This window comes from Virgibacillus salexigens (assembly GCF_014905415.1).
Classification (GTDB): domain Bacteria; phylum Bacillota; class Bacilli; order Bacillales; family Amphibacillaceae; genus Virgibacillus; species Virgibacillus salexigens.
Map to the genome: position 1 here is coordinate 1 of NZ_BNEO01000005.1, position 115343 is coordinate 115343.

A 115343-nucleotide genomic window follows, 5' to 3' on the forward strand; every position below is an offset into this window, starting at 1 on the left:
TACTTTTACCTTTACTTACATCGAGCGCAACTACAGGTTTCATTTCGTCTCCTCCAATTAATTACTCATAGAAGTCTTCACATAACCTTATCGATTCCACTTTCTTATACACGATCTCTATGGACCCAACATACTAACTTGATTCAAATAAGGGTGGAAGTGAGCCTGTTTGGGGTGCGGATTCAATATTGATCCCAAAGTTAGATCGGCTTTTCTTCACTCCTACTATAAAAAAATAGTAGCACAAAACCACGGCCTTGGTTTCGTACTACTAATCTTAGTATGTTTGGGGTGTTTATTATTGAAAACGATAGGAGAAACAAAATGATGGGATTCTAACCTCTCTGGGAGCGCAATTGTGGATTGAGAAATGGAAGCAATTTACAGAATTGTGTGAGGGAATATTATATTTAGAAATAGGATTGTTCCTCGAAGCAGCAAATTTTATCACGTACTGATTTTTGATTGGAAATAAAGATTTACATTTTTTGTCTTCAAATTTTAGTCACATACCTGTCTAAATTATGAAAAAATTACACGTAATATATTGCATGTTACGCAAAAAGATAGTATGATTAACAACATCGATATATTGCATATAAATTAAACAATATAAACTAAAATTTTACATCTGGGAGAGGGCATATTTATGAAGGAAAAACTTACATTTTCATCGTACGCAACTATAGGTGTGATGTTGTTTGCGTTATTCTTTGGAGCTGGTAATTTAATTTTTCCTGCTCAACTTGGACAACTTGCTGGAGAGAATGTATGGCAGGCGGTATTTGGCTTTTTAATTACGGGAGTAGGGTTACCGCTTTTAGGTATTCTGGCTATGAGTTTTTCTGGTAGTAAAAATCTCCAGGATTTGGCAGGTAGAATTCATCCAATATATGGCGTCTTATTTACTTCGTTACTTTATTTAACCATTGGCCCTTTTTTTGCTGCTCCCCGAACAGGGACAGTAGCATATGATGTTGGTATTTCACCATTTGTTAGTGAAGGATTCCAGCAAGGAGGCTTACTGATTTTTACACTTGGTTTCTTCTTCGTAACGTTACTTTTTTCGCTGTATCCTGCGAAAATTGTCGATTATGTTGGAAAGATACTAGCGCCTGGCATTGTTGTATTACTTGTAGTGTTGCTAGCTATGGTTGTCTTTCAGCCAATGGGCGCCTTGCAATACCCTCAAGAAGCATATACAAATGGTGCATTTGTGAAAGGGTTTTTGGAAGGATACAATACAATGGATGCTTTAGCTTCGCTTGTATTTGGTATTATCGTTATTAAAGCAATTCGTTCACTTGGTATTACCTCCAAAAGGGAGATACTAGGAGCGACTGCAAAGGCAGGATCTGTTGCCATCGTTTTATTAGGTGCAATATATGTTGGAATTGCTTATTTAGGTGCTACGAGTACGGAAGTTTACGGAATATTTGATACTGGTGGACCAGTGTTAAGCAGTGCAGCAACGCATTATTTTGGAACATTCGGTTTAATTTTATTAGCCATCGTTATTACCTTAGCCTGCTTAACGACGAGCATTGGTTTAACAACAGCTTGTGCAGAATATTTTCATTCGCTATTTCCGAAAGTAAGTTATAAGAAATTTGTTGTATTTTTCGCATTTATAACGTTTGTTATAGCTAATTTTGGGCTTGCGAATATTATTACCTACTCTATACCTGTATTAATGTTTTTATATCCTTTAGCGATTGTGTTAATGTTATTAGCATTCTTATCTCCATTGTTTTATCATAGACGAGCTGTTTATATTTCAGTTATATCTGTAACTTTTTTAATCAGTAGTATTGATGGTTTAAAATCATTGTGTGAGTCAGTAGGAATACCATATTTTGATTGGATGCTCCCAATAATTTCATTCTACGAAACAGTATTACCACTTTATCCAGAAGGGCTTGGTTGGTTACTTCCTGCATGTATCGTAATGATAGTTACTGGTGTTGTTATCCGAATTCAAAAAGCATCGACCGTTCATGCTTAACTAAAAAAACCGACTTTCTACTAGAGAAAGTCGGTTTCATCGTTTATAAACCTACCTATAAATGCTATTTTAATGCTTGAAATTCTTGAATGGTACGTAACCAGTTTTCCTTCATAATCGGAGCTAATGCCTCATTATTACCTTCTTTCATAAGTTTAATAATTTGGCTATGTTCTTCTATGGATTTTTCGGTTAGAATGATGGAGTTATGGAAGAATAATCGTCTTACATGGGCCTGTAAGTTAGCAATAATATTGTGGATATAAGGATTATTAGCAGCATCTACAATGATTTGATGAAATTCTTCATCAATTTTTAATGCAGCATAGTAGTTCTCAGAGCGAATGGCCTTGGCAAACCTCTCGTTAACCTCTTCCAATACCGCAATGATATCTTCTGTTAAGTTTTCAATAGCCAATTCTGCTGATAAAGCTTGTAAAACGGCTAAAGGCGGTAACAAATCATTCATCGATTCCTTTTCAACATCGGTTACTTGTGTAGCTTTCCCAGGAAACATCTTTACGAACCCTTGCACTTCTAAAAGTTGTAAGGACTCTCTGACTGGCGTTCTACTTACGCCTAATGCTTGAGCAAGTTCAGAATCATTAAGCTTCTCACCAGGTTGTAAGGTACCATCTATAATCCATTGTTGAATTTGATTAAATGCACTTTCTTTCGCGGATTGTCGAACTGGCTTGGAATGATCTGAAGGTATTGGCATATCTACTCCCCCTTCCTGAATAATTTTTAGTATACTAAACAGTATACAATAAAAATGGGAATATGAAAAATGCAATATATTAGTTGAAAATTGTAAGTGAGGAGGTCATTTTTTGGTTGCTTATGAGGACATCGTTTCCCAAGAGTTAGCACAATGGCGTAAAAAGATGTATGCGAAACCTAGCTTATTTAATCAGCTTTCTAAAAAAGCACAAACAAAAATAAACAATTGGATTCCTGAGAAGATACACGGTATCATAACCGATAGTATTAAAAATATGGTGAAGGCAACTTTGGTTGGTTCTCATATGACTACGCGAAAACCAGAAGTACAGGAATTGAATTTGTATCAGCAAGATCAACTTGTAAAAGAAAAGTTATCTACTTATAGAAAAACTGCATCTGCGGAAGGTGCAGGGACCGGTGCAGGTGGAATATTACTGGGATTTGCTGATTTCCCATTGTTACTTTCAATTAAATTAAAGTTTCTATTTGAAGCTGCTACGATATATGGCTTTAATACGAAGGAATATGAAGAACGATTATTCATTTTACATATCTTTCAATTAGCCTTCTCTAATGAAAAAACACGGAAACAGACCATGCGCATTATCGAAAATTGGGAACAAGAAAAGCAGCATTTATTAGATATGGATTGGCGGGCTTTTCAGCAAGAGTATCGTGATTATATTGATTTAGTTAAATTATTACAATTAGTCCCAGGTTTTGGAGCAATTGTTGGTGCCTACGCTAATTACAATTTACTGGACCAGTTAGGGGAAACAGCGATGAATGCTTACCGCCTCAGGATTTTGAATATACCAAAAAACTAAAGCTCCCGAATTGGGAGCTTTACCTTTTTAATATGGGTCGGCGTCGTGTCCTTTTTCAATAGCCTGTTCTGGTGCGTTTTCACTATCTTTATTGCCTAACGGATTTTTACTTGTCTCATCCATCATCATTTTCTTCGCTTCTTCTATCCCTTCACGCAAGCGACGGCCATATTCTTCATCTGCTTCTTCAGCAAGAGCAATCATTTTGTCTTGAATTCGTTGGTCGCATACGGAAATATCATTAACTAGATTTGTAATTAAATCGTCTTTTTCCCAGTCCTTGAAACGACGGAATGTTTCGCCTGCTTGTTTTGTGTTATTGTTTCTTTCAATGGATTCACGCACAAGCTCGCCTTTTACTTCAGGGGTGTATTCTTTTCCTGTTTGTTCTGCTTCTTTTAGTCCCCCTAATACCGAAGGCTCATAGTTAACATGAGGGTTTTGACCAGGTGCTTTATCGTTTTGTTGGCGTAATTGACCGCCTTCCTGATTGGTAGCAACTCGCTTCTTAGCAGCATTTATTGGAACCTGTAAATAGTTTGCGCCTACTCGATAGCGTTGTGTATCTGAATAGGAAAAGGTTCTCCCTTGCAGCATTTTGTCATCTGAGAAGTCGAGTCCATCAACAAGAACTCCGGTTCCAAATGCTGCTTGTTCTACTTCCGTAAAATAGTTTTCCGGGTTTTTATTTAATACCATTTTTCCAACTGGTAACCACGGAAACTTATCCTCTGGCCATAATTTTGTATCATCCAGTGGGTCAAAATCTAACTCGGGATGATCATCGTCGCTCATAATTTGGACAAATAACTCCCACTCTGGATAGTCACCTCTCTCAATCGCATCATATAAGTCTTGGGTAGCATGATTGAAATTGGTTGCTTGAATTTCATTTGCTTCTTGTTGAGTTAAGTTCTTAATTCCCTGTTTCGGTTCCCAATGATACTTAACTAGTACGGCTTCCCCTTCTTCATTTACCCATTTGTACGTATTTACTCCCGAACCTTGCATCATTCGATAGTTTGCAGGTATACCCCAGGGAGAATAAACAAATGTCACCATATGAAAGCTCTCTGGTGAATTAGCGCAAAAGTCAAAGAAACGCTCACTGTCTTGGATATTCGTAACCGGATCTGGTCGGAAAGCATGAATCATGTCTGGAAATTTCATGGCATCTCGAATGAAAAAGATTTTGAGATTATTTCCTACCAAATCCCAGTTTCCATCTTCCGTATAAAATTTAACAGCAAACCCACGTGGATCTCGTACCGTTTCTGGAGAGTGGTTACCATGAACTACTGTGGAGAATCGAATAAAAACAGGTGTCTGTTTTCCCTTATCCTGAAAGACTTTTGCTCTTGTATACTTAGATACTGGCTCATCGCCAGCCGTTCCATATGTTTCAAAATAACCATGTGCTCCTGCTCCACGAGCATGAACAATCCGTTCAGGGACTTTTTCACGGTCAAAATGACTAATCTTTTCAATAAAATCATAGTTCTCCAACGTTGCTGGTCCACGATTTCCTACTGTGCGGATATTTTGATTATTGGTAACGGGGTGCCCTTGCCTTGTCGTTAAGGTATCTTCATTTTCAATGTTATTAGGCTTATTTGGATCTTTTCTTTCCATTAGAATCACCATCCTATTTTCAATCAAGTTTCGCTGTTTTTAGTGTTGCCCATTTCATTGCAAATCATTCTTATTTTGTAACAGATACAGACGGAATAAGCTGATACATGATAAGATAATGATAGAGTATTTTGTATAGAGAGGGTTTTTCATGTGAAATTATCAGAAGCGAGACAAACAATGTCCCCATCCTATGATCCTTGGGAAGCATATTTAGATGTGGAACAGTATGGGGAAATGACATTGTCTAACATTGAATTTACAACAACAACGCTTTGTAATATGCGCTGTGCCCATTGTGCTGTTGGTTATACACTGCAAGGAAAGGATCCCGATGCTTTGCCAATGGAATTAATGGAACAGCGATTAGATGAAATTCCTCATCTGCGGACCTTAAGTATTACTGGCGGAGAGCCAATGATGTCAAAAAAATCGGTTCGTAATTATGTACTGCCATTGCTACAATATGCACATCAACGTGGCGTTAAGACACAAATAAATTCCAATTTAACATTGCCTTATAGCCGATATGAAGAGATCATCCCATATTTAGATGTATTACATATTTCACATAATTGGGGTACAGCAGAAGAATTTGCAGCGACTGGTTTTGCGAGGATGGAGAGAAAACCGACGGAGGAAAATCGAAAGAAATATTTTGAACGAATGGTGGCTAATTCCCAAAAATTATCAAGGGCAGGCGTCATGGTTTCTGCTGAAACCATGCTAAACGGCCGAACCTACCCTTATTTAGAAAAAATTCATGACCATGTTTTAGAAATGGGATGTACACGCCATGAAATCCACCCAATGTATCCAGTAGACTTTGCCAGTAATTTAGAAACCTTATCGTTAGAAGAAATGCGGATTGGCATTGAAAGATTATTAGATCATCGTGATCCAGATACATGGATGCTATTTGGGACGTTACCTTTTTATCCTTGTAGCTCATCCACAGAAGATATAGCGTTACAAAAGCGTCTTTTTCAAGAAAAAAATGTCTCAGTCAGGAATGATCCAGACGGACGATCCAGATTAAATGTTAATATCTTCTCAGGGGATATCATTGTTACGGATTTTGGAGATGAGCCAAAACTCGGAAATATTCAGACAACGTCTTTACCAGAAGCTTATGCGCGTTGGATGCAAACAGATACGGCTAAATCATTGAATTGTCATTGTCCAGCTGTCAAATGCCTCGGACCAAATATTCTTGTCAAAAACACGTATTACAAAGAAGTGGATTTTCAAAAACGACAAACCAATATTATGTTATAGCAATAACACGCCATCATTTTTTTGACGAACGATTCAGTTCCAAAGACACTACGAATGAACGCCAGTAGTGTCTTTTTGTTGTGCCACTGGTATTCAACATAACAGACTGCATGTCTATTCTTCCTCTGGTGAATATATACATATAGTAATAAACATCTTTTGGGGGTAAATTTGCGTTATGTCTTTAGAATTTCTTCAATTTTTACAAACCTATGAAAAGCTGATTTATTGTAGTTTAGCTGTTGTTGTTTTTTTCATGTTTTATTTGCTTAAAAAAGTAATTACTAGGAATTTATTTCTACTGCTATTAAAAATAAGTAAGCATCGACTTAACGGCTTCTTTTTGCAATTACGCTTGTCATTTGAACAACCTATACAGGGATTGATCTTAATACTTGGGGTTTATGTTTCTGTTCGAATATTTCCGTACCTCGATCAAGACCATGTGTTTTTTATGCATGTCATGCGATCATCCATCATTTTTATGATCGGTTGGGGGTTATTTAATTTATCTTCATCTTCATCGTTGATGTTTACCAAATTAAATAAGCGATTTCATTTAAAGATTTATTCCATTCTTATTCCCTTCTTTTCAAAAGCTATCAGGCTCATTATCGTTGCAATTAGTCTTAGTGTTATTGCTCAAGAGTTTGGCTATGATGTCAATGGTTTTGTTGCTGGATTAGGGATTGGCGGACTTGCGTTCGTTTGGCAGCTAAGGATGCATTGGCTAATTTATTTGGGGGCATTATTATCATTACAGAAAAGCCATTTACAATTGGCGATTGGATTCTTACACCAAGTGTAGAAGGTACCGTTGAAGATATCTCTTTTCGAAGTACGAAAATCAGAACCTTCGCTCAAGCATTAGTTACCGTTCCCAAAGCAACATTAGCAAATGAATCCATAACGAACTGGAGTAAAATGGGGAAAAGACAAATAACTTTTAGTTTACGTCTTACGTACGACACATCAAGAGAAAAAGTGGAGAGTGTTGTATCTCAAATTGAATTGTCATTAAGAGAGAATAAGAACATTCATCAAGATACAATCTTTGTTTTGATACCTATAAAGAAAATGGACTCGATGTTTTTCTGTATTTCTTTACGAAAACAACCGATTGGGGAGATTATTTAAAGATTAGAGAATCTGTTAATCTGGAGATTCTTGATATTCTGGAAAGAGAAGCGGTTTCTATCGCTTTACCAACCAGAAAATTACTGATTGATAGAGATGTTGCTGCAAATGATCCTTTCGTTCAACAGCAGACATAATAAAAATCGGGCTGGGAAATAAAAGATAATTCCTAACCTAAAAAGAGACGATAATTGGCGGGACAGCCCCAGCTAAACCGAGGGGAAGGAAAATCGCTTAGCCCGGTCTTCCGCCTCGTACTGTACCCTTGGCTCTGTTTGCCCTATCCCTATGGCAACATAGTTAAGATACAATGGAAAACGATATTTGTTTAAAAGAAGATTGCTTGTATGCACGGATAAGACCATTCGTAGTTATTTCGCGTTTAGTCACCCATTTATATGAATAACTAAAGGATGTATCCTTTTGAAATGGAAATTCATTAACACGTAATGTATGGTTATCTTTCCAAGTTATTTCTAGTGATTTTCCATGAAAACAATCTAATGTATCTGGTATCGGGATTCCATTTTTAAAGAAGGGATGTTCGTTTTTACCAGGTTCATTGATGCATAGAAATAATGAAAGGTTATCACATAACTGTAAAAGACCATAATGCTTCATGAATATATCAAAACGAAATTCTGGAAGCTGGCGAATAATTCGTTGCTGCCGTAATTTTTCTTGGCTAACAAACTGGCGACTTTCTAATTGATTATCGTCTAAAAGAAACCGAGTATAATGAAAACTGCATAATAATGCTGCGTATGAATCATGAGCTTCAACATTTTCAATTCCATTTGTGTAAAGCAATGTTTTAACTGGATTGGGGAAATCGGTGAAGCTATAGGGGACTTGATGATAGTCGTTCCAAAACGGATCCTGATCATAAGCTTTCCAGCCACCATCATGCTGATCAATGGCTAAAAACAACGAGGATTGAAATGGAGAATTTGGCAAATGGAACGTATTCCATTGTCTAATCATATCACCAGAGACTCGTGCATGATGATCTTGTTCAATCATAATAAATCCATCTGGTTGTTCTCTAACAATCATGAAAATTGGCCTCCCTTTCTAAATTCAATGTAAGAATATCTGTTTTTTTCTATCCTTAACTTGATCTTGCACCTAATTTGCCTTATAGGACAAATTTTACTGATTGGATTTAGATAATTCAATTATTTAAAATTTTAATAGATAAAGGGGCTGGGACACAACTAAAAATAGGTAACCAAAAAGCCGAATGATAAAACAAGGTGAAATAAACGCTGATACGGAGTTTTTTGACGGAGGGATGATAGAACCTGTTTTATGTAAAAAAATAATTCGAACGGTTTCCGGTGAATCCGTTCGAATTATAAGATACTTATACCTCAGTCTCTTTTAAGTAGTCTGTTAATGATGATGGTCATGAGACCTTTCTTGTTCAGGTATATCTTTCTGTAAATATTCAAGATCGTTATCTGATAATTCTCCAACAATAAATTGTTGTTTGGGTATTATTTCAGAATCTTGATGCTTAATATGGGCCTTTATAAAATAGAGACCTTCACTTGAGAAGGAAGTTGTTAATTGGTATTTTCCATTGCCACGATTATCAGGTATTTTGTGAATGGTAGGTATTGATCCGTCTTGCTTCCAAATTTCAACATGAATGTTATCTACCTGGTCAACGGGATTTCCATCTTTTGTGAGAAGAATTTCTATAGTTTGTTCTTCTTTGGTTGATATGGAATCGTCTAAAGTTATTTCTGCATCTAGATTTGGTTCTTGTTTATACAGTTGGGCGACATTTGAATTAAGGGTACATCCGCTTAATAGTATGAATAACGTGAATAGTATCGAAGTAGATAGTAATCGATTCATATTCGTTCCTCCTTTAAGCATGAAAGAAATTTCGAAGTTTTGATATCTTGCGTATAACGAATCGATCTATTAAATAAACAAAGATAATAGATAAACCAACTAATGGAAAAGTAAGGCCTAATCCAATTATTAAAATGAAGAAGAGCTTCATGCTATAAATCGGAGGTGCCTTTGGTGCTCCTAAGCCATCATCTGGCTTTCGTTTCCACCATAGATAAAGTCCACTAAGTGCAACAAAAACAATACCAATGCATATGAATAAGCTGATGAGTTGGTTTATAAACCCAAATTGTGTTCCTTTATGAAGAGTGATACCCCATGCAACGACTTTTCCAATTGATCCATAATTATCATAGCGGTAATCTGCTAAAACTTTTCCCGAGTACTGATCAATATGCATAGTGATTTCGTCTTGCGCTTTAGGAGGAAAAGCTGAAAGCGTGTAAACTCCTGTATTTTCTTGAGGAAGATACAATGTATAACTCGAATGCACACCTTCTCGATCAGCAATTGCTACAATGTCGTCGATAGAAACAGGAACCCTACCTTGAATGTCCGATTTGGGTACATCTAAAGTTTCTGCAGCCCAAGGGACTTCTGCAATATCTTTTGTTTCTATTTGGGAGGTTGGGGCGTTACCAACCCAAACAGAAGGAGGGTAACCATTACCCAAATTAGTCGTTACTGTTTGAAAATTCGTTCCCCAAAACCCTGACCAAGGTAGTCCAGTCAGGATTAAGAATAACATCCCTGCTGTTATCCAAAAGGCGGGCACTACATGTAAATCCCTTCGAAGTATTCGTTTTTTGCTAGTTAATCTCGGTACTAAGACACCAGATATTCGAAGCTTGTTTCTGGGAAACCACATGTAAAGGCCAGTTACAATTAATATAATTGCCCAGCAAGCAGCTAATTCCACAATACGGTCACCTAAAGTTCCAGCCATTAGTTCCCCATGAAATTCCTCGATTTTGTCCATTATTCTATCTTCGTTATTTAATTTTCCTAAGGATTTGCCTGAGTATGGATCAATAAAAATAGTTGATGATTGATCATCCATTGTAATATGGAATTCGCTTGAGCGTGTGGCATCCTCCCCAGGTCGATACGCTGTTATTACTGCATTAGGATATTCGTTTTTAACTTTTTCCATCAGTTGAGATGGTGGAATTCGATCACCCTCAGGAGTTACTTCATAATAATCTTGATAGATGATTTGCTCTATTTGAGGCTTAAATAAATAAATGGATCCAGTGATAGCTAGGATAAGAAGAAATGGTGAAATGATAAGTCCTGCATAAAAATGCCATCGCCAGAAAAGTTTATAATTCGAAGCTTGCTTTTGTTTTTGTTGTCTGTTTTTGCTAGATAACATTGGTTTCTCCTTCCGACCTAACGTCTTGTTAAAAATTGTTATATTTATTTATCGTATTGTGATCCAATAATGGAATGACAAGAGTATAATGTAAGCTTGCTTTTAAAGTTTTTGTAATTGGTAGATAATAAATTGATAATGTGATTGTATGTGTTAACTTTTGTTTTATTTTAACATCATTTATATTGAGATGGAGTAGCTACTATGAAAAAGAAAATGAAAATAATGTGAAGACCAATTAATATATTTACAAAAAGTTCACATGTTTTTTGTTACTATTTGGTACATTAATACGTAATACTATGGATGGAATATATTTAAGGAAAATGTCTTTAAAACTATCGAAAAGGAAGATTGTTGATATGGCTTACATATGGTTAATTATTGGATTTGTTTTATTAATTAAAGGGGCAGATTTATTTGTAGATGGTTCATCCAATATAGCAAAATTATTACGTGTTCCTACTATTTTAATTGGATTAACCATTGTAGCTTTTGGAACTAGTTCACCAGAGGCGACGGTGAGTATCATTGCTGCATTAGAAGGAACAGCTGATGTATCAATGGGGAATGTTATCGGAAGTAATATCTTTAATTTAACCTTAGTTGTCGGGATTGCGACCATTATTTTCCCGATCAAAGTAGAAAATGAAACCATTCGTAAAGAAATTCCATTTACGCTGTTGGCTAGTGTGGCGCTATTAGTTTTGATTAGTGATACAGTGCTTCAGGGGTTTGACGTGAATTACATCTCTCGTAGCGATGGATTAATCTTTTTATTATTCTTGTCTGTCTTCATGTATTATGTCATTGAGGTAGCGTTGAAAAGTAGAGAGAATGTAACCCAAGAAAAATCTTCGCACGATATTAAGTGGGGTAAAAATATTCTGTTAACGTTACTAGGGCTAGCTGGGATAATTATTGGCGGACAAATGGTTGTTGATAATGGTAAAGATATTGCCTATTCCTGGGGAATGAGTGAAGCTTTGGTTGGGTTAACTATTATTGCAATCGGTACATCTCTACCCGAATTAGTGACCTCCATAACAGCAGCTATTAAGAAAGAAAGTGAAATCGCTATTGGTAATATTGTAGGAAGTAATATTTTTAATATATTATTTGTTCTTGGATCTTCCGCTGTTATTACGCCGCTAGATGTAAACGGAAAAGTAGTGATCGATATCATTATAATGATTGCTCTGACTGTATTATTATTAGTTTTTTCTAGAACAAATTATAAAATTAGGAAAACAGAAGGGGTTATTCTTGTCATAGGTTATGTCCTTTATTTAACATATATTATCATCCGAAATTAAAAAAGTGCTGGAATTGATCTTCCAGCACTTTGACTTATTGATTGTCGTACCATGCAACCGCAGCTTCTACTTCATCTAGTGTTAATTGGTGACCGTGATTCTCCCAATGAAGCCTCACATGGGCATTTGCTTGTTGTAACACATCTTTAAGTTCTTCTGACTCTTCAGCAGGACATATAGGATCATTCGTTCCAGCAGCAATAAATACATTGATTCCAGACAGGTCAGGTAAAGACAATCCTCTTCGTGGAACCATTGGATGATGTAGAATTGCACCATATAACGCATGTGGATGATGGAATAATAAGCTAGCTGCAATATTAGCTCCATTTGAATACCCAACAGCAAAGATATGATTTCGATCAAACTCATATTGTTTTGCGGCTTCATCAAGGAAGTCGTTTAACTCTTGGGTACGGAAGATCAGATCTTCTTCATCAAAAACACCTTCAGCCAACCGTTTGAAAAAACGAGGCATGCCGTTTTCTAAGATGTTACCACGTACGCTAAGCACATTCGCTGCAGGATCGATCTTACTTGCTAAAGGTATAAGGTCTTGTTCGGTTCCGCCAGTACCGTGCAGAAGTAAGAGTGTTGGTCTTGATTGATCTGTTCCTTTTTGAAAAATATGCTTCATCAATTCTTTCCCCTTTCTTATTACGCACGTTGACCTACTTGTTTTAATACATCAACCAGCGTTTGTTTTTGTTGTTCATCAATGCCAACAAATAGTTCTTCAATCACTTGCTGATGTTGTGGGAAAATCTCATCCATTAATGCTTTACCGGCATCTGTTATATGAATATAAACGACACGGCGGTCTTCACTGCAATGTTGTCTTTCCAATAATCCTTTTGTTTCTAGTTTGTCAATTACATAAGTAATCGATCCAGTATTAATGAGTACACCTTCTGATATTTGGCGTATCGTTTGCTTTCCTTTATGATAGAGTGTCTCTAGAATTGTAAATTCAGAAGTCCGCATACCGTAATTGCTTATATCCTTTTTGATACGTTCTTGAACAGCTTTTGAAGCCTTCATCAACACAACAAATGATTTTAGAGAAAGATTCTCACTCATTGCTAGACCACCTTGTTTAATGTATTTAATTAATTTATTCTTAATTAAATATAAATCAAAAAATAGAAAGTGTCAATTCGATCGTTTAGATTCCAATTCTTTCTTACGCGCTAGAAGTGATTCAAATTCCTGATCCAACGCTTCAGTAGGTTCCATACTCAATTTGCTTAATGTTTCTGTAATCTTTGTCTCCAGCACAATTAGCTCTTGCTCGAATGGGTCTTCTTTTTGTTTTTTCGTATCGTTTTTATAGGCAGCGTATGTGCCTTCAAATAGGTTAATTTGATGATTTTCAAAAACGATGATACGGTTAGCTATTTCTTGAATAAACCTTCGATCGTGGGAAACAAATAGTACGGTTCCTTCATAATCCGTTAATAGTTGTTCTAATGCCTCTACTGCATCAATATCCAGAAAATTAGTAGGCTCATCAAGAATGATGGTATTAACATTACTAACAAATAATTTAGCAAAGGCAACTTTAACTCGTTCCCCCCCACTCAATACCTTAATTTCCTTATAAACATCTTCGCGATAAAAATGTAGTCTGGCTAACACGGTCCTAATTAGTGCTTCATCTTGGCTGGATGTGTCACTTGCATTTTCTAAGATGGTTTTATTTATATCCAGCACATCTAAATTCTGACTGAAATAACCGATTTTCATAGCAGGAGAAGATTGTATCTGATCCTCTTGATTGATTATTTTTTTAATTAATGTTGTTTTCCCGCTACCGTTTGGACCGATAATTGCTAATTTATCGCCACCCCTGATTTGAAAACTTACGTTATTCCAAAGCAAGCGGTCACCAACTTTCCCAGCTACTTCTTCTACGCGCAGTATAATTCGACCTTTTGTCCCTTCCTCATTCGGAAGTTTCATTTTAATTGGCGGTATTTCTTTTACTTTTTCAACTTTATCCAGTTTTTCAAGACGAGTTTCAATGGCCTTTGCCGATTTACGTAATTTCTTTTGCTTATTCGCATAATAAGGCTTAGCACCGGTGATTTTTGCTTCCGAGTTGCTTGTTTGCTTTGGTTTCTTGGTTGCTCTCTGTGCTTTTTGTTCTTTGAGTTCCAGCGCTTCCTCTAGCTGTGATTTCTTCTTGATATACGATTCATAAGCTTGTTCTTGTTGCCTTATTTCCTGTTGTTTTTGTTTATAGTAATCGGAATAGTTTCCTTTATATTCGCTTACCTTGCCGTCTTGTAATTCCCAGATTTTCGTGCAGATGTTATCTAAGAAAGCACGGTCATGAGAAACTATGACCAAGATACCCTTCCATTTTTTTAGTTGTTTTTCTAATTTTTCAATTCGAGTTGTATCTAAATTTGTAGTTGGTTCATCCAGGAAAAAAATATCCGCTTTTTTCGCAAGTGCTTTGTCAATATATTCTTGAGTAATCTCCCCACCGCTTTTAGTTGTATTGGTTCGTTTTAATTGAGGAAGCAGGTGTCTTGTACCATCTGTTACGATATGCCCTGTCTCCGGGACAATCTCCCCAGCTAATATTTTCATTAATGTTGTTTTGCCGCTGCCGTTCCTACCAACCAAACCAATTCGGTTTCCTTCGTGAAGGCGAAGGTTGGTTACATCAATTAATTTCCGATCTTTCATATACATAGATAAATTCTTTGCTTCTAAAAAACCCAATTCTACCACTCCAATCTTTCTTGTGTTGGAGAGACAAAAAAAGCCTCCCATTCATTTCAGAATAGGAGGGCAAACGGTGTGGTAAAAGGGGATATAATATACCCCGAAAAGTATACCACAATAAAGCACAATCCTATTCTGAAACGTTCGTAAAATGACATACAAAAAGGAACAGACTACCATCTGTTATTGTAAATGCCTTTTGTCGAATGTTTTCAGTGAATAGGATTAGTACTTCATTTAATTGGATCACCCTTTGCTTTTTAGTTAGTACCATTATATACAGTGTAAATGAATTTGTCTACCTGGTCATTCGCCCTTTACGTTTTGAATTTATTGTTTAAAGTATACATACCTAATAATTCTAGTTAGGTGAACGTATGTTTAACAGAGCATTAGTCAAAGGCAGTATATCGTTGCTGGTCCTTCAATTATTAAATGAACGGGATATGTATGGATATGAACTTGTAAAGGAAATGGATCAACGTAGTGATCATCATTTTCAAATGAAGGAAGGGACCCTGTATCCAGCCATACATAAGCTAGAGAAGCAAGCATATATATCGTTTTATTGGCAAGAACAAGAAAAAAGTCGAGCCCGAAAATATATTTGTATAACAGAACTTAAAAAGAATATGCTCGAGGAAAAAACAAGTGAGTGGCATTGCTATGTTCAAGTTATGAATAGCCTAACTAGGAGAGATCAATCGTGACGAAAGCAAGGGATCGATTTCTTTACGAGCTGGATCAGGCTTCCCCAATCTATTACTTATGTATGTGACAATTTTTAAGCTTATCCCGTATGAATGTTTTCAATCATTATTAAGGTTTCCGTTTATTATTGCTTGTATTGGTTTCACGTGGGGAAGAAGAACATCTGTCTAGCGCAGGCATAGCTTTATAATCGAGATAATTTGTCGCTACATACATAGAATTTCTATGTGTATAGCAACACTTAATAAGAAGGATATGTTTATGGATGGTCAAGTTCTTATGCACTTTCATGTCGTATCTATTAAAACGCCAATTTAATAGAGTTGGTTTGATTTTCCGTTTATTTATTTCTAATGGAAAAAGTTCAGGAAGTTATCGAGTATCGTTTTCAGCTTTGTAAATATTATTTTACAAAGCTAGTTAAACCCTATGAAGGCGAGAAGGGAGATAGATATTTTCATTCCAGCTTGATTGGATTAAGTATCGGTGCACCACTGCTTGCTGTTATTATTGGGGTTGTTAATGTCTGCAGATAACGTATTCCAGAAGATGATTTAGCGAAATGGGGCGCTTCGAATTATTAATATAACAATTACTTCTTAATGGGTCTTTGTAATTCGTTTTATCAAATATACGAATATCGACAATCAATAAATTACCGTCTCTATGTTTTTTATTAAGCGACCTATGGATACATTAGATCTTACTTTGGTGCATAGCTTCATGTCTTTCCTTATGGTAATATTTGGTTATACTCGGATTCGGGTATGGATAAAACGATAATTTTTTCCTTCACTTCTATTTATTGCAGGGTTATTATTCTACTACGGGCGTAAATGCAATAAATATAGAGAAGGTTGTGTTAGATAAAAATCTAAAGCATTATGAACATACACAGAAGATAAATGTATCGTATTTAGATCTGCTTTCTTATAGCGGATGGAATGGCATGATTTATTTATATGAAAAGGCTCAAGAACTTTCTGAAATAAAGGAACGGCTTAAAAAGCGGATTAGTGAAATGAGAATAATGGAAAACCAAGAATCGTGGCAATCCTTTAATTTCACCAAAAGGAAAGTAACAAATAAATGAAAATCAGCGCCGACTTTCGAATAAAGGATATGGGGGTTCCGACGATGGATTATTATACTCCAAAGCATGTTGCGATCATGATGGATGGAAATGGTAGGTGGGGAAAGCAGCGAGGATTAACTCGTAGTGAAGGGCACTACGCAGGAGCCCAAGCAATGGAGCATATCATTGATGCAAGTATTGAATTAAATATTCAAGTGTTAACTCTTTATGCATTTTCATCTGAAAATTGGTCGCGTCCAAAAGATGAGGTCAATTATTTAATGCAATTGCCGGTTAAATTTTTTAAACAAAAGCTACCAGAGTTTCAAAAACGGAATGTGATAATTCGGCTATCAGGTAATATAGAAAATTTGCCAAAGAAAACAAAAAAATCACTACTCCAGGCAGTTGAACAAACCAAGCACAATACAGGTATTATTGTTAATTTTGCTTTCAATTATGGTGGCAGAGCTGATATTCTACAGGCAACTAGACAAATAATTTGCGAGGCAGCGGATAAACAAATAGATATTAATCAGGTGAATGAAGAACTCTTTCAGCGTTATTTGTATACAAGTGAATTGCCTGATCCAGAGTTAGTAATTCGAACAGGAGGTGAGAAGCGGGTTAGTAACTTTCTATTATGGCAATCTTCCATGGCAGAATTGTATTTCTCTGATAAATATTTCCCTGACTTCGGCAAACTGGAATTAGAAGCAGCGATAAGTGAGTATCGGCGTAAGCAGGGTACAAAACAAAATGAAATGTTAAGTTAAAACAGCTTGTTGTTCAGGCTGTTTTTTTAAGAGGTATCATAATCATACGACAAACTTAAAGGTGATAGACCCTTTTTTCATTAAAAAAGGATTATGTCTTCTCGTCCTTCCCCAAAATCCTGATCGACTTGGCTTTTTAGTCTCTCCTTTTGATAGGCTTTTAATTTTCCTTTGTACACAAGCTCAAATACTTCATTCGAAAGCAAGTCATGAGGCGTAATTAGAGCCGGCGGCTTGTGATATTCAATAACATTACTCTTTTTAAGTACAGTGGCAACAAATTGAGAACAAAAGAATGCGTTTCTGCGTTTGATAGGGATTTGGAGGAGAATCCCAAATAGACCTAACAGATTATAACGATAATTATCTTGTTCTTGCTGTATCTCTTGTACATAGGCATTCATTTTATTCCATTGTTCGTTTGTGATGGTAAAGGAATAAATCGCTCCACTAGCTTGCTTAAAAAGGCCTGTTTGAATATCTTCTTTAATAAAGCCACCAATAAACGGGTTTCTTCGTTTTTTTCTCCCAAAACTATAGACCTTTTCCAGTTCTTCATCAAAAGCTATGGAAGCGTGGTTGTATGGCTTTCTGGTGTAACACTTAATTAGCTTAGTAAACCAAGTCCCCGTATCCGTAAGTAGTATATATATCTGTTTATCATTCATCATCGTATTTCCCCTTATTTATCGTTTTGGATCTCCCTGATATTGAACTACTTTGAATAACACTTATTACATATTCCTGAAACTATCATAGGTTGTAAAAGAAGGCTTGATAAGCAGCTTGCGAAATAATAGAGGGTAGGTCTAAGGATGTATTTTTGGTATGTTGACAAACACCAACATGTGTAATATATTTATTACACATGATACTTAAATATTAAGTTTGAGAGGAAGTGGGGATATCCTTCATGACTGAAAAAATGAGAGACCGCGTGTTAGTGAAGTATGAGTAAACAAGATGGAGATACACTACTTGTCCTTTTTGAAGCGTTAGCCAACCCACATCGATTAAAGATCATTTCCATTCTTTTTGTCGAAAGGCAGTATGTTAGTCAACTAGCTAGAGAAGCAGAAATGAGTAGACCGTTACTATATATGCATTTACAAAAACTAGAGAAAGCAGGGCTTGTAAAGAGTGAAATGGAACTATCTACGGACGGTAAAGCCATGAAATATTATGAGCTTGTTGCTTTTGATTTTACGATCACCCCAGCTTTAATCAAAGATGCGGCGGAAACCATAACAATAAAAAAGAAAGAAGGGAAATAGAATGGATTCTGAAACAATGTTTGGATTAGCGGGAATGCTTTTCGTTGTGCTAATTATTGGGCTCGCAGTTGTATTGCTTGTATCGCTTACAAAAGTATGGCAGACAAAAATTCAAACTTCTAAGGAAGAGGTGTATCAAAACCTTGCTGCTGAAGTAATTGAAGTTCAGAAAGCTTCTAATGCGCATCAGGAAAAAATATCTACTGATATGGAGGAAGTAAAAGCAAAGGTTGTATCAATGGAAAAAATGTTAAAAGAAGTGGAATAGGTGGTAGGGTCTTCATAGATCCTATCTTTTTTAAATTTTCTAACAAATAACACCGTATTATGATATCCTATTTATAAAAGGAGGCGGTCATTATGAATATAAAAACGTTACGCATTTTCTGTAAAGGTATTGATCTATACTAATGGTTTAAGGAGTGATTGTTCTGAATCAAGCATTGTTAATTATTGATGCTCAACAGGAGTTAATTGATGGGAATGAGACAGAAAATGGTGTTTACGATAAAGTAATGCTAATTAATCGAATTAACCTTGCGATTGAGAAGGCGCAGGAGGCAAATGCCCCCATTATTTGTGTAAGAGATGTGGACGTAAGCGAAGGCGAGGGTGCTGGTTTTCAAATACATGAGGAAATACAAATCCCATCAGGAGTAATGACCTTTGATAAACAAGCAACGAATTCATTTCACGGTACGGATCTAAAAAACTACCTATTCAAAAATGAAATAGACCACCTCGTTATCATGGGATGTCAAACGGAGCATTGTATCGACACGGCAGTACGAACAGCAACGATAAGTGGATTTGATGTTACATTAGTAGAAAATGGTCATTCGACAGTTGATAGCGAAGACTTTTCAGCAGAGCAAATTATCAAACATCATAACCGGGTTTTGCACGGACATTACAATGTCGAACATTTTTCAATTGTAAGGAAAGTGGAGGAAAATTTATTCCATCCCACACATGATACTTATCGATAAGTAATTGGCACCCTTGTAATTTATAATCTATATGCTATTCTAATGGTAATTATAAAGAATGGAGGTTTCCTAATGATTTTAATCAGACTACGTTTCCATTTGAACTACTAACTGAATACGTTCAGGGTAGCACTGCATGTACTGTAGTGTTAATGGGGATAGTCTGCCTTTTAGGAAATGATAGTCGTTGATGATTAAGAGGGAGGGGTTGCCTCCTTCTTTTTTTATGCATAGAATGCTTCAGGTAACCAAGATTAGGTAATAAAACTTGATCCATGTACATACAGTACACAGGCAGTGGTCTGTGTTTTTTCTTTGTGATTAAACGGAAGGAATATTATTTAAAAGGAGTGTACATGATGACATTATCGAATAAACAAGTTATTGAATTGGCAAATCAACATAACATGCAATTAGTGGAATCGTCACTAAAAGGAAACGAATCTGGGTTAGATTTTCAAGTTGTCTTTACAGAAGAGCCTTCTGGTGATCAATGGGTTCTCCGAATTCCAAGAAGGGAAGATGTTATTCCAAGGGCAAACAAGGAAAAGCGAATTTTGGATGTTGTTGGTAGACACCTATCAGTGCAGACACCCAATTGGTCTGTTTTCACGGATGAATTAATTGCATATAAACGACTAACAGGTATTCCTACAGGCACGATCGATCCCCAAGCAAAACGTTATGATTGGGAAATCGACGACAAAAACGTGCCTGATCAATTTCATGAAACACTGGGAAAGGCAATGATGGAATTGCATCAAATTAATCATCATGAAGCTGAGGAAGCTGGAATGACAATGAATACTCCTGTAGAACTGCAGCCATCAATGAAAAAACGTATGGATAAGGTAAAGCAAGAATTTAAGATTGGTGAGCCTTTATGGGGACGTTGGCAAAGATGGTTAGCAAATGATTCATTTTGGCCAAAACACACAGCGGTAATTCATGGCGATTTACACCCAGGTCATATATTAATTAATAAACAAGCTGAAGTGACAGGGTTAATCGACTGGACAGAAGGTAGAGTGGATGACCCTGCTAATGACTTTGTGGCCCATCTTGCAGCATTTGGTGAGGAAGCATTGAAACAATTAATAGCTGCATATCAAGAAGCGGGTGGATATGTATGGCCAAATATGTTTGCACATATCGTAGAGCTTTCTGCTGCTTATCCTGTAGCAATAGCAGAATTTGCTATGATATCTGGCATGGGTGAATATAAGGAAATGGCACAAGAAGCGTTATTAGCTAACTAATTATATGAAGGAAAACTAAGATAAGCCTTGATCCTTTGCGATTGGACAATATATAAAAGAGCACTGCAAGGGATCTCAAGCTATGCATCAATTAAATAGTTAACCCAAAAGCAGAACAATAAAATAGGAATAAAAAAACGCTGATACGAAGCGCAGTCAACATACGTCTGTATACAAAAATCCGAACGAATTCGAGAGGAATCGTTCGGATTACTATGAGAATAAGATACTTTTTGTCCACTTTCCTGCTATTTTTGCTTTGCGGCTTGTGTCATTTGGTTCCAGATAGACCCTTTTGCCTCTTCACCATCTTCAATCCTTGCTAAGGCCATTTTCACTTGCATTCTGACTTCAAATTCAGGGTCTTCCATCGCATCTTTAAGAGCAGGAACCGCTGATTCATCACCTAATTCATATAAAAACATTGCCGCGCGCCAACGAACAAGTCTACTCTTATCCGATAGCGAATGGATGACTTCAGGCATCGCCTCTTTAAATCCGAGGTCAGATAAACAGTCGCCTGCCGTCCGTCTCACATTTACCCCTTTATCCTTTAGTGCTTTGTACAGATAAGGCAGTACCTTTTTGTCTTCAATCATCCCAAGATAGGCAGTGGCTAATCTGCGAATAGAGGACTTATCATCTTCAAGTGCTTTATTTAATACAGGTAAATCTTCTATTGTTGGATCCAATCGATCCAACGCCGCATAGCGTTCTTTCCAATTTGGATGATCAAGCATTTCAACTGTTACTTTTTGATGGAGGGATGATACAAATGAAGCATCATTCGTTAAAGCGTAGTTAACGAGATCGGTTAGTCTTTGTTCATTATAACTAGCTGCTATTTCTTCAACTACTTCACAGCCGATCTCTTCTATATCACCATAACGAGGCTTCTGTTCAATCCATTTACGTTCTTCGAGCATATTATCCGATGATTTAGTTGCTTCCATGGCAGCATTCATAAATCGCTCTGGTAAGCCAAAACGTTTTTCTGTATCACCCTCTAATAGTTTCACTTGCATAGGGATATAGCGAAAGGTTTGAATATATACATTTACTTCCCCATATGCTTCTTCCATACTTGCGTTATTTGCAGGGATATCTTTATTGTCTTCTTCTGCGGAGCCCAGAACTTGTCGCACTTCTGGAAGAATTTCTTCCCAGGAAACTCTTGGATTTCTTTCAAGCGCTATAAAATCGATTACACGGTAGATTCCTTTTACTCCTCTAATCTGAAACAAATCTTGTATATATGGCGGAGCATCCTGTTTATCATCATCTAACTTGAAATTTTGTGTTTGCCCATCTGCTAGTTGTTCATCCACGTTAATTTTCATCGAATATGGGCTAGGGGTTGGTTCAATGGAAACGATCTTCACGATTCATTCCTCCTTTGTAATCAGGGTCGTTATATGAAAACTACTGTTAATAACTATTAAAAGTTTAACAAAAGTGAAAGCGATAATCTATGCCAGTTCCCCATCATCTATTGGTGAATGATCGATATAAACCATCTAAAAAGCGCTGTGTCATTATAATATCATTTGGAATACCATTTCTAAGAGAGTAACGTCATTAGGAAAAAGAAGGTAAAAATGGCCCCGGTTTTTCTTGACTATGGTTAGATGGCATTAGATAATTTATCAATTGCTTCTTGCTCTGATGAAACAAAAAATACATTGTTTCCTTTGTTACACTCATAAATAAAATCTTTGAGTGATTTACTGGTATGAGACGAAAAATCCCCAATAATTGCAAACTTTATATGATAGGTAGCAACCTTTTGGAGGATCGCCCCTGCAAGTCTTGTACGAAGCTTAAAAAAATCTTCAGAAATCGCTTCTTTGTTTAATGCTATTCGACTACCACCTGTCTCACTGCTAATCGTCATAATTACATCTAATGCACGTTGCTCATCTGTTAACAGGATTGAATCTGCATTAGCTATTACGATGATATGTCCGTTAGCCTCTGTCTTTTTAATATTCATCTTCCACCCTCTATTCGAATTGCAGGATAAATTTTCGCTTACCTTTAGAAAAAGGCTGCTTCAGCAGCCCTTCACTGGTTTAATGCTAATCACATTTAGTCTCGGTGGTACACACTTTCATTCTGCAACTTTAATTTGATCAACCGTTCCTTTGTTCTAGTAAACTGGAAAATCGTTGTTCAAACAGCTTGCGATCTTCTTCAGAAAAAGGCTTCGGGCCTTTGGTTCGTTTGCCGCTTTTTCTTGCCATCGCGCTTAAATACCGGGTCTGTAATAGTCGGTCAATATTTTCATTTGTATAAATGAAGCCTTTGTGGTGAACAACATCACAATTTTTCGCAAGGCCCAATGATGCAAGTCCATAATCTTGTGTCACAATAATGTCTCCTGATTTAGCTAATTTCATAATTCGATAGTCAGCTGCCTCAGCACCTGCGTCGACATAGATGGTATTTACTCCATCTGGATCTTCCTTATTAGAAAAATGGGAAAAACTTTGAACAAAAGTTACGGGGGTATTCCAACTCTTTGCCAATTCAATGATGGATGGTTTCACAGGACAAGCATCTGCATCGACATATATATGCATGAAAAAACCTCACATTCGTACATTAACGTTGGAGTGAGCATAATCCGAATCGGTCAAAAAGTCAAGTTATAAAATATTTTGTGTAATTTAATATTGTACACTTTACAATAGTGTGCGACATACACTATACTGTGTTTAGGAGTTGATTAAATGAGTGAAGCCAAAGAACATTTAGATAAACTAACGCAGGAACTACGTAGAGGTACGATCACCATTGGCGTTTTAAGTCAATTATCCAAACCTCAATATGGATATTCTTTAGTAACTAAATTAAACGAGGAGGGAATTCATGTTGAGCCTGGAACGTTATATCCATTGCTTCGCAGACTTGAAAAGCAAGGTTTATTAGAAAGTACCTGGGATACCAATGAAGCAAGACCTAGGAAATACTACATGTTAAGCAAGATGGGAGCGGAAGTGTTCGAACTGTTATGGAAGGAGTGGCAAAAGATGGTGGATAGCTTAAACCATTTAATTGATTTAGATAAAGGAGGAGATAAGAATGGAGATGATTGATCGGTATATATATGCCGTGACACAACGCTTATCGCAATCACAACGAGAAGACATTTCACAGGAGCTTAGAGGGTTAATTACGGATATGTTGGAAGAACGGATGGAGGGATTGCAAGCGTCAGAAAACGATGTAGAGCAAGTATTAAGCGAATTGGGGGATCCTAAGAAACTTGCACAGCAATACCAAGGAACAAAAAAGTATATTATCGGACCTGAACTTTATGATCCATTTATAATGGTTATGAAAGTAGTACTGATATCGATTGTGGCTGCAATGAGTATCATTTTTGCTATTCAAATCATAATTAATCCTGTTAATATCTTAGACTATTTTATTGATTATATTGTATCTTTTGTAACTACGATCCCGATGGCCATTGGCTGGGTAACATTTGGATTTGTGTTTTTGGAGTATTTTCAAAATGTAGATGGAAAAGACCTGAATTTAGAAAAGGATTGGTCCCCTTCAGATTTGCCGCAACTTCCTGATCCGAAAAGACAGATTAAACGACATGAGCCGCTAACATCGATTGTATTCTTTATTATTTTAATGGCAATGGCGGTCTTTTCTAGTAACTACTTTGGTATTTGGGCTTTTAACAATGGTGAATTGTCAACGGTCGTCCCATTTTTAAACGAAGCTACGTACAATGGCTATATGTTGTTAATTCTCCTTATTCTCAGTCTAGGTGTTATAAAAGAAATTGCTAAACTAGTTAACGGGAAATGGACGAACCGACTGTTTCTCTTTACGATGTTCATTGATGTAATAACTGTCATAGTAGTAATGGTAATGGTATCTGGACCAGATTTCTGGAATCCACTATTTATGCAAGAACTTGTGCAAGCTGACATGCTTACCGAAGGAAGCGATAACTATCAAACGATCGAGAATATTTGGGAAAGTACCACACTTTTGACATTGCTCTTACTAATTGGAGGGCTAGTTTGGAATATCATTGCTAGTTGGGTAAAAGTTAGAAAAGGAAAAGAATCTTAACAAATTATAGAACCGCCGAAATAATCGGCGGTTTGTTTTTATTCATTCGTCTAAACCATCGATTCTTATAGCTTCCAAGGTATGATTGTGCGGTTTTAGGAACTAATAGACCGGGATTTCCCTAAATAGATATATTCCATTGTAACCTCCCTTTTTGTTTTGTGTCATACTATTGTGAATATCAGTCAAACGGTAGTAAAGATTCATGATCTAAGAAGTTATTTTCTTTTTTATAAATTTTGATTATAATTATCATCAATTATCTTTTTGTATAGGGGAGGGGAAATACGATTAGTTGAACCCGGTGTTGAATGGGAAAATGAGCATCGAGCTTATGAAAAAGAGTGGGGCACTACTCGGATGATTCCTTCAAGCTTTGATTTATCAGGATATAATAACTATGACGTTATGTAAAGGAATTGGATCTAAAGCAAGAGGGAGCGGAGACAGGATGCTCAGTTCCAATTATTTATGAATTAATGACATGGATGAAACTGTAGCTATGGTGGATATTCGCCACCAATTAAATGAATTCCTTTTAAATTTTGGTGGCTATATTGGCTATAGCGTCAGGCCGTCTGAATGAAGAAAAGGGTATGCTACCATCCTTCTTCATGAAGCATTACACAAGTGCAAAGATGAAAGATATACCGTGTATTCGTGACTTGTGACATGGATAACATTGGTTCTGCAAAAACGATTATAAAAAATGGCGGATTAGAAGGTACTAACGAACGAGGAGGTTCTGGATAAACAATGTCTAACAGCATAGAACAAATCATAATGAAACCGATGGTATATCGAGATTGGCCAGAGGTTAGGGATATATATATGGAAGGAATTGCTACTGGCAATGCTACGTTTGATACACAAGCTCCAACATGGGAAGAGTGGAATGAGAAATATTTAAATGTCTGCAGATTAGTTGCATCGGAACAGGGGAAAGTCATTGGATGGGCTGCATTACTGCCGATTTCGAGTAAAAAAGCGTATGCAGGTGCTGCGGAGTTAAGTATATATTTAAGCGCTGCAAGTCGAGGCAAGGGAATAGGCAGAAAGCTCATGGAATATGTTATTTCAGAGAGTGAAGCAAATGGATTCTGGACACTACAATCTGGAATTTTCCCTGAAAATGAAGGGAGTATTCGACTACATGAAAAACTAGGATTTTATCAAGTAGGTGTTCGTAAGCGAATCGGAAAATTAAATGGCGTATGGAGAGATGTTGTTTTATTGGAAAGGCGTAGTGACTCGGTTGGAGTTGATTAAGGAAAAAGCTTGAATTAGGATCCAAGCTTCAGGCTGTCGAGCTCGGGAACAATAAATTTCGATCAGTACATGAAGTTGAAGGTAGAGTAGAAGATGTTGATGATTTCTATAAAAAAGGGAAAGAACGATGGAATTATCAAAAGGGAAGTATTGCATTTCAGGGACCGGATTCAGTCTGTGTTTCCAATAATTGATAACGTAAACTAGAACAACCTGTATTCGTAGGAAGAATCAGGTTGTTCTTTGGTTCCGTGCGACTATCCTAAAAATTCACTTTGTAGAATACCCTTATGTAATAAATCATGCCAATTTCCATTTCTAAATAAGTATTGTCTTGTTGTTCCTTCATGTTTAAAGCCTAGTTTTTCATATAAGTGAACAGCCCTATGATTGAATGAAAATACTCGAAGGGATATGCGATGGAGGTTCATTTCAAGAAAAGCATATGTCAATCATATTCTCATTGCTTCGTAACCATAACCTTTACCCCAGTATTCCTTTTCACCGATGTCGATAATAATCTCCGTGATTCTATTTTTATGATCGATTTGAGTTAGTGACACAATGCCTATCGGCAAATCTGTTTCTTTCGGCGTAAATATCTAATCGGGCATTGGTTGCCTCCATTACTTCCAAATTATTACGCCAATTGTGGTATTGTTCAACATCTGAAAGGGTTATTTTTCTAAATCTACGTTTTGCTGATTCAAATAGCATGGAATAGATCACTCCTTTGTGTTTACTGGACATAGCATGTGTTTTAAAGAAAACAGTAACCCGTCTATTTGTTCCTCCGTATTTGTCACTGCACTACCGTGTTGAAAAGTGTTTAACATTAAACCATCGATACAGGAAATAATAAACTGTGCAATCGCATCTTTGGATACTATTGGGTTAAATTCACCGTTTGCTTCACCCAATTGTATGGTTTCTTTAATTACTTCAATCATCAGTTCATATCGTTTCTTTAGATAAGAAGCATTTTCTTTATCCATCTTGTATTTCGTCGAAAGAAAAAATTCGGAGCGAGCTAGAATAAGAGAGTCACGATTAAATTGAATGCTTTTTTTCTGATCTTTTATCCAAGTTGTAAGCTGATTCCATACCGATTTATTATAATCAAGTGTAGGAAGGATTTGCTGATCCTCTTGATAGAGCACGTCCATGAAAATATGGTCTAAATGATTAAAATAACTATAAAGTCCCCCTCTTGAAATCTTGGCCTCTGTTAGAATATCCTCCATCGTTGCATGGGTATATCCCTTATTAATAAATACCTTTTTTGCCGCTGCTAAAATTGCTTGTCTCTTCTCTAACTTGTAAGAGTGACTAACTTTAGGCATGAATATGTTCACCTCAATAAAAACGACAATATTGTCGTTTTTATTGAATTTTACGTAACATAAGCATTAAAGTCAATAAGATATATTACAATTTATTTAAATATTAAATACATTTTGTTATTTTTGATTCATAATACCTAAGTATTTTATCTCTTATGAAAAGGATTTACTATAAATATAGGCTGAAGTCCTCTTAAAACAGGGGAATATATGCTATATAATAGTATTGTTGTATGGTAATCACATTTTTGTGTAATGTTGTAGTAGTCTGAGGTGAAAAAATGGAGTCCTTACATTCGATAAATGGACAAATTAGTCGTATGCAAAATTCTCTCTATGACCTGAATTTACAACTGGAAAATAGACGAAGAGAACTGGAGAGATTGGCACTTGCCTTGTCTAATTTATATGATTATAAAGATGATTTTAAACAAAATAGAAAATTATGTGTTACTCCTGAGCTTTCTCCGAATACATGGCATGGTCAGTATGCATCTCGGTTTCAACAATTTAAAGATAATGAGGTTTTAGCGAACTACATATCTTTATATGATTATCAATTAGTTCAAACGATTGATCAACTAAATGAAAAGATTCGGGAAATCAAGCAATCAATTATTGATATCAGAATGGATCTGTCTAATCAGCGTAACGAACTAGATCATTTATATGATAAGCAAAGAAGGGAGTTAATGAGTTAACGTGAGTAAAGAAATAAAGCTACAACAGGAACCTGTCATCCAAGCATTAACGAATTTGAAAACAGCGACAGAATCTATGGATGCAACTGGGCTGGGAAAAGAAATAGAAGGCAATAACACGTTAGATATGGTTACGAAAATAAATGAAATTAATCATCAATTAGAAGATATATTAACCACATACCAAACAATACTCTTAAATCATGAACAGGAAACTGCTAAAGCTGTAGATAACTTTATGCAAACAGAACAAACGATCGCATCTTCTATGGAGCTTTCAAAATAATTGATTGAACTACCACGACTAAACACTTCTTTTACATTCCTCATCAGGAGGTATTTCCATGAAAATAATTGATATTCAAACACTGAACTCTAATATAAGTGAAATGCAACATACCATTCACCAAATCCAAAAACAGTTACATCCTGTTAGCCAAGCAGTTCAACAAATTGCTTCTCTGGATGATGCCTTGAAAGGCAAAGGGGCGAGCGCTATTCGATCCTTTTACGAGGATGTTCATCAACCCTTTTTAGCGTTTATGGACAATTTTTTAACGTCATACGATCAAATGTTAAATCAAATAAAAGATACGGTTCATTCGTTTGAACCAGCGACAGATGGTTTTGTTCGCCAATCTTTCTTAGAGCAGGATTTAGAAGAAGGGCTGAAACAGTTGGAAAATGTCACACAAGGATTAACGGATAACGTCAACCGGGAACTGACAAAGATACAAGATATTATATCGTTACCGCACTTAGATGATATGGATTTATTGACTAGTATTCACCAGGCGAAAAACAAGAAAAATGAAATGATAGAGCAGCTTTATGCTTTAGACAGTTCACAATTAAGGGCATTAGAGCCTATGATGCATGAACTGTCAATGATGACGAATTATTTATCGGAAATGCAGGAAACATTCCATGCAGATAAAGGAGCCGTTACTACGTACGACCCGACGACATTAGATAAGTTAACTTATTATCAGGAAGTAGTAGAAGCGAATTCAACGAAAACCGAATGATTAGGCTTTTGATTTTAATAACACCGTTTTAATGCGGTGTTATTTTTTGCTGTCAACAGCTTGGTTGTTCTTCTTACCTCTCTGAATCAAAAGTAAATATTCCCAAAAATTTTGGTTGGTTTTCTGATTAAATGTTGAAAACATAACCTAAAACAAAAATAAATAAAAATAAATATATTTTGTTTGTATTTGCAAACGTTGACTTGTGATTGTTATCTGATTATAATTACAGTTAAATAATCTTTCATCTTCAATGAAACCGTTAACAAAAAAGGTGAAAGATAAAGGTTTATAAATCTGTTAGAAAGGGTGGATATAATTTGATTAGAAAAGCATTTAAAATGAAAGTTTATCCAGATAAACATGAAGAATACCAAAAAAGGCATCGAGAAATTTGGCCAGAGATGATAGAGGCACTACATAAACACAAAGCAAGGAATTATTCAATCTTTTTAGATGAGGGAACGAGTACGCTTTTTGGTTATGTTGAGATTGAAGACGAAGTGACATGGAATATGCTAGCTGCATCGGATATTAATCAACGCTGGTGGGCATATATGGAATCAGTTATGGAAACGAATTCAGATAAAAGTCCGGTGACAGAAGATCTTAAAGAAGTTTTTCATATGGCTTAATTAGAAGGAGAGAGTGGGAATGGCTAAGAGAAAGTTTGGGGCAAAAAAGGTTACTGGTTGGAAAGCAACGATTGCTGTAGCGATGGCAAATTATATTGAAGCTGGTTCGATTATTGCTGCTGCTAGTAGTCTTACATTGTGGCAAGCCTATTTAAATATTGATAGTTTTGGCGTTGGCTTACTAAGTGCATTAAGTGCAAATGCTTTTGGTGCTGCTGTCGGTGCTTTAATTGGTGGTCCTTTAACGGACAAATTTGGCAGGGCTTTCATATTTAAATATGATTTGCTTTTATATATGCTAGGTGTACTACTCATTGCGTTATCGGTTAATTTTCCGATGTTACTTATTGGAACGATCATAACAGGGGTGGCAGTTGGTGCTGGTGTACCTGTTTCTTGGACATACATTGCAGAAGAGTCACCTGAAGATAAGCGGGCTGCTCATGTTGGAACAGCCCAGCTAGCTTGGTCAACTGGTCCAATGGTGACGTTCTTCTTAGCTGTATTAGTAGCACCGTTAGGTTTGTTGGGATCACGCCTTATTTTCTTCCATTTATTAGTGATCGCATTTATCACTTGGTATATTAGACAAGGATTGGATGAATCAAAGATTTGGCAAGAACAAAAAGATAAAGAAGAAAAGGAATCTGTACTTGGTAAGGAAAAGCGGAGCTCTATCAGGGAGTTATTCTCATTAAGTGTTAATCGAAAAGCGCTGTTCTTATTAATCGGGATTTATTTATTTTGGAATTTAACTTCTGGAGCAATGGGGTATTTTATGCCTTATATTTATGAGAATGTTGGTGGACTAAGTGGAGCACAGGCGAACTTATTACAGGCATTTTTGTGGATGTTTACAGTATTAACGACGTTCTTTGGGTTTATGAAATTAGGAGATAAATATAGTCGTAGATTGATATTTGGGCTTGGCGCTGTGATGGGTGTTGTAGCCTGGATTATCTTAACCTTTATGCCGATGACATGGCCTACACTAATCGCATTTGTTATTTTATGGGGTTCCGCTGCTGGAATTGGCGCACAAGCTTTCTATGCATTATGGACAAGTGAACTATTCCCGACTAGATATCGTGCTGGAGCCCAAGGGTTAATGTACTTTATTGTTCGAACAGGGATTGCAATATGGTCCTTTATCTTACCAACGTTAATGGTTACGCTTGGATTTAAAGTTGCAGGAATGGTCATGATCACATTCCTTATTATTCATGCGATTATTGGAATTGCTTTATCTCCGAAAACACAAGGAAAAACACTTAAACAAATTGAACAGGAACGATATGGTGAGGTAGATTCACTTAGGACAGAAGCAAAAGGTAGTAGTTGATAGATATAGAGTAGGATTGACTGTTGATATGGGGGTATAGACATGACTAAATGTTGCTTAGCGGTTGATATCGGAGCCTCTAGTGGAAGGGTGATGGCCGGTTATTTGAATGATGGTACTGTGCAACTAGATGAAGTGCACCGATTTGATAATAGGATCACCAAGAAAGACGGGTATTTCATTTGGGATATTGCTGGTTTATTTCAAGAGATTAAAACAGGCATTTATCAAAGTAAACTGCTTGGGTATACGCCGCAGAGTATTGGGATTGATACATGGGCAGTGGATTTCGTTCTTTTGGATGAAAATGATGAATTGTTAACAGATGCAGTAACTTACCGTGACCCAAGGACAGATGGGCTAATGAAAGAAGTATTTGAAAATATCATAAGTAAGGAGCGGTTATATCTTGAAACAGGCATTCAATTTCAGAAATTTAATACGATTTTTCAATTATATTCCTTGAAGAAGGCGAATCCAGATATTTTAAAGAAGGCAAAAACGTTTCTAATGATTCCAGATTATTTTAATTATTTATTAACTGGGAAGAAGGCGAACGAGTATACCAATGCAACGACCACACAATTACTAAACGCCTTTACGAAGAAATGGGATAAAGATTTGCTTCGGCAGTTAGGAATCGATGATGGCATCTTTCAAGAAGTTTTACCTCCCTCTACGAATTTAGGGGGATTGAAGCAAGAGTTGATCGATGAGTTGGGAGTGGATATGGATGTTTTATTACCTGCCACCCATGATACTGGCTCAGCTGTTCTGTCTGTTCCGGAATTAACGAATACGATTTATGTGAGTTCAGGAACATGGTCCCTTATAGGTGTAGAAAATAACTTTCCAATTTGTGTGACAAAAGCCTTTGACTACAATTTTACAAATGAAGGTGGATTTGACTATCGCTTTCGGTTTCTAAAAAATGTTATGGGGCTGTGGATGATTCAAGAAGTGAAGCGAAACTATGAACATACCTATTCATTTGCTGATTTTGTACAATTAGCAAAACACGAGAAGAACTTCTGCTCCGTTGTAAATGTAGATGATAATCGATTTATGAAGCCTGAAAACATGATTGAAGAGATTCAAAAGTACTGTGCAGAAACCGAACAGCAAATACCGCAGACTGCTGGTCAAGTTGCTAAATGTGTTTATGATAGTTTAGCTCTTCGTTATAAACAAGCGATTGCACAAATTGAGGAAATATTTGAAAAAGAATTCAAAACAATTAATGTTATTGGCGGCGGTTCCCAGAATGATATGCTAAATCAATTAATTGCAGATACGACGAATAAAGAAGTAAAAGCTGGCCCCATAGAAGCTACCGCAATAGGAAATATTGTATCACAGCTTATTACTTTAGGTGAGGTTAATGGAATTGTTGATGCAAGAAGGATGATTCAGCAGTCTTTTGAAATGAAAACATATAGGAAACAAGATCAGGAGGGAATTATATGAGTATAGAAGCGCGTTATAATGAAGCTAAAAAGCAATATAAAAAATGGAATATTGATGTTGATCAGGTTTTGAAAGAGCTAAAAAAGGTACCAATTTCAATTCACTGTTGGCAAGGTGATGATATTGGAGGATTTGAAGTAAACCAACAGGAGTTATCAGGTGGTATTGATGTAACCGGGAATTATCCTGGCAAAGCTACAACTCCTGAAGAATTAAGAAATGACATTGAAAAAGCTCTTTCACTTATTCCAGGGAAGCACCGGATTAATTTACATGCAATTTATGCAGAAACCGATGGAGAAGTGGTTGATCGTGATCAATTAGAGCCCAAGCATTTTGAAAAATGGGTGAATTGGGCAAAACAGCATGAGTTGGGACTTGATTTTAACCCTACTTTATTTTCTCACTCCAAAGCAGATGACGGATTAACACTTGCTCATCCTGACAAACAAATTAGAGATTTTTGGATTGAACACTGCAAAGCGAGTAGAAACATAGCAGCCTACTTTGGAAAAGAGCTGGGAACTCCTGCATTAACTAATATTTGGATACCAGATGGTTACAAAGACATCCCGAGTGATCGGTTAACGCCTAGAAAACGCTTAAAAGAATCGCTTGATGAAATATTCGCAGATACCATTGATGAAAAATATAATTTAGATGCTGTAGAAAGCAAATTATTCGGTATCGGTTCGGAAGCTTATGTAGTTGGCTCTCATGAATTCTATATGGGTTATGCACTAAAAAACAATAAACTGTGTTTGCTTGATACAGGACATTATCATCCAACAGAAGTTGTTTCTAATAAAATTTCATCGATGCTGTTATACAGTAACAAGCTGGCACTACATGTATCAAGACCAGTACGTTGGGATAGTGATCATGTGGTCATATTGGATGATGAATTACGTGAAATCGGTTTAGAGATCGTTCGAAACGGTGCGCTAGACAAAGTTTCAATTGGGTTAGATTTCTTTGATGCAAGTATCAATCGGGTTGCTGCATGGACAATAGGCACGCGTAATATGATTAAAGCTTTGTTACTCGCAATGCTCACACCTAATGAGTATCTAAAACAGCTTCAAGAAGAAGGTAACTTTACAGATAGATTGGCACTGATGGAAGAGTTTAAAACCTACCCATTTGGGGCTATTTGGGATTATTACTGCGAAATATCTGATGTACCAGTAGGAGAAACTTGGCTGGATGAGGTAAAACATTACGAACAAACGGTGTTGAAACATAGATAATAGGAGTTAAAAAGATTTTCTTATTACTAAACAAAAACAAAAAATAAATTCAAAAATAAACGGAAGTGTGCTATCATAAAAACAACAAGAAATTGGAGGTATGCAACGTGGTGAAAAACCTTTGGGACAACCAACATGGCAATACGGATAACGGTTTAAATGAATTGGTGTATCGATCAAACTTATTAGGTCAAGATCGCTCGGTAGCAAATTGGGGAGGTGGGAATACTTCCGTAAAAACAAAGGAAACGGACTTTTTCGGTAGAGAGATTGATGTAATGTGGGTCAAGGGCAGTGGCTCTGATCTTGCCACGATGAATAAAGCGAACTTTACTGGTTTGAATTTAGCAGATATTCAACCATTACTTGAAAAAGATGATATGTCGGATGAAGAGATGGTAGAATATTTATCTCATTGTATGATAGATTCCAAACATCCTCGTTCATCAATTGAAACACTTCTACATGCTTTCTTACCTTTTAAACATGTTGACCATACACATCCAGATGCAATTATTAGTATAGCCTGTGCAGATAACGGACAAGAAATTGCTAAAGCGATATACGGAGACCGCTTTGTTTGGGTTCCCTATATTCGACCAGGATTTAAGTTGTCTAAAATGATTGCAGAAGGAGTTAAAAACCATCCCAATCCGGAATTAGTGATTATGGAAAAACATGGACTTGTAACATGGGGGGATACTTCGAAGGAGAGTTATGATAGAACAATTTCGATTATCCAAGAGGCAGAAGATTATATTGAAAAACAAGCTAGTGAAACGGTACTTTTTGGCGGGAAGAACTATGAATCTATAGAAAAGAAGGAAAGGGAAAGGATTTTAGCACAAATCCTCCCTATGATAAGAGGACAAGTTAGTTCAGATAAAAAAATGATTGTAACTTTCGATGATTCGAAAGACGTGTTGGCGTTTGTTAATAGTAACGATGCACAAGCCCTATCGCAAATAGGGGCTGCATGTCCAGATCATCTCGTTCATACAAAACGTGTCCCGCTGTTTATTGATTGGGATCCATCTTCTAAAGATGTCGATCAATTAATAGATACTATAAAGCAAGGAATAGCTTCGTATAAAGCAGCGTATACAGATTACTTCAACCGTAATAAATCGGAAGCAGACCAAATGGTTGAAGCTGCTCCACGTGTTATGCTTATTCCTGGAGTTGGTATGATTAATACAGGTAAAAGCTGGACTGCATCTAAAGTGAGTGAGTCATTATATCATCGCGCCATCGCAGTCATGCGCGGTTCTACTATTTTAGGCAACTTTGTTTCACTAAATGAAGCAGAATCTTATGCCATTGAATATTGGCCATTAGAACTTTATAAATTAAGTCTAGCTCCACCGGAAGCGGAATTCTCCCGTCAAGTAGCTTTTGTTACTGGAGGGGCAGGCGGGATTGGGAGTGCAACTTGTGATCGCCTATTGAAAGATGGAGCACATGTAGTACTAGCCGATATTAATTTAGCAGGAGCTCAAGAGTTAGCTGCTGCGTTTAATAACCAGTACGGTGAGGGTCGTGCGGTAGCCGTCGCAATGGATGTGACGAAAGAGGATCAAGTCATATCTGCTATCCATTCAGCTGTATTAACATACGGAGGCTTAGACATCGTTGTAAATAATGCTGGTCTCGCTAGTTCAAGCCCCTTTGAAGAAACCACGCTTGATAAATGGAATGTAAATATGAATGTATTGGTAACTGGATATTTTCTCGTAGCCAGAGAAGCATTTACGTTAATGAAAGATCAAGCAATTGGCGGAAATATGGTGTTTGTCGGTTCTAAAAACTCTATCTATGCTGGCAAGAATGCTGCGGCATACAGTACAGCGAAAGCAGCTGAAGTTCATCTAGCCCGAACAGTGGCAGCAGATGGAGGTCAATATGGTATTCGTGTGAATTCTGTATTACCTGATGCTGTTATCCGAGGTTCAAAAATTTGGGATTCCAACTGGAAAAAAGAAAGAGCATCTTCTTATGGAATAGATACTGATGATATTGAAGAACATTATCGAAAGCGAACCATTTTAAATGTAAATATCTTACCACAAGATATTGCGGAGTCAGTTGCATTCTTATCTTCCTCCCAATCTGCCAAAACAACTGGATGTATGATTACCGTTGATGGTGGTGTCGCAGCTGCCTTTACAAGGTAACCTTTTCATAGATTCTCTGTTATTTACAGGGAATCTATTATACAATAAAAAGGGAAAAGTTGATTCAGAAAGAAAGTAGGGAATGACATGCTTGTTGCTGAGAGACAACAAAAAATTGTTGAACTTGTTAATGAGAAGAAAAGTATTCGAGTAACGGAGCTAAGCCAGCACTTTTCCGTGACAGAGGAGACAATTCGCAGAGATTTAGAGAAATTAGAAAAAGAAAAACTTCTCTCACGAAGTCATGGAGGAGCAATAAGTATTAAGCCAGTTGACTCGATGGAAATTCCTTATTCTGAAAGAGAAGTCATAAATGTGAAAGAAAAGAGCAAAATTGCTCTCGAAGCAGTCAAGCAGGTACATGAAGGGGATAAAATTATTCTAGATGCGAGTACAACCGCTTGGTACATGGCTAAAGCTTTACCGGATATACCAATAACTGTGTTAACAAATTCGATCAAAGTATCCATGGAGCTGAGTACGAAGAAGCAAATTACCGTAATTTCAACCGGCGGTACACTGCTTGCAAAATCTTTATCCTTCGTAGGGAATTTAGCTGAAACATCTCTTGACCATTACCATGTAAATAAAGCCTTTATCTCATGTAAGGGGCTGCATCTGGAACGAGGTATTAGCGAATCAGACGAACGTCAGGCAAATATTAAGAAAAAAATGATGGAGAGTGCAGACACGGTCTATATTATGATTGATTATAGTAAATTTGGTGTTCAAGCGTTCTCGCGTTTAGCTGGTTTGGGAGTAATTGATCAGCTAATAACAGATAGTAATGTAGATAAACAGGTGATTGAACAATTAGAAGATAGATCGATGCATGTCATACGTGTTTAAAAGCTGAATTGCTCCGGAGAGCAATTCAGCTTATTTATTTTGTTGTGTTCGTTTATTTCTAAGTAGTTATGTTAAACTAATATCAAATATATCTTAAGATTTCATTTTTTCAAATTATTATCCTCATCAATGAATCGTTATCACTTAATCCCGCATAAATTTGGCAGTGGCAGCAGTGCCACCGTTTTTAAATCTACGAGGTTCACCTTAATGATGGAATACAACAACAGAAAAATGTTATTCAGCTTAGAATCCTTTACGTCTTACCTTGTAGCATGATCAATCGAGGGATGAATAAAACGGCGCAGTGAAGTTTTACTTTTTTAGATCGGGGGATACGTAGTGGATGCTGAAATAGGTGTAATTGGATTAGGAACAATGGGAAGTATGACAATGTGGCAGTTAGCTAAGGCAAGGGTAAATGCAATAGGCTTTGAGCAGTTTGGTATTGGGCATGATCGTTCGGCTGCTGGTGGAGAAACAAGGATGTTTCGAACAGCGTATAAGGAAGGTAAACAATATGTTCCATTACTAAAAGATGCTTATATGCTTTGGCGAGAGCTGGAGAGTGAAACAGGAAATGAATTATTGCAATTAACGAAAGGGCTAATTATTGGTGATCCTAATTCAGGAACGTTCAAAAATGTAAGACGAAGCATTCAAGCGTATAATTTAGAACATAAATTATTAACAAATAAAGAAGCAGAACATCGTTTTTATCAACATAAACTATTCGAAAACGATCAAATTATGATTGATGGTGCTGCTGGTTATTTACGATCACAATATGCCATTGTTTCTGCTGTTAGTCGGGCCATTGAACTTGGAGCAACCATTTATAGTCATACGGAAGTAGATACCATTACTTCTGATGAGGATGGTGTAACTATTTATGCTGAGGGGGAACGTTATCGTGTACAAAAGGTCATTATAACTGCTGGACCCTGGGCAACTAATTTTATTGGTGAATTTACGAGTTTCCTAGAAGTTCGTCGCTTAGTGAACGCTTGGTTTTTGCCAAAAGACATGGAGTCCTTTCGAGAAGGTGACTTTCCAGTCTTTATAAGGGAAAATGTAAATAATAGCTATTATGGTTTTCCTTTGATAGATGGAAACATGGTTAAGTTAGGTTTACGTGCAACAGCTGCGCATCGATTAACAGATGCTGCTTCATATATACGTGATGTCACAAGCGAAGAAATTCATCATTTCAAGCACCTCGTAAATCGGGATCTCCCTGGATTACATAGTGATCCATCTAGGATGGAAGCCTTTATGGAGTTGTATACCAAAGATCACCACCCTATTATTGGAAAACTTCCACATGATCATCGGGTCATTGTCTTAACAGGTTTTTCTGGGCATGGATTTAAGATGGCTACTGTGATGGGAAGAATTGCTGCTGAGTTAGCGCTCCATGGAGAAACGCACTATGACATTTCCCTATTTGCACCAAAGCGGTTTGTTAATCTTGGGGTCATGTGAGAAATAAAACGAACGTTGGGTAATCATTTTGCTTTTCCTATAAGTGACATGCGATAATATAGAAAAAAGCAGTAAGGATGAAAACATGACGAAAGAAATGAAGGTACGAGTGAATGATAAATACAGGAAGCAATTGCAAACTGGGTATCCGCTTATTACGAATGATGTGGTTACAGGAATACCAGCGTCTATAAAAGAGGGTACCATCATTCAGCTCGTTGATAATAAAAACCACTTCTTAGCAAAAGGTTACTATGGGATTCAAAACAAAGGGATTGGTTGGGTTCTTACAAATAGACAGGAAGAAGCGATTAATCTGGATTTCTTTAAAAAGAAACTCCTTTCGGCAATTAATAAACGACAGGGATTTTATCAATCGGAGGAGACCAATGCGTTTCGTTTGTTTAATGGGGAAGGGGATGGGATTGGTGGTCTAACGATCGATTATTTTAATGAATATTATGTAATTAATTGGTATAGTAAAGGAATATATGCATTTAAGGATTATATCATTCAAGTATTGGACGAGTTAGGCCGTTATCAAGCGATCTATGAGAAGAAGCGCTTTGATACGAAAGGCAGTTATATAGACGATGATGATTTTGTAAAGGGGAAACGAGGAGAATTTCCAATAACTGTGATGGAAAATGGGGTCCGCTATGCTGTTTATTTGAATGAGGGTGCAATGGTTGGTGTATTTTTAGATCAACGTGATGTCAGGGAAGCAATTCGCGATCGCTATGCAAAGGGAAAACATGTACTAAATACTTTTTCGTATACAGGAGCTTTTTCGGTTGCTGCGGCTTTGGGTGGAGCTGAAAAAACCACAAGTGTTGATCTAGCGAAACGAAGTAAAGCTAAGACCATCGAACAATTTAGTATAAATGGGATTGATTTTGAGCAGCAGGACATCATTGTAATGGATGTCTTTGATTATTTTAAATATGCACGTAAAAAAAATCTAATTTTTGATATGGTTGTTTTGGATCCACCTAGCTTTGCGCGATCGAAGAAACGAACGTTTCGTACAGCAAAAGATTATCCAGATTTACTGAAGGATGCTGTTTCCGTCACTAAGAATAATGGGATTATTGTTGCTTCCACCAATAATGCGAGTTTTGGAATGAAGAAGTTTAAAGGATTTATTGAAATAGCATGTCGTGAGATGCATATATCTTATCAAATACTAGAAACATTCCATCTTCCGCGTGATTTTCAAACGACCAAACAGTTTTCAGAAGGAAATTATTTAAAAGTAGTTATCTTTCAAATAAGCTAAAATTATCAACGCTCCGCCTATCCGGGGTGTTGATTTTTATTTGGAGCCATTAATATAAGAAGTATAAAAAATTTTTTCAACTATTGTATAAATATTCTTTTTATTGCATAATAATTCATATACTATTTGGAAGGTGGAGATTTTTCTTGGGAGTAGAATTGAAACGGGCCAGATTAAATCCTCAGTATTTACATGGAAAAGATTTTTTAACTTTAGCAGATTATACACAGGAAGAAATTACGTACTTACTACAATTAGCGGACCAGCTTAAAACTCAGCGTAAAAATGGGATAGCTGAACAACCACTAAAGGGAAAGACGCTTGGTATGATCTTTGAAAAATCATCAACACGAACAAGAGTCTCTTTTGAAGCAGGAATATATCAATTGGGAGGCAATGGTATTTTTCTAAGTTCTAAGGATATTCAAATTGGAAGAGGAGAGTCAATTTCTGATACTGCACAAGTGTTGTCAGGTTATTTGGATGCCATTATGATACGTACCTTTTCGCAAACTGCAGTAGAAGAATTAGCTGAAAAAGCAAGTATACCTGTAATTAATGGACTAACCGATTTATATCATCCTTGCCAAGTATTAGCCGATTTACAAACAATCAAGGAACAAAAAGGTACACTGGATGGAGTGAAGGTGAGTTATATTGGAGATGGAAACAATATGGCACACTCGTTAATGCTAGGAGCAGCGATTATGGGAATGCATTTATCCGTAGCAGCCCCTAAAGGATATCAACCTGATCAAAAAATTGTAGCCAAAGCTAAAAAGCTAGCGGCATTATCAGAAGCGGACATTCAAATTACGGATAATCCTGAATTATCTGTAAAGGAATCAGATGTTATTTATACTGATGTTTGGGCGAGTATGGGACAGGAAGAAGAACAAGTGAAAAGGGAAATTGCTTTTAAAGATTTTCAGGTTCATTCAAACTTACTTCAACTTGCCAAGTCAGATGCAATATTTATGCATTGTCTTCCAGCCCATCGCGGAGAAGAAGTGACAGCAGATGTTATTGATGGCAATCATTCTGTTATCTTCCAACAAGCAGAAAATAGATTACATGTACAAAAAGCGTTGCTGGTTGCATTAATGGAATCCTAAAAAGAAGTGGCAGAATGATCATTCTGCCACTTCTTTATTTGTCGATACTTGTACACCATCATTATCAACTTCTAATTTTTGAATGAGATAGGAAGGGAAAAGCTCTTGCATCTTACCGACGATTTGTTCACCACTGCCACTTGGGACAAATGCGATCATCGTCGGTCCCGCACCGCTGATAACCGTTCCGTAGGCACCAAATTGTTTTGCTTTTTGTTTGATAGCAAGATAGTTCGGAATGATAGATGAACGATATGGTTCATGAAATAAGTCTTTCTCCATCATTTCACCAGCTAAATCGTACTGTTTGTTTATCAAAGCCGCTATAAAAAGATTGCTAATACTACTTGCAATTGCTGCTTGTTTTCTCGAATATTGTTCAGGCAAAACATTTCGTGAGGCTGTTGTTTTTAGCTCAACATTAGGAATAAAAGTGACCATATCCATATCTAACGAATCTAGCTTGCAATAATGAATTGTTTCGTTTTCTGTGTATGCTGTTACAACAAAACCGCCAATGATAGAAGCTGCAACATTATCGGGATGCCCCTCTTTAGCTGTTGCAAGCTGGAGCTTTTCACTTATAGAAAGATCTAAGTGAGAAAGCTGGTTAGCTAGTTCAATTCCTGCAATAACTGCTGAAGCACTGCTGCCTAATCCGCGAGCTAAAGGAATCGAACTTTCAATCGTTAATTTACAAGCAGGTAGTTGTTTGTTGAAATGGTTTGCAGTTTCTTCAGCAATCATGTAAATAAAATGGTTTTCATAACTGTCAAACGCGGGCAGTAGGTTCGATAGCTGTTTTACTTCCCAAGTATCCTGTTCTTCTACCGTTAATCGCAGGTATAACCCTAGCGATAGACCGAATGAATCAAAGCCTGGACCAATATTTGCTGAACTCGCGGGTATGGTAATCGTAAACTTACTCATGCGTTAACCTTATTTTCCATATACTCCATGATGATTTTTTCATCATTTGGCAAGGAGGCAGGATCTATCGTTAACTGATCTATCGCTGTTTGTGGGTCCTTTAATCCATTTCCCGTTAACACAGCTACTACTTTGCTCCCTTGTTTAATGGTACCGTTCTCGGTTTCTCTGATTAATCCTGCAATCGATGCACATGAACCGGGCTCAGCAAAGATACCTTCTTTCTGAGCTAATTTTTTAAAGGCATTCGTAATTTCCCCATCTGTAACCGATTGAATTGCTCCACCTGATTCATCTCTCGCCGATTCGGCAAGCTTCCAACTAGCAGGATTTCCGATACGAATAGCAGTTGCAATCGTTTCTGGATTAGAAATAACCCTATTATAAACGATGGCTGCTGCTCCTTCTGCTTCAAACCCAAACATCTGAGGAAGACCGGTTTGTTTTTGATTATGATATTCTTTGAAACCTTTCCAGTAGGCACTTATGTTACCAGCATTACCTACCGGAATTGCAAGAACATCTGGGGAAGTACCTAATTGGTCACATACTTCAAAGGCAGCTGTTTTCTGTCCCTCTAGGCGATATGGGTTAACAGAGTTTACAAGCGTTACTGGCTGTTCTTCACTTAATTGTCGTACCATTTTTAGAGCGTCGTCAAAGTTACCATCTATTTCTACAATTTCTGCCCCATACATAATTGCTTGAGCTAGCTTTCCAAGCGCGATTTTCCCTTTAGGGATAACGATCATCGCTTTCAGGCCAGCCTTTGCTGCATAAGCAGCAGCGGAAGCAGAGGTATTGCCGGTAGAAGCGCAGATAATTGAGTTACTTCCTTCTTCTACAGCTTTTGCTACAGCCATTACCATACCTCGATCTTTAAAAGAACCGGTTGGATTAACACCTTCGACTTTCCCATATAGTTCGATACCAAGTTCCTTAGATAAATTGGAAAAATGAATCAATGGTGTATTTCCTTCTTGTAACGTTAATGCTGGTGTCTTGTCAGTAATTGGTAAGTATTTATGATAATGTTTTAGTAGTCCCGGCCAATTCATATGCCGCATCTCCTTCCACTTTATAGTAGCTTTTTAATTGAAGTACTACCTCGAGTTTTTTCAATTGATCTAATGCATGTTGAAAATTATCTAGAGATGTTTGGTGGGTAACCAATATAATTTCTGCTGATTCTCGTTTTTTTATCGGTGTTTGAAGAATTCGTTTAAAGCTTATTTCTAAATCATTAAACAGAGTGGATATTTCAGAAAAAGCTCCGACTCGATCTTTTACATGGATTCGTAAATAATATTGTCCCGAACGCTGATCAGCACTACGTAATTCTTTCTTGAACCGAGCTTCAAGAGAGTGCGTGCCACTTACACCAAGCCTCATGTTTTTAATTACAGTAACCAGATCAGAAACCACGGCAGTCGCTGTTGGTAAACTTCCAGCTCCTGGGCCATAAAACATGGTCTCTCCTACCGCTTCTCCATAAACATATACCGCGTTATATTCATTTTTAACGTCTGCCAACGGATGCTCTTTTGATAATAGAGTGGGTTGAACACTTACTTCGATTTGGTGGTCTTTACTTTGTGCATAGCCAATTAATTTCATGGCATATCCAAATTTATCTCCATATTGAAGGTCTTCTAGCTCTAAACTTTTAATTCCAGTTACTTCAACATCTTCTAAAGCTACATCTGTAGAGAAAGCAAGTCTGCCAAGTATAGCCATTTTTCTCGCAGCATCTAACCCTTCCACATCTGCCGTTGGATCTGCTTCAGCAAATCCCAGTTCCTGCGCTTCTTTAAGAGCATCGAGATAGGAAAAACCTTCATTACTCATCTTTGTTAAAATATAATTTGTTGTACCATTTACAATTCCCATCACCTTTTGGATACGATCGGAGGATAAACCATCAGCAATTCCTCTTAAAATTGGAATTCCGCCGGCTACGCTGGCTTCATAGTAGAAGTCACATTTATTCTTTCTCGCAGCCGCCTCTAAATTAGTACCATACAGTGCAACTAAATCTTTGTTTGCGGTTACTACATGCTTTTTATTCGCAAATGCATTTAAAATATATTGATAGGTTTCTTCTATGCCGCCCATAACTTCTACGATTACATCAATCTCAGGGTCATTTATGATATCATCGGGATTCGTAGTGAGAAACGTTCGATCTACCTCAACGTTACGTGTCTTATCTAGGCTGCGAACTAATACACTCTTTACACTAACCTCGCATCCCAGCTGATGAACAAGCTTTTCTTGATGATTTTCAATTAGTTTAATAACTCCCGAACCAACTACTCCTAATCCTAATAGACCGATAGAAACCTTGTCTCTCACATCATCACCTCATCGTTTTTGTTTAATAGCTATTTAAACACGAATACAAAAGTATAGCAATAGTGAATTTTTCACACGAATTGAATTTGTGTGTAAATTCAAAGAACAATATGGATGGGGTATTTAGTCAGTATTTGAAATGAACGAAACGTAACAGACATCTTTTTAGTGGAATTACTTTTAACCTTTCCTAAAGTAGAAGAATAAACTAACGAGAGGAAGGAAAGCAATGGAGGTGTAGGGAATGAGCGACGCAACTGCTGGACTGACGTTTGTTACCTGTTTATTGCTAGGTACGGGAGTAGGAATGTTATTTGGTCAATTAGAGGCTGGAGGAGCAATTGGGCTCGGGCTAGGGATTATTACCATTGGCGTGTTTCGAAAAAGATAGGTAACATCTTCATTTCATTCTTATTGACGTGCTTCTTTTGTCTTTCTATACTTAGGAAGGCATAAAAGGAAGAAACAGGTGATAAAATGGATTTTACAATAAATTATTTATCTTTCTATCTCATTCAAGTAGATGGAGAAGATAAACGTGCACAACATTTTCAAACGTTGGATAAACCTAACTATGAAGCTAGTCCACTAAAAGAATTCCTTGATGGCGAGTTAACGAGAATTGCAAAGCGGAAGGTAGAACGTCATGCTAAGTCAGAAAATGCGCCTACAAAAATCGGTAGATTCATGGTGGAGCCTGGGCATGAATTAACATCTAACCCTAATTATAATGTATTTCAAAAAGTGAGGAATGCAGAAACAACAGAGGATTTTCAGTCTAGTACGGATCAACTTGCACAAATGTATGTAGATACGAGTGCGGTAAGAGGCGGTGTTTTTCTTGTAGCCGCTGCCCGTCTAACGAAATACTTCGATGATCCCTTCTTGTTTGTAATGAAATGTGATTTTGAACCCAAGGTAGCTCGAATTACGAATCAAGAAACACTTGTCCAAAATGTGGAAATGGCAATAACGACAAAAAACATGAAGTCAATTCAGTATCCATATATGCCTGAAGAAGGAATAATGGATGAAGCAGAAATTAAAATTCATCAATCTTCCCATGCGCGTTATTTTGAAGACTTCTTACCATTTGTATCCTACGAAAAATCAATGCCAGAAATAATGAAAACACAAGTAATGGATATGGTTCAAGACCATATTAATGAAACTTTCCCAGAGGAAAGTGAGGAAAAAGAACAGTTTGAGGAAGCTATGGAAGAATGGGCGGTTACACCAGAAAGAGAAATTCAAGAACGTTTAACAACAGAGCAGGTAGTCGAAGCTTCTGCGCAGATTGTTGAGCATACCCCGGATGCAGAGCTGAAAATGAAACTTGATCACATCGCTATAAAAGCCCATTTATCGGATTTTGGAGAGTGTCTTCACTTAGCTAAGGTAAATGGGAAATATATTCTAATGGTTGAAGCAGAGCAAATTAGTTTTGATAAAGGATTCTCACCCATTGAATTTCATAAACCAGATGATTTAGAATCCGTAGTAAAGCGAATCTTAGATAGAGGATAAGTGATGGGCTGACTATCAGTGATTTCAGTAACTCGAATATGCGATACTCCTACAGGCGAAGCACAATGTGCAGGCCTACAGTGCGCGTTATTTCTTACGAGCAGGCTCCATTCTTCGCCGTAGAAAGATCGTATATTTCAGTTGCATGATTCGTGGGCTGACTTTTTTCTTTGTGAATTTCATCAAGCAGGCAGCGTGAAACTGTCCAGCCGCGTTCCTATCTTATTCTACGCATAGCTTTTTCTTCTTAATCTAGTCATGGAGATAAGAATTGTTCCCAATGATAGAAGAACGAATATACCACCAATCGATGCATTTTGTTGGACAGTCGCCTGTTCAATCACAAATCCCCCGATTAATGATCCAAAGGCAATTCCGAAATGCAATGCAGAGTTGTTTAAGCTTTGCTGTATATCGGAAGTTTCTGGTGACGTTTCAATTAAATAGCTTTGCAGGGCTGGCGTTATAGCCCAGCTCATCATTCCCCAGATAATCATAACAACAAGAAAAACAATCATTGTTGTTGTATAAGGGATGAGGAGTAACGCGAATGCAAATATAAGGATTGCTGATATGATTGTCTTTTTAGAACCAAAGCGATCAGAGAAAGCTCCTCCAATGCCACCACCGCTTACTGCAGCAATTCCAAAAATGAGATAAATGATACTAACCCAGTTTCCATCCATATTCATTGTTGTTTTTACAAATGGAGTTAGGTAAGCATATAAAATAGTATGACCTGCCATATATAAAAATGTGGTAGCGTGACCTAGAAAGATTTTGCTTTCTCTCAATGTGTTCATTTGTTGTTTTAGTGGCACTTGTGGTTTGGGTGCAACTTTATCCATAAAGAAATGAACCCCTATCATAGATAGTATGGAAAGAATAACAATGAAAACAAAAGGTGCTCTCCAACCGAAACTATTACCTAGTACAAGCCCAATAGGTACTCCCAAAACAAGTGAACCACTGACACCCATCGATACAATACCAATCGCACGACCACGATATTTATCATCACCTAGGTTTGCCGCGATAGTTAAACATAAGATAATAAGTAACGAACCGCTAGCAGCTGAAATAATTCTGCCAATGAAGAGAATGCTATATACTGGACTAAATACAGCTACTAAGTTCCCAATTAGAAAAACTAGCAATGCAAGTAAGGTTAATCGCTTCCGTTCCATTTTTGCAGTAACAATTAATAAAATCGGTGCTGAAATTGCAAATATTAATGAAAAAATGGTAATTAATAAGCCGGCTTGTCCTAAACTGACTTGTAAATCATTGGCAACTAAATCTAAAATACCACCAATAATTAATTCAACCATTCCTACTACAAACGAAACAATAGTTAATAGATAAATACGTTTGTCCATACAATGACGCCTTTCTAATAAGTTGTTTAAATTTCACCTATATAATAGTAATCCCATTTTCACTAATTGACAAGCGGGTTAACCGAAATAAGGGGTATCGTTTGTGAAAAGGAGATTGAATGAAGTTTCACATTATTTTTGGTATACTTATAATACCTCAGGTGAAAATAAGGAGGAAACATTGTTGCGTACAGATGCTAAATTACAAAAAGATGCGATGCGGGTTTTAAAACAGACAAGCAGAACCTTTTATATCCCCATTACTTTATTAAAACCAACCTTAAAAAAAACGGTAGGATCTGCTTATTTATGCATGCGCGCTGTTGATGAAATAGAAGATCATGAACAGCTAGAAAGTGAGACAAAACAATATTTATTACGATCGATCAGCAAATTGCTGAAAGAGGATCCATTTGATGAATCCGCCTATTCTGAACTACTAGCCCCTCATCAATCATTTCTCCCAGAAGTTACTACTAGGCTAGCAGATTGGCTTGACGTCTGTCCGGATGAGATTGTATTAAAGGTAAAAGAATCTACCAGTATTATGGCAGCTGGGATGGCAGATTGGACAGAGAAAAATTGGATAATAAAAACAAAAGAAGACTTAGATGATTATACATATTATGTAGCCGGCTTAGTTGGGGTCATGCTGTCTGATATTTGGGAATGGTATGATAATACAAAGACAGATTACGATTTGGCGATTGGCTATGGTAGAGGTTTACAAGCTGTCAATATGTTGAGAAACCAAGAGGAAGATGCAGAACGTGGTGTTCAGTTTATTCCAGACGGATGGACAAGAGCAGATATGTTTGCATATGCGAAATCAAACTTACGTCAGGCAGAAGCATATATAAAAGATGTCCGTACACGTCATATTCTTTTATTCTGTAAAATACCATTAGCATTAGCTAATAAGACATTAAAAGCTTTAGAAGATGGTCAAGAAAAGATAACGCGATCGGAAGTAGAATCGACTGTAGATGAAATCATTAACAAGTAAGTGATTCGTGTTCTTTCTTTTGGAATAAATTTGTTTATGAACAATAAACTAATGGCAGAGGAAAGAATTTATACGTATAAAATTTTGAGCAAGCTGGTGGGTTTTTTGTCATGATTATTTATAAGTAGCATGTAATAATCACTATCCATCCAACGGTCTTTAATGACAAGGGGTATCAACGATATTACAGGCACTTGCTCCTATAAAAAATAGGAGGAACAGCGTGAATTCAAAGAAAAACACGAAAATAGACATGCCCGTATTTATTATTAGTGGAGGACTACTAATTATCTTTATTCTACTTTCTATCTGGAATAAGGATGCGGTAGGAAGTGCAGTAAATACATTATTTGCTTATTCTTCCGATTTATTTGGCGCTTATTGGCAGTTATTATTACTAGGGAACTTTTTTATCGGTTTAGGATTGGCTTTTTCAAAATATGGGAAAGTGAAGTTAGGTAATCAAAATGAACCAAAATATAGTTATTTTAAATGGGTAGCTATGATACTGGTAACGTTATTGGCAAGTGGTGGCGTGTTTTGGGCAGCTTCCGAACCAATGTATCATTATATGACAACACCTCCGTTGTTTGGCGGTGGGGAATTTAATCATTTACATGCAGCATTTGCTCAATCATTTATGCATTGGGGATTTTTAGCGTGGGCAATTCTTGGGACCCTTAGTGTTATCGTTATGATGTATGTGCATTATAGTAAAGGGTTACCATTAAAGCCTCGTGGTCTGCTTTACCCTATATTCGGTGAAAAAATTTATCAAAAGAGTATTTTAGGCTCTGCTGCAGATATTTTCTCCATCATTGCTACAGTAGCAGGAACATTAGGTCCATTAGGATTTTTAGGTTTACAAATTTCATATGGATTGAATCATTTATTTAATATACCTAATACGCTATCTGTGAGTATTATTGTAATTTTAATATTAGTTGTGATCGCTGCGATATCGGCAGCTACTGGGGTAGATAGAGGAATTCTTACACTTAGTCGTTATAATGTTGGTTTTACTATCTTTTTAGCAGCAGTGGTATTGATTGTTGGCCCAACTACTTTTATTATTGATGCGCTTGTAGGGGGAACTGGCGTCCATTTGCAGAATTTCTTTACGATGTCCATGTTCCGTGGTGATGAAGCGTGGCTGTCATTTTGGACGATCTTCTTCTGGGGTTGGTTTATTGGTTATGCTCCGATGTTAATCGTGTTTATTAGTCGAATCTCGCGAGGCCGTACCATTCGGGAATTAATTATTGGTGTCTCCATTGTTGCACCAATTGTTAGTAATTTTTGGTTTTCAATTGTAGGAGGGACTGGTGTCCATTTTGAAATGGAAAACGCAGGTTCTATCTCAAATGCTTTGAACGATGGAGGTATGCCAGCTGCAGTAATGGCGATCACAGATCAACTTCCTTTGGGAATCGTGTTTGGTGTTAGCTTTTTAGTTGTATCGATTATATTTGTGGCAACTACTGCAGATACCATGTCGTATACAGTTGCTGCTACGTTATCTGGTAATGATCATCCGAAGCGTTGGCTTCGTGTGTTTTGGGCTTTGATTTTTGGGGCGACATCGATGGTTATCTTAACAATTGGAGAGGATAGTGTGACTTCAATTCAAAATTCAATTGTTATTACAGCTGTACCTGTCTCGTTTTTATTGTTGCCTCCGTTATGGACGGCACCTAAAATTGCTCGAACAATGGCCTTAGAACAAGGGTTGATTTGGCAAAGAGAGATGACTAAAAAAGTTGATAAATAAATGAAGATAGCCTCTACTCCTTCTTCTTAATGAGTAGAGGCTTTTTGAATATAGATAAGCTTATCACTAACGGCACAAAACCTTTCAGCTTTTTATCCGGGAAACGTATTTTTCTGATATAGTAACTTGAATTCGAGTAAAAAACGAAGTAAACTATAAATAAGGTCATCAGATGACCTTATTTATAGTACATCTATGAAATCGCTTTATTTGTGGGAGAGAGGGGTTTAATGTATTTACTTGTGGCACTGAGTGCTATTTTAGCACCATTTATTTTTCTTGTAATATTGCGCTTCCCGGCAACAAAGGGGATGACGTGGAGTGCTTTAATTGTGATTATGTTTGCGCTTACGGTATGGGGAATGGAAGGAGAAGTCATACTTTCTTCTATCTTTCAAGGGACACATAAAACACTGACTATTTTATGGATACTTTTTGGGGCGCTTGTATTACTAAATACACTTCGAAATACCGGAGCAGTTGATCGAATTAATCAAGGGTTTCAAAGTATCTCGGGGGACATGAGAGTTCAAGTTATCATCGTAGCTTTCCTGTTTGGTTCATTAATTGAAGGGGCAGCAGGTTTTGGGACACCAGCAATGGTAACAGGGCCATTAATGATAGCACTTGGATTTAAACCGTTAGCAGCTGCAACATTAGCCTTAATTGCAGATAGTTCAGCTGTGGCTTTCGGTGCTGTAGGAACCCCTGTTGCAGTAGGTCTAAGTAATGTTCCAACTGCTAATGCTTCTTTTTTTCAAGAAATTGGGATTACTATTACAACGTTGGATTTATTTGCAGGGACATTCATCCCTTTTGTCTTGGTCCTGATTATGACTATTTTCTTTGGCAAAGGAAAGGGGATTAAAGACGCACTTCCCATGCTTCCGTGGACTTTACTGATAGGAATTGTGTATACGAGCTCAGCACTATTCTATGCCATCTTATTTGGTCAAGAATTCATTGCTATTTTAGCATCACTTACTGCTTTAGTAGTTGCTACATTAACAGCACGAAAGGGATGGTTAATCCCTAAGGCAGAATGGAAAGAGGCATTGCAGGAAGGTTTTAAACAAAAGGAAGTAAAGTCCGAAATGGGCATTGTTGCTGCATGGTCGCCATACATCATTGTTGTTGTATTGTTATTATTGACACGCGTTGTTCCTTGGTTAGCTAATTTTACAAAGGAAGCTATTAATCTTTCATGGACCAATATTCTTGGTATTGAAGGAATAGCCTCTGACTGGGAGTTTTTATATTCTCCAGGAACAATACTTACGATTGCAGCAATAGTATCGGTGTTTTTACACAAACGAACAGTAAAGACCTTTATAAGTGCATCGAAGCAATCCCTATCTACGATGAAAACAACAGCAATCTCTTTAATTACAACACTAGCGATGGTGCATGTCTTTACAAATTCAGGAATGAATATGAATGAATTGGCGAGTATGCCTCAATATATAGCAGAATCTTTTGCTAGTTCACTAGGTTCTGTTTGGTGGCTAGTTGCACCATTCTTAGGAGAACTAGGTTCATTTATAACAGGAAGCGCTACTGTATCAACATTAACCTTTTCGCCGATTCAATTTAATGTTGCTCAACAAGTTGGTTTAGATGTAAACGCTGTACTTGCTGCTCAGGTGATTGGAGCTGGAGCAGGGAATATGATTTGTGTTCATAATGTAGTTGCAGCTAGTGCCGTAGTTGGGCTATCTGGTAAAGAAGGCGATATTATTAGGAAAACGTTACCACCAGCAATCTTATATGGACTATTAATTGGAGCAGCTAGCTTTATCACCCTGCAGCTTTTTTAGCATCATGTTCTGTCATATGATCAACTTTTCAAACGTTTGACAATCCAGTAAAATGGGTTCAAATGATGAGGAGTTGAAAATCATGGAATATAAACGCATAAAATCAAAGAAAATCTACGAACAAGTAGCTGATTCACTCATAGATATGATTAAGAATGGACAACTGCAACCTGGTGATAAGTTAGCATCGGTTGAACAATTGGCTCGCAATTTTGATGTAGGGCGTTCAGCAATCCGTGAGGCTCTTAGTGGCTTACGATCCATGGGGCTTGTTGAAATGCATCAAGGGGAAGGGACCTATATAAAAACCTTCGACCCAAAACGATTTACGTTACCGGTTAGTACAGCTTTCTTAATGAAACACGCGGATGTGAAAGAATTATACCAAGTTCGTAAAATATTGGAAGTAGGTACAGCTGGTTACGCAGCTAGTTATCATGATGAAAACGATCTAGTTCAGATGCAAAAAGCACTGGATGTCATGAAAGAAGCAAAAGGAAATGATGTAATGGCGGAAAGCGCTGATACTGAATTCCACTTAGCTATTGCACAAGCAACACATATGGAACTACTTATTAATTTAATGGGCAGTGTATCTGATTTAATGTCAGAAACGATTCGAGAGACGCGTCGGCTGTTATTGTATTCGGAAGACCGAGCAAATGTATTATTCGAAGAGCATCAACTAATTTTTCAAGCAATTAAGAACAGGCAATCGGATAAAGCAAGGAATTATATGTATGATCACTTAGAAAAGGTAGAAAAACTTCTATTTAAGAATCTGGAGATTGATTAATATAACCTCGGTCCATTTAAAAAAGGCATTTCGTATCAATTGTCGGTTTGAATTCAAAAGCGACAATCGAAAGGAAAACAGCTTTCAAGAATAAGTTTAGAGGTGAAGGTGAATGAAAGTATCATTATTCATTACCTGTGTCAGTGATATTATCTTTGCTGATGTTGGTAAAAACACGGTAGAAATTCTAGAAAGAGTAGGTTGTGAGGTAGATTTTCCTGCTGCGCAAACATGTTGTGGTCAACCAGCTTATAATAGCGGATACTTACAAGAGGCGAAAAAATCGATGAAACAGATGATGCGTGCGTTTAAGGATTCGAAGTATGTTGTAGGCCCTTCTGGTTCTTGTGTTGGAATGCTAAAAGAATATCCTGCCGTTTTTAAAGGGGATCCTGAATGGGAAGAAGCTGCTAATGACCTTGCGAATAAAAGCTTTGAGATTACTCAATTTTTAGTAGATGTTCTAGGAGTTACGGATCTTGGGTCAACCTTTAAAGGAAAGGTGACTTACCACCCATCTTGCCATATGACACGAGTCTTAGGTGTAAAGGATGCGCCACAAACACTGCTCAACAACGTTAAAGGCGTAGATTTTGTTGAACTTCCAGTAAAAGAAGATTGCTGTGGATTTGGTGGAACATTTGCCGTGAAAAATCCAGCAATCTCAGGGGAAATGGTAAAAGAAAAATCGCAGCATGTTTCGGAGACCAATGCAGAATATTTAGTCGGAGGAGATATGGGTTGCCTCATGAATATAGGTGGCAGGATGCGAAGAGAAGGTAAGAATGTGAAGGTTGTTCACATTACTGAGATTTTAAATACACAAGAAAAAGGCGGAGGGATAGCATGAGCGTGAAAATTGGAGATGTTTCTTATAAAGATCGTATTGATAAGGGGATCGAAAATGAGTTTATGCGTCAAGCTGTCTCTTCTGCCCAAGGTCGTTTTCGAACAGGACGTCTATCGCAAGCGGAGGAGCTTGGGAATTGGGAAGATTGGCGACAGCTTGGTTCGGAAATTCGTACACATACGCTAGAAAATATTGATTATTATTTACAACAGCTAAGTGATCAAGTGGCTAGACGAGGCGGAAACGTGTTCTTTGCTGAAACAGCAGAAGAAGCCAATGATTACATTGAAAATGTTGTGAAAAAGAAACAAGCAAAGAAAGTCGTGAAATCCAAATCAATGGTTACAGAAGAGATTGGATTAAATCATTGCCTAGAAAATATTGGGGCAGAAGTAGTTGAATCAGACTTGGGAGAATGGATCCTACAACTAGATGAAGATCCACCATCTCATATTGTTACACCCGCCTTGCATAAAAATAAAGAACAAATTCGAGAAACATTTGCACAAAAACGAGGGTATGATAAATCAGATGATCCGGAAGAGTTGGCGGCATTCGCACGTGAACAATTACGGAAGGATTTCCTCTCTGCTGATATAGGAATTACTGGATGTAATTTTGCAATAGCAGAATCCGGTGCTATTACATTGGTAACCAATGAGGGGAATGCTCGAATGGCTACGGCTCTACCTGATACACAAATTACAGTAATGGGAATGGAAAGGATTGTCCCAACATGGGAAGATATGGAAGTACTAGTGAGCCTGCTTACCAGAGCTGCTGTGGGACAAAAATTAACCAGTTATGTGACTTCCTATACCGGAGCAAGATTAGAGGATGAGATTGATGGGCCAGACGACTATCATCTAGTCATTGTTGATAATGGACGCTCCAAAATATTAGGAACGGAGTTTCAATCCGCACTTCACTGTATTCGCTGTGCGGCATGTATCAACGTTTGTCCAGTATATCGTCATGTAGGGGGTCATGCTTATAATTCCATTTATCCTGGTCCAATTGGTGCCGTACTAACTCCGTTATTGGATGGATACGAAGATCATAAAGAATTACCGTATGCTTCTTCACTTTGTGCAGCCTGTACAGAAGCTTGTCCAGTAAAGATACCACTACATGAACAATTAATTCGACATCGTGAAATTATTGTGGAACAGGAAAAGAAATCACCAGTAGCAGAAAAAGTGATGATGAAGGGATTTGCTAAATGGGCGTCTAATCCAGCTGCATATAAATTAAGTACGAAAATGGCTCGTACGGCATTGAAACCTTGGACAAGGGATGGAAATATTGAAAATGGACCTGGTCCATTAAAAGGTTGGACCGATGTAAGAGATTTTCCGGCACCACCTAAACAATCATTCCGGACATGGTGGAGTAACCGTCAAAAGGAAGGGAAGGCATAATGGCTATTCATAATAGAGATACGTTCTTAAGTAATTTAGCAGCAAATTTAGGCCGACCACGACGAATGGATGGCGTAGAAAGACCGACATACAGTGTGCAACCCCAATATGACGTGTTAAACGGGTATTCTACGGATGATTTAATTTCTGTCTTACAGGAACAATGCAACGTTATTCATACCGATTTTATTCATACAAATCGTGATGGCTTATCTAACGTGTTAATGGATACGATTGCCAGGTATGAAGGGAAATCAATAATTGCTTCAAATGATAAGCGTAATCAAGTATATGGTTTGGATGATATCTATTCCCGACTTGACCAGGAATTAGACGTTCACATATGGGATCATTCTTTAGGAGAAGCGAACCAAAGGATTGCGGAACAAGCGGATGTTGGAATCTCATTTAGTGATATAACCTTAGCAGAATCTGCGACAGTGACTCTATTAAACAATAAAGATAATGGTAGATCTATTAGTCTCTTACCAAAAACATATATCGCTATCATCCCTAAAGATACACTTGTACCAAGAATGACCCAGGCTGCCAAGCAGCTCCACGAAGCCGATGCGCAAGGCGTAGACGTACCTTCTTGTGTAAGCTTTGTGTCTGGACCTAGTAATAGTGCTGATATTGAAATGAACTTAATTGTAGGTGTACATGGACCAATCAAGGCAACCTATATTGTTGTAGATTAATTGGAATTCTAATGCTTCTTTATTTTTCAGATAAATGTTGCTAGCGAAATATTTTTGATTGATCATGACTTTTAGGTGACGAGATTCTAATAATCTATCTGTCATACGTAGACTTATACTTTGTTCACGCAAGAAGTAAAGCACTATGGTCATAGAATCCTAACCATCAAAAGGGATGAGGACAAATAGTAGGTACTGAACTAAAAACAAAACCGTATGCAATCCGTTTTTTAACTTGATTGCATACGGTTTATTCATTTCACATCGTTTCGTCGGATTCTCCATAAGCTATTTTTGAAATAAGGCTTTAAACCCTATATAAAGCGTAGCAACTGCAAATACAATCATAGCTATTCCTCCGATGATGTCGAGGAAGTTGGTGATATCTTCTGTGATTACTGCAGAAACCGGTACATTCGTTAGACCAAAAGCAGCAAATACACAAGCTAAATAAAGAAGAGCCAAATTATACATATCGCATCCTCCCTTCACTTTAGCCTATGAGAGAGAGGGAGGCTTGGTATAGTCGACTATCCTTATTTAACTAAAAGCATTGGTATGATTCAATTCGGTCCAGATCAATTCCGAAATAAACCCATCCAAAACCGGTCCAGCGGAAGCCAGCAATTGAATTTCTGCCTACAAAAATTGGATAGAACCAGAAGGAATCCCTTCTTAGCCAAATATAGGTGTTGCGAAATAAACAGAATCGGATTCCGCCTGGATCAACAGCAAACGTTTGTACTTGTGGTTTTTGCGGAACAAATGATGGTGGCGGAGCAGTTGGCGCCTGCCCTTGACCTGGCCCCCCAGGTCCTGGAGGTGGCCCGGGAGGCCCACCCCCGGGTGCACCAGGGAATCCTGGAGGGCCAGGAGGCCCCCCTCCGGGGCTGCCAGGAAATCCTGGAAAACCTCCGCCTCCTTGGCCGCCACCCGGTCCAAAAATGCCACTTATATTAGGTAAATTAAAGATCCGCTGTTCGTCATTATTAGGTGGTTCATAATTGTAAGGATACATACAAAATCTCCTCCTATTGAATCTTTCTCTTTACTATATGGGGCACGCGTCTATTTTGTTATTATTTTTTCTGAGTATTTTTCTAGATGCATGTTAAAATATTTACCTTTAAAATAATTTAATAATTGAATACTTGCTTCTGTCTATGGTGCATGTTAGTATTAGTTTACTTAAATGGAACGGAGGTTTTTGAAGTGGTAAATGATCAATCCAAAATTACTGTTATAACTAAATAACAAGCTAATTTTGTAGCTACTGGGATTGGTCTGCCTATTTCAACAAATCAAGAACGTGAAGGGGGAGAGAATAGTCTCTCCCTTTTTATTGTGTTTTTTATCAAAAATGTGTTGACGCTACCTGTCCTATCGTGACGATGCTACAAGGTTAATAATTAGAAAGGAGATCTATACAATGAACGATAAGAATGAACCAACATATGAATACTTAGCGGATAATCCGAACTTTAAGGTTATGCCAATTATGTTGTCATTAATTATTGGTGCTTTTTTTGCAATATTGAACGAAACATTATTAAATATTGCACTCACTACATTAATGGGAGAATTTAATGTATCCTTACCAACGGTTCAATGGATGGCAACGGGTTTTATGCTTATCATGGGGATAGTTATCCCCGCGTCTGCTGTGTTATTGCAATGGTTTACGACAAGGCAGTTATTTTTAGGAACAATGACCATTTTTACCCTTGGGACAACAATTTGTGCGTTAGCACCAACTTTTCCTATTTTATTAATAGGAAGACTGATTCAGGCAGCGGGAACAGGTTTATTAATGCCAGTAATATTTAATGTGTTTTTACTTGTATTCCCACCACATCGGCGTGGGAAGGTGATGGGACTTGTGGGATTGGTTATTATGTTTGCTCCGGCAATAGGACCTACACTTTCAGGAGTGATTGTTGAATATTTAGGATGGCGTTTTTTATTTATTTGTGTAATCCCATTTGCTCTGTTTTCTGTCGGATTTGCTTATAAGTATTTATTAAATGTTTCAGAAGTTACAAAACCAAAGGTTGATGTGTTATCACTTGTTTATTCAACCATTGGCTTTGGATCACTTGTCTACGGATTTAGTGCAGCGGGGGAAGGGGAAAACGGCTTCCTAAGTCCGAATGTGTACACATTTATATTTATTGGGGTTGTAGGTATTACGTTATTTGCGATCAGACAGTTCAAGTTAGAAGATCCAGTGATGGATTTACGAGTGTTCAAGTATCCTATGTTCACCCATGGGATATTGATGTTCTTAATCATTATGATGACGATGTTTTCATCGGAAATTATCCTACCTGTGTTTATGCAGGGTCCCTTAGGGCTGATGCCTGCAGCAGCAGGGCTTTTGCTATTACCAGGAAGTATCTTAAATGGTATTATGTCACCCGTCATGGGACATCTCTTTGACAAGTTCGGTCCAAGGTTATTAATGATACCTGCGTCTATTGTATTAAGTGGTACCATGTTCATGATGAGCAGGCTGAACGAAAATACAGAACCCTGGATGATTATTATTGGGTATATTATATTAATGCTCACTGTATCAGCCATAATGATGCCTGCGGAAACGAATGGTTTAAATCAATTACCCAAAAGATTGTATCCCCATGGAACTTCTGTAATGACAACATTGCAGCCAGTAGCAGGTGCAATTGGGGTATCCGTGTTTATTAGTATATTGAATGCTCGCCAAGCACATTATTTAAGTCAGTCCGAAAATCCGCAAGATCCAAACGCGATTAGTGATGCAATGGTGGCAGGAGTTGAACTTGTTTACTTTATCGCATTTGCTATCTCCATTGCTGCGGTTATTTTAGCATTTCTAGTGTACCGAGCTGTTCCAAAAGATCAAGAAAAAAAAGAACAGCCAAATAACATTTAAGAGTGAAACAGACAATTTTCATGTGCCCTAAGGCTGTCGAGAAAACGTTCTCGACAGCCTTATTTTTTAGCAATAGTTTCCACTGCTATGCTTAAGGTAGAATTCTCAAAGGCACTGATGACAGCGAACTATCAAATATTAAAGGTTGTCTCGATTTAGCAGAGGGACGATGAAACGCTTGCAAAAGAACGGGGTGAGACAACGAAGTCACTAGAAGTTCATCCGCGGAAAGCGAGTTGTTCGCACCGTACTTCTAGTGAACAAAACGCAGTATAATGCGTCTGTATTTTCACATGTATCATCAATGACTGATTCATGTAGCGAGCTTTTTTAAAAATTACTTTGACAGACAGAGTAATTTATCGTATGATTACTCTGTGAGATAGAGTAGTCAAAATGAGGAAGTGTGATAATGATAAGAAGTGATATCATCCGTGGTCATTTGGAATCGATCATTTTACGTTTAGTATGTGAAGAAGATCGATATGGTTATGAAATTTCAAAAGAGATAAGTGCACGCACAGACAACCGATTCCAAATAAAGGAAGCTACTTTATATGCGGTGTTTCAACGGCTGGAAAAGAAGGATTTAATTGACTCCTATTTTGGAAATGTTTCTCAAGGCGGAAAGCGAAAGTATTATCGTATAACTACCCTTGGAAAGGCTTATTTGAAAGAAACGGTTGAAGAGTGGAAAGAAACGAAGGCAATTATCGATTTATTCATGGAGGGATTAGATTGAAGAAGATTAATGGATACGTGGAGGAATTATTTAAAAATATACCTGAGAGCGAGCAAAAAAACGCAGTTATGCAAGAGGTGACCCAAAACCTTGAAGAAAAGGTCTGGGACTTAATGGGAGAAGGAAAAACGGAGGAGGATGCAATTAATAAAGCCATCGTTGATTTTGGAGATATTGAAGATTTAAAGCAAGAATTAGGTGTAAGCCAACCTAAAAAGAGGAATACGTCTAAGCTGAATTTATGGTATTCCATATGGGGAAGTCTTCTCATTATTTCCTTATTTGTATTTATTAATTTCTATTACTCCCCAGAAATCATATGGTTTGTATACCCAACATTTGCGGTACTTTGGTGGCCACTTACAATGTATTTTTCATGGAAACGAACAAAGTAGGGGGAAACAAGATGAAAAAAATAGATGTTGCTTTTTTACTAACAGGTTCGATCATGACGATTATTTTTCTAGTCATTGTCAATCTATTAACAAGTAAAGAACATGTATGGTTTATTTACCCAACTGCATTCATGCTCATTTTTCCGTTTGGATTATATTGTTTCAAAATGAAGAAACAGACGTTTTTCTCTGTCATTAGTAGTGCTATTATCTTTTTTTTACTTGTGATTGAGAATATAAGAAGTACCCCTGAACATCCATGGGCATTATACACGATCATCCCTCTCGTTTATTGGCCGATGCTGATGATTCTGAGGAGGAAAGTAAAACCGTTGCGAATTGCAATTATTGGTAGTGGAATCTTTATTCTTTATTATTGTTTATTAAACCTACTTGTTTCACCATATACGCCTTGGGTTATATTCCCTGTTTTTGCTATATTATGGTGGCCGCTTTCTGTCTACCATGCAAGAAGAAAATCGTATTTCTCTTTCTCCCTTCAGGGGGCTACCCTTCTTTGCGCATTTTTTATTATGGTGAACGTTTTTTACTCTCCAAGCACGATTTGGGCAATCTACCCAATATTCACGATACTTTGGTGGCCTTTAAGCATGTATTACTTTGTATATAAAAGGAATATAAAATCATGAATCAAGATAGTAACAGTAAAAGACAAGTTTATTTAATTTTTACAGACACCGGAACATTATTTACAAAATTAATTAAGTTTTATACGAGGAAGCCTTTAAACCATGCTTCCTTATCATTTAGCTTAGAACTAGAGAACATGTATAGTTTTGGTCGTAAAAATCCAGCAAATCCTTTTATTGGTGGCTTTGTTAAAGAAAACATTTCAGAAGGGTTGTTTAGAAACGCAGTATGTGAAGTGTATAGCTGCAATGTAACAGAGTTTGAATATAAGAAAATGGTTGATAAAGTAAATCAAATGGAACAGCAAAAAGATAGGTATCGGTATAACTTGATTGGCATGGTTGCCCTCTTATTTCAGTTTAATATCCATCGATCAAATGCATTTTTCTGTTCACAGTTTGTGGCAACGATTCTTAATGAATTAGATAATAAATTAAATAAATCGGCTAATCTTTGTACGCCTCAAGATCTTCGAGATATGAATAATCTTACTTGTATTTTTAAAGGAGAGCTTAAAAATTATCCATATCGTTTTGAAGAGAAAGAAAATGAAATAGAACTTCCGTCAAGGAAGGCGATTTAATCAATGTTGGCACTGTCCATTAGATGGATGGTGTTTTTTTATACTCATCGGCAGGTTTGTACGTATAGGAAATGGATCATTTACAATGATGGTTTCAATCTGATGAAAATTATTTTGAAACTTGCTATTGACCCTCACGCTACGTGATACTCTATAGTATAGATTGTAGGGAGGTTAACAGCCATGAAAGTTAAGGAAGTAGCTGATTTGGTTGGAATTAGTGTGCGCACACTTCATCATTATGATGACATTGGGCTTTTGACTCCTGAACAGACAACCGAATCAGGGTATCGTATTTATTCTGAGATGGATCTAGAACGCTTGCAACAAATTCTATTTTTTAAAGAACTTGATTTTCCGCTGAAGAAGATTAAAGAGATCATTGACAGCCCTTCTTTCAATCAAGCGGAGGCACTAGAAATGCAACGAAATATGCTGCTTGATAAACGGGATCGAGTCGATACAATGATTCGAACAATTGATAAAACGATAAAATATAAACAAGGAGAGATCGTTATGAGTAATAAAGAAAAGTTCGATGGATTTGACTTCAGTCATAATCCTTATGAACAAGAAGCACGTGAGCGTTGGGGTGATAAGGCAGTGGATGAGTCCAATGCGAAAATGAACCGAATGACGAATGAGGAGAAAAAGGAATTCGAGGAAACATTCCATGCTATTTATCGTGAATTAGCAGTGGTTCGTCATGAAGATCCTGCTTCTGAAATAGCCCAAAAACGGATTGGTGAATGGTTTGAATTCTTGAACCAGATGGGAACCTATTCCCTTGATGCTTTTAAAGGGCTTGGTCAAATGTATGTGGACGATGAACGATTCACCAAAAATATTGACCAATTTGGTAACGGACTCGCTATATTTATGCGTGATGCAATGGCTGTTTACGCAGATAAACGAAAGTAGAGTTGAGAGCGAGGCAATGAATGGTTTTTACAGGGTAACCAGTTCCAAAACATTGGATAATGGGTAACTTTATTCATCCAACATAGCAATAGAAATAGGCATGATTCGAACGGGATCCATCCATCAGCTCAATTCGGATAAGCGGTTTTTGCTTTTCCAATTTAACCTGGTCATCCCCGTAGAAAGCATGCCCTATTTCGAATTGCGGTTATCGAATATTCGAATTTAGAGGTCCTTATTCTCATAATGTTCTAGCTTCTTTATTGTTCATAAAAGCTGTTACTTTTCTTCTATAGAGGGCTCTATAATTGCGATACGGCTTGGTCTATATATTTCGCATTTGTAATAGCTGAGATGATTGAAACCCCATCTGCTCCAGCCTCCATCACAGATGCAGCATTATCAACAGAGATTCCTCCGATTCCGACGATGGGGATATGGGGATAGGCATGTTTAACTTCTTTTACCCATTGGGTACCAACAGCAACTTTAGCATCCTCTTTTGTAGTTGTAGAGAATATTGGTCCAACCCCCAAGTAATCAATGGAATCGATTGGACTATTGTTAAGCTCTGCCTGATTAGATATCGAAAGCCCAATCCACTTGTTTGGAAAACGGCGTCGCAGCTCTGCTGCCGGTTTATCATCTTGACCTACATGTATACCGTCGGCATCTAATATTTCTGCTAATTCTTCATCATCATTAACGAAGAAAGGAATTTGGTATTGTTTGCATATATCCCGTAATTGTTTGCCTAATAAATATCTTTGAAATCCCTGTAATGCACCGTTTCCTTTTTCCCGATATTGAAATGCGGTTATTCCAGCATTCGCTGCTTGTTTAAGGATTTCCTTAGGGTCGCCATTACAGTTTTGGCTTCCCATAATAAAATATTTTCTTAATGCTTGTCTTACTTCCAATTCCTGATTAGCTCCTTTCCAATTGCTCTGATTTCAAAGATAGTGCATCAATAAATGCTGGCAGGAAGCTTCCTGGACCGTAGACATATGATTGTGCTGCAGCATGTTCCGCTGCTAGTCCATAGAATTGTACAGCAGTAAGTGCTTGTTCTTCAATGGAGTAATTTGTTGTTAAACAAGCTGTTAGAATGGAGCCTAATAAGCAGCCTGCACCAGTAATTTTTTCTAACCAGGCATGACCTGTTGTATTATGAATCATCTTTTCATTACTACAAATGACGTCTGTTTTTCCTGTAATAATAGCAGTTGTTTGGTACAATTTGGCTACTTTAGCTGCAATTTCTTCAACATTTCCATCACCAACAGATTCCACACCTTTTGTTTCCCATGGGATATCAACAAGTTGTGCCATTTCTCCAGCATTTCCCTTAATTGCTGTAAATGAAACAGCCTGTAATAATTGACGAACTCCGTCTTGCCTAAATGAAGTAGCCCCAACTCCGACTGGGTCTAGCACAACAGGTATCCCTTTCTTATTGGCCGCTTTACCAGCGAGCTTCATTGCTTCCAGCTCCGTTAATGACGTTGTTCCAATATTGATCAATACTCCATCAGCCGCCGCTGCCATCTCTTCAACTTCTTCCTTTGCTTTTGCCATAACTGGGGCTCCCCCAAAAGCCAGCAACCCGTTAGCTGAAAAGTTCATGACAACTTCATTTGTGAGGTTATGGATTAGTGGAGTAGTTGCTTTAACCTCTTGAATGATCGAATCCTTCATTATTTCACCCTTTCTTCTCTTATAGCCCAGTGATTGGTAGGACCGTTACCTGTTCCTAATGGAAAGGAATGCTTTATTGCTTCGGTCACATAGTGCTTTGCCATTTGAACAGCTTCGATTAAATGAAGCCCATTGCTTAAGTTTGCAGTAATTGCTGCTGAATAAGTACAACCAGTTCCATGGGTGTTCTTCGTATCAAATCGGTCCGCAGCAAATGTATGAAGTTGTGATCCATCATACAAAAAGTCAATTGCTTTCCCCTGTAAATGGCCCCCTTTGATAAGAGCTGCTTTTGGTCCATACGTATGGACAATTGATATGGCTGCTTCTTTCATATCCGCTAGGCTATTGATGGAATTTCCTATAATAAACTCCGCTTCGGGAATATTTGGGGTAACCAACGTTGCTATTGGTAATAATTGTTCTTTAAGAACCCCCCTTGCCTCTTCATCAATCAGAGGATCACCGCTTGTTGCTACCATAACAGGATCAATTACGTAAGGTGCATTTGTTTTTGGTATTGCATCAGCAATTACTTCCATCATATCTCGGTTAGCAATCATTCCTGTTTTTATCGCATGAACTGGCATATCGGTTAATACAGATTGTAATTGATCATGTAACATCCCTGTTGGTAAGTGATGGATGTTTTGGACTCCAGTTGTGTTTTGAGCAACCACAGAAGTAATGACAGACATCCCATAAACCTTCAATTCTTGAAATGTCTTAAGGTCTGCCTGTATTCCTGCACCTCCACTAGGATCCGTTCCCGCGATAGTTAGTACACTTGGAGGTATACTCATTGATTGGTCACCTTCTTTTCTCCCGGCCATTCTTCACAGGTGTAAGCCATCTCCCAGAATTTAAGTTCCAACTGGCAGCTTTTTCGAAAAGCTTCGCTAATTAGATCTTGTTCTGATTTTGATGCATTGGCTGCTAATATATCGAGCCGGCTTCTCATTTCAGTTGTTGTTTTCTCTACCTCATCACTTGCATAAAAGCTAATCCAGTCATAAAATGGATGATCTCTTGTTGGGTGGAATTGCTTCATCAATTCTTTCCCTATTTCTAAATACGTCCATGGGCATGGAAGTAGTGCTCCGAGTATTTCACCGGATGTCCCCATTTGGGCATGGTACATCATATGTTTTATATAATGGTCTGCTGTTGGTGGAAGAGGGTGTCCTTGTAAATCTTCATACTTAACCCCAATATGATCACAAAAATTTCGGTGGGGGTGGATTTCATCATTTAATACAAAGTTTATTTGGTCAAAGAAATAGGCAATATCTTCTCGCTTTTTAGACTTTGCTAAGGCTATCCCATAAATTTGCATAAATGCATTCAAATATTCGAAATCCGCTTTAATATAATGAGCAAGGGCTTTATCGGGGATCGTTCCATTTCCGACGCCTTGAACAAATGGATGTTCAAAAATGAGCGCAAAGATATCATTATTTTCTTGTCTTAAATGATCTGTGAAACACATCATTTAGCCTCCTTTATTATGGGACGCTACTAGAGGAATTAAAGTAGATAAATAGAGGAGTGTTATGATAATTTCCTCACTACTTTCCTGCGCTGGTATTAGCCAGATCAGGTTCAAAGGGACAAAGGAAGCGTTCCTTATCTCAGCAACATGGCGCCCCTAGTAGTTTCCTTGTAAACGAATAATATGTTCTTGTTTTACTTTTAATAAGATGATCCAACCAATAAATGCTCCAGATATACTGCTTGCCAAGAAGGATGGCATAAAAAATAGTGCACCTGTACCACTATTCATAAATAGTTTGGCGAAAGGGACAGCAAAGAGAGAACCGATGATTCCTGTGCCGATAATTTCTCCAAAGACAGCAGCTATTTTTTTACCTACCCAACGATAAAGCATTCCTGCTAGGAAAGCACCAATCATCGCACCAGGGAATGCTAACAGTGTACCTAGACCAATCATGTTTCGTAATAAACCGATTGTGAAAGCAATCACTACAGCTGGGCCAGGTCCTAATGTAATGGCAGCTATGACATTTACAGCATGCTGCACAGGGTAAGCCTTAGCAATTCCAGCAGGAAACCAAAGAAATTGGGCTCCTAACGTACCAATCGCTATAAATACAGCCATGTATGTTAGTAAATAGGTTTTTCTCATGGATTCATAAATGAGCTCCTTTTTGTTATAGATTTAAGCTTAGTAAATGTTCTCTGTTTGTTTTTACGACTATGAAAAAGCCAGATCCTTTGGGGACCTGGCTTCGGTTATGAAATAGAAAGACGCTATGCCTACTACTTCCCTCCGCTGGTATTAACCAGATCAGGTCTGTAAGAGTCAGAAGCTCAACTGCTTCCTCTCAGCCCACGCCATGGGCACCCCTAGTAGTCTATGAATATTTAGTTATGTTTCACTTCACTAAGCTTTATTATTAGCATAACAAATCAAATCATGTTTGTCATTCATAAACCGAATGAGCAATTAATAAAACTACGAACCATAAAAGCTAGTTTAAGCAAACGATTGATTAAACTTATACTTTATAACCCTCATATACGTACGGATATCTAAAGGTTTTTAAGTAAATGAAAAGGCCATTTCGCACAAGAAAATGGCCTTTTCGTTTATGATTATTTAATAGGTTATTTTGTAGGTTGAAAATTATAGAATATCTAATCTAACAACTAGTGCAATCAAGATTTGAAGCAACACTTGAACGTTGATCGCGATATCTGTATCGGAAGTAGATACTTCTACGCCACGAGAGTTTTCAATAAATACTTGCTGTTTATTCACTTGGCTGGATTTTAGTTTAGCAAATAGGTCTTGTGTTACCTCGTCTGCTTGGTTCCCATCTGCAATAGAGATACTAATTACAATAGCAATGGCAACCTGTAGCGCTACCTGTACATTAAGTGCAGCTTGAATGTCAGATGATGTCACATTTACATCACAAGAATCTTTGATAATAATGGATTCAATAGATTGTTGAACATTTTTCAATTCACCGCTTGCTTCTTGATCTACGGTAGGATCATCAAATGGATGGCACATCGATGTGTCTAAGGCTCTCCATTTTTTATCTTCTCCTCGGGAATCATTACAAGAATTATGACATGAATCATGACATGAATCATGACGAGAATCATTGCAAGAATCATAACTTGGACGTACATTACTACAGCTGTCACAAACATTTTCATGACGACCACGTCTTCTCCTATCTATTGTTCTGCCGCAATCTTCACAGCAAGACTTCTCAAACGCTTTTGATCTTGACATAGTATTATTTCCTCCTTCTTCTCGTTTAGAATATCTTATGTCTCAAAATTGAAATAGGAAGGGTGATTGTACCAAGATAAACTACCTATTTATTGGAGAAATAATTGTTTTTTAAAAGACAAGAGGAAATCCCGGTAATTTTTGTTGATTTACCGGGATTTAGATTTAACTTTGAATATAGGGGGTTTTAAAAATTGATCTATTTGTCTATTATTTATTTTGTTTCATCTTCCTCATTATTACTTTTCATTACGCCATCCACATCTTTCCTTAGCTTGCTAACCATATCTTTAAGTGTTTCTTTATCTGTTTCACTTACTTTCGTTTTATCTAACGTAACACCGTGCTTTTTTAATGTTGCATCTAAAAGAAAATCGACAATATGGCTTGAAGCATTATTATTTTGATTGTTTTTACTCAATTCTTCCACCTCCAGCAAAGCTTTTTATATAGTATATTCTCACAAGAGGTAATCGTGCTAAGATACTAGTCTATTTATGGGTTATATGAATCTATAGGATAAAGGTGGAATTATCGCTCCATGAAATAAATGCCCTTACTAATGGCTATTGTGGCACATATATTGAATAGAAATATATTATAGAAAGGATGAATATCATTGGCACTAACAAATGGACAGCGTAGTCTACTAGAGCTGCTAAATCAATTGTCTCAGAACCTAGCTAATAGCAGTGGCATAAGTAAAGACGTATCTGTAAATTTACCAGGAATTGGTGTGGATGTTGGGCTTGACCTAGGTGGTAACGGCGGTGCTGGAGACACAGGAGATAATGGGGGTACACCTGACACGCCTACTACAATCCGAGATGTACTTTTAGGTCTAGTTAATGAACAAGTAGAACTAACCACTCCTTTTGGAATGGTAACAGGGACATTGCTAGCAGTAAGAGATGATTATGTTGTTGTAATTGAGAATACCGGGTCACAAGCACTTGTCCGAATCGATAAGATTGAATTTGTCAGTGAACTATAAAGGAGGATTATAAATGTTTGAAGATGCATTTGCAGCTGAACTTGCAACGCAATTGGGTTCTACTGTTGAGGTAGCTACAGATAACAACTTAATAGAAGGAATTCTTTCAACAGTGACTGCGGAATTGGTATTAGTAATTGATGTAAGCAGCGGATACGGTGATAATGTGAAAATCTATATATCGTTAGACGCAATTAACTTCGTTCGTTTCCCTGTAGCAGCTTAAATAAAATAAAAAATACCCTGATATAAAGTTCAGGGTATTTTTTATATTGTTTTTTCATAAGTTTATTCCAAAAGTCATACGATGAAATGATAAGCGTACACTTCCAAGTGTACGCTGACAATACTTAATTCAACTTACTTATTGCATTACCGATTTGGTTGGTAAGCTGAAGTGCTTTTATCCCATCTTCGCCCGAGACTTTTGGTTGATCGTTGTTTTGGATGCAACGTATAAAATCCATTAACTGTAAGTGGAGCGGTTCGATCTCATCATCAATCACAGTTATGCTTGTTATGCCTGATCGTACGATTTTTAATTGCTTTTGAATGATGTCGACATCAAATAGAGCGTCTTCGGTTAAAATCTGGATAGACCTTATTTTTCTTTTCGATTTAAAGCTGGCGGTTAATTGTACAATAATGTCTTTAACAGATGTAGCAATAACAACCGCGTGTTTTGGGGTGTTTTCAATGATTTTACCAAAAGCATGAAAGTCGTCAATGGTATCTTGAAGAATAGCTTGTAGGATATAAAGGTCATGGATCATTAAATCAGCTACTACATCTACATTTTTAATACGGTGATGATATGGATTCATTCGATGAAATTCCATTCCAATGATCTTTTCATCTGTTAATTCCTTTATCAGTAATTGAATTATTGGATTAAATAGTTCAATATGACCGACTTGAAGCTTTATTCCCGCCTTTTTCGCTTTTTTGACCAAATCGTTTGCCTGAACAACCGTACTAGTTATTGGTTTTTCCATTAGGATGTGCACGTTGTGCTTAATACAGGTTAAGCCAATTGGGTAATGGTATTCAGTTGGTACAGCTATACTTATTGCATCAACTTGTTGGAGAAGGTTATCCATCGATTGAAATTGTCTCACATTATATTTGTTCGCCATATCATTTGCCCTTTGTTCATCTTTATCAAAAATACCAACTAGTTGGCAGTGTTCATGCATGGATAAATATGTTCGAATATGATTTTCTCCCATCTTTCCTGTGCCAATTACACCAACTCTCATAATAAATCTCCTCACTCTGATGACTCCTTGTTCTATATCGTATGCATGAGCTTGTAAGCGAGATAGACTGACATAACACAAATAAATAAAATTGGCCTTTGACCTGTTCAATTAAGAAGGGAGGTGGCAATATGATTCGTCTATTATTAATCGCTGAAGACACTTCACAGATGATTAATAGAAATTACTTCTACTTAGAGCAGGAACTATCTCGTCTTGTTCACGTCATGCTGTGGAGAAAATCAGGACATATTGATTATATCCTGAAACAACTTGATGTGCGTCCGGATTTTATATTGATTCTCAATGATATCGATCGGCAAATGAAGCCAATAATAAAGGGGCTTGCACATGTGGATATCCCTACTGGACTATTTATAAATGATGTTCATCGTTTTGTAAGTCTTCGAAGGAATTATATACAGAAAAACAACATTGATTATTTGTTTCCAGTCGTTCGTGATAAATGTTTGGAGGTATATCCGGAATTTCAAAATAAAATGGAATGGTTTCCACATTTCGTTAATATAGAATTATGTAAGGACTACAGATTAAAAAAAGATATCAATTTATTAATGATTGGGGCGGTAAATGAGCTTTATCCATTAAGACAACGTATTATCAATACCTATCAAGGAAGGGCAGATTTCGTGTATCATCCACATCCAGGGTACCATCATTTTAATGAGGAAGAACAACAAGAGAAGATGATTGGTAAGAATTATGCCAAGGAAATAAACAGATCAAAGATACTTTTTACTTGTCCATCAAAACTTCATTATCCTGTAATCAAATATTTTGAGGCTCTTGCTTGTAAAACATTGCTACTGGCTCCTACGTTTAATGAGCTAGAGGATATTGGATTTATACCAGGGATTCATTTTGTACCAATAGATGAGCATGATTTTGAGCAAAAAGCGGCATATTTCTTAAGTCATCAAACGGAACGTGAACAAATTGCCGAACAGGGGTACCGATTTGTACGTAAGCATCATAGCGTTCAACAAAGAACAAACCAATTAATTGAAAAAATTAAATGTATACTACAATAATAGTATAACTTGAGGAGGTTTTTGTTTGGCTTCTATTCCAGAGAGCTCGCAGTTTGGAAATAATGTTGTTATAGAAAATAACGTTAGCATTGGTGAGCACGTTGTTATCGGCCATAATTCGATTATTTTAGAAGGTACAACCATCGGTGATCATGTCCATATTGGTTGTAATTGCGTTATTGGTGTCAAGCCTAGCATAAATCAGAGAATGCGAAAAACATCTAAGGCGACTCAGCTCGTGATTGAACCTGGTACGCGAATTGGGCAGCTCGTCTCTATTTATTCTGGTACACGAGTGGGAAAAGATGTGTTTATTGGCGACCATGCAAGTATTAGAGAAAATGTTACGATCGGAGATGAATCGATTGTTGGTAGGGCGGCCATTGTAGAGTTAAATACAATAATTGGAAAATCTTGTACCATTCAAACGCTGGCATATGTGACAGGGGATACAACAATTGAAGATAATGTATTTCTAGGTCCATGTGTATCGATGTCGAATGACAAATATATGGGAGCACAAAGCTACTCCCTAAAGGGACCGTACATAAAAAAAGGAGCTAAAATTGGGAATAACGCTTCACTGCTGCCTGGAGTAAACATTGGTGAAAATACGATTGTTGGTGCAGGTTCTGTTGTCACTAAACATCTTGAAAATGGGATAGTTGCTGTAGGTATCCCTGCTAAAAAATTACAATCTTAACAGAAGTTGAGGGTGATATAAAAATGGAATCAGGACGGCCTGAGGATATTCGTGTAGTGATGCATCAACATTTAGAATGTAAAGGAAAGAAGATTGGGAATGAGCTATTTGTTCCAATCACGTTATTAGAGAAGGGATATTTCGCTGAAAAGGAATGGATCGAGGGTCAGAAATTATTAAAGATCCATGTTTCCAAAGCCCGTTATTCCGAGATTAATCAGTACGATTTTCGAGGGAATTATTTACATTATGATAAAAACGGGGTGGAGAACTGGAGTGTAGAATTTCATGATGGTATTCCAAAAACTGTCTATCCATTTGGAACTTATTTTAATCCTTCTACTATTGCCCAATATGGTTTACAACATTATAGTTTATACCTGAAAAATAAGGATGAACAAAGTAAACAGAAATTTTTATCTGTTGCAGCATGGTTTTTACAAAACCAAAATTCTCAAGGAGGCTGGGCTTATCAATTTGATCATGCTTATTATCCTAGCAGGCTAGAAAAGTTAAAGGCTCCATGGTATTCGTCTATTGGTTTAGGAATGGCAATGTCTGTTTTGGCAAGGGCATCTTATTTAACAAAAAATACTACCTATCAAAACAAAGCATTACAAGCTACCTCTATTTTTCAAACATCTTCTAATGATCATGGAATCTTAGCCAAGTTTGAAGGCAAGTATTCATTTTATGAAGAGTGTCCTACAAATCCGCCTAGCTACATTTTAAATGGCTTCATGTTCGCTTTAATTGGATTATATGATCTCCACAAACAAACAGGAAATAGGCAAGCAGGAATGTTATATGAAGATGGTGTGAGAACTCTAAAAAGAATGTTACCTTTATATGACTTAGGAAATCGAACTGCATATGATTTAACCCATTATACGACAGATGGTGGGTATCCGAATATCGCATCGTGGGGATATCATGTAACACATATTCATTTATTAGCTGCTTTGAATTCGGTTGAGAAAGATCCCAAGATGAGTGAAACACTACAAAGGTGGAAGGGTTATATCGATGGAAAGATGGCTAGATAACCAAAGGAAGAGGTAATGAATGCCTCTCCCACTAATGATTCTTGTTATACGTTTGCAATAATAGATTGTGAATGAGAGAAGAAGTTTTTCCATCTCCATATAAGAGTGGCGAATTTGTTGGTATGGACAGATCTTTCATGCTCTTGACGATTTGCTGCGTATCTGCGCCAACTAGTTGATTCCAACCAGTTTCTAACGTTTCAATCCACTCGGTTTCCTCTCTGAGCGTAACACAAGGGACTTGCAGCATGTATGCTTCTTTTTGCAATCCTCCAGAGTCGGTTAAAATCGCTTTTGCATCAGAGGCAACCGCTAGCATGTCAAAGTAATTTACAGGTTCAATCGTCTTTATCTGAGTATGAGTAATTAAGTCGGTTAATTTATACTGCTCTATTTTCTGCTTCGTCCTAGGGTGTAAAGGAAGGACAACTGTCTTATCCAATTGTTGGAGCCCTGTTAGTATGGCTGTTAATCGTTCAACTTGATCGGTATTCTCTGCGCGATGAATGGTTGCTAGGTAATAATTATTTTTTTTAAGCGTTAAATCATTTCTTAGCGTGGATTGTTTTAATGCTTGATTTTTAAAGAAAAGCACTGCATCAAACATAATGTCACCAGTCTGGTACACACCTGAAGTAATACCTTCTTTTTTTAAATTCGTCATAGCAGTTTGTGATGGACAAAATAACCAACTAGACAAATGATCTGTAACGATTCGGTTGATCTCTTCAGGCATTTCTTTATTATAGCTACGTAATCCAGATTCTACATGTGCAATAGGAATATGGAGCTTTGCTGCTGCTAGGCTTCCAGCTAAGGTGGAATTCGTATCTCCATATACCAATACGATGTCTGGTTCCATCGAGATCATAATACTTTCCAATTTTGCAAGCATATTTGCTGTTTGTTCACCGTGGGAACCAGATCCAATACCTAAATAATAATCCGGTTTAGGGAGCTTTAGTTGGTTAAAGAATATGGTGGACATATTTGCATCATAGTGCTGTCCTGTGTGTACTAAAATTTCTTCCATTTTCCCTTCAGATTGAATTGCTTTGGATAACATGGATGCTTTAATAAATTGTGGCCTTGCACCAACTACAGTTAAAATTTTCATACAAATCCCCTCTCTTATAAATATGTATGATTTATCAACCAATCATTTCTTGTTAGGTATTCAACGTCAATATGTTGGATTAAGGAAGGTGTTAGCATGAATGCTTACCAAGCTAAATATAATGAATGTATTCAGAAATAAGAAAGGAGTGCTAAAATGTCTAAAAAGGTATGTATGCTAGTTTCTGAGCACCCTTTTTTAGATTCAAGGATATTCAAGAGAGAAGCGAAAAGCCTTAAGAAATTAGGCTATGATGTCACGATGATTGTTCCAAGAAAAGATGGGTATCTTTTTGATATTGATGGAACGCCGTTTAAAGATACCTATTTATCACAGAGATTCACCCATGAAGGGATTACGATAATAAACTATGACTTTAGAGAGAGTAGGAATTCATTAAGTAAAGTAGTCTCCCCATTAGCACAATGGGAACAAGGATTTAACAATCCGTTAACTGAACTTGGCGTACAGGAAAATGCGGATGTTTATCATGTTCATGAGTACTTATCTTTATTTGCAGGAATAGGCGTCAAAAGAAGAATGAACCAGCAGCAAAAACATGTGAAATTAATATATGATAGTCATGAACTAACCCCAGATCCATTTGATTCTAGAAATTCCAAACAGCACAGAGAGAATTTAAAAGAGAAGTTGCTCGTAATGTTGAAAGAAGTAGACTACATTATTACTATTTCCCATGCAATAAAATCATGGTTTCTTTCACAGGATCCTACTTTTGCTGTAGAAGTAATTTATAATTCCCCCCCATTAGCGACGAAGTATAAACCGAAAAATTTTAGTGGAGACAAACTTGTTGCTTGCTACGAAGGGAATATCGATTACAAAAGGGGAAGTAAAAATAAAATCACGCAAATGACCGAAATATGCTCCAAATCCATCGATTTTCAATTTAAAGTTATTGGTGGAACAAGATTTGGCGATTCATTTGTCCTTCCCGATCACTTAAAGAACAACGTGATTCTAACGGGATGGGTTGATTATTATTCCATTGGTGAGTATATGAAAGATGTTGACGTTGGCTGGATTGATTATGAAGATTTAAATGATTCCCTCAACCGTTCGTATGCTATGCCGAATAAATTTTTTAGTTACTTAAATAATGGTGTTCCAATTATTGTAAATCGCTGTCATGAAATGGAATCTTTCTTAAGAGAACATCGTTGCGGTTTAGTAATTGATAAAAAAGATGCCACTGCCAAGGACTATGCTGAAGCAATGCTGTACTTGGCAAAGAACAAAGAACTGGTTAGAACGATGAGTATGAACGCTAGAAATGTAATGGAAGAAATTTATTGCTGGGAGCAAATGGAAGTAAGATTAGCCAATGTATACCAACAGTTACTTCAACAAACTACCCTATTTGATGTGTAATCGTATAGGTTACTGGTTCGTTTTTACCCAATTTACGGTAGATGTGATGCCATCTTTAAATGCTGTTTTATTAAAAGTACCAATTAATCCATGTAATTTTTTCATTGAACCTCTGTGAATTTCAACATCTGCTTTTCGATTAGGTTTTTGAAGAACTTCACCGTTATAATTCATTACTTCCATAATTGTTTCGATCACCTGTTTAATGGATAGTTGCTGGTCTGTTGTGATATTTACACAATCACCGGAAGAGATAATAGGATAGGTTTTTATTACCATATCTACGGTGTCTTTGACATAAATAAAGTCTCTTGTTTGTTGACCATGTCCATGTATCTCTGGAACATCACCGTCTAGAATTTTCTTAATTGTAACTGGAATGACACCAGCTAAAGGCCCTGAGAAATTTTGCCTTGGACCATAATTATTAAATGGCCGAACGATAAAAGCATCCAAATCAAACATGTTGACGTAAGATTGTAACAACAAATCAGCCGAAGCTTTTCCGGCGGCATATGTTGTGGTCGGGAGTAAAGGATGGGCTTCATCCATAGGCTGATATTTAGATGAACCATATGCTTCAGAGGATGAAAAATGACAGAGCGTTTGAAAAGCTCCGTTTCGTTGTAATTCTAAAATATTCTTTAAGACGACAACATTGGTTAAAAATGCATTTGAAGGGTTTATAAAGGAGTAGTTTAACGCCTTGGTTGCACAATTAAAAACAATATCAATATCATGTTTTCCCATAATGTAATTCAATGTCTCTTGATTTTCTGCATCATCGATATAAAGGGTTGTATTTTGTGCTAGTGCAGCAGTTAGGTGTCCTATACTGCCTGTAAAAAGACTATCCAAAATCACAATATGTTTTGCGTTTTCTTTTATTAATTTATCTACTAAATGGCTCCCAATAAAACCAGCTCCACCAATAACCAAGATGGTACTGTTTGCAAGCAATGGTCGATTCATAGTTGGCACTTCCTTTTCCGTTAATAATTCATTCGTGATTGACCACCATCAACAGTAATCGTAGTACCGACAATCCAAGATGCCTTATCTGAAGCTAAGAATACAGCAGTGTTTCCAATTTCCTCAGGTTTACCTAGTCGTCCTGCAGGTATTCTAGCGCTTGCATAATTTGTTAAGAAGTTTGGATCGTTTTGGATACGTCGATTCCATTCTTTATTTGGATGGAAGATCGCCCCAGGGGCGATACCAACAACACGAATATTATGTTTTATTACTTCAGAGCTAAAGGCTTTTGTAAAGCTGATTACTGCTGATTTTGAGGTGTTATACGCAGGTAATCCGCCTGATTCTTTTCCGTAAATGGATGCAATATTAATAATTACCCCTGCACCTTTGTCTATCATGTATTGGCTTACTAATTGACTTAAGTGCAACACAGAGATGAAATTAATCTTCATTGACGCTTCGAATACGGCTGGTGCTGTGTCTAAAACCTGAGTTCCTATTCCTGCACCAGCATTATTAACTAGTACATCAATTGTCTGGAAGTCTTCGATAAATTCGTGAATTAACTGTATACGCTCATCCTCTATCGTGATGTCTTTTCTATATACCTTTACTCCAAGTTCTTGTTTTACATGAAGAAGTTCCGTTTGGTTTCGAGCCACAACGCCAACATTAGCTCCTTCTTTACGAAAAGCTTGGGCGATGGCTTTCCCTATTCCTCTTGATCCCCCAGTTACAAGTACATTCTTTCCAGTTAAGTTTAATTCCACTTGGATTACCTCCAATACGACATATAGCCATGGTGATAACAAATAACGACATCCTAACACGTACATTCAATTATATGAATATTTGCATTCAGATGTTAATACTTTATTAGGAGGATAGGAAAATAATAATTAAGTTGAAGAGTGGAGGTTGACATGTTGAAACCAAAGGTGTGTATGCTGCTTTGCTACCTTCCCTTTCTAGATTCGCGTATTTTTGAATGTGAGGCGAAGAGTCTTTTAAACAATGGTTATGATGTCACCATTATTGCACCGCGTAAGGCTGGTCTTCTTTTTGATATAAATGGAGCACCATTCAATAAGAAATTTCGTGAACGAGTTTTTTATTATCAAGGTATAAAGGTAGTTACTTATGATAGTGAGAGAAGGTCGCTAAATCCAGTATCTGACCCGCTTTATCAATTAGGAATAAAAGAAGATGCTGACTTTTATCATGCGCATGAATTGAACTCTTTTACTTATGGAAAAGCAATTAAGCAGGATCTACAACAGCAGAGGAATAAAGAAGTTAAGTTAATATATGATAGTAGACAACTTATTCCTGATCCCTTTCCATTACAGATAAATGATCATACAAAGCAACAATGGCATAAGACACTCTTAGGAAATTTACAAGAAGCCGATTATGTTATTACCGTATCGAATTCAATTAAATCTTGGTACCTGGCAATGGATCCTATGTTATCGGTTGAGGTAATTTATAATGCTCCGCCATTAAGTAAACATATCATGAACAAAAACACACCTAACAATTCATTTGTTGTCGTTCATGAAGGCAATATGTCAAGAGAAACCTTCGAAAAGGTAATAGCAATCACTGAGGGAAGTAATAGCGGAACGGATGTTGAATTTAAAATCATTGGTGGATCGAGGTATGGGGAAACCTTTCCAGTACCTGCGCATTTGCAAAATAGAGTACACATAGAACAGTGGGTTGATTATCATACACTACCAGCAACGATGGCAGGTGCAGACCTTGGTTTAATTGATCTAGATCCAACCCATTCCCTTAATAATATGTTTGCGATGCCTGCCAAATTATTTAGTTACTTAAATAATGGAATTCCGGTTGTAGCTAGCAAGTGCAGTGATATAGAAAAATTTATAAAAACGTATCAATGCGGACTTGTTATTAATAAACGAAATCCTGCGCCGGCAGACTATTTGCAAGTAATACATCATTTGCGACAGCATCCAGAAAAATGGGCAGCTATGGGAAGCAATGCAAGGAAAGTAATGGAGGAAGTCTATAATTGGAATCATATGGAGAAACGGCTGATATCGATTTATCAATCCCTAGGTTCGAATCAAATGCCTTATCTCTTGTCATAAGGCGAAATTGCTTGTTGGGAGGGAATTATGACTAAAACAGTATGTTTTTTAGTGTCGGAGCATCCATTTTTAGATGCACGGATTTTTAAAAAAGAAGCAAAAAGCTTACATAAATCAGGGTATCATGTAACGATGATCGTTCCTAAAAGAGATGGTTACTTATTCGATATAGATGGTACTACGTTTACTGATCAGTATTTAGAGGATTCGTTTTATCATGAAGGAATTAAAATAATTACCTATGATCAAATGTATCCAGAAAAGCATATTAAAGCCCTCCACTACAATTTAAAATCTGGAAAATACATACGGTTTACCGATCCCCTAACTCAATTGGGAATACAGCAGCAGGCAGACTTTTATCATGCACATGAATTTTTTTCTTTGTATTGCGGAGTAGGCATTAAACGGTGGCTAATGTCTAAAGGGAAACCATGCAATTTAATCTATGATAGCCATGAACTGGAACCCGATCCACTGATCAATCAATCTAGTAAAACAAAAAAACTAAAAAATGAAATGCTTGAAAGTATGATAAAAGAGATAGACTATTTGATTACCGTATCTGAATCTATCAAGGCATGGCATCTATCCGTCAATCCGACCATACCTGTTGAAGTAATTTATAATTCCCCGCCTTTAGCTACGGATTTCAAACTAAGTAAGAATGGAAAATCGCAATTAATCCTTACATTTGAAGGGACAATCAATAAGAAAAGAGGAAGTTTTGATAAATTAGTAAAGATTATAGAGATCGTTAATCAACAACTAGATGTTAAGGCTAAAATAATTGGAGGGTTTAAGGGAAAAGAAGCAAAACAACAATTAGAACGATTGCCGGATCATATTCAAGATAATATTCAATTCACCGGTTGGATTCCTTATGAAAAGATACCACAAGTAATGCGCGATGTTGATATTGGGTGGATTGATTTAGATGCAGCTCATTCGTTGAATAATCGGTATGCAATGCCAAATAAGTTTTTTAGTTATTTAAATAATGGAATTCCTGTACTTGTTAATCAATGCGAAGACATGGCAACATTTATTCATTACTATCAATGTGGATATGTCGTGCCGAAGCTACAAGCCACTGCACGGGATTATGTTGAAGCGCTTATCGCTTTATCTGCCAATCGTAATGAGCTTGCCGAAATGAAGTATCAAGCACGTAACGTAATGGAGTCTACATTTAGTTGGGAACATATGGAGAAACGTCTGATTAACGTCTATCAACAGCTAACGGAGACTTCATAAAAAGCGAACAGTTATGATTCAGGAAAGGGGTTTATTTGATTGCGAGTGCTACATCTTCCGTACGGACCTTCAATGATTGAGTTATGTCGAGCTTTACGAGCAAAAGGAGTAGACGCTACTGCTTGCCATTTCGATGAAAATAATTTCGAGTTTGAACCGGATTTATGCTTACGCTTAAATTCCCTTTCGTCTCCAGAAAGGGAGAACCGCATCCATACGTTTTTACAAAAAGCGATTGAAACATACGATATTTTTCACTTTCATTTTGGAGCAACCTTTTTCCCTGATAAACGCGATTTAAAACGATTAAAGCAAGCAGGAAAGAAAATGGTTGTTCATCATCATGGCTCTGATATTCGAGTAGGTTCGATAGCTAGAAGCTTTAACAACCCTTATGTTCGAGTGAAGCCAGAATGGACAGAAGAGAAGATATATGCCAATATTGCGACGTTATCCAATTATATCGATCATGCGATTGTTCAAGACCCTGAACTAGAATGTTACATTTCAAATGTATACAAACATACGCATATCATTCCCCATACAATTGATGTTCGTCAGTTTACCCCAAATTATCCGGATAGTAATACATCCACCCCTCTCATTGTCCATGCTCCTACTTCGCGCAATCTAAAAGGAACCGAGTTTATTCTAAATGCTGTTAGTACGCTAAAGAGGAAGGGAATTCCATTGAAATTTAAATTAATTGAAGGTTACACATATCAGGAGACGAAGCAGCTCCTCTCTCAAGCTGATATCGTTATTGATCAATTGCGCATTGGTGCAAGTGGATTTATTAGTTCGGAAGCCATGGCATTCGGAAAACCCGTGATTTGCTATATAAGGGAAGACTTAGTAGATAAATATTCTGGTAAGCTACCAATCGTTAATGCGAATCCTAGTACTATCCTAACTGTATTAAAGGAGCTTGTTCAAAACCCGGTGAAATGGGGAGAGCTAGGCAGGGAAGGTAGAAAATATATTGAATCCTTTCACGATGCCCCTATTGTGGCTGATCGTTATATTGATATCTATAAAGCGTTATAAATGGCTGGATTCGGACAGCAGTTGAAGTTTTTCCAACCGGTGACAACGTCCAAACTGTCTATGATTTACAATCATATCCTATAGAAAATCTTCTCATAGAAATGAGGGTAAATCCATGACCATAGACGAACAACAAGCGAGTGTAGCTGTGATTGGACTTGGCAAAATTGGGCTTACCTTGGCTGCTGTATTTGCAACAAATGGGTATTATATTTTTGGTGCAGATAAAAACAAAGAAGTTGTTGCTTCTATTAACCAAGGGAAATCACATATTAATAATGAGCCAGGATTAGATCAATTAGTTTCGGGTGCCGTTGAAAATAATCAAATGCGGGCTACTTCCGACAATGTGGAAGCTGTTGCTCATTCTTCCATCATTGTTGTTATTGTCCCTGTATTAGTCGATGCCGCTAACCAAATTGATTATCAAATGATCGATGCTGTAGTGGAAGACATAGCTAAAGGGATAAAGAAGGGGTCATTAGTTATTTTTGAAACAACACTGCCACCGGGGGACACGAAAAACCGGTTTGGAAAACGAATTGAAGAGCGATCGGGTTTACGGTTAGGTACGGACTTCTATCTTGCATACAGTCCTGAACGAGTGTATTCAAACCGAATCATCGAGGACTTGGAAAAATATCCAAAAGTAGTTGGCGGCATAAATGAGAAAAGTTTATTGTTAGCATCTACATTTTATAAGCAGGCATTAAACTGTCAGCTAATAGAAGTAAGCTCAATTGAAACCGCTGAATTCTCAAAAGTGGCAGAATGTGTATATCGGGATGTTAATATTGCTCTTGCGAATGAACTTGCTCAATTTGCAGATCAAACGGGAGTTAATATATCTGAAGTAATCGTAGCTAGTAATAGTCAGCCGTATTCACATATACATTCACCAGGTATAGGGGTTGGGGGACATTGTATCCCGATCTACCCATATTTCTTTATTAATAAAGGATTAAATCAAGGGCTAACACCACTTGCTAGAGAGGTTAATGATGGCATGGCAGCCTATGCCATCTCACAGGTTAAGAAGGAAGTTGGTAGTCTAGCAAATAGGAATGTTCTTATATTGGGACTTTCATATAGAGAGAATGTAAAGGAGCCAACGAAATCAACGACGTTATTACTAATAGATCAACTACTGAATATGAATGCCAACGTCTTTGTGAATGATCCATTATTCTCAGATAGAGAAATTCATGCATTTGGGGTAACGCCGCTTTCTCTACAAGACAAATCCATCTCCAAGATTGATATTATTATTTTGCAGGCCTATCATGACGATTATAAGAATTTAAATTTTAAAGACTTTACCAATTGTAAGCTTTTATTTGATGGACGTAATCAATTAAAACAGGAAGATATCAAAAAACACGGGATTACTTATCAAAGTATCGGCCAACAAAGTGAAAAAGGGGAGTGGTAATGTGTCTAACCACAGTTTAACCCCAATACCAATGGTTGACTTAAAAGAAGAATTAGCTTTAGTAAGAAACCCAATTCTAGCAAGTCTTACCGAGGTTTTAGATAGCGGGGAATATATTCTTGGAACGAAAGCAGCACAATTAGAAGAGGATGTTGCAAGATATATAGGAGTTCCGTATGCAGTCGGCGTAGGGAATGGAACGGATGCGTTACAACTATCTCTAATGGCATTTGATATTGGCCCTGGGGATGAGGTGATCACAACGCCATTTACTTTTTTTGCCACTGGCGAGGCTATTGCGCAAGTCGGTGCCACCCCTGTATTCGTTGATATTGATGAAGCAACGTATAACCTAGATCCTTCCAGAATAGAAGAAGTAATAACAGATCGGACAAAAGCTATTATTGTTGTCCATCTATATGGACAAATGGCTGAAATGAAAAGCATTATGGAAGTAGCTAAAAAGTATCAAATTAAGGTGATAGAAGATGCTTGTCAAGCAATTGGATCAGAATATAATGGAGTAAGAGCTGGAGCGATTGGTGACATTGGCTGTTTTTCTTTCTTTCCTTCCAAAAATTTAGGCGCGTATGGAGATGCCGGTTTAATAACAACAAATCAACAAAGTCTTTATGAGAAGTTAATGCAATTGCGAAACCATGGAAGTGAGCAGAAATATTATCACACATTATTAGGTATGAATAGCCGGCTTGATGAATTCCAAGCTGCAATTTTGTTAGCAAAGCTCCCTTATTTGGATATCTTTCTACACCAACGAAAAGAGGTTGCTAGAAGATATACGGAGAGCTTTCATCAGCAATTACGTCCTCCTTCTGTTCCGCAAAATCGGGGGCATACGTTTCATCAGTATTGTATTGAATTAGATAATAGAGATGAACTGGCTTTGGAATTAAACAAACATAAAGTTGCTTCTGCTATCTATTACCCAATACCATTACACTTACAAGTCGCATTCCAATACCTTAAATATAAAGAAGGGGATTTTCCTATTGCTGAAAAAACAGCGAAACGAATACTAGCTTTACCGATTTATCCTATGCTATCGATCCAGAAACAAGCATATGTGATATCCATCGTGAAGGAATTTTTAGAGAGTAATAGATAGCATCTATCTATTACTCTTTTTGTTTAGTGTCCTTAAAAATTCTTTCCATTTCCCATTCTCTTTTTTAGTAATGCTCTCTGGATGTTCTCTTACATTATAAATTGTAAAATCCTGATAGCGGAAAGGAGAGGTAGTAAACAGCTGTTTCAATACAGCTACGTCTTCGTAAAGCCGGCCTTCTTCATACTCAATGATTGGAAACCCACCTTGCTTTTTTAACATGGAAGTTCGATATATCCGTGGTCCAAGTGGAAAGCGATAAGCCATTAAATCATGTATATCTTTGATGGTTTTTCCTTGACTAATTCCTTTATAAAGCAAATTATTGTCTCGTTGCTTCCATCTGCGAAAATTGCCGTACAATACACCAATTTCTTGCGGTAAAGTCATTAAATACGTTGTAATGATTGATACAGCATCTGGGTCAAGCCAATCATCTGCATCCAACTCTAAGATAAATTCACTAGAAACATAGGGTAACAGCTTATTTAATGCTTTTGCTTTCCCTTCATTTTTTTTATGAAGTAACTGGATCTTGTATTGTTTTTCCCACCGTAATAATTGCTGATAGGATCGATCTGTAGAACCATCATCTATAACAAGAATTTGTTCAAAGGGTTCCGTTTGCCAATGACATGATGCAACCGCATTTGCTACATAACCCTGCATATTATAATTTGCCAACATTACGGATAATGAGGGTTTATTAGTCGAAGAAGTTATCGCATTGGATTGGTGTTTTTGTACGAATCTTTCCTTTTCAAGGCTCGTTGCAGAACGATTCCTCCTGGCTTGTTTCAAGCAATCCTTCTTACTTATTTTATGGGTTTCTTCTAACAAGGACAGCCATATTGGTAATAACCCTTCTTTAAAAGGGGTGCTTATTACTGAGAATTTGGTTTGTTGCTGCATATAAGCGGTGCAAACGAATAAGGGCATTTGAATAGGTATATTGTTAGGCGTAACGTAATTGGTTGCTAAGACAAATACTGCATCTGGTAGCTGGATAAATTCTGAATTTACATTTGGAGAAAGACACATTGAATCTTGTAGAAACAGCACATAACTACTAGCTAATTGGTTTATTGTTTGGTCTATGCACTCTCCAGCGTTAACATCATTCACTGTTATTAAGGTAATTGGAAACGAATAAGAAGGCATGTTACTTTCTTTTATGGAAGTACTGTTGGAATCGATCATTACAACAATGGAAGTAATTCTTGCATTTAGACGATGTAAAGACTGAAGGGATTTATGAAATGCTACACGATCAGATGGCCACATAATAATGACAGTTATATCCTTCAATATGGTACCTCCTCTATGCAAGGCTTAATTACGATAGCATATGTATTTGAAATGAGAAATGTTGATGTTTAGAGAGGGAAAAACGATTATCATGTCGTAGGTAAGAATGAATGTTCATGTTTAGCAAAGGGAGATGAAATGCAATTGGAGGAAATACAGGTTGATGTACTACAAATTAGAGGAACTTCATTTAGGAATGGGTACATACAGGGCAAGCAATTAAACCGTGAATTAATGCACACCTTCTCGATAATGGAGGAGAATGACAGAAACGCAGAAGCAGTAATACCAATTTACCAAGAGTTGGCACCACATTTGGTAGATGAACTTCATGGGTTGGCAGACGGGTTAGCCATCCCATTTTTAAAAGCGGCAACATTATTTGGTGGATATAATATTCCGAAGATCAAAGGAATGGGCTGTTCTTCTGTAATAAATCGAGACTTTGCTGTACGTAATTACGAATTCTCCCCTAAGTTATATGATAAACGTTTGGTGTTAATCCAGCCAGAAGAAGGATTTGCAAGTATTGGCCATAGCCTTCACGTGATTGGGGGACATGAAGGAGTTAATCAAGGTTCTCATGTTTGCTTTTTACATGAAGTAGATGGAGCATAGCGGGCTCGAACCGCTGACCTCTTCGCTGCCAGCGAAGCGCTCTCCCAACTGAGCTAATGCCCCGTACATAAAAATTATAGTGAATGATCTTTGTTTTTGCAAGCCTATATGAGTAAATTTCTATCGCCTTCTTTCATTGATAAACTGTTATCGGTTTAAATGTAGATCTTAGATCTTTTTTCCTAATTTAATAAATTAGTGGTACTATTGGTTTGAATTTACCAAAAATTTACTAATCTATTATAGATTATACATGTATGTTATGCGATAGTAAAAGTGTGTCATGTCGACGTAACATGACAACAAACTACTAAATCCTGAGGAGGTTGCAGATGCGAAAATTACGGGTGAAGCAGTGTTTTTCCTTATTACTTATCTTTACGCTTATTGTAATGAATTTTTCACCAGTATTACGTACATCAGTAGCTGCGGCAGACAACACAGAGACGGCAGATAAGTTGTTTATTTCAGAGTATATAGAAGGAAGCTCCTATAATAAGGCAATTGAAATTTACAATGGTACAGGGGCGGAGGTAGATTTAGGCAATTATCAATTGGCACTTTATAGCAATGGGGCGGAGGATGCTAGTCAAACATTGAATCTTGAAGGGACATTAGCACAAGATGAAGTGTATGTACTTGCACATACAAATGCTGATGAATCCATTTTAGAAGTCGCTGATCAAACGAATACAACGGTTATTAATTTTAATGGAAATGACGCAATTGCTTTACAGAAGAACGAGAACAACATCGATATACTGGGTACGGTTGGGGATGATAGTAACTATGCAATAGATATGACGATTGTCAGAAAGCCTTCCATAAATATGTCAAATACAACCTATGATGTGGCAGAATGGACAGAGCATAACCACGATTATTTTGAAAATCTTGGTGTCCATACCATCGATGAAAACAATCCTGGTGATCCAGGAGAACCCGACCCAGAGGATCCTAATGTTTCTACTATTGAAGAGGCTAGACAGTTTGATGATGGTACAACGGTATCAGTAGAAGGAACTGTCACGGTGAATTCAGCTGCTATTAGTAACGGCACCCAATTTACAACGTACATACAAGACGTTACTGGCGGTATTAATCTATTTGCCTATGAACAAGGTGAATTACCAGAGCTTGCAAAGGGAGATAAAGTAAAAATTGTTGGTGAATTGGCCACATACAATGGATTAAAAGAGGTAGTCCCTACTAGTATACAGGTATTGGAGTCCGATCAACCATTACCAGAGGTACAAGAAGTTAGTTTAGAAGATTTACAAAATGAGGAGACAGCAGAGTCACTTGAAGGGGAACGTGTTCGTGTAAATGGGTATCTATCTAGTATTCCAGATAGTCCTGCTGGTGGTGGATACAATGTATCATTTATTGATAGTGATTATAATGGTACGACGCTCCGTATTATGGAAAATGCCTTAGATATAGCACAAGTGGAGGAAGATGCATGGTACAACGTTACAGGGATTGTAAGCCAATACAATAATTATCAGGTTATTCCCACAGAGCAAGCAGATTTTGAGGTGGCGGCGGAACAACCAGATCCACCATCCGCCTCAGGAGAATATGAAACAACCGTTGAAGCGGTAACGGATGGAGATACCATCCGTATTGCAGATCCTGTACTCGGTGAAACAAGGGTTCGATTTGTCAATATGGATACACCGGAAACGTATGCCGCACATAATGAGGATCCAGCAAGAGACGAAATCAATCAAAACCAAAAGTATCATGGGGATGAAGCTACAAGTTATATCAATGAGTTAATTCAGTCTGGTGATGAAATTATTGTTAAGCTTAGCGACACACCTACAGATGACTATGGTAGATTGCTAGCAGAGATCATTCGAAAAGAAGATGGCATGAATATTAATCTAGAAATGGTAAGACAGGGATATGCATCGACTTATTTTATAGCTCCTTTTAATGACGAAGTGTACCCAGAGTACCAACATGCGGTTAAGCAAGCAAAAGATAGGGAGTTAGGTATTTGGAATGCTGAAAACCCTCTAATGGAATTACCATTTGTGTTCCGTGCAAACGATGATCAAAAAGGATTTCAACGATATGTAGGTAACTCGGATACTAAGGAGTATGTTGTTCCAGATAATTGGGCAGATGTTCCTGTTGAGAAGCGTGTGTTTTTCTCAAGCCCGGAGGAAGCAGAATCCTATGGATATTCTCCAGCAGAGGAAACAGCCGATGAAAATTTACAGGTACAATTATTAGGAGTGAATGATCTTCACGGAAAGATAGATCAGGAATATGAATTAGATCCAGATGGTGATGGCACATTGGCCATGTATGGTCGCTCCGATTATTTAGCTTCTGCGATCAAACAAAGAGATCAGGAACACGAGAACGCTTTAGTTGTACATTCAGGTGATATGATTGGTGGAAGTTCACCAGTTTCTGGTTTATTGCAGGATGAGCCTACAGTTGAAATTATGGAGGAAATTGGATTCGATGTAGGTACGGTCGGTAATCATGAATTTGATGAAGGTACGGACGAATTATTGCGTATGGTCGATGGTGGGGAGCACCCGGATGGTACTCCTGATTATGATGGCATGGACTTTCCGAATCTTTGTGCTAATTGTGTATACAAGGGTAGTGGTGATCCGATATTACCCCCTTATTATGTGGAAGAAGTTGATGGTGTAGAGATTGGTTTTGTTGGTGTGACTACGGAAGAGACGGCGAATATCGTCATGCCTGAAGGTATTCAAGATATTGAGTTTACAGATCCTACAGCTGCAGTGAATGATGCGGTAGCTGAATTACAAAGTCAAGGAGTAGAATCGATTGTTATTTCGGCTCACATTCCTGCTGAGCAAGATGGGGATGGTGCAACAGGAGAAGCTGCAGATTTAGCAAATAATGTGGATGATGCGGTTGATGTGATTCTTGCAGCGCATAACCATCAAGTGGTTGATAGTGTGGTAGATAATAAGTTAATCGTTCAAGCCTCTGAATATGGAAAGGCATTTGCGGACATTGATTTGGAAATTGACCGAGAAACAGGAGATATTATCCAAAAAGAAGCAGAAATTGTCTTTGTGAAACAAAGTGATTATCAGCCAGACGACAAGGTTGCAGCTATTCTAGAAAAATATCAAAATCAAATCGGACCAATTTTGGATGAAGTGATTGGCTATAATGCTACGGATTTAACAGGTGATTATATTGTCGATGGTGATCATGGATTAGGTAATTTGCTTGCAGATGGAATGAAATGGTCAATGGATAGCGATTTTGCCATGATGAATGGTGGAGGTATTCGAGACGATCTCCTTGCAGGTGAAGTGACGTGGGGAGACCTATATAATATACAGCCATTTGGAAATACTTTAATGACAGTGGAAGTTACAGGTGAAGATATCTATACGATCCTAAATGAACAGATTTCTCCTGAATATGGACCTGATTATAGTGTGAGTGGATTACATTATACATGGAACCCGTCCTTAAATCAGGTCGTTAACGTAAGTTTTCCTGATGGTACGTTAATTGATAGAGAAGAGGTATATACCCTAACGGTAAATAATTTTATGGCAACGTCTGAGGGACCGATCAAGGATCTGGGACAGAACCCAGTCACCGGACCAGCGGATATTGATGCCACGGTTGATTTCGTAGAAAGTTTAAATAGTACAGCTGACAATCCATTTGAATATGCTTCAGAAGGCAGGATAACGGAAACCGATGAAGAACCAGGTGATCCAGGCGGCACTCCTGAAGTAGAAATAGAACCAAAGCATGATTTTGGGATAGCAACAGTCTATACAAGAGATTTGTTAGATATCGAGAATGGGGCACGTGTAACAATTGATATCGAGAATGGTTGGAGTTATCGTTTTGTCTTTTTACACAAAAGGCAAGTAGATGTTTTAAAGGAAAAAGAAGTGACCTTGGTCATTACAAATGGATTGGGGTCAAGAACGTTTGATATGACGGACTACGAGAGACGATGTCTATTTGCTGGTGTAAGAAACCGTTGATAGGAAAGTAAAAGCAAAACCTTGCCTAAGCATACCATAACTCAGGCAAGGTTTTTTCATTTATTTATAATGAATGGAACATGCGGTGAAGTGCAAGGGCAGCATTGGTTGATACATCTTGGGACACTTTGATTTGATTGACTGGTTTGCCGCTGATAATGGACTCAAGGCACCAAAGGAGGTGGGCCAAATCAATCCTATTCATCGTTAGACAAGGGCACATATGTGGATTCAAAGATATAATTTGTTTATCGGGATGCTGATCAATCAGTCTTTGGACAAGATTCATCTCTGTACCAATTGCCCAAGCAGTACCAGGATTTGCTTGTTCGATGGTACGAATAATATGATTGGTACTCCCATTATAATCAGATGCGTCAACTACTTCTTTCCGACATTCTGGATGTACAATGATATTCATACTTGGATCGTTTTTACGTACATCTTCAACATTTGATAATGTAAAATTCTCATGAACGGAACAATGCCCCTTCCATAAAATGACTTTAATTCTTTCTACGTCCCCTTCAAAAAGAAGTTCGTTGTTGATTGGATCCCAGATCGCCATCTCATCTAGCCCAATACCAATATCTGAGGCAGTATTTCTACCTAAATGTTGGTCTGGTAAAAATAGAATTCTTTCTTTTTGGGAAAAGGCCCAATTCACCATGTTATGCGCATTCGATGATGTCACCGTAGTACCGCCGTGCTTTCCAACAAACGATTTAATCGCTGCTGTAGAATTAACATAGGTTAAGGGTACAATGCTATCTCCAAATATAGTTTGTAAGGATGACCAGGCTCTCTCCGTTTGGTGTATATCTGCCATATCTGCCATCGAGCAACCTGCGCGCATATCAGGTAAAAGCACGTTCTGATCGTTGTTCGTTAATATATCTGCTGTTTCTGCCATGAAATGTACCCCACAAAAAACAATATAGGTTGCCTTGGGGTTTTCAGCAGACACTTGAGCTAGTTGAAGCGAGTCTCCCACGGCATCTGCAAATTGAATAACTTCATCTTTTTGATAATGGTGTCCTGGTATAAATAATGAATCTCCTAATGTTTGTTTGATTTCTTGGACGCGTTGTTCCATTTCTTCTTTCGTTAAATGAAGGTATTTATCATCAATCGTATGTAATGAACCTGTTAGCTCTTCAAGTAACCCCATTTTTATTTCCTCCTATTTTGCCATTTGATTTTCCGCACGTACCTGTGCACTAATATCCAGTCCCGATGCAGAATGTGTCAAATATCCCAATGAAATAAAATCAACACCACTCGTAGCATAATTATAAAGCTGATCCATTGTTATTCCACCAGAAGCTTCTGTAGTAATATTGTTAGGGACATGATGTATCCATTGTTTAATTGTTTGCGGGGAACAGTTATCAAACATAATAATATCTACATTGTTTGCAGCTGCCTCAACTAATTGATCCTCGGTTTCAATTTCAACTTCGATTTTGATCGTGTGACCTAGACCGTTTTTTAAATTTCGAATAGCATTTGTGATCGACCCGGCATAGGCAATGTGATTATCCTTTATCATCACTGCGTCAGCTAAACTAAGTCTATGATTAAAACCGCCACCGCATCTGACGGCATGTTTTTCAAGCATTCGTAGTCCAGGCGTTGTCTTTCTAGTGTCACAAATTCTCGCTTCTGTACCAGTTATTACATCCACGGCGTGAGCAGTTAAAGTAGCGATTCCACTCATACGCTGTATAAGATTAAGTACCACTCGTTCAGCCTGAAGTAAATCCTTTATCGGGCCATGTATACGAGCAATTTCCGTTCCTTCAACTACCTTGTCACCATTTTTTACAAATAGTTGGGAATGGACCATTGGATTAATGATAGGAACCCCTCTGTTAATGATTTCTTCCCCACAAAAAATGCCTGGACTTTTTGCGATCAGTTGCATTTCTCCCATTTGTTTACTGTCAAATAAATACTGTGTAGTAATATCGCCGTCACCAATATCCTCTATGAAAAAGGATTCAAGCATAGATTTCAATTTGATGTTGTTTATCATAGGTTATCCTCGCTCTATTATTTTCTTGATTATGCATGATTCGTTTTTTGTACCAATTTATTTGATCCTTATTTGGAAAATCAGATCGAATATGAGCTCCGCGACTTTCCGTTCGAAGCAGCGAAGATTCGGTCATTAATACAGCATGAATCCACATAAAATAAGTTTCAATGTCTGATCTGCTCTTATGGTCAATTGCTTGAAATGGAGTCAAAGCAAATCTATTCAACCAATTTAATTGTTTGGTTAAGCCGTTTTGATTACGAATAATACCAACATGACGCATCATGGTATCCTGTAACGCTTCTTTTGTAAATGGAAGCTGGATTAGTGGAGACTGGTTCTTTTCAATAGGGTCGAAATCTAATGTGGTATCTTTCTTGTTGCTTAGTAACAATGCCGCTAATCGATTCCCATATACGAGTCCTTCGAGCAGTGAATTACTTGCTAATCGATTCGCTCCATGTACCCCGCTGCATGCTACTTCACCAATAGCATAAAGCCCTTTTTTAGTGGTGCATCCCCACTTATCGACCATAATTCCGCCCATCATGAAATGGGACCCTGGTGTAACAGGAATTCTGCATTTATGTATATCAATGTGATTATCAAGACACATAGCTGCTATGGAAGGGAACTGGTCTTGAAAATTTGTTATTGGCGAAATATCCAAATATATTTTTCTACCAGACTGTAATTGTTTATAGATTTCATAAGCTACAATATGCCTTGGCCCTAAGTCTTGGAGTGGGTGAATATCGGTCATTATTTTTTCTCCATCTTCATTAACAAGCTTTGCTCCTGCTCCTCTAATTGCCTCAGATATTAATCCGATTGTTTTCCCATTTACAGTAAGGATAGTGGGATGGAATTGAAAAAATTCCAGGTCGGTAATATGCGCTCCAGCCCGATAGGCTAAGGCGATCCCATCTCCTACTATGGAGGGGTGATTGGAGGTACGCGTAAATAGTCCTCCGGCACCTCCCGTGGCTAATACAACATGAGAAGCAAAGTATGTTTTACACTGATCCTGCTTGTTCTTTGTTTTCACACCGATGCAGTTCCCGCTACGGTTTAACATTAAATCAATAACCATTTCATTTTGAACCCATTCAATCGTTGATGAAGCGGCAATTGCATCCATGATAAAACCAGTTATTTTTCTACCTGTCTGATCACCACCTGAATGCAATATTCGTGGTTTTCTATGTGCACCTTCTATACCTAAATCATACGTTCCCTCCCTCGTTATATCGAAGGGGGCACCAGCATGAATGAATCGTTCCACGGCTTGTTTTCCTTCTTGAACAAGAGCTGTTACCGCTTGTTCATTTCCGTGCCAATCACCTGCGATCATGGTATCCAGAAAATGATGCTGCGTATGGTCATCTTTAGAGATAGCAGCTGCAATTCCACCTTGGGCTAAATATGAATTATTAGCTGTTAATTGGTTTTTTGTGATAATCATCACATGCAAATGTTGATGAAGGTTATACGCTAATTGCAAAGCTGCAATTCCGCTTCCGATGATAATCACATCTGTTTTAGGCACTTTTGCACCTCCTGATATTACAATTGTCTTGACACATATCATTACATATAATTACGATAAATACAAGCGTTTTTTCTGAAAAAGGTGGGAGGGATATTGTTGAAGTACTTTGACTTTGCTGCGACAACTCCGATAGATCCAGAAGTGTTATCCATATATCAAGAAGTGGCACGTGATTATTGGGGGAATACCAGTAGTTTGCATGATACAGGAACAAATGCGAAACAAATCCTAGAAAGTTGCCGAGAAAAACTGGCTGCTGTATTACAAGTTCCAGCACAAGGGATTTATTTTACGTCAAGTGGGACGGAGGCTAATCAACTAGCGATTACTTCATTAGCTTTCAGCCAAGGTCATAAAGGAAAACATATTATAACGTCAATGGCAGAGCATCCTTCCGTTGGTTCTAGCCTGGATTTTTTAAAGGATTTTGGTTACACCATTACGAAATTACCTTTTAACCAGAGCGGACAAGTAGATATACATGATTTCAATGAAGCGATTCAAACAGACACAGTATTAATTACAATTAGCCATGTTAATAATGAAATAGGCTCTATCCAACCCATTGAAGCTATTTATCAACGAATTAAAGATAGGCAAATTCTTCTTCATAGTGATTGTATTCAATCTTTTGGCAAAATGGAGATGCAGCCCATCAGTTCACTGGTTAACAGTATGTCGATATCTGCCCATAAAATCTATGGACCTAAAGGAGTAGGGGCTGTTTACATTCAGCCTGATATTCCAGTAAAGGGGTTATTTCCTAATCAAACACATGAACATGGTTTCCGGGGGGGGACGGTTAATACCCCCGGTATCGCCGCCTTTGTAGGAGCAGCATTAAAAGCTTCTCATGTTGAACGGGAGAAAGTAATGGCGTTACGAAATTTGTTTATAACTCAATTAACAAAGGAAATGGATCACATATTTCGAATTGTGGAAGCACCATTTAATTGGCAAAACCCCTATGTATTAGGGGTTATAGTGAAAGGCTTGGAGGGTCAATGGGTAATGTTAGAGTGTAATCGCAAGGGATTTGCGATCTCTACAGGGAGTGCCTGTGGTCAGTCAGTTCATTTGAAAGCAAATACATTATTGGCGATGGGATATTCCCAAGAGGAACAGAAGGAATTTATCCGAATTTCTTTTGGGAGAAATACAAAAGGTGAAGATGTAAAAGCGTTAGCGAATACTTTAAAAGAAATAGCACAAAGCGTATAATAAGAACTGAAATTGGATGATTACGTCTTTAATATCGCAATTAATCTTGGACGGTGATGGAATGAGTGGGAAGCAGAAGCTCCTTGGTGAAGAAAGAAGAAAAGCTATTTTAGATCTATTGAGAAAAGAAGATAAGCCAATAAAGGGTGGGCAATTAGCAGAATTAACGAATGTAAGCCGACAAGTCATTGTAAATGATATTACCTTGCTGAAAGCTAAAAATGAGCCGATTATGGCAACCAGTCAAGGTTATCTTTATATTTCACATTCTGCTCCAGCTGGTGCCGAACGAATCGTTGCTTGTCAACATCCTCCGATGCGAACAGAAGAAGAATTGAATTTACTTGTGGACCATGGTTTAACAGTCAAAGACGTTACAATTGAACACAGTGTTTATGGAGATTTAACAGCGTCTATTATGGTAGCAAATCGGGTTGAGGTAGCAAATTTCATCGAAAAAATCACATCAACTGGTGCGTCATATTTATCGGAACTAACGGAGGGAGTACATCTCCATACCTTAGTAGGTGTTAATGAAAATCAGTTAGATAAGGCAGAGGAAGCGTTAAAGAAAGCTGGATTTCTAATCCAAACAAATGAGTAACAGGAGGCTAAAGAAAGGTTCGGTATAGACAATAATCTTTATTTATCATATTATATATGAATCATCTCATACACTAGATAAAGTGGTAGTTACAGCCGCTTTGGATGGGGTGAAGGTGTAAAACAAAGGAGGAAATACCATGCATATGCACATCATTCGCTGGGTGATTGTTGGAGTTGCAGTAAATGCGGTAACATTAATGCTGTTATTTGCAAATATCGAAGGATTAAAAGGACTTCTCGAATTTATGACTGAGTTTAGTAAGTATTCGAATAAGTCATAATATGGTAATGTCTTCCTAAATCGACGATGAATCTGTTATGAAAAATCTCTTTATTAGGAAGGAGATAAGTTGTGCTTCTCCTTCAAAATAAAGAGATTTTTTACTTTTTAAATACTAAATAATGTAATAATTAAGAAATACTTCTCAATATTTTCTAAATTATGACGTTTGACGTATGACTTTAATAGGAGTAACATATTTTTGTCGAAAAAAATAATTTTCAGTTTATTCTGAAGGAAGAAAAGGAGTTTAACAACATGTCAACACATAGCAAAGAAGAAATTGTGCGAAGTGTCCCACAAAAGGGATTTTTTGGACATCCGAAAGGCCTATTCACACTTTTCTTCACAGAATTTTGGGAACGTTTTTCCTATTATGGAATGCGTGCACTTTTACTTTATTATATGTATACAGAGGTTGCGAGTGGTGGTTTAGGAATTGATGATGGCACTGCTAAATCAATTATGGCAATATATGGCTCCCTCGTTTATATGTCTGGTATTATTGGAGGATGGATTGCTGACCGCCTGTTAGGAACACAACAAACAGTGTTTTACGGTGGGGTACTAATTATGGCAGGTCATATTGTATTAGCACTTCCTGCTGGAACCACTGGACTATTTATTTCAATGTTCCTTATCGTCGTTGGTACAGGCTTATTAAAACCAAATGTATCAAGTGTAGTGGGTGATCTGTACAGCCCTAGAGATGTACGTCGTGATTCTGGATTTAGTATTTTTTATATGGGTATTAATATGGGAGCTTTAATTGCGCCATTGGTTGTTGGTACATTAGGACAAGAATATAACTATCATTTAGGTTTTGGTGTAGCAGCAATTGGTATGCTTCTTGGATTAATTGTATTTGTTGTTACTAAGAAAAAATATCTTGGCCTTGCTGGAACCTATGTACCGAATCCACTTGAACAAGATGAAAAGAAAAAGGTATACAGTCGTATTGGCATCGGCGCACTTATTGTTGTTATCCTTGGTGCAATAACAATACCAACAGGTATATTGACAATTAATGGCTTTACCTATTTAGTAAGTATATTAGGAATACTAATTCCGACCATTTACTTTATCGTGATGTATCGTAGTCCTAAAACTACTGCAGATGAGAAATCACGATTGGTTGCATATATTCCATTGTTTATTGCTGCTATCATGTTTTGGGCTATTCAAGAACAAGGTTCTATCATTTTAGCTGAATATGCAGATAAACGTACGGAACTTAGCTTTCTAGGTCTTGAATTGCAATCATCATGGTTCCAATCTCTTAATCCGTTATTTATTGTAATATTAGCTCCAATATTTGCAGGATTTTGGATGAAGCTTGGTGAGCGTCAGCCATCCACACCGAAAAAATTCTCCATTGGTTTACTATTTGCAGGTTTATCCTTCTTAGTCATGATTATTCCTGCAACAATAAATGGAACTGATAGCTTAGTAAGTCCAATTTGGCTGGTACTCAGCTTCTTACTTGTTGTAATTGGGGAGCTATGCTTATCACCCGTTGGTTTATCTGCAACAACAAAACTTGCTCCACAAGCGTTTTCCGCGCAAACAATGAGTTTATGGTTCTTATCAAACGCATCTGCTCAAGCAATTAATGCGCAGATTGTAAAACTATACACACCAGAAACAGAGGTCATTTACTTTGGAGTAATTGGTGGGGTTGCAATCCTACTTGGATTTATGCTGTATTTACTTTCTAAAAAAATTCAACACTTCATGAAAGGTGTTCGCTAATTAATCTGGATAAAAATCGGCAATTCTAATGAGTTGTCGATTTTTTAATTATCCGTATTCATATAATTAGAGTCACGCACATCTTCTGTTGGTAGGCTTTCTAATTTTACATAAAATAACGGATTAAGGTATATTGGTTTTAAGTAATTACGGGGGTGAGTTTTTGAAAAAGGATACTATGAAAATCGCCAATCGAGAGGCACTAATTGGTGTTGGTTTGGTTGTTTTTCATTTTATTTGGTGGTTTGCGTTTGCCTACGGCTTAGGAAGTAAAGACATCAGCGAGTATACATATATCATTGGCTTACCAGCCTGGTTCTTTTATAGCTGTGTTGTAGGTTTTATTGTTATAGCGGTGTTAGTCACAATTGTAGTCAAGAAATTTTTTGTCGTTATTTCATTTGATGATGAGGAGAAGGAAACAGAATGAATTGGGAATCTCTACTACCGTTAATCGCAATCTTAATTATTATTTTTGGTGTTGGTATTTGGGCTGGTGGTTATTTAAAGGGATCTACCAACTTTGTTCAAGATTATTTTTTGGGTGGTCGTAGTCTTGGCGGGTTTGTCCTGGCAATGACAATGACAGCAACATATGGAAGTGCAAGTAGTTTTATTGGCGGGCCTGGAACAGCATATAATGAAGGGCTTGGCTGGGTACTGTTAGCGATGTCGCAAGTTGCAACAGGTTATATTGTGTTGATGATTTTAGGTAAGAAGTTTGCGATTATAACACGTAAGTATAAGGCATTAACAATGGTTGATTTTTTGAAGCAGCGTTATCAATCCAAGTGGGTCGTTATCTTTTCGGCGGTTAGTATTATCGTTTTTCTTTTTTCAGCAATGGCAGCGCAGTGGATTGGTGGTGCAAGATTAATAGAATCCTTAATTGGAATTGATTACACATCTGCGCTATTTATATTCGCTGTTTCTGTGCTGATTTATGTTACTGTCGGTGGTTTTCGTGCGGTTGCTTTGACGGATGCGATTCAAGGAAGCATTATGTTTATAGGGACGTTTATATTACTTATCGCTGTGATTATAGCTGGTGGCGGTATTCCACAAATTATAGCAGATTTAACAGCGGAAAATCCTAATTTAATTACTCCATATGGATCAGACGGACAGTTAACTCCAGCCTATGTATCCTCTTTTTGGATACTGGTCGGTGTTGGGGTAGTAGCATTACCACAAATTGCTGTACGGGCAATGTCTTATAAAAACGCACAATCAATGCATCGGGCTATTATTATTGGGACAATTGTCGTTGGTTTTATCATGTTAAATATGCATTTAATAGGGGTATTTGCTCGGCCTATTTTACCTGGAATCGAAGTTGGCGATCGTGTTATGCCTTTAATTGCATTAGAAGTCATGCCAAATTGGTTAGCAGGAATTGTCCTGGCAGCTCCCATGGCAGCAATCATGTCTACGGTTGATTCGCTATTATTATTAGTGAGTTCGACCATTCTAAAAGATGTCTATCTTAACTATGTAAGGCCAAATGCGTCTGACCAAACGGTTAAACGATTAAGTATAGGGATAACCGCATTACTAGGTATAATCGTATTTATTATGGCATTAAATCCACCGGATTTAATTATCTGGCTGAATTTATTTGCATTTGGTGGGCTAGAGGCTGCTTTTATTTGGCCAATTGTATTAGGTTTATATTGGAAGAAAGGGAATAAGTATGGAGCCTTGTCTTCTATGTTTACTGGCGTAGCTTTATATATTGTATCCGATCGTTTCTTTCCACAACCATTTGGACTCCATTCGGTCGTGTTACCCGTTATTATTTCGTTCATCGTCTACGTGGGGATAAGTATAGTGACACAGAAGCGGACGGATGCATCGATCAGTTAAGGAAAAGCGTCAGGCTTGCTCTGGTAGGTTCTAAGCCACAACCTCTTTGTAAACACTTGCTTAAAAAGAGACTTTCTCATAAAATGGAAAGTCTCTTTTTGGTAAGAAGGTATGCTATTCAATCAGTCTTATTTGAGAAAAGGGAAGCAGACAACTCTACAAGTTTAGAGTACTAAATTAGACTTTTAAGTGGTTTGCAAATTCAAGAAATGCATCTAAGGACGCTTCATTACTTAATGAGCCTTTATTAACAACTTGATCCAATGGCTTTCCCATTAAAAGTTTTTTAACAGGGATTTCAAGTTTCTTTCCATTTAGTGTCTTAGGTAGATCAGGAACTTGATAGATTTCTGTCGGTACATGGCGAGGGGAACAGTGTGTGCGAATTTGCTGTTTAATGATCTGCTTAATTTCTGAAGTTAACTCCTGTTCTTCTTTCATGACGACAAACAAAGGTACAAATGAGTCCCCATTGCGAGCTGGGATATCAACAATTAAACTATCAGCCACCGATTGCACGTGGTCGACAGCACGATAGATTTCACTAGTACCAATACGAACTCCACCACGATTAATTGTTGCATCAGAACGTCCATAAATGACACAGGTATTTCTTTCAGTAATCTTAATATAATCCCCGTGACACCATATGCCAGAAAATACATCGAAATAACTGTCACGTAGTCTGGTTCCGTCTTCGTCATTCCAAAAGTATATGGGCATGGAAGGAAATGGTTCTGTCAACACGAGCTCTCCAACCTCTTCAATCTGTGATTTTCCATGCGCATTAAAACTTTCAATTTTTGCACCAAGCCCGCGACATTGGAGTTCACCAGCGTAAACTGGTAAAGTAGGTACACCTAGAATAAAAGCAGTGCAAACGTCAGTACCACCACTAGCTGAAGCTATCCATAAATCATCTTTCACGTTCTCATAGCACCATTGAAAACCTTCTGGAGGTAGCGGAGAACCAGTGGAACTTATATTATATAAGTGGCTTAAGTCGAATTGCTCTTTTGGCTCCAATTCCTCTTTCATACAAGCAGTAATATAACTAGCACTTGTTCCAAGCACGGTCATCTTTGTTTCCTCAGCTAATTGCCATAATTTATTTTTAGATGGATAACTAGGGTTTCCATCATATAGAATGATCGCACTGCCAGTTAGTAAACCACCAATAAGGAAGTTCCACATCATCCAACCGGTCGTTGTAAACCAAAAGAAACGATCTGTTTCATCTAAATCCACATGGAAGCTCAACGCTTTTAAATGTTCAAGTAGAATTCCGCCCTGACTTTGCACAATTGGTTTTGGCTTGCCTGTTGTACCAGAAGAGAATAATACCCATAATGGATCATTAAATGCAACATATTCAAACGTTAATGTTTGTGCTTGCTCCTGCTTGATTACTTGGTCCCAATAGGTGACAGCAGAGAGTTTTTTAAAGGTTGCATGTTCATCTAAATAAGGGATTGCAATCGTTGCTTCTAAAGAAGGGAGACTTGATTGAATCTTTGCCGCAACTTCCGTGCGATCAAAATTTTTTCCACCATAGCGGTACCCATCAACAGTGATCAGGAGTTTTGGTTCGATTTGTTGGAAACGATCAATCACACTTTGTGTACCAAAATCAGGAGATGCACTAGACCAAATAGCTCCAAGACTCGCTGTTGCTAGAAACGATACAACTGCTTCATATATATTCGGAATATAACCAACAACCCGATCTCCCTTGTTAATTCCTAGTTCTTTTAAGGTTTGCTGCATCGCAACGGTATCTTGGTATAGTTTTTGCCAGGATACTTCTTCCGTTGTACGGTTCTCAGATGTATGAATAATAGCAGGTCGAGTAGAGGTAGCACGATTTCGAAAGATATGCTCTGTATAGTTTATTGTTGCTTCTGGAAACCATTTAGCTCCGGGCATTTGATGCGAAGTTAATATCGTATGGTATGAATCCTTCGCTTGGATATCAAAATATTCCCAAATGCTGGACCAAAACGATTCCACATTATTTACCGACCATTTCCAGAGGGAGTGGTAGTCTTGAAATTCAAGATTCTTATGCTGTTTTAACCAACGCATGTAGTGATAAATTTGGGTAGATTGCTTTCTTGCTTCGCTCGGCTCCCAAAGTAAGTCTCCTTCGTGTACTAGTTTCATCTCGTTCCCTCCTGTAGTATCGAATAATTCTATTATATGTAACCGCTTTCCTTGTGTAAAGTTACTATTTGGTATAAGAAGGCCAAGCCTCCGATGGTAATCGTAGGCTTGGGATATATTTACTCTGATGAACGATGGATAGCTTTGTAGGTTTATTACTGCTTTGATAGTATATCAGAAAATGTTTTCATGTACACTGGTAAATCAGGTGGTCTCCGACTTGAAATTAAATGTCCGTCTACAACGACAGGCTTATCGACCCATGTTGCACCTGCATTTGTCATATCATCTTTAATTCCTGGTGTACTTGTAACTTGCTTGTTCTGAAGAATGTCAGCAGAAATAAGCACCCAACCAGCATGACAAATTTGGCCGATCGGCTTTTTGTCTTTATTCATTGATTGTACAAGTTGAATCACTTCTGGATAGCGTCTTAATTTGTCAGGTGCCCAGCCACCTGGCACTAATATTGCATGATAATCAGTAGCACTTACGTCAGCTAAAGCATAATCGGATTCAGCTGGAACACCGTATTTGCCGTAGTATATTTGGTTAGCTGTTTTTCCAACAAAATCAACTTGGGCTCCTTCTTCGCGTAGACGTAAAACAGGATACCATAGTTCAAGATCCTCAAAATCTTGTTCAACTAATGCTATCACCTTTTTTCCTTCTAATCGCATATTCAACCTCCGTCTCTACATCTTTTATATATGTTAGTTTATCAAACTTGAAAGAGAGGAGGGAAGTAGAATGATTGCATCGCTTTTCCCTTTATCTTTTTTTATCAAGGTATTCATTCATAGAGGATGCTAACCGTTTGGCAAAAAACTGTGCACCTGCCCAAAAAAGAATGTAAGCGGAGATAAATAATAATGCACCGATTAGAAAAGAAAGTGGTTGAAATGGCAGCCAGTCAACCGCAAAAGCAATGATAAAATAAACGGTAATCGAAAGTGAAAAATGTATTATTGTCCGCTTCAATGGACTCCATTTATCAAATTCATATAGGAAAGAGGAAAGTCCGAAGTACGTACCAATTAAGAGATTTCCTAGCATATACTTCCAAACTTCAGCTATGGAAGCTTCTGCATCCCCAATTACCATGCCTGTTAAGGCAATAAATGTAAAGATTGCTCCAATTGCAATGCCAATGATTGAGCGTTTTAGTATTTCAACGATCATAGAAATCGCCACCTGTCGCTAATTTCTTTTTAATTGAAGTAGCATATTTTCGTGTAATGTATTCTTTATTCCCCGAATGGAAGTAAACACATAAGTTTCCATTGAAAGAAAGTTCAAAACACTGAATATTATTTAGATTCCCGATCACTGACTTAGAGAACCTCATGAAGTGTTGTGGAAGAAGCAGTTCTTCTATTTCATAGAGCTTCATCTTGATTTCAATTCGTTGATTGTGGAGAGCGGCAAAGATTTTTCGTTTCTCTGCATAAATATAATCGATTTCCTTAGGGTTTAGGATGATAGTCTGGTCAGCATCTACACCGAATAAGCGAGCTTGCTTCTTATTGTTAATGTAACGAATGATTTCTTCCAATTCATCTGTCCATTTTTGAGTTTGAATGGTTATTGAGGTTTCTTCGTACTGATCATCGATATCGATGTTTACTTTCATTTGAATTCCTCCAATAGCTAACCTTTCGCTTGCTTTAGAAAATAAGGATAACGTAAGAGTGCAGTAATAAAGCCAGCGGCTCCAAAAGCAAAAAGAATAGAAAGTACCATAATGAATTGCCGCCATTCAAGTGTGCCATCCATAGCACCTCGTAATCCTTGATGTGCCCAATATTGTGGCATCAATTTGCCAATGATTTGGAAAATGGTCGGCATCATATCCATAGGTACCCATAATCCACTTAGTAGTGCGCCACCTAAGGCAATAATTTGGGTAATGGCTAACCCCATATTATTTGTTTTAACTAGTAGAGCCAAAGCCAAGCCAAGACCGGTTACTGTAAATGTTAAACAAATGGAGATGATACTAATAAACAGCGGTTGTTCTAGCGGTATAGTATATACTGCTTTTCCGAATAGAAATAAAATCGTAATTTGGATGAGTACAATAACGAAATATGGCATCCATTTACCTAATAAATAAGCGTAAGAAGGAGCAGGTGTACTGGAAATACGAGCAGCAATTCCATTGTCACGATCCTTTATAAAAGTAGCTGTCATTGTAATTAGAATAAAAAACACAAACATAACTACATACCCAGGAACAATAGAGAGTATAACTTGTTGTTTGATTTCCTCAGCTGCTTTTGCAGTGAAGATAGAAATAAATAATACGGTGAAAATAATGGGGAGAATTAGCATCCAAAATATTAATCCTCTATCTTGAAGATTTTTAATGGTTTCCATGTGAAATAAAGCAGAAGTCATTGCTTATTCCTCCTTCTAGTTTAGCATATTTAATCACGTAGCTGACTCCCTGTTAATGAAAAAAACGTATCCTCTAAACGTGGTTTTAGTAACTCTAATTGTTCAGGGAGAATGTTGTTTGTATGGCAATGTTGGATAATGCTTTCCATAGTTGAAAGTGGATGGTTTGTAGTAATGATATATCCGCCATGTTTGTTTGTAACTCGACCAATCAAGGAGGCATGATCAGGTAAACACGTGTCTCCTTTTATAAATACTGATGGGCTTGCATAAGCGTTTGCTAATTCTTGTATCGTGGCACTTTTTATGATGTTCCCATGATCAATAAAAACTGCTTCATCACAAATTTGTTCAATTTCTTCCATATAATGACTTGCATAGATAATGAGTGTATGCTGTTGTTTTAATTCATGAATGAGTTGAAAGATGAACTGTCTAGATTGTGGATCAATACCGACAGTTGGTTCATCCATGATTAGTATAGAAGGCTGGTGAAGGAGTGCACATCCGATGTTTAATCGGCGTTTCATTCCTCCCGAAAAAGTAAAAACTTTCTCTTTTGCTCGTTCCGTTAAACCAATTAACTGCAACACCTGATAAATACTTGATTTTAACTGTTTTCCTTTAAGGCCGTATAATTTTCCAAAGAATAATAAATTTTGATAAGCGGATACGGTTTCTTCAAGACTTAATTCCTGTGGTATATAACCGATGAGGCCTTTGTGTTTTTTACTGAGTGATTCATTGTTAATGAGAACCTTCCCATCATCTGGTTGATTAATCGATGCTAAAATCTTTAGTAATGAGGACTTTCCAGCGCCATTTGGACCAATTAATCCGTAGCATTTTCCTATTTCCATTTGTAATGATACGTCTTGCAATGCTTGAATTTTTTTGTGTTTTTTCTTAATATGTTTAATTGTCAGCAAAATCTTCCCCTCCTAATAAACCGTTGATACTATTATTACAAGGAAGCATCTGGATGTAAGCAAACATGGAATAACATACAGTTATTCCCGCCTTACATGATAAAAATGGTGAATAAGGGGAAATTAGTTATCATGTCAGATTCGGTTTGATAATATGCCGTATAGGGTATAAGTATGGCTGTACATAGGTGGAAAAGTAAAAAACAAAAGAGGTGTACGAATGAAAAGTGTAACGAATGTATTTTGGTATTCTTTAGCATTATGTATTATCGTAGTTCTCTGGGGATCAATCGCTCCGAAAAAACTAGAGGGTTTTACAGCAGATGTCACTGCTTTTATTTCTGAACATTTTGGTTGGTATTATTTAATAGTAGTTATGCTTATGTTGTTATTTTGTATTTATCTTATCTTTTCTCGTTATGGAAAAATTAAGTTAGGGAAAGAGAATGACAAGCCAGAATTTAGTTTATTGTCTTGGTTCGCTATGTTATTCAGTGCTGGAATGGGAATGGGTTTAGTATTCTGGACAACAGCCGAGCCTATTTCTCATGCATTTATTAGTTCTCCAAGTGCTGAACTAGGGTCGGAACAAGCAATTAAAGATGGTTTGAAATTTTCGTTTTTTCACTGGGGGGTACATGCGTGGGCAGTATACGGAATTGTAGCATTAGTATTAGCGTATTTTAAATTTCATAAGGAGACACCTGGGCTAATCAGTGCAACATTAGTTCCATTATTTGGGAAAAACAGCATGCAAGGGTTTCCTGGAAAGTTAATTGATACTTTGGCTGTATTTGCAACGATCGTTGGTGTTGCAGCAACTCTAGGATTTGGTTCTGCGCAAATAAGTGGTGGACTATCCTTTTTGTTTGGTACACCAGGTACTTTTGCAATGCAATTACTGGTATTAGTGATTGCTACTATTCTTTTTATAGGGTCTGCCTGGTCCGGAATAGGTAGAGGAATCAAATATTTAAGTAATATTAATATGGGATTAGCAGTTGTATTATTGCTTCTATTATTCTTGGCAGGCCCAACACTTTACATTCTTAATATGTTTACTAATACATTGGGGAGTTATTTATCTGATTTCTTTGATATGAGCTTACGCATGGCTCCTCAAGATGGCGATAAACGAGCTTGGATTGATAGTTGGACAATATTCTATTGGGCTTGGTGGATATCATGGGCACCATTTGTTGGTATTTTTATCGCTCGTATTTCAAAAGGAAGAACAGTGAAAGAATTTATGCTTGGTGTATTAATTGTTCCAGCAATCGTTTGTTTTGTTTTCTTCGCAGTATTTGGTGTTTCTGCTTTACATTTAGAGCAGAATGGGATCGCAAAAATATCCGAGTTTGCATTAGAAACATCTACTTTTGGCGTATTAAATGAATATCCATTAGGAATGCTGATGTCAATCATTACATTTTTTGTAGTTGCAATATTCTTTATAACATCAGCTGATTCTGCAACCTTCGTATTAGGAATGCTGAGTACTGGAGGAACGCTTAATCCACAAAATTCAGTTAAAATTTTGTGGGGGTTCATGCAATCAGCAGTTGCTGCCATTATTGTTTACTTTGGTGGAACACAAGGATTGCAAAATATGCTGATTATTGCAGCGCTGCCTTTCTCTGTGGTAATCATCCTCATGGGTGCTGCATTTTTTAAATCTGCTCATGCAGAACACGGTCCACGAAAAAAATAAAATAAAACCCAAGTGGAGAGTACTCTCATTTGGGTTTTATTTAAACCAATTCTTAATTTTAGAAAGGATGGGGGGAGATGCGTCATGCTTTAGTTCTTCCTGATTTGGCTCTTCTTGAATAAAGATTTGCTCTTTATCAATCGCATAATCATAAGTTAATACCGCACCAATGTCTGTGTCGGACTGTTCTTCGTTGGTAATCGTGGAATGTTCAATATTGTATTTATTTGCTAATGCTTTTTCTTCTTTTTGAAAACGATAGGATACATGCCCATTTATAATCAGTTTTGATTTTGGATTATCTTTCATAGCCTGTTCCAGTGCTTCAAGCCCCTTATTGGACATTACTTGCCCTTTTGTAAGTACTAACACAATACGCTCTCTTAATGTACCTAAAAATTGTTTTCGTTCATTATCTTTAGGGAGCCTAGTACCATACATCCCTTCTGTAAGATAATCGTCAACGTCCTTTTTGCTCATACGACATTCCTCACTTCTTATCTGATAGCCCTATTTTACAAATCACGTAATTTAGAATCAATAAAATTGATTCATGGAAAGGAGCGGTCTTTTAAAGACCGCCCCCTTTATCCAAGTTTTACTCTTTTTTTGCACGTTTATCTGCATGACGACCGCGCGCTTGTGCTTCTTTATCCTCATGATCAGCAAATTCTTCAGAGAATTCAACATCTAGACCATCTGACTTTTGATTTTTCGGTGTTTGCGATAGATAATTATTCCTTTGCTTTCGATGTTCATCTCGTCCCATAATTTCACCTCATTCATCTAAATTTAGGTTTAGTATGTAACAAAAACAGAGAACTATGATAGTAACGAAAGTAGTTTTCTTTTATGTTGAATATTCAAAATAGATCAGCGTGTCTTGGTAAATAATATTATTGTTTTTTGTTATACTAATCGAAAGAAAATTTTTCTAGTGAATAAAGGGAGGTTTACACGTTGGCATTAAATTTAACTCAAAAGTTAATTAACGACCATTTAGTGTCTGGGAAAATGAACCCAGGTGAAGAAATTGGCTTGAAAATTGATCAAACGCTTACACAGGATGCGACCGGTACCCTCGTTATGTTGGAATTGGAAGCAATGGAGTTAGACAGAGCAAAAACTGAAGCATCCGCACAATATGTAGACCACAATTTGATACAAGAGGACAATAAAAATCCAGATGACCATTTATTTCTGCAAAGCGCCACGCAACGTTTTGGTTTATATTACAGTAGACCAGGAAATGGGGTAAGCCACCCTGTTCATATGCAGCGTTTAGCTAAACCAGGTAAGACATTACTTGGATCAGACAGTCATACTTGTGCAAATGGCTGTATGGGAATGTTAGCAATGGGAGCAGGGGGGATCGATGTCGCGTTAGCAATTGCTGGAGAACCCTTTTACGTAAAAATGCCGAAAGTTTGGGGGGTTCGATTAATCGGAAAACTCCCTAAATGGGTTAGTGCAAAAGATATTATATTGGAGCTGCTCAGACGGTATGATGTAAAAGGTGGTGTAGGGAAAGTAATTGAATACTATGGTCCTGGAGTCAGTCAACTTAGTGCAATGGATCGTCATGTGATTGCGAATATGGGGGCAGAGCTTGGAGCTACTGGTACCGTCTTCCCATCAGATAATGAAATTAAGCGGTATTTAAAAGAACAAGATCGGGAGGAAGATTGGATTGAACTTGAAGCTGACAAAAATGCTACGTACGATATAGAGGAAGAAATTGATTTATCCAGCTTAGAACCATTAATTGCAAAGCCTTCTAGTCCAGGGAATGTGGTACCTGTACGAGAAGTGAAAAATACGCCTATTTATCAGTCGTATATTGGTTCTTCAGCCAATCCTGGCTACAGAGACTTTGCCATTGCTGCTGAAATTGTGAAGGATAAAAAAATAGCGGAAGGTTTATCATTTGATATTAACCCAAGCTCGAGGCAAATGCTTCAGGATCTAGTAAAAGAAAATCACATTGCAAGTCTTTTGCAGGCTGGGGCACGACTACATCAAGCAGGATGTAATGGCTGTATTGGTATGGGACAAGCTCCAGCTTATGGTAGAAATAGTTTACGAACAACACCAAGAAATTTTCCTGGAAGATCAGGTACTAGAGAAGACAGTGTTTATTTATGTAGTCCAGAGACTGCAGCTGCGTCAGCATTGACAGGAGAAATTACCGACCCAACTACATTAGACATGAAATATCCAAATGTACAATTACCAAAACAGCCTACGGTTGATAAGCAGTTGTTACAGCGGCCATTATCATATGAGGATGCACAGAAAGTAGAGCTACAAAAAGGGCCCAATATCGCATCCATTCCTAAAATGGATGAAATGCCAGACCAGATTGAAATTCCAATCTTGTTAAAGATGGGGGATAATATATCAACAGATGAAATACTAGCTGGAGGAGCTAGAGTGCTTCCATATCGTAGTAATTTACCAGAAATTAGTAAGTTTACGTTCGAAATTATTGATGAAACGTATTATCAGAGAGGGAAAGAGACAGTGGAAAAAGGAGGGCATGCCATCGTTGGTGGTTTCAACTATGGCCAAGGATCTAGCCGAGAACATGCTGCGCTAGCTCCTCGCTATTTAGGACTTCGGGTGGCTATTGTGAAGGACTTTGCTCGTATTCATTGGCAAAATCTTGTTAACTTTGGCGTGCTTCCTTTAACCTTTGTGAATGAAGAGGATTATGATTTGTTGCAACAAGGGGATGTAATCGTTGCAAAGGATTTAAAAAGGAAAGTAAATGAAGGAAATGAATTCCCTATCGAACTGAAAGGAAAAAATCAAAAAATACAGGTGACCCATGCATTATCTGAACGGCAAAAGGAAATTATGTTAAAAGGTGGGATAATAAACTGGGTAAAGAACGCAGTATAAAACAAGGCTGATAAGGAGGGGATAATAATGGATAGTAAAGGTAATCGTTGTAAAGTCTGTGACGGAACTGGGTTACTTTCGGATGATGAGGGATGGCAATATAGATGTTCGGTATGTAATGGTGATGGTATTTTTGGAAAGGAAGATGAAAACAAACCAGCAAGAATAATGGAAGTAGATGAAAATAATCGGTTATTGGATTAGAAAGAGGGTGTTTCTGACACCCTCTTTCTACTTGAATGTTCATACCCTAGCTAAACGATTCACGCAAGCTCTTATTTCATGCCCACCTGTCGTAGCATTGCAATGGTATCTGTGTTCCTAATGAGATATTGGCCCTTGTGATGGAGCAGGATTAAATGCATTTATTAACTGCTGCATATCTTGTTGCTGTAATTGCGGAACTTGATAATATTGGTGCTTATTTTGGTATAGAAATACTTCATATGCCATTTCAACCAAATTGGGAATACTATCAGAAAAAACCCGTCTTAGCACTGGATTTGTGGTTTCCAATGCCGTTGTAGTAAATGCTGAAGCTGATTGTTTCAACACACCTAACATAAAGCTTGATACACATTCATCATTAATTTCATTCACTGTTTGTGCAGGAGATTTAGGCTGAGTTGGCTGCATTCCATAAAGCACATTATTATCTGAAGCCATATTGTATGTCTGTGTTCCAACAGCGGGCTCTTGTCCTGTCTTTAATGTTTCCACTAATGTGTTATAAAGCTGCGTAAGGAAGGATTTATGCTGCCCGAGCATCATTTTTAATTCAGGATCCTGAATGTGCTGTTCATATAACAAATACTGTTCCATACCACCTACTAAACCTGAAATAGCCTCATGGGCATCAAATAATGCATGCCCACCATGACTTTCTTTTGCAGGCATTTGAGAAGAACCTTCAAGATTTTGATTTGTTTTTTGTTGAAGATGCATATGATTTCCTCCTTTAAGTTAGGTGTATCATCCATTATTTTGATCATTAGCGAATGATTTATGTCGTGAAGAAATTGGGAATTAAACTGATAGCGCGGTGGTTTTCTGCTTCAATTCTGTTTTGCTACCATGTATAATTATGGATTATACCTTACATAGAGGAGAACGAATCATGGAAAATAAATCCGATCATCATAGTCAAAATGAATATATAGAGGTATGGGAAGATCTTGTTCATATTAAAGATCTTATTTTATCGCTTATCATATGTACAGTTACTACGTTAGGAGCCTATTTACTTGCTCCAAACGACCCCCCTAAACCACTTATTTTTGGTTTAATTGGCGCCGTTATTGGTTTTGTAGTTAGTAGTATAATCATTAAGCCAAAACGAAATTTTCGTTATCTTGAGGGGGAGGAGGAATAAATGATGGATATGGTATTAATAGCTGAAATGATCGGTGCATCAGTTATCGGCGCCATATTGTATACCATTATCGGCATTGCACCTGGAACCGATGAGACAGCGGTTCTCGCACCGGTGACGTTAGTACTCGTATTGTCCGGCTTCGAACCAATTGTTATTTTAGCCTTCTTCATCTCAGCTATTGTAGCAAAAAAGCTGACTGATTCCATTCCAGTAGCCATTGCTGGCATACCAGGCGGGGTCATGTCAGCACCAATGGTAGAACATGCAATGATTCTAAAAAAACATGGGATGCCAGAATTAAGTATTCGTAAAATGGCCTCCGGCTCCGTTATCGGAACAATTATTGCAGTACCAATGAGCCTATTGTTAGCAAATTTAATTGCACCACTTTCTGGATACATAACCGAATATGCAAGTCAAATTTTCTTGGGTGGTGCAATTTTTTTAGCTTTAATGACAAAAAATCGCTGGGTTGCTTTATTGTCTATTTTACCCTTTGCTTTTCTTATACAGGGATTGCGTATCTTTTACTGGGAGGCAGAGATCGTCCCTGCGGATCAAACGGTTTTCACTTCGTTTTTCTTAGGGATAACGATAGGACCAGTCATATTAAAATTGGCCGAGTTACTTTCGGGTAAAGTAAGAAAAAATATGCCTCGTTATGGAATGAAAGATATTGCATTAAAGCGTACCCCTAAAACGAAAGGCTTCCCCAATCCATTTAAAATCTTAACAAAAAAGGAAATAGGGACTACTTCGTTAAGTTCTGTCTTAGGGGTACTTACGTTTTTTATGAGCCCTGTTGGAATGACTATTTTTCTAGGAGAAACCTTAACCAGCCGTATTAAAGATCCGGTTAAAAAAGCGGCACGAGCCATTTCGAGTATGGACGGTCTGACAAATGCTGCCTATATTTCAGGAACATTAATTCCATTAATTGCAATTGGATTACCTCTGTCTCCGACAGCAATTGGTCCAGGTGGTGCATTATTCAACGCACCGCCAGTATTTACAGAAGAAAATAACCTTCATCATCTGTTATCGATGACCGATTTTATTGTTGCTACGGTTATTGGCTCTGTGATTGCGATTGCGATTACATTTTATATTACGATGAAATACGCGCAGGAGATTTGTGCATTTGTGTTTCGGTTCATTCCTCATGAAGCCATGTTAGGGCTGTTCTTTGGACTTGTTATGATGCTTGCATTTATGGACGCAGGTATTATAAATATAGCTGGAGTGCTTATTGTCGCGATTGTTGCAGGTCTTCTGCATCGTAAAGGAGTAAATTATGGGGTGCAATTTATGACGCTCTATGCCGCTCCTTGGTTAGTTTCGCTATTTATATAATTGCTCTAATCATGTATGAAAACGGTGGAGAAGGAAAATTTATTATTAATCGGGATTAAATATGTAGTGGTGAAAAAAGGGGATTAGTCTATGCAAGAATTAGGTTTAATTAGTATCGTTGTTGTTATAGCATTAGGCATTTTCTCACAATGGCTTGCTTGGCGAATTCAATGGCCATCGATTGTCATAATGTCGATAGCGGGTTTGTTAATTGGACCAGTTTTTGGTTTTATAAATCCTGAACAGGCTTTAGGGGATTTATATAGCCCAATTGTTTCCCTTGCAGTTGCAGTCATTCTTTTCGAAGGAAGTACAACCCTCGACATTCGCGAAGTCAAGGGTATTTCCAAGTCGGTATTCCGGGTTGTTACATTTGGTGCTTTTTTGGCCTGGATTGGTGGTTCATTTGCAGCACATTTCATTGCAGGACTTAGTTTAGAGGTTGCCTTCATCATTGGGGGATTATTTGTCGTAACTGGCCCAACTGTGATTATTCCACTACTCAGGCAGTCAAAATTAAAGCCTCGAACAGCAGCTGTTTTGAAATGGGAAGGGATCATTGTTGACCCAGCAGGTCCATTGCTAGCCTTATTTGCTTATGAGGTCATTAAAGTCATTGTTGATGATTCCCAGAATATAGGCAGCCTAGGTCCATTTTTCTTTGCAGCATTCTTGGCAGTTGTCATAGGGTACTTATTTGGTGTTATTTTAAGTTTTATGGCAAGTAGAGGGCTATTTCCAGAATACTTGAAATCACCAATTACTTTATCTCTTGTTTTTATTTGTTTTGGTATCAGTGAAGTAATCATGCATGAAACAGGGATGCTTGCCGTAACGGTAATGGGCTTAACATTAGCCAGAACGAAGAAATATATTTCTTCCCTTGGCAATATTAGTCACTTTATTGAAAACATATCGGTATTATTAACATCTACTATTTTTATATTATTAACTGCTTCTTTGACAAGAGAGACGATAGGAGAAGTCTTTACACTGCCAATACTAGGGTTTGTGCTTGTTATGTTATTTATCGTCCGCCCATTGTCTATTTGGATTTCAACCATTGGTACCGAATTAACGGTTGCAGAAAAAACATTAATTGGCTGGATTGCCCCTAGAGGAATTGTTGCTTTAACCGTATCTGGATATTTTGCTTCAACTTTAATAAATGATGGATATGAAGGTGCTTCCATTTTAACAGCATTAACATTTGCTCTCGTATTTATCACGGTTTGTGCACATGGTTTTACATTAGGGCCATTGGCGAAAAAACTACAATTGGCGAGCTCTGAGCCACCAGGGGTGTTAATCGTTGGTGCTAGCAGCTTTTCCATTGCCTTTGCTGAAAAATTGAAAGAATTTGGGAATCCAGTGATGATTAGTGATTCTTCCAGTGGACGGTTATCTCGAATTGAACAAAATGGAATAGCGATTTTTCAAGGGGAAATTTTGGACGAGCATAGTCAATTTGAAGTGGATATGACTCCTTACGAAATCATCCTTGTTATGACCGAAGATTCAACTTATAATGCGCTGGTTACACAGTCATATATTCCAGAATTCGGCTATAATAACACCTTTGCTATACCTACGGAACGAATGGAGTATAAAGATGATGCACAAATCCCTATCGCATTAAAAGCTCATATGTTATTTGGAAAAGAGCATGTGTTTAAGGAATTAAATCGCAAAATCAATACAAATTATCATATTGACAGTGTTACATTAACTGAAAAAATCGAGAAAAAAGAGGATTTACCTGTCGATGGATATCCTCTTTGTATTCGGAAAAAGAATGGAACTATTGAATTCATTACTTTGCGAAAAACACCAGCAATGGACAAAGAAGATCAACTCGTATATTTAACCAAGAAATAACCTCTAAAAAAAGCAATTCTTTTTTTATAAAAGAATTGCTTTTTTAATGAAACTTTTTACTCAAAGAAACGTATTATTAGAAAAATCAAAAAAAGGAGTTCTTTTGTTGCACAAATTCATATTACTGTTCGCTATTCTTTTACTCGGAACGGTAGGATGTAATCAATCAGAGGGAGGAAAAGAAATGCATCCAACTATTGATGGATTTTGGAAAGGTGAAATTGAAATACCCAATCAACCACTGAAAATTGAAGTTACGTTAAGTAACCAAGAAGAATTACTTGGAACAATAAGTATACCCATTCAGGGTGTAGAGGATTATCCTTTATCTAATGTGACGTACGGTGGCAAACAGAACATTCATTTTACGATGGAAATTCAAAATCAGCTGCTTTCATTTGAAGGCGAAGTTAAACCAGAGCAGATTATTGGTACATTTACACAAAATGGACAGTCTTTTCCTTTTCAATTAACAAAAGGAGAACCTGTGGAGACAGAATCCGAATCAGGGGAATATATAGAGATGGAAACGGATACTGGAACATTGTTTGCTGAAGTAGAGTTGCCAAAAGGGAAGGCTCCTTTTCCAGTAATGCTGATTATTCCTGGGTCTGGACAGACAGATCGAAATGGTAATTCAGTTGGGGTTCCTGGTAAGAACGATAGTTTGAAGCTGCTCGCGGAAGAACTAGCTCAACAGGGGATAGCAAGCATTCGGTATGATAAACGTGGAGTGGGGAAAAACCTACAGGCTGCGGTGGATGAAGCAGATATGCGTTTTCAGTTGTTTGTCAATGATGCAGTTAACTGGATTCAAAAATTGGAAACAGATGATCGGTTCTCAACCATCGGAATTATTGGGCATAGTCAGGGCTCATTAGTAGGAATGCTAGCAGCAAAAGAGGCAACGATAGATACATTTATATCTATAGCCGGCCCTGGACATTCTTTGGATAAAGAATTAGGTCGCCAATTAAAGGAACAGCTATCCGAACCCTTAATGAAAGAGGCGAATGAAATTCTAGCATCGTTAACCGCTGGGGAAACAGTTGATCACGTAAGTAGAGAATTGCAAGCTGTCTTTAGGCCATCGGTACAACCATTTTTAATTTCATGGATGCAGTATGACCCTAAAACGGTTATTGCTGAATTGGGGATACCTCGTTTAATCATTCAGGGAAGTCATGATATCCAGGTTCCCGAAGAGGATGCAACGTTGTTACAAGAGGCCGCGCCTGAAAGTGAAGTCGTCATTGTAGAAGATATGAATCATGTGTTAAAACAAGCGCCGATGGAAAGGGAAAAGAATATTCAAACATATAGCCAGCCTGATTTGCCGCTTGCTTCTGGATTAATGGATGGAATTACAGGTTTCTTAAAGAAAATCCATTTTGCAAATTAATCTCGATATTATTTGTCATTATGCTAGGATATAACTACAAACTAGCTATTACTTAGGAGGAGTAGAAATGGAAAGCAAAGCACCTATTCAATTGGATGAACGCATCCACTTAATCGATGGATTTGATCTAGGTGTACCAAACCGAACAGGGACATACGTAATTAATGAACAAGAATTAACGTTAGTCGAAACGGGGCCAAGTCCATCGGTAAAGCATGTGAAAAGCGGGTTAGAAAAATTAGGGTTTCGATTAGATCAGGTGAAATATATTATCGTCACCCATATTCATCTCGATCATGCTGGAGGTGCAGGCGTATTGATAAAGGAATGCCCTTATGCATCTGTAGTGGTCCACCCACGAGGGGAGAGACATCTTATTGATCCGAAAAAGCTGGCTGCAGGGGCTCGTGCTGTGTATGGGGATAGTTTTTCCGATTTATTTGATCCGATTATGCCAATTACTAAAGATAGGCTGGTCGTTAAAGCTGATGGCGATACATTAAAGATTGGTGCTGACTGTATACTAGAATTTCTAGATACTCCAGGTCATGCAAAACACCATTTCAGTATATATGATCCTGTAAGTAATGGAATATTTACTGGAGATACCGTTGGAATTAAATACCATCAATTAGTGGAGCAAGGAGTACCGTTCTATTTACCCTCAACATCACCAAATCAATTTAATCCTGCTGCTATGCAAAAGGCGATTGACAGTATTCGAACCTTAAATGTGGACCGTATCTATTATGGTCATTTTGGAGTAAGCGACTCACCAGAAGCAGCATTAGACCAAGTGGAAGGGTGGCTTGATCTATTTGTAGCAACGGGAGAACAGGCCTATGCATCAGGTCAATCGTATTATGAATTAGCTGAGCAATTATTATCTAGAATTAAAGTAAACTTACGGTCAAGAGGTATTGCTGATGATCATGAAGTTTATAGCTTGATTAATTTAGATATGCAAGTCAGCGCACTTGGTATATTTGATTATTTCCAAAAACAAAGGCAATAATGATAGGGGGCTAGCCACAGTACGCAGCCCCCCTCTTAACTTGATTAAGACTATTTCTTATACTCTGCTTATCTCTTTCATACCTCATCTTCTAGTTTAAGAAAAGTTAAAATCAAAAACAAAGCAAAGCTAATGAGTAAGATGGATCCGCCAACAATAAAGAGAACGGTTGTCATAGTTTCGTTCAAATCAAATGGCCGCAAGTAGTATAGCCACATTCCAGCTGTTAAGCCAATTGCGCCGATAATAGCAGTCCATACATGGAGGGTTGCCAACAATTTATTTGCAGGAGGAAATACTTTATAATAAACGGCCCATGCAAATAATGTTAGCCAGCCAACAACTAGGATATGAGCGTGTACAGTACGAAATTCATACCCGCCTGCGCCAGCCATGTGGGAACCTATAAATGCACCAATCACTGCAAAAATCGCTGAAAAACGTAATAATGTTTTACTATACGTGTTCAAGTAGAACGCTCCTTTGTATTGAAATGGTACGGTTCATCGTTTAGCTTATTAAAGGTTTATGAATAGAAGATGAACAACATGTTACAACCGTTCATACATTTCCATAAAAATTGGACAATGGTCACTTCCATATACATGTGAATGAATATCCGCATCAACCAATTTAGATGTTAGACGATCCGAAACAATAAAGTAATCAATGCGCCAACCGACATTTC

At 37.5% G+C, this 115343-nt stretch carries 117 protein-coding genes, 1 tRNA gene, 1 pseudogene and 2 riboswitches (1 of these 121 running past the window's edge); of the genes and pseudogenes, 72 read left to right on the forward strand and 47 right to left on the reverse strand.

Translation table 11 applies throughout. The features are described from left to right. Positions 1 to 649: 649 nt before the first annotated feature. Positions 650 to 2005 carry a branched-chain amino acid transport system II carrier protein gene (gene brnQ, locus JKP73_RS17195; RefSeq protein WP_021288863.1) on the forward strand — a complete coding sequence of 452 codons (1356 nt, stop codon included), beginning with the start codon at positions 650 to 652 and terminating at the stop codon, positions 2003 to 2005. A 64-nt stretch (positions 2006 to 2069) separates the two neighbouring features. Here brnQ and JKP73_RS17200 read toward each other — a convergent pair whose 3' ends face one another. Beyond that, positions 2070 to 2726 carry a GntR family transcriptional regulator gene (locus tag JKP73_RS17200; protein ID WP_021288862.1) on the reverse strand — a complete coding sequence of 219 codons (657 nt, stop codon included), beginning with the start codon at positions 2724 to 2726 and terminating at the stop codon, positions 2070 to 2072. Positions 2727 to 2838: 112 nt separating this feature from the next. Here JKP73_RS17200 and JKP73_RS17205 point away from each other — a divergent pair, with 112 nt between their 5' ends. Beyond that, entirely contained in the window at positions 2839 to 3558 is a 720-nt protein-coding gene (locus JKP73_RS17205; protein ID WP_021288861.1) for an EcsC family protein, read from the forward strand. Between the two features lie 27 nt (positions 3559 to 3585). Here JKP73_RS17205 and JKP73_RS17210 read toward each other — a convergent pair whose 3' ends face one another. After that, on the reverse strand, positions 3586 to 5190 hold the full coding sequence (locus JKP73_RS17210) for a catalase (RefSeq protein ID WP_038245842.1): 1605 nt from the start codon (positions 5188 to 5190) through the stop codon (positions 3586 to 3588). A 180-nt stretch (positions 5191 to 5370) separates the two neighbouring features. Here JKP73_RS17210 and yfkAB point away from each other — a divergent pair, with 180 nt between their 5' ends. The 4 genes from yfkAB (at position 5371) to JKP73_RS23645 (ending at position 7742) form a co-directional block, all read left to right on the forward strand. Next, the gene (gene yfkAB / locus JKP73_RS17215) at positions 5371 to 6468 is read left to right on the forward strand and encodes a radical SAM/CxCxxxxC motif protein YfkAB (RefSeq protein ID WP_200411645.1); all 1098 of its coding nucleotides are present in this window, start codon (positions 5371 to 5373) and stop codon (positions 6466 to 6468) included. Positions 6469 to 6646: 178 nt separating this feature from the next. Next, positions 6647 to 7276 (forward strand): hypothetical protein, encoded by a 630-nt coding sequence (locus JKP73_RS23550; protein ID WP_308436509.1) that lies wholly within the window; start codon positions 6647 to 6649, stop codon positions 7274 to 7276. Further along, positions 7195 to 7605, forward strand: coding sequence for a mechanosensitive ion channel domain-containing protein (locus tag JKP73_RS23555; RefSeq protein ID WP_308437234.1), 411 nt, complete (start codon positions 7195 to 7197; stop codon positions 7603 to 7605). The genes JKP73_RS23550 and JKP73_RS23555 overlap by 82 nt, the downstream gene beginning before the upstream one ends. Further along, positions 7563 to 7742, forward strand: a complete 180-nt coding sequence (locus tag JKP73_RS23645; RefSeq protein ID WP_308437237.1) for a hypothetical protein — start codon at positions 7563 to 7565, stop codon at positions 7740 to 7742. Before JKP73_RS23555 ends, JKP73_RS23645 begins: the two co-directional genes overlap by 43 nt. A 163-nt stretch (positions 7743 to 7905) precedes the next feature. Here JKP73_RS23645 and JKP73_RS17225 read toward each other — a convergent pair whose 3' ends face one another. The 3 genes from JKP73_RS17225 to JKP73_RS17235 form a co-directional block, all read right to left on the reverse strand. Beyond that, on the reverse strand, positions 7906 to 8661 hold the full coding sequence (locus JKP73_RS17225; RefSeq protein WP_200411581.1) for a DUF3891 family protein: 756 nt from the start codon (positions 8659 to 8661) through the stop codon (positions 7906 to 7908). Between the two features lie 339 nt (positions 8662 to 9000). Then, complete coding sequence (locus tag JKP73_RS17230; protein ID WP_038245839.1) at positions 9001 to 9471, reverse strand: FixH family protein; 471 nt, start codon at positions 9469 to 9471, stop codon at positions 9001 to 9003. 13 nt (positions 9472 to 9484) lie between these two features. Continuing rightward, a complete protein-coding gene (locus JKP73_RS17235) occupies positions 9485 to 10846 on the reverse strand; it encodes a PepSY-associated TM helix domain-containing protein (protein ID WP_200411582.1) in 1362 nt (453 codons plus the stop codon). 362 nt (positions 10847 to 11208) lie between these two features. Between JKP73_RS17235 and JKP73_RS17240 the strand changes: the two genes are divergently transcribed. Further along, complete coding sequence (locus tag JKP73_RS17240; protein WP_021288854.1) at positions 11209 to 12162, forward strand: calcium/sodium antiporter; 954 nt, start codon at positions 11209 to 11211, stop codon at positions 12160 to 12162. Between the two features lie 34 nt (positions 12163 to 12196). Here JKP73_RS17240 and JKP73_RS17245 read toward each other — a convergent pair whose 3' ends face one another. From JKP73_RS17245 to JKP73_RS17255, 3 genes are all read right to left on the reverse strand, one after another. Continuing rightward, positions 12197 to 12802: an alpha/beta hydrolase gene (locus tag JKP73_RS17245; RefSeq protein ID WP_200411583.1), complete on the reverse strand. Its 606-nt coding sequence runs from the start codon at positions 12800 to 12802 to the stop codon at positions 12197 to 12199. Between the two features lie 17 nt (positions 12803 to 12819). Beyond that, positions 12820 to 13242, reverse strand: coding sequence for a MarR family winged helix-turn-helix transcriptional regulator (locus JKP73_RS17250; RefSeq protein ID WP_021288852.1), 423 nt, complete (start codon positions 13240 to 13242; stop codon positions 12820 to 12822). 72 nt (positions 13243 to 13314) lie between these two features. After that, on the reverse strand, positions 13315 to 14895 hold the full coding sequence (locus JKP73_RS17255) for a Vga family ABC-F type ribosomal protection protein (RefSeq protein WP_200411646.1): 1581 nt from the start codon (positions 14893 to 14895) through the stop codon (positions 13315 to 13317). 380 nt (positions 14896 to 15275) lie between these two features. Between JKP73_RS17255 and JKP73_RS17260 the strand changes: the two genes are divergently transcribed. The 4 genes from JKP73_RS17260 to uppS all read left to right on the forward strand — a co-directional run bounded on the left by JKP73_RS17260 (position 15276) and on the right by uppS (position 17460). Beyond that, a complete protein-coding gene (locus JKP73_RS17260; protein WP_038245836.1) occupies positions 15276 to 15608 on the forward strand; it encodes a PadR family transcriptional regulator in 333 nt (110 codons plus the stop codon). 354 nt (positions 15609 to 15962) lie between these two features. Continuing rightward, positions 15963 to 16145 (forward strand): hypothetical protein, encoded by a 183-nt coding sequence (locus tag JKP73_RS17265; RefSeq protein WP_200411584.1) that lies wholly within the window; start codon positions 15963 to 15965, stop codon positions 16143 to 16145. 269 nt (positions 16146 to 16414) lie between these two features. Next, the gene (locus JKP73_RS17270; RefSeq protein ID WP_200411585.1) at positions 16415 to 16702 is read left to right on the forward strand and encodes a hypothetical protein; all 288 of its coding nucleotides are present in this window, start codon (positions 16415 to 16417) and stop codon (positions 16700 to 16702) included. Between the two features lie 44 nt (positions 16703 to 16746). Further along, positions 16747 to 17460 carry an undecaprenyl pyrophosphate synthase gene (gene uppS / locus JKP73_RS17275; protein ID WP_200411586.1) on the forward strand — a complete coding sequence of 238 codons (714 nt, stop codon included), beginning with the start codon at positions 16747 to 16749 and terminating at the stop codon, positions 17458 to 17460. An 80-nt stretch (positions 17461 to 17540) separates the two neighbouring features. Here the strand turns inward: uppS and JKP73_RS17280 are convergent, their stop codons facing one another. Next, positions 17541 to 18131 carry a hypothetical protein gene (locus JKP73_RS17280; RefSeq protein ID WP_188943800.1) on the reverse strand — a complete coding sequence of 197 codons (591 nt, stop codon included), beginning with the start codon at positions 18129 to 18131 and terminating at the stop codon, positions 17541 to 17543. Positions 18132 to 18410: 279 nt separating this feature from the next. Here JKP73_RS17280 and JKP73_RS17285 point away from each other — a divergent pair, with 279 nt between their 5' ends. The 4 genes from JKP73_RS17285 to JKP73_RS17300 all read left to right on the forward strand — a co-directional run bounded on the left by JKP73_RS17285 (position 18411) and on the right by JKP73_RS17300 (position 20982). After that, complete coding sequence (locus tag JKP73_RS17285) at positions 18411 to 18734, forward strand: ArsR/SmtB family transcription factor (protein ID WP_021288846.1); 324 nt, start codon at positions 18411 to 18413, stop codon at positions 18732 to 18734. A 1-nt stretch (position 18735) separates the two neighbouring features. After that, on the forward strand, positions 18736 to 19002 hold the full coding sequence (locus tag JKP73_RS17290; protein ID WP_200411587.1) for a hypothetical protein: 267 nt from the start codon (positions 18736 to 18738) through the stop codon (positions 19000 to 19002). Positions 19003 to 19165: 163 nt separating this feature from the next. Further along, entirely contained in the window at positions 19166 to 19723 is a 558-nt protein-coding gene (locus tag JKP73_RS17295; RefSeq protein WP_031334912.1) for a cysteine hydrolase family protein, read from the forward strand. Between the two features lie 359 nt (positions 19724 to 20082). After that, on the forward strand, positions 20083 to 20982 hold the full coding sequence (locus JKP73_RS17300; protein WP_021288843.1) for a macrolide 2'-phosphotransferase: 900 nt from the start codon (positions 20083 to 20085) through the stop codon (positions 20980 to 20982). Positions 20983 to 21230: 248 nt separating this feature from the next. Here the strand turns inward: JKP73_RS17300 and JKP73_RS17305 are convergent, their stop codons facing one another. The 3 genes from JKP73_RS17305 to JKP73_RS17315 form a co-directional block, all read right to left on the reverse strand. Beyond that, positions 21231 to 22364 (reverse strand): conserved virulence factor C family protein, encoded by a 1134-nt coding sequence (locus tag JKP73_RS17305; protein WP_021288842.1) that lies wholly within the window; start codon positions 22362 to 22364, stop codon positions 21231 to 21233. 242 nt (positions 22365 to 22606) lie between these two features. Beyond that, entirely contained in the window at positions 22607 to 22975 is a 369-nt protein-coding gene (locus JKP73_RS17310; RefSeq protein ID WP_021288841.1) for a DUF4180 domain-containing protein, read from the reverse strand. A gap of 139 nt (positions 22976 to 23114) precedes the next feature. Beyond that, a complete protein-coding gene (locus tag JKP73_RS17315) occupies positions 23115 to 23564 on the reverse strand; it encodes a YaiI/YqxD family protein (protein ID WP_021288840.1) in 450 nt (149 codons plus the stop codon). A gap of 150 nt (positions 23565 to 23714) precedes the next feature. Between JKP73_RS17315 and JKP73_RS17320 the strand changes: the two genes are divergently transcribed. The 3 genes from JKP73_RS17320 (at position 23715) to JKP73_RS17330 (ending at position 26349) form a co-directional block, all read left to right on the forward strand. Next, a complete protein-coding gene (locus JKP73_RS17320) occupies positions 23715 to 24080 on the forward strand; it encodes a PadR family transcriptional regulator (RefSeq protein ID WP_021288839.1) in 366 nt (121 codons plus the stop codon). Beyond that, entirely contained in the window at positions 24067 to 25080 is a 1014-nt protein-coding gene (locus JKP73_RS17325) for an HAAS signaling domain-containing protein (RefSeq protein ID WP_200411588.1), read from the forward strand. Before JKP73_RS17320 ends, JKP73_RS17325 begins: the two co-directional genes overlap by 14 nt. Positions 25081 to 25836: 756 nt before the next feature. Then, a complete protein-coding gene (locus JKP73_RS17330; RefSeq protein WP_021288837.1) occupies positions 25837 to 26349 on the forward strand; it encodes a GNAT family N-acetyltransferase in 513 nt (170 codons plus the stop codon). A gap of 257 nt (positions 26350 to 26606) precedes the next feature. Here JKP73_RS17330 and JKP73_RS17335 read toward each other — a convergent pair. Continuing rightward, a pseudogene (locus tag JKP73_RS17335) lies at positions 26607 to 27066 on the reverse strand (GNAT family N-acetyltransferase). An 8-nt stretch (positions 27067 to 27074) separates the two neighbouring features. Beyond that, positions 27075 to 27692 carry a TetR/AcrR family transcriptional regulator gene (locus JKP73_RS17340; RefSeq protein WP_021288835.1) on the reverse strand — a complete coding sequence of 206 codons (618 nt, stop codon included), beginning with the start codon at positions 27690 to 27692 and terminating at the stop codon, positions 27075 to 27077. A 281-nt stretch (positions 27693 to 27973) separates the two neighbouring features. Between JKP73_RS17340 and JKP73_RS17345 the strand changes: the two genes are divergently transcribed. From JKP73_RS17345 to argF, 12 genes are all read left to right on the forward strand, one after another. Further along, on the forward strand, positions 27974 to 28393 hold the full coding sequence (locus JKP73_RS17345) for a YwqH-like family protein (RefSeq protein ID WP_021288834.1): 420 nt from the start codon (positions 27974 to 27976) through the stop codon (positions 28391 to 28393). A gap of 1 nt (position 28394) precedes the next feature. After that, positions 28395 to 28679: a YwqI/YxiC family protein gene (locus tag JKP73_RS17350; RefSeq protein WP_021288833.1), complete on the forward strand. Its 285-nt coding sequence runs from the start codon at positions 28395 to 28397 to the stop codon at positions 28677 to 28679. Positions 28680 to 28737: 58 nt separating this feature from the next. Then, a complete protein-coding gene (locus JKP73_RS17355; RefSeq protein WP_021288832.1) occupies positions 28738 to 29421 on the forward strand; it encodes an LXG domain-containing protein in 684 nt (227 codons plus the stop codon). 320 nt (positions 29422 to 29741) lie between these two features. After that, positions 29742 to 30056: an L-rhamnose mutarotase gene (rhaM, locus tag JKP73_RS17360; RefSeq protein ID WP_021288831.1), complete on the forward strand. Its 315-nt coding sequence runs from the start codon at positions 29742 to 29744 to the stop codon at positions 30054 to 30056. A 19-nt stretch (positions 30057 to 30075) separates the two neighbouring features. Next, positions 30076 to 31398: an MFS transporter gene (locus JKP73_RS17365; protein WP_021288830.1), complete on the forward strand. Its 1323-nt coding sequence runs from the start codon at positions 30076 to 30078 to the stop codon at positions 31396 to 31398. Positions 31399 to 31440: 42 nt separating this feature from the next. Continuing rightward, entirely contained in the window at positions 31441 to 32865 is a 1425-nt protein-coding gene (gene rhaB, locus JKP73_RS17370; RefSeq protein WP_021288829.1) for a rhamnulokinase, read from the forward strand. Further along, the gene (gene rhaA, locus JKP73_RS17375; RefSeq protein ID WP_021288828.1) at positions 32862 to 34115 is read left to right on the forward strand and encodes an L-rhamnose isomerase; all 1254 of its coding nucleotides are present in this window, start codon (positions 32862 to 32864) and stop codon (positions 34113 to 34115) included. The genes rhaB and rhaA overlap by 4 nt, the downstream gene beginning before the upstream one ends. Before the next feature lie 107 nt (positions 34116 to 34222). Beyond that, positions 34223 to 36289 carry a bifunctional rhamnulose-1-phosphate aldolase/short-chain dehydrogenase gene (locus JKP73_RS17380; RefSeq protein ID WP_038245833.1) on the forward strand — a complete coding sequence of 689 codons (2067 nt, stop codon included), beginning with the start codon at positions 34223 to 34225 and terminating at the stop codon, positions 36287 to 36289. 87 nt (positions 36290 to 36376) lie between these two features. Then, entirely contained in the window at positions 36377 to 37138 is a 762-nt protein-coding gene (locus JKP73_RS17385; protein ID WP_021288826.1) for a DeoR/GlpR family DNA-binding transcription regulator, read from the forward strand. Between the two features lie 342 nt (positions 37139 to 37480). Then, positions 37481 to 38623, forward strand: coding sequence for an N-methyl-L-tryptophan oxidase (solA, locus tag JKP73_RS17390; RefSeq protein ID WP_038245832.1), 1143 nt, complete (start codon positions 37481 to 37483; stop codon positions 38621 to 38623). Positions 38624 to 38708: 85 nt separating this feature from the next. Then, positions 38709 to 39902 carry a class I SAM-dependent rRNA methyltransferase gene (locus tag JKP73_RS17395; protein ID WP_021288824.1) on the forward strand — a complete coding sequence of 398 codons (1194 nt, stop codon included), beginning with the start codon at positions 38709 to 38711 and terminating at the stop codon, positions 39900 to 39902. 146 nt (positions 39903 to 40048) lie between these two features. After that, positions 40049 to 41017, forward strand: a complete 969-nt coding sequence (argF, locus tag JKP73_RS17400; protein WP_021288823.1) for an ornithine carbamoyltransferase — start codon at positions 40049 to 40051, stop codon at positions 41015 to 41017. 18 nt (positions 41018 to 41035) lie between these two features. Here argF and thrB read toward each other — a convergent pair whose 3' ends face one another. From thrB to JKP73_RS17415, 3 genes are read right to left on the reverse strand one after another with little or no spacing between them, the layout of a single operon-like run. Continuing rightward, positions 41036 to 41947: a homoserine kinase gene (gene thrB / locus JKP73_RS17405; protein WP_021288822.1), complete on the reverse strand. Its 912-nt coding sequence runs from the start codon at positions 41945 to 41947 to the stop codon at positions 41036 to 41038. Then, complete coding sequence (gene thrC / locus JKP73_RS17410; RefSeq protein WP_038245831.1) at positions 41944 to 43005, reverse strand: threonine synthase; 1062 nt, start codon at positions 43003 to 43005, stop codon at positions 41944 to 41946. Before thrC ends, thrB begins: the two co-directional genes overlap by 4 nt. Further along, positions 42971 to 44302 carry a homoserine dehydrogenase gene (locus JKP73_RS17415; protein ID WP_038245830.1) on the reverse strand — a complete coding sequence of 444 codons (1332 nt, stop codon included), beginning with the start codon at positions 44300 to 44302 and terminating at the stop codon, positions 42971 to 42973. Before JKP73_RS17415 ends, thrC begins: the two co-directional genes overlap by 35 nt. 244 nt (positions 44303 to 44546) lie before the next feature. Here JKP73_RS17415 and JKP73_RS17420 point away from each other — a divergent pair, with 244 nt between their 5' ends. Continuing rightward, entirely contained in the window at positions 44547 to 44693 is a 147-nt protein-coding gene (locus JKP73_RS17420) for a hypothetical protein (protein ID WP_021288819.1), read from the forward strand. Between the two features lie 86 nt (positions 44694 to 44779). Beyond that, on the forward strand, positions 44780 to 45829 hold the full coding sequence (locus tag JKP73_RS17425; RefSeq protein WP_038245829.1) for a DUF3900 domain-containing protein: 1050 nt from the start codon (positions 44780 to 44782) through the stop codon (positions 45827 to 45829). Between the two features lie 227 nt (positions 45830 to 46056). On the opposite strand, the gene JKP73_RS17430 is transcribed toward JKP73_RS17425, so the two are convergent. Further along, on the reverse strand, positions 46057 to 47208 hold the full coding sequence (locus tag JKP73_RS17430; RefSeq protein ID WP_038245828.1) for an MFS transporter: 1152 nt from the start codon (positions 47206 to 47208) through the stop codon (positions 46057 to 46059). 217 nt (positions 47209 to 47425) lie between these two features. Between JKP73_RS17430 and JKP73_RS17435 the strand changes: the two genes are divergently transcribed. The 7 genes from JKP73_RS17435 to JKP73_RS17465 all read left to right on the forward strand — a co-directional run bounded on the left by JKP73_RS17435 (position 47426) and on the right by JKP73_RS17465 (position 55570). Continuing rightward, positions 47426 to 48214, forward strand: coding sequence for a squalene/phytoene synthase family protein (locus JKP73_RS17435; RefSeq protein ID WP_038246109.1), 789 nt, complete (start codon positions 47426 to 47428; stop codon positions 48212 to 48214). Between the two features lie 253 nt (positions 48215 to 48467). Next, the gene (locus JKP73_RS17440; RefSeq protein ID WP_101953571.1) at positions 48468 to 49985 is read left to right on the forward strand and encodes a BCCT family transporter; all 1518 of its coding nucleotides are present in this window, start codon (positions 48468 to 48470) and stop codon (positions 49983 to 49985) included. A gap of 230 nt (positions 49986 to 50215) precedes the next feature. After that, on the forward strand, positions 50216 to 51802 hold the full coding sequence (locus JKP73_RS17445) for an L-lactate permease (RefSeq protein ID WP_038245826.1): 1587 nt from the start codon (positions 50216 to 50218) through the stop codon (positions 51800 to 51802). Positions 51803 to 51884: 82 nt separating this feature from the next. Continuing rightward, positions 51885 to 52598 carry a FadR/GntR family transcriptional regulator gene (locus JKP73_RS17450; RefSeq protein WP_021288813.1) on the forward strand — a complete coding sequence of 238 codons (714 nt, stop codon included), beginning with the start codon at positions 51885 to 51887 and terminating at the stop codon, positions 52596 to 52598. A gap of 112 nt (positions 52599 to 52710) precedes the next feature. Further along, complete coding sequence (locus JKP73_RS17455) at positions 52711 to 53448, forward strand: (Fe-S)-binding protein (RefSeq protein WP_021288812.1); 738 nt, start codon at positions 52711 to 52713, stop codon at positions 53446 to 53448. Further along, on the forward strand, positions 53445 to 54869 hold the full coding sequence (locus tag JKP73_RS17460) for a LutB/LldF family L-lactate oxidation iron-sulfur protein (protein WP_038245825.1): 1425 nt from the start codon (positions 53445 to 53447) through the stop codon (positions 54867 to 54869). Before JKP73_RS17455 ends, JKP73_RS17460 begins: the two co-directional genes overlap by 4 nt. After that, positions 54869 to 55570, forward strand: a complete 702-nt coding sequence (locus tag JKP73_RS17465) for a LutC/YkgG family protein (protein ID WP_021288810.1) — start codon at positions 54869 to 54871, stop codon at positions 55568 to 55570. Before JKP73_RS17460 ends, JKP73_RS17465 begins: the two co-directional genes overlap by 1 nt. Positions 55571 to 55858: 288 nt before the next feature. On the opposite strand, the gene JKP73_RS17470 is transcribed toward JKP73_RS17465, so the two are convergent. Further along, a complete protein-coding gene (locus JKP73_RS17470; protein ID WP_021288809.1) occupies positions 55859 to 56044 on the reverse strand; it encodes a hypothetical protein in 186 nt (61 codons plus the stop codon). Between the two features lie 70 nt (positions 56045 to 56114). Continuing rightward, positions 56115 to 56588, reverse strand: coding sequence for a hypothetical protein (locus tag JKP73_RS17475; protein WP_021288808.1), 474 nt, complete (start codon positions 56586 to 56588; stop codon positions 56115 to 56117). 411 nt (positions 56589 to 56999) lie between these two features. Here JKP73_RS17475 and JKP73_RS17480 point away from each other — a divergent pair, with 411 nt between their 5' ends. The 6 genes from JKP73_RS17480 (at position 57000) to JKP73_RS17505 (ending at position 61776) form a co-directional block, all read left to right on the forward strand. Next, positions 57000 to 58484 carry an MDR family MFS transporter gene (locus tag JKP73_RS17480; protein WP_074436691.1) on the forward strand — a complete coding sequence of 495 codons (1485 nt, stop codon included), beginning with the start codon at positions 57000 to 57002 and terminating at the stop codon, positions 58482 to 58484. A 412-nt stretch (positions 58485 to 58896) separates the two neighbouring features. Further along, entirely contained in the window at positions 58897 to 59226 is a 330-nt protein-coding gene (locus JKP73_RS17485) for a PadR family transcriptional regulator (RefSeq protein WP_021288806.1), read from the forward strand. After that, on the forward strand, positions 59223 to 59621 hold the full coding sequence (locus tag JKP73_RS17490) for a permease prefix domain 1-containing protein (protein ID WP_038245824.1): 399 nt from the start codon (positions 59223 to 59225) through the stop codon (positions 59619 to 59621). The genes JKP73_RS17485 and JKP73_RS17490 overlap by 4 nt, the downstream gene beginning before the upstream one ends. Before the next feature lie 11 nt (positions 59622 to 59632). Then, a complete protein-coding gene (locus tag JKP73_RS17495) occupies positions 59633 to 60271 on the forward strand; it encodes a hypothetical protein (RefSeq protein ID WP_021288804.1) in 639 nt (212 codons plus the stop codon). Next, positions 60268 to 60855: a hypothetical protein gene (locus tag JKP73_RS17500; protein WP_021288803.1), complete on the forward strand. Its 588-nt coding sequence runs from the start codon at positions 60268 to 60270 to the stop codon at positions 60853 to 60855. Before JKP73_RS17495 ends, JKP73_RS17500 begins: the two co-directional genes overlap by 4 nt. Before the next feature lie 183 nt (positions 60856 to 61038). Then, positions 61039 to 61776: a MerR family transcriptional regulator gene (locus JKP73_RS17505; RefSeq protein WP_038245822.1), complete on the forward strand. Its 738-nt coding sequence runs from the start codon at positions 61039 to 61041 to the stop codon at positions 61774 to 61776. Positions 61777 to 62078: 302 nt separating this feature from the next. Here the strand turns inward: JKP73_RS17505 and thiE are convergent, their stop codons facing one another. The 7 genes from thiE to JKP73_RS17540 all read right to left on the reverse strand — a co-directional run bounded on the left by thiE (position 62079) and on the right by JKP73_RS17540 (position 67163). Beyond that, positions 62079 to 62660 (reverse strand): thiamine phosphate synthase, encoded by a 582-nt coding sequence (gene thiE, locus JKP73_RS17510; RefSeq protein ID WP_051170014.1) that lies wholly within the window; start codon positions 62658 to 62660, stop codon positions 62079 to 62081. A 43-nt stretch (positions 62661 to 62703) separates the two neighbouring features. Next, positions 62704 to 63474 (reverse strand): hydroxyethylthiazole kinase, encoded by a 771-nt coding sequence (gene thiM / locus JKP73_RS17515; protein WP_038245821.1) that lies wholly within the window; start codon positions 63472 to 63474, stop codon positions 62704 to 62706. Beyond that, positions 63474 to 64277, reverse strand: a complete 804-nt coding sequence (gene thiD, locus JKP73_RS17520; RefSeq protein WP_038245820.1) for a bifunctional hydroxymethylpyrimidine kinase/phosphomethylpyrimidine kinase — start codon at positions 64275 to 64277, stop codon at positions 63474 to 63476. The genes thiM and thiD overlap by 1 nt, the downstream gene beginning before the upstream one ends. Continuing rightward, on the reverse strand, positions 64274 to 64963 hold the full coding sequence (gene tenA, locus JKP73_RS17525; RefSeq protein ID WP_021288798.1) for a thiaminase II: 690 nt from the start codon (positions 64961 to 64963) through the stop codon (positions 64274 to 64276). Before tenA ends, thiD begins: the two co-directional genes overlap by 4 nt. Before the next feature lie 67 nt (positions 64964 to 65030). Continuing rightward, a riboswitch (TPP riboswitch) is annotated at positions 65031 to 65134 on the reverse strand. Beyond that, the gene (gene thiW, locus JKP73_RS17530) at positions 65123 to 65620 is read right to left on the reverse strand and encodes an energy coupling factor transporter S component ThiW (RefSeq protein WP_038245819.1); all 498 of its coding nucleotides are present in this window, start codon (positions 65618 to 65620) and stop codon (positions 65123 to 65125) included. Its footprint overlaps the riboswitch before it by 12 nt. Positions 65621 to 65742: 122 nt before the next feature. Further along, positions 65743 to 65853: riboswitch (TPP riboswitch) on the reverse strand. A 268-nt stretch (positions 65854 to 66121) separates the two neighbouring features. Further along, the gene (locus JKP73_RS23560; RefSeq protein ID WP_051739235.1) at positions 66122 to 66514 is read right to left on the reverse strand and encodes a spore coat protein; all 393 of its coding nucleotides are present in this window, start codon (positions 66512 to 66514) and stop codon (positions 66122 to 66124) included. Between the two features lie 442 nt (positions 66515 to 66956). Beyond that, positions 66957 to 67163, reverse strand: coding sequence for a hypothetical protein (locus JKP73_RS17540; protein ID WP_038245818.1), 207 nt, complete (start codon positions 67161 to 67163; stop codon positions 66957 to 66959). A 198-nt stretch (positions 67164 to 67361) separates the two neighbouring features. Here JKP73_RS17540 and JKP73_RS17545 point away from each other — a divergent pair, with 198 nt between their 5' ends. Together JKP73_RS17545 and JKP73_RS17550 are read left to right on the forward strand one after the other, a co-directional pair. Next, on the forward strand, positions 67362 to 67736 hold the full coding sequence (locus tag JKP73_RS17545) for a DUF2642 domain-containing protein (protein WP_038245817.1): 375 nt from the start codon (positions 67362 to 67364) through the stop codon (positions 67734 to 67736). A gap of 13 nt (positions 67737 to 67749) precedes the next feature. Continuing rightward, complete coding sequence (locus tag JKP73_RS17550; protein WP_021288792.1) at positions 67750 to 67962, forward strand: hypothetical protein; 213 nt, start codon at positions 67750 to 67752, stop codon at positions 67960 to 67962. Between the two features lie 124 nt (positions 67963 to 68086). Here the strand turns inward: JKP73_RS17550 and JKP73_RS17555 are convergent, their stop codons facing one another. Then, positions 68087 to 68995: a Gfo/Idh/MocA family protein gene (locus JKP73_RS17555; protein WP_021288791.1), complete on the reverse strand. Its 909-nt coding sequence runs from the start codon at positions 68993 to 68995 to the stop codon at positions 68087 to 68089. 131 nt (positions 68996 to 69126) lie between these two features. Between JKP73_RS17555 and JKP73_RS17560 the strand changes: the two genes are divergently transcribed. From JKP73_RS17560 to JKP73_RS17570, 3 genes are read left to right on the forward strand one after another with little or no spacing between them, the layout of a single operon-like run. After that, entirely contained in the window at positions 69127 to 70047 is a 921-nt protein-coding gene (locus JKP73_RS17560; protein ID WP_021288790.1) for a glycosyltransferase, read from the forward strand. Positions 70048 to 70072: 25 nt separating this feature from the next. Further along, a complete protein-coding gene (locus JKP73_RS17565; RefSeq protein WP_021288789.1) occupies positions 70073 to 70750 on the forward strand; it encodes an acyltransferase in 678 nt (225 codons plus the stop codon). Positions 70751 to 70773: 23 nt separating this feature from the next. After that, entirely contained in the window at positions 70774 to 71796 is a 1023-nt protein-coding gene (locus JKP73_RS17570) for a D-glucuronyl C5-epimerase family protein (protein ID WP_038245816.1), read from the forward strand. Between the two features lie 31 nt (positions 71797 to 71827). Here the strand turns inward: JKP73_RS17570 and wecB are convergent, their stop codons facing one another. After that, positions 71828 to 72913: a non-hydrolyzing UDP-N-acetylglucosamine 2-epimerase gene (wecB, locus tag JKP73_RS17575; protein WP_021288787.1), complete on the reverse strand. Its 1086-nt coding sequence runs from the start codon at positions 72911 to 72913 to the stop codon at positions 71828 to 71830. 156 nt (positions 72914 to 73069) lie between these two features. On the opposite strand from wecB, the gene JKP73_RS17580 reads away from it, so the two are divergent. After that, entirely contained in the window at positions 73070 to 74305 is a 1236-nt protein-coding gene (locus JKP73_RS17580; protein WP_200411589.1) for a glycosyltransferase, read from the forward strand. 9 nt (positions 74306 to 74314) lie between these two features. Here JKP73_RS17580 and JKP73_RS17585 read toward each other — a convergent pair whose 3' ends face one another. Further along, a complete protein-coding gene (locus JKP73_RS17585) occupies positions 74315 to 75277 on the reverse strand; it encodes a GDP-mannose 4,6-dehydratase (RefSeq protein WP_200411590.1) in 963 nt (320 codons plus the stop codon). 20 nt (positions 75278 to 75297) lie between these two features. Further along, positions 75298 to 76053, reverse strand: coding sequence for an SDR family NAD(P)-dependent oxidoreductase (locus tag JKP73_RS17590; protein WP_200411591.1), 756 nt, complete (start codon positions 76051 to 76053; stop codon positions 75298 to 75300). A 153-nt stretch (positions 76054 to 76206) separates the two neighbouring features. Here JKP73_RS17590 and JKP73_RS17595 point away from each other — a divergent pair, with 153 nt between their 5' ends. The 5 genes from JKP73_RS17595 (at position 76207) to JKP73_RS17615 (ending at position 82265) form a co-directional block, all read left to right on the forward strand. Then, positions 76207 to 77403: a glycosyltransferase family protein gene (locus JKP73_RS17595; RefSeq protein WP_200411592.1), complete on the forward strand. Its 1197-nt coding sequence runs from the start codon at positions 76207 to 76209 to the stop codon at positions 77401 to 77403. A 27-nt stretch (positions 77404 to 77430) separates the two neighbouring features. Continuing rightward, positions 77431 to 78660: a glycosyltransferase gene (locus JKP73_RS17600; RefSeq protein WP_200411593.1), complete on the forward strand. Its 1230-nt coding sequence runs from the start codon at positions 77431 to 77433 to the stop codon at positions 78658 to 78660. Positions 78661 to 78705: 45 nt separating this feature from the next. Continuing rightward, positions 78706 to 79707, forward strand: coding sequence for a glycosyltransferase family 4 protein (locus JKP73_RS17605; protein WP_234447137.1), 1002 nt, complete (start codon positions 78706 to 78708; stop codon positions 79705 to 79707). 115 nt (positions 79708 to 79822) lie between these two features. Continuing rightward, the gene (locus tag JKP73_RS17610) at positions 79823 to 81139 is read left to right on the forward strand and encodes a nucleotide sugar dehydrogenase (RefSeq protein ID WP_200411595.1); all 1317 of its coding nucleotides are present in this window, start codon (positions 79823 to 79825) and stop codon (positions 81137 to 81139) included. A gap of 1 nt (position 81140) precedes the next feature. After that, entirely contained in the window at positions 81141 to 82265 is a 1125-nt protein-coding gene (locus tag JKP73_RS17615; RefSeq protein ID WP_021288779.1) for a DegT/DnrJ/EryC1/StrS family aminotransferase, read from the forward strand. A 3-nt stretch (positions 82266 to 82268) separates the two neighbouring features. Here the strand turns inward: JKP73_RS17615 and JKP73_RS17620 are convergent, their stop codons facing one another. After that, positions 82269 to 83573 carry a glycosyltransferase family 2 protein gene (locus JKP73_RS17620; protein ID WP_188943778.1) on the reverse strand — a complete coding sequence of 435 codons (1305 nt, stop codon included), beginning with the start codon at positions 83571 to 83573 and terminating at the stop codon, positions 82269 to 82271. Between the two features lie 144 nt (positions 83574 to 83717). On the opposite strand from JKP73_RS17620, the gene JKP73_RS17625 reads away from it, so the two are divergent. Beyond that, positions 83718 to 84191, forward strand: a complete 474-nt coding sequence (locus JKP73_RS17625; protein ID WP_200411596.1) for a carcinine hydrolase/isopenicillin-N N-acyltransferase family protein — start codon at positions 83718 to 83720, stop codon at positions 84189 to 84191. Here JKP73_RS17625 and JKP73_RS17630 read toward each other — a convergent pair. Beyond that, positions 84182 to 84254, reverse strand: a tRNA-Ala gene (locus JKP73_RS17630). The genes JKP73_RS17625 and JKP73_RS17630 overlap by 10 nt on opposite strands. A gap of 269 nt (positions 84255 to 84523) precedes the next feature. On the opposite strand from JKP73_RS17630, the gene JKP73_RS17635 reads away from it, so the two are divergent. Then, complete coding sequence (locus tag JKP73_RS17635; protein WP_200411597.1) at positions 84524 to 88207, forward strand: 5'-nucleotidase C-terminal domain-containing protein; 3684 nt, start codon at positions 84524 to 84526, stop codon at positions 88205 to 88207. Between the two features lie 64 nt (positions 88208 to 88271). Here the strand turns inward: JKP73_RS17635 and nadA are convergent, their stop codons facing one another. Genes nadA through nadB form a run of 3 tightly spaced genes read right to left on the reverse strand, consistent with a single transcriptional unit; the run spans position 88272 to position 91797 of the window. Continuing rightward, positions 88272 to 89378, reverse strand: coding sequence for a quinolinate synthase NadA (gene nadA / locus JKP73_RS17640; RefSeq protein WP_160807508.1), 1107 nt, complete (start codon positions 89376 to 89378; stop codon positions 88272 to 88274). 12 nt (positions 89379 to 89390) lie between these two features. Next, entirely contained in the window at positions 89391 to 90242 is an 852-nt protein-coding gene (gene nadC, locus JKP73_RS17645; protein ID WP_031334892.1) for a carboxylating nicotinate-nucleotide diphosphorylase, read from the reverse strand. Beyond that, on the reverse strand, positions 90211 to 91797 hold the full coding sequence (gene nadB, locus JKP73_RS17650) for an L-aspartate oxidase (RefSeq protein ID WP_234447131.1): 1587 nt from the start codon (positions 91795 to 91797) through the stop codon (positions 90211 to 90213). Before nadB ends, nadC begins: the two co-directional genes overlap by 32 nt. A 99-nt stretch (positions 91798 to 91896) precedes the next feature. Between nadB and JKP73_RS17655 the strand changes: the two genes are divergently transcribed. The 6 genes from JKP73_RS17655 to panF all read left to right on the forward strand — a co-directional run bounded on the left by JKP73_RS17655 (position 91897) and on the right by panF (position 97525). Beyond that, the gene (locus tag JKP73_RS17655) at positions 91897 to 93021 is read left to right on the forward strand and encodes an IscS subfamily cysteine desulfurase (protein WP_160807506.1); all 1125 of its coding nucleotides are present in this window, start codon (positions 91897 to 91899) and stop codon (positions 93019 to 93021) included. 61 nt (positions 93022 to 93082) lie between these two features. Next, complete coding sequence (locus JKP73_RS17660) at positions 93083 to 93625, forward strand: transcription repressor NadR (RefSeq protein WP_021288772.1); 543 nt, start codon at positions 93083 to 93085, stop codon at positions 93623 to 93625. Between the two features lie 139 nt (positions 93626 to 93764). Beyond that, on the forward strand, positions 93765 to 93908 hold the full coding sequence (locus tag JKP73_RS17665) for a hypothetical protein (RefSeq protein WP_021288771.1): 144 nt from the start codon (positions 93765 to 93767) through the stop codon (positions 93906 to 93908). A 257-nt stretch (positions 93909 to 94165) separates the two neighbouring features. After that, complete coding sequence (locus JKP73_RS17670) at positions 94166 to 95659, forward strand: peptide MFS transporter (protein ID WP_021288770.1); 1494 nt, start codon at positions 94166 to 94168, stop codon at positions 95657 to 95659. Between the two features lie 178 nt (positions 95660 to 95837). After that, positions 95838 to 96089, forward strand: coding sequence for a YhdT family protein (locus JKP73_RS17675; protein ID WP_200411647.1), 252 nt, complete (start codon positions 95838 to 95840; stop codon positions 96087 to 96089). After that, a complete protein-coding gene (gene panF / locus JKP73_RS17680; RefSeq protein ID WP_200411599.1) occupies positions 96086 to 97525 on the forward strand; it encodes a sodium/pantothenate symporter in 1440 nt (479 codons plus the stop codon). The genes JKP73_RS17675 and panF overlap by 4 nt, the downstream gene beginning before the upstream one ends. 177 nt (positions 97526 to 97702) lie before the next feature. Here the strand turns inward: panF and JKP73_RS17685 are convergent, their stop codons facing one another. The 6 genes from JKP73_RS17685 to JKP73_RS17710 all read right to left on the reverse strand — a co-directional run bounded on the left by JKP73_RS17685 (position 97703) and on the right by JKP73_RS17710 (position 103017). After that, the gene (locus JKP73_RS17685; protein ID WP_188943727.1) at positions 97703 to 99688 is read right to left on the reverse strand and encodes an acetoacetate--CoA ligase; all 1986 of its coding nucleotides are present in this window, start codon (positions 99686 to 99688) and stop codon (positions 97703 to 97705) included. 155 nt (positions 99689 to 99843) lie between these two features. Continuing rightward, a complete protein-coding gene (locus JKP73_RS17690) occupies positions 99844 to 100368 on the reverse strand; it encodes a type 1 glutamine amidotransferase domain-containing protein (RefSeq protein ID WP_021288766.1) in 525 nt (174 codons plus the stop codon). A 91-nt stretch (positions 100369 to 100459) separates the two neighbouring features. Continuing rightward, positions 100460 to 100870, reverse strand: coding sequence for a DUF3021 domain-containing protein (locus JKP73_RS17695; RefSeq protein ID WP_021288765.1), 411 nt, complete (start codon positions 100868 to 100870; stop codon positions 100460 to 100462). Continuing rightward, positions 100860 to 101321 carry a LytTR family DNA-binding domain-containing protein gene (locus tag JKP73_RS17700; RefSeq protein WP_021288764.1) on the reverse strand — a complete coding sequence of 154 codons (462 nt, stop codon included), beginning with the start codon at positions 101319 to 101321 and terminating at the stop codon, positions 100860 to 100862. Before JKP73_RS17700 ends, JKP73_RS17695 begins: the two co-directional genes overlap by 11 nt. A gap of 17 nt (positions 101322 to 101338) precedes the next feature. Beyond that, the gene (locus tag JKP73_RS17705; RefSeq protein WP_021288763.1) at positions 101339 to 102088 is read right to left on the reverse strand and encodes an ABC transporter permease; all 750 of its coding nucleotides are present in this window, start codon (positions 102086 to 102088) and stop codon (positions 101339 to 101341) included. A gap of 29 nt (positions 102089 to 102117) precedes the next feature. Beyond that, the gene (locus tag JKP73_RS17710) at positions 102118 to 103017 is read right to left on the reverse strand and encodes an ABC transporter ATP-binding protein (RefSeq protein WP_021288762.1); all 900 of its coding nucleotides are present in this window, start codon (positions 103015 to 103017) and stop codon (positions 102118 to 102120) included. A 220-nt stretch (positions 103018 to 103237) separates the two neighbouring features. On the opposite strand from JKP73_RS17710, the gene JKP73_RS17715 reads away from it, so the two are divergent. Continuing rightward, a complete protein-coding gene (locus JKP73_RS17715) occupies positions 103238 to 104728 on the forward strand; it encodes a BCCT family transporter (RefSeq protein ID WP_200411600.1) in 1491 nt (496 codons plus the stop codon). A gap of 36 nt (positions 104729 to 104764) precedes the next feature. Here JKP73_RS17715 and JKP73_RS17720 read toward each other — a convergent pair whose 3' ends face one another. Further along, positions 104765 to 105208, reverse strand: coding sequence for a YueI family protein (locus tag JKP73_RS17720; RefSeq protein ID WP_038245806.1), 444 nt, complete (start codon positions 105206 to 105208; stop codon positions 104765 to 104767). 118 nt (positions 105209 to 105326) lie between these two features. Further along, positions 105327 to 105497, reverse strand: coding sequence for a YfhD family protein (locus tag JKP73_RS17725; protein WP_021288759.1), 171 nt, complete (start codon positions 105495 to 105497; stop codon positions 105327 to 105329). 191 nt (positions 105498 to 105688) lie between these two features. Here JKP73_RS17725 and JKP73_RS17730 point away from each other — a divergent pair, with 191 nt between their 5' ends. Next, the gene (locus tag JKP73_RS17730; protein ID WP_200411601.1) at positions 105689 to 107632 is read left to right on the forward strand and encodes an aconitate hydratase; all 1944 of its coding nucleotides are present in this window, start codon (positions 105689 to 105691) and stop codon (positions 107630 to 107632) included. Positions 107633 to 107659: 27 nt separating this feature from the next. Next, positions 107660 to 107836, forward strand: a complete 177-nt coding sequence (locus JKP73_RS17735) for a hypothetical protein (RefSeq protein WP_021288757.1) — start codon at positions 107660 to 107662, stop codon at positions 107834 to 107836. Between the two features lie 117 nt (positions 107837 to 107953). Here the strand turns inward: JKP73_RS17735 and JKP73_RS17740 are convergent, their stop codons facing one another. Further along, a complete protein-coding gene (locus tag JKP73_RS17740) occupies positions 107954 to 108577 on the reverse strand; it encodes a spore coat protein (protein ID WP_160807501.1) in 624 nt (207 codons plus the stop codon). 172 nt (positions 108578 to 108749) lie between these two features. Here JKP73_RS17740 and JKP73_RS17745 point away from each other — a divergent pair, with 172 nt between their 5' ends. The 5 genes from JKP73_RS17745 (at position 108750) to JKP73_RS17765 (ending at position 114655) form a co-directional block, all read left to right on the forward strand. After that, positions 108750 to 109004 (forward strand): hypothetical protein, encoded by a 255-nt coding sequence (locus JKP73_RS17745; RefSeq protein ID WP_200411602.1) that lies wholly within the window; start codon positions 108750 to 108752, stop codon positions 109002 to 109004. 3 nt (positions 109005 to 109007) lie between these two features. Continuing rightward, on the forward strand, positions 109008 to 110360 hold the full coding sequence (locus JKP73_RS17750) for a tripartite tricarboxylate transporter permease (protein ID WP_200411648.1): 1353 nt from the start codon (positions 109008 to 109010) through the stop codon (positions 110358 to 110360). A 90-nt stretch (positions 110361 to 110450) separates the two neighbouring features. Next, positions 110451 to 112238 (forward strand): cation:proton antiporter, encoded by a 1788-nt coding sequence (locus JKP73_RS17755; protein ID WP_021288753.1) that lies wholly within the window; start codon positions 110451 to 110453, stop codon positions 112236 to 112238. Between the two features lie 106 nt (positions 112239 to 112344). Further along, positions 112345 to 113640, forward strand: coding sequence for an alpha/beta hydrolase family protein (locus JKP73_RS17760; RefSeq protein ID WP_200411603.1), 1296 nt, complete (start codon positions 112345 to 112347; stop codon positions 113638 to 113640). Positions 113641 to 113707: 67 nt separating this feature from the next. Further along, entirely contained in the window at positions 113708 to 114655 is a 948-nt protein-coding gene (locus tag JKP73_RS17765) for an MBL fold metallo-hydrolase (RefSeq protein WP_200411604.1), read from the forward strand. A 77-nt stretch (positions 114656 to 114732) separates the two neighbouring features. Here JKP73_RS17765 and JKP73_RS17770 read toward each other — a convergent pair whose 3' ends face one another. Both JKP73_RS17770 and JKP73_RS17775 read right to left on the reverse strand, forming a co-directional pair. Then, on the reverse strand, positions 114733 to 115125 hold the full coding sequence (locus JKP73_RS17770) for a hypothetical protein (RefSeq protein ID WP_021288750.1): 393 nt from the start codon (positions 115123 to 115125) through the stop codon (positions 114733 to 114735). A gap of 81 nt (positions 115126 to 115206) precedes the next feature. Further along, positions 115207 to 115343, reverse strand: the 3' end of a protein-coding gene (locus tag JKP73_RS17775) for an exodeoxyribonuclease III (protein ID WP_160807497.1). It continues 625 nt past the right edge of the window; only the last 137 of its 762 coding nucleotides appear in the window; its start codon lies beyond the right edge, outside the window; its stop codon occupies positions 115207 to 115209.

Coding starts and splice junctions, on each gene's coding strand:
- brnQ (WP_021288863.1), top strand. CDS start 650: ATGAAGGAAAAACTTACATTTTCATCGTACGCAACTATAGGTGTGATG.
- JKP73_RS17200 (WP_021288862.1), bottom strand. CDS start 2,726: ATGCCAATACCTTCAGATCATTCCAAGCCAGTTCGACAATCCGCGAAA.
- JKP73_RS17210 (WP_038245842.1), bottom strand. CDS start 5,190: ATGGAAAGAAAAGATCCAAATAAGCCTAATAACATTGAAAATGAAGAT.
- yfkAB (WP_200411645.1), top strand. CDS start 5,371: ATGTCCCCATCCTATGATCCTTGGGAAGCATATTTAGATGTGGAACAG.
- JKP73_RS23550 (WP_308436509.1), top strand. CDS start 6,647: ATGTCTTTAGAATTTCTTCAATTTTTACAAACCTATGAAAAGCTGATT.
- JKP73_RS17225 (WP_200411581.1), bottom strand. CDS start 8,661: ATGATTGTTAGAGAACAACCAGATGGATTTATTATGATTGAACAAGAT.
- JKP73_RS17230 (WP_038245839.1), bottom strand. CDS start 9,471: ATGAATCGATTACTATCTACTTCGATACTATTCACGTTATTCATACTA.
- JKP73_RS17235 (WP_200411582.1), bottom strand. CDS start 10,846: ATGTTATCTAGCAAAAACAGACAACAAAAACAAAAGCAAGCTTCGAAT.
- JKP73_RS17240 (WP_021288854.1), top strand. CDS start 11,209: ATGGCTTACATATGGTTAATTATTGGATTTGTTTTATTAATTAAAGGG.
- JKP73_RS17250 (WP_021288852.1), bottom strand. CDS start 13,242: ATGAGTGAGAATCTTTCTCTAAAATCATTTGTTGTGTTGATGAAGGCT.
- JKP73_RS17260 (WP_038245836.1), top strand. CDS start 15,276: ATGTTTAACAGAGCATTAGTCAAAGGCAGTATATCGTTGCTGGTCCTT.
- JKP73_RS17265 (WP_200411584.1), top strand. CDS start 15,963: ATGGAAAAAGTTCAGGAAGTTATCGAGTATCGTTTTCAGCTTTGTAAA.
- uppS (WP_200411586.1), top strand. CDS start 16,747: ATGGATTATTATACTCCAAAGCATGTTGCGATCATGATGGATGGAAAT.
- JKP73_RS17280 (WP_188943800.1), bottom strand. CDS start 18,131: ATGATGAATGATAAACAGATATATATACTACTTACGGATACGGGGACT.
- JKP73_RS17285 (WP_021288846.1), top strand. CDS start 18,411: ATGAGTAAACAAGATGGAGATACACTACTTGTCCTTTTTGAAGCGTTA.
- JKP73_RS17290 (WP_200411587.1), top strand. CDS start 18,736: ATGGATTCTGAAACAATGTTTGGATTAGCGGGAATGCTTTTCGTTGTG.
- JKP73_RS17300 (WP_021288843.1), top strand. CDS start 20,083: ATGACATTATCGAATAAACAAGTTATTGAATTGGCAAATCAACATAAC.
- JKP73_RS17310 (WP_021288841.1), bottom strand. CDS start 22,975: ATGAATATTAAAAAGACAGAGGCTAACGGACATATCATCGTAATAGCT.
- JKP73_RS17315 (WP_021288840.1), bottom strand. CDS start 23,564: ATGCATATATATGTCGATGCAGATGCTTGTCCTGTGAAACCATCCATC.
- JKP73_RS17320 (WP_021288839.1), top strand. CDS start 23,715: ATGAGTGAAGCCAAAGAACATTTAGATAAACTAACGCAGGAACTACGT.
- JKP73_RS17325 (WP_200411588.1), top strand. CDS start 24,067: ATGGAGATGATTGATCGGTATATATATGCCGTGACACAACGCTTATCG.
- JKP73_RS17330 (WP_021288837.1), top strand. CDS start 25,837: ATGTCTAACAGCATAGAACAAATCATAATGAAACCGATGGTATATCGA.
- JKP73_RS17340 (WP_021288835.1), bottom strand. CDS start 27,692: ATGCCTAAAGTTAGTCACTCTTACAAGTTAGAGAAGAGACAAGCAATT.
- JKP73_RS17345 (WP_021288834.1), top strand. CDS start 27,974: ATGGAGTCCTTACATTCGATAAATGGACAAATTAGTCGTATGCAAAAT.
- JKP73_RS17355 (WP_021288832.1), top strand. CDS start 28,738: ATGAAAATAATTGATATTCAAACACTGAACTCTAATATAAGTGAAATG.
- JKP73_RS17365 (WP_021288830.1), top strand. CDS start 30,076: ATGGCTAAGAGAAAGTTTGGGGCAAAAAAGGTTACTGGTTGGAAAGCA.
- rhaB (WP_021288829.1), top strand. CDS start 31,441: ATGACTAAATGTTGCTTAGCGGTTGATATCGGAGCCTCTAGTGGAAGG.
- rhaA (WP_021288828.1), top strand. CDS start 32,862: ATGAGTATAGAAGCGCGTTATAATGAAGCTAAAAAGCAATATAAAAAA.
- JKP73_RS17385 (WP_021288826.1), top strand. CDS start 36,377: ATGCTTGTTGCTGAGAGACAACAAAAAATTGTTGAACTTGTTAATGAG.
- JKP73_RS17395 (WP_021288824.1), top strand. CDS start 38,709: ATGACGAAAGAAATGAAGGTACGAGTGAATGATAAATACAGGAAGCAA.
- thrB (WP_021288822.1), bottom strand. CDS start 41,947: ATGAGTAAGTTTACGATTACCATACCCGCGAGTTCAGCAAATATTGGT.
- thrC (WP_038245831.1), bottom strand. CDS start 43,005: ATGAATTGGCCGGGACTACTAAAACATTATCATAAATACTTACCAATT.
- JKP73_RS17420 (WP_021288819.1), top strand. CDS start 44,547: ATGAGCGACGCAACTGCTGGACTGACGTTTGTTACCTGTTTATTGCTA.
- JKP73_RS17425 (WP_038245829.1), top strand. CDS start 44,780: ATGGATTTTACAATAAATTATTTATCTTTCTATCTCATTCAAGTAGAT.
- JKP73_RS17430 (WP_038245828.1), bottom strand. CDS start 47,208: ATGGACAAACGTATTTATCTATTAACTATTGTTTCGTTTGTAGTAGGA.
- JKP73_RS17435 (WP_038246109.1), top strand. CDS start 47,426: ATGCGGGTTTTAAAACAGACAAGCAGAACCTTTTATATCCCCATTACT.
- JKP73_RS17440 (WP_101953571.1), top strand. CDS start 48,468: ATGCCCGTATTTATTATTAGTGGAGGACTACTAATTATCTTTATTCTA.
- JKP73_RS17445 (WP_038245826.1), top strand. CDS start 50,216: ATGTATTTACTTGTGGCACTGAGTGCTATTTTAGCACCATTTATTTTT.
- JKP73_RS17450 (WP_021288813.1), top strand. CDS start 51,885: ATGGAATATAAACGCATAAAATCAAAGAAAATCTACGAACAAGTAGCT.
- JKP73_RS17455 (WP_021288812.1), top strand. CDS start 52,711: ATGAAAGTATCATTATTCATTACCTGTGTCAGTGATATTATCTTTGCT.
- JKP73_RS17460 (WP_038245825.1), top strand. CDS start 53,445: ATGAGCGTGAAAATTGGAGATGTTTCTTATAAAGATCGTATTGATAAG.
- JKP73_RS17465 (WP_021288810.1), top strand. CDS start 54,869: ATGGCTATTCATAATAGAGATACGTTCTTAAGTAATTTAGCAGCAAAT.
- JKP73_RS17470 (WP_021288809.1), bottom strand. CDS start 56,044: ATGTATAATTTGGCTCTTCTTTATTTAGCTTGTGTATTTGCTGCTTTT.
- JKP73_RS17475 (WP_021288808.1), bottom strand. CDS start 56,588: ATGTATCCTTACAATTATGAACCACCTAATAATGACGAACAGCGGATC.
- JKP73_RS17480 (WP_074436691.1), top strand. CDS start 57,000: ATGAACGATAAGAATGAACCAACATATGAATACTTAGCGGATAATCCG.
- JKP73_RS17485 (WP_021288806.1), top strand. CDS start 58,897: ATGATAAGAAGTGATATCATCCGTGGTCATTTGGAATCGATCATTTTA.
- JKP73_RS17495 (WP_021288804.1), top strand. CDS start 59,633: ATGAAAAAAATAGATGTTGCTTTTTTACTAACAGGTTCGATCATGACG.
- JKP73_RS17500 (WP_021288803.1), top strand. CDS start 60,268: ATGAATCAAGATAGTAACAGTAAAAGACAAGTTTATTTAATTTTTACA.
- JKP73_RS17505 (WP_038245822.1), top strand. CDS start 61,039: ATGAAAGTTAAGGAAGTAGCTGATTTGGTTGGAATTAGTGTGCGCACA.
- thiE (WP_051170014.1), bottom strand. CDS start 62,660: ATGGGAAGCCAAAACTGTAATGGCGACCCTAAGGAAATCCTTAAACAA.
- thiM (WP_038245821.1), bottom strand. CDS start 63,474: ATGAAGGATTCGATCATTCAAGAGGTTAAAGCAACTACTCCACTAATC.
- thiD (WP_038245820.1), bottom strand. CDS start 64,277: ATGAGTATACCTCCAAGTGTACTAACTATCGCGGGAACGGATCCTAGT.
- tenA (WP_021288798.1), bottom strand. CDS start 64,963: ATGTGTTTCACAGATCATTTAAGACAAGAAAATAATGATATCTTTGCG.
- thiW (WP_038245819.1), bottom strand. CDS start 65,620: ATGAGAAAAACCTATTTACTAACATACATGGCTGTATTTATAGCGATT.
- JKP73_RS23560 (WP_051739235.1), bottom strand. CDS start 66,514: ATGTGCCATCCATTTGATGATCCTACCGTAGATCAAGAAGCAAGCGGT.
- JKP73_RS17550 (WP_021288792.1), top strand. CDS start 67,750: ATGTTTGAAGATGCATTTGCAGCTGAACTTGCAACGCAATTGGGTTCT.
- JKP73_RS17555 (WP_021288791.1), bottom strand. CDS start 68,995: ATGAGAGTTGGTGTAATTGGCACAGGAAAGATGGGAGAAAATCATATT.
- JKP73_RS17560 (WP_021288790.1), top strand. CDS start 69,127: ATGATTCGTCTATTATTAATCGCTGAAGACACTTCACAGATGATTAAT.
- JKP73_RS17570 (WP_038245816.1), top strand. CDS start 70,774: ATGGAATCAGGACGGCCTGAGGATATTCGTGTAGTGATGCATCAACAT.
- wecB (WP_021288787.1), bottom strand. CDS start 72,913: ATGAAAATTTTAACTGTAGTTGGTGCAAGGCCACAATTTATTAAAGCA.
- JKP73_RS17580 (WP_200411589.1), top strand. CDS start 73,070: ATGTCTAAAAAGGTATGTATGCTAGTTTCTGAGCACCCTTTTTTAGAT.
- JKP73_RS17585 (WP_200411590.1), bottom strand. CDS start 75,277: ATGAATCGACCATTGCTTGCAAACAGTACCATCTTGGTTATTGGTGGA.
- JKP73_RS17595 (WP_200411592.1), top strand. CDS start 76,207: ATGTTGAAACCAAAGGTGTGTATGCTGCTTTGCTACCTTCCCTTTCTA.
- JKP73_RS17600 (WP_200411593.1), top strand. CDS start 77,431: ATGACTAAAACAGTATGTTTTTTAGTGTCGGAGCATCCATTTTTAGAT.
- JKP73_RS17610 (WP_200411595.1), top strand. CDS start 79,823: ATGACCATAGACGAACAACAAGCGAGTGTAGCTGTGATTGGACTTGGC.
- JKP73_RS17635 (WP_200411597.1), top strand. CDS start 84,524: ATGCGAAAATTACGGGTGAAGCAGTGTTTTTCCTTATTACTTATCTTT.
- nadA (WP_160807508.1), bottom strand. CDS start 89,378: ATGGGGTTACTTGAAGAGCTAACAGGTTCATTACATACGATTGATGAT.
- JKP73_RS17660 (WP_021288772.1), top strand. CDS start 93,083: ATGAGTGGGAAGCAGAAGCTCCTTGGTGAAGAAAGAAGAAAAGCTATT.
- JKP73_RS17665 (WP_021288771.1), top strand. CDS start 93,765: ATGCATATGCACATCATTCGCTGGGTGATTGTTGGAGTTGCAGTAAAT.
- JKP73_RS17670 (WP_021288770.1), top strand. CDS start 94,166: ATGTCAACACATAGCAAAGAAGAAATTGTGCGAAGTGTCCCACAAAAG.
- JKP73_RS17675 (WP_200411647.1), top strand. CDS start 95,838: ATGAAAATCGCCAATCGAGAGGCACTAATTGGTGTTGGTTTGGTTGTT.
- panF (WP_200411599.1), top strand. CDS start 96,086: ATGAATTGGGAATCTCTACTACCGTTAATCGCAATCTTAATTATTATT.
- JKP73_RS17685 (WP_188943727.1), bottom strand. CDS start 99,688: ATGAAACTAGTACACGAAGGAGACTTACTTTGGGAGCCGAGCGAAGCA.
- JKP73_RS17690 (WP_021288766.1), bottom strand. CDS start 100,368: ATGCGATTAGAAGGAAAAAAGGTGATAGCATTAGTTGAACAAGATTTT.
- JKP73_RS17695 (WP_021288765.1), bottom strand. CDS start 100,870: ATGATCGTTGAAATACTAAAACGCTCAATCATTGGCATTGCAATTGGA.
- JKP73_RS17700 (WP_021288764.1), bottom strand. CDS start 101,321: ATGAAAGTAAACATCGATATCGATGATCAGTACGAAGAAACCTCAATA.
- JKP73_RS17705 (WP_021288763.1), bottom strand. CDS start 102,088: ATGACTTCTGCTTTATTTCACATGGAAACCATTAAAAATCTTCAAGAT.
- JKP73_RS17715 (WP_200411600.1), top strand. CDS start 103,238: ATGAAAAGTGTAACGAATGTATTTTGGTATTCTTTAGCATTATGTATT.
- JKP73_RS17720 (WP_038245806.1), bottom strand. CDS start 105,208: ATGAGCAAAAAGGACGTTGACGATTATCTTACAGAAGGGATGTATGGT.
- JKP73_RS17725 (WP_021288759.1), bottom strand. CDS start 105,497: ATGGGACGAGATGAACATCGAAAGCAAAGGAATAATTATCTATCGCAA.
- JKP73_RS17735 (WP_021288757.1), top strand. CDS start 107,660: ATGGATAGTAAAGGTAATCGTTGTAAAGTCTGTGACGGAACTGGGTTA.
- JKP73_RS17740 (WP_160807501.1), bottom strand. CDS start 108,577: ATGCATCTTCAACAAAAAACAAATCAAAATCTTGAAGGTTCTTCTCAA.
- JKP73_RS17745 (WP_200411602.1), top strand. CDS start 108,750: ATGGAAAATAAATCCGATCATCATAGTCAAAATGAATATATAGAGGTA.
- JKP73_RS17750 (WP_200411648.1), top strand. CDS start 109,008: ATGGATATGGTATTAATAGCTGAAATGATCGGTGCATCAGTTATCGGC.
- JKP73_RS17755 (WP_021288753.1), top strand. CDS start 110,451: ATGCAAGAATTAGGTTTAATTAGTATCGTTGTTGTTATAGCATTAGGC.
- JKP73_RS17765 (WP_200411604.1), top strand. CDS start 113,708: ATGGAAAGCAAAGCACCTATTCAATTGGATGAACGCATCCACTTAATC.